We start from the raw sequence: 115,343 nt of genomic DNA on the forward strand, positions 1-115,343 counted from the left end.
ATCCGTGAGGCCCCGTCAGCACCCCGGGAAAAGACGGAGGTCCCGCCCAGGGGCTGACATGGGCGGGACCTCGGGAAACGCGCGAAAACAGATCGGTCAGCGAGCTGCCCGGTTCACGGCGGAGACGACCGCCTTCAGGGAGGCACGCGTCGTGTTCGAGTCGATGCCGATGCCCCACAGGACCTTGCCGTCGATGGCGCACTCGATGTACGAGGCGGCCTGCGCGGAGGCGCCCTCGCTCATCGTGTGCTCCTGGTAGTCCAGCAGACGGGCGTCGACGCCGACGGCGGCCAGCGCGTCGAAGAACGCGGAGATGGGACCGTTGCCCGTGCCCGACAGCACGGTCTCCGTGCCGTCGACGACCGCCTCGACGCTCAGGGTGTCGCGGCCCTCGGAGTCGGTGGAGCTCTGGCTGGAACGCACCTGGATGCGGCCCCACGGGTTGCCGCTGTCGGGCAGGTACTCGTCCCGGAAGACCGACCAGATGTCCTTCGGGGTGACCTCGCCGCCCTCGGAGTCCGTCTTCTGCTGGATGATCTTCGAGAACTCGATCTGCATGCGGCGCGGCAGGTCCAGCTTGTGGTCGTTCTTCAGGACGTAAGCGATACCGCCCTTGCCGGACTGCGAGTTGACCCGGATCACGGCCTCGTACGACCGGCCGACGTCCTTGGGATCGATGGGCAGGTACGGGACGGCCCACTCGATGTCGTCGACGGTCTTGCCGGCGGCGGCCGCGTCGGCCTCCATGGCGTCGAAGCCCTTCTTGATGGCGTCCTGGTGGGAGCCGGAGAAGGCGGTGTAGACGAGGTCGCCCGCGTAGGGGTGACGGGGGTGGATCTCCATCTGGTTGCAGTACTCGGAGGTGCGGCGGATCTCGTCGATCTGCGAGAAGTCGATCTGCGGGTCGACGCCCTGCGAGAACAGGTTCATGCCCAGGGTGACCAGGTCGACGTTGCCGGTGCGCTCGCCCTGTCCGAACAGGCAGCCCTCGATGCGGTCCGCGCCCGCCATGATCGCCAGCTCGGCGGCGGCGACGGCGGTGCCGCGGTCGTTGTGCGGGTGGACGGACAGGCAGACGTGCTCCCGGCGGCTCAGGTTCCGGGACATCCACTCGAACCGGTCCGCGTGCGTGGAGGGCGTGGAGCGCTCCACGGTGGCGGGCAGGTTGAGGATGATCTCGCGGCCCTCCTCGGGACCCCACACGTCGCACACCGCCTCGCAGACCTCCAGGGCGAAGTCCAGCTCGGTGTCGGTGAAGATCTCCGGCGAGTACTGGTACCCGAAGACCGTTTCGGGGCCGAGGATCTTCTCCGCGTACTCCATCACCAGCCGGGTACCGTCCACGGCGATCTGCTTGACCTGTTCCTTCGAGCCACGGAAGACGACGCGGCGGAAGGTCGGGGCGGTCGCGTTGTACAGGTGCACGGTGGCCCGGCGGGCGCCGCGCAGGGACTCCACGGTGCGCTCGATCAGCTCTTCGCGGGCCTGGGTCAGAACGGAGATCGTCACGTCCTCGGGGATCGCACCCTCTTCGATGATGGAACGCACGAAGTTGAAGTCGGTCTCGCCGGACGACGGGAAACCGACCTCGATCTCCCTGTAGCCCATCCGCACCAGCAGATCGAACATCTCGCGCTTGCGGGCCGGGCTCATCGGGTCGATCAGCGCCTGGTTGCCGTCCCGCAGGTCGGTGGACAGCCAGCGGGGGGCCTTGGTGATGCGGCGGTCCGGCCAGGTGCGGTCGGGGATCTCGACAGCCTCGTACCCGCCGTACTTGTGCACGGGCATCCCGGACGGCTTCTGGAAGTGGGACGCGTTGGTGACGGGCGTCGGGTTGCCGACGGACTGCTGAGTCATGGCGTAGGGCTCCTCGGGTCTCCTGCAAGGGGACGGCCGACGTGTCTGCGCAGCACCAGATCCCGCGGGGAGGGGGTCGGCCTACGACTACAGGCCCTCGCCGCGGCAGCTAAGGAGAAGCAGCCCGAAACGCATGATGTGCCGCAGCCTAACCGAGGGACGGCCAGGGCGCCGGTCCCGTATCAGTATGCAAGACCGGGCATTGGTGTCAGGCGAATAGTGATCAATCCCTCGAAGCGTTGAAAAAACGCGTATATCTTCGTCGCAGCTAGTGACAGTGACATGACCCAGTGCCACATTGCTCGCCATGGAAGCCACTCGTCCCGTTTTCTGCACCATCGTGCCGCCCCACGTCCTCGACAGGCTCGCCCGTTCCGAGGACCCCGCACTGGCCGGACCCGCCCGCCGCACACTCGAAGCGGACGCCGCGCAGCGCACCCACCGCCGGCTGACCACGGTCCTGGGCGCTCCGCCGGCCAGGACCGCCCCCGGGGCCGCCGAGGGCGGGGCCCGGCGCACGGTCTTCGACGCCGGCAACCGGCGCGAGCTGCCGGGCCGCGTCGTACGCAGGGAGGGCGACCAGCCCCACCAGGACGCCACCGTCAACCGTGCGCACAACGGACTCGGCGCGACCTTCGACCTGTTGCTGCAGGTCTTCGGACGCGACTCCGTCGACGGCAACGGGCTGCCCCTGCACGCGACCGTCCACTTCGACCGGGACTACGGGAACGCGTTCTGGGACGGCGAGCAGATGGTCTTCGGAGACGGCGACGGCGAGATCTTCCTCGACTTCACCCTCCCCGTCGACGTCATCGGCCACGAGCTGGCACACGGCCTGACCCAGTACACGGCGAACTACACGTACTTCGGCCAGCCGGGCGCCCTGAACGAGTCGGTGTCGGACGTCATCGGCTCCCTCGTCAAGCAGTACGTGAACGACCAGACCGCGGGCGAGGCCGACTGGCTGATCGGCGCGGGGCTGCTCGCCGAACGCGTCACGGGCGTCGCGCTGCGCTCCATGAAGGCCCCGGGGACGGCGTACGACGACGACGTGCTGGGCAAGGACCCGCAGCCCGCGACGATGGACGACTACGTCACCACCGGCCGCGACAACGGCGGCGTGCACATCAACTCGGGCATTCCCAACCACGCGTTCTACCTGCTCGCCACCGCACTGGGCGGCAGGGCGTGGGAGCGGGCCGGACAGATCTGGTACGACACCCTCACGGCCGGAACGCTCACCGTCACCCCCACGTTCGCGGACTTCGCGCGGGCGACGGCAGCGGCGGCGCGCACCCGCTTCGGGGAGGGCGAGGAACTGGAGTCGCTCCTCAAGGCGTGGGAGCGGGTGGGGGTACCCGCGCACTGAGGCACGCGGGGGCTGCCGGCACGCCTCGCGCGCCGGCATCGGGACAGCGGCCGGTACGGCCCCTACCGGCGGAGTCCCGCGCGTACTACAACGGACCGCATGCGTATTCAGGTAGTCCGCAGCGGAGGATTCGCCGGGATCGAGCGCCGGGCCGGGGTCGACACCTCGTGCCTGCCCGACGCCGAGGAGTGGCACGCCCTGGCCGCCGGGGCGCTCTCCTGCGGCCGGGACGTGCGGCCGGAAGAGACGGGGATCGCCGACGGATTCTCGTACGAGATCACCGTGGACGGGCGGACGGTCCACTTCTCCGAACCGCAACTCTCCGAGCAGCAGCGGGAGTTGATTACCCGGGTACTGAAGGAGGGCGCCTAGCGGGCCGGACCTGGCGTGCCGGACCTGACGGGCCGGGCCTCGGCAACGGCGCACGGGCCGGCATGCGGGCGAACGGCCGGGAAGTCCTGCCGCCCGGTCGTTGACACGACCCTCGGGGCGTACTCACCATCTCCCCCATGACATCGCTGCCGCCCGGTCCGGCACTCCCGGCGTACCCTCCGCTGCCCCGCTTTCCGGCCAATTTCCTGTGGGGCGTGTCCACTTCGGCCCACCAGATCGAGGGCGCGGCACGCGAGGACGGGCGCGGACCCTCGTCCTGGGACGCCTTCGCCGCCGAGCCCGGACGCATCAAGGACGCCTCCGACGCGTCCGTGGCCGTGGACCACTACCACCGCTATCCGCAGGACGTGGAGCTGCTCAAGAACCTCGGAGTGGGCGGCTACCGCTTCTCCCTCTCCTGGTCGCGGGTGCTGCCCGAGGGGGCCGGGGCGGTCAACCCGGCGGGCCTCGGCTTCTACGACCGCCTCGTCGACGCCCTGTGCGAGGCGGGGGTGCGCCCCGTGCCGACCCTCTTCCACTGGGACACACCCCTCGCGCTGGAGGAGGCGGGCGGCTGGCTGGAACGGGACACCGCGTACCGCTTCGCCGAGTACGTGGACGTGGTCGCCGCCCGCCTCGGCGACCGCGTGGGCCGCTGGATCACCCTCAACGAGCCCGCCGAACTCACCATGCTGGGGCACGCGCTGGGGGCGCACGCACCCGGCAGGCGGATGCTGTTCGACGCGCTGCCCGTCGCCCACCACCAGCTCCTCGCGCACGGCCTCGCGGTCGACGTGCTGCGCACCCGCGGCTCCGGCAGCATCGGCATCGCCAACTCGCACGGCCCGACCTGGCCCGCCTCGGACTCCGAGGAGGACCGCGCCGCCGCCGACTTCTACGACCTGCTGCTCAACCGCCTCTTCGCGGAGCCCGTGCTGCTCGGTGCCTACCCCGACGGCATCGCCGACCTGCTGCCCGGCCCCGTCGCCGACGACCTGCGCCTGATCTCCGAGCCGCTGGACTGGTACGGGATCAACTACTACCAGCCGACCAGGGCCGGCGCCCCGGACCCGAAGGCGTCCACGGACTTCGCGGGCATCACCGTCCCGCCCGAGATGCCCTTCTCCCTGCGCCCCGTCGAGGGTTGCCCGCGCACGGCGTCCGGCTGGGCCGTCGTCCCCGAGGCCCTCACCGAACTCCTCGTGACGTTCCGCGACCGCTACGGCGACCGGCTGCCGCCGGTCGTCATCACGGAGAACGGGTGCAGTTACCAGGGCCTGGACGACCGGGAAAGGATCAGCTTCCTCGACGGTCACCTGCGGGCACTGCACGCTGCGATGGAAGCGGGAGTCGACGTACGCGGCTACTTCGTGTGGTCCCTGCTGGACAACTGGGAATGGGCGGAGGGCTACGCGCAGCGGTTCGGCCTGGTGCACGTGGACTTCGAGGACGGCACCTTGAACCGCACCCCAAAGGCCTCGTACCACTGGCTCCGCCACGCCCTCCAGTCCCCATCCTGACCCCCTGGGTCAGCCCCCTCGGGCGGCGGAACGGCCTCGCTCCCGGCAGCCCCCTGCTCCGTACCTGCAGCCCCCGGCTCAGAACCCCAGCTTCCGCAACTGCTTCGGATCCCGCTGCCAGTCCTTGGCCACCTTCACATGCAGGTCGAGATACACCGGCGTCCCGAGCAGCGCCTCGATCTGCTTGCGGGACTTCATCCCGACGTCCTTGAGCCGCTGCCCCTTCGGCCCGATGATGATGCCCTTCTGGCTCGGCCGCTCGATGTAGACATTCGCGTGGATGTCGAGCAGCGGCCGGTCGGCGGGCCGGTCCTCCCGGGGGATCATCTCCTCGACGACGACCGCGATCGAGTGCGGCAGCTCGTCCCGCACCCCTTCCAGTGCGGCCTCGCGGATCAGCTCCGCGACCATCACCATCTCCGGCTCGTCCGTGAGGTCGCCCTCGGGGTACAGCGGCGGGCTCTCGGGGAGCATCGGCGCGATCAGATCGGCCAGCAGCGACACCTGCTCGTCGCCGACGGCCGACACGGGCACGATCTCCGCCCAGGCGATGCCCAGCTCGCGGCCGAGCTCGTCGATCGCCAGGAGCTGCTCGCGCAACTGCTTCGGTCCGACGAGGTCCGTCTTCGTCACGATGGCGATCTTCGGGGTCTTCTTGATCCCGGCGAGTTCCTTCGCGATGAACTTGTCGCCGGGTCCGAGCTTCTGGTCGGCGGGAACGCAGAAGCCGATCACGTCGACCTCGGCCCAGGTGGTCCGCACGACGTCGTTCAGCCGCTCGCCGAGCAGGGTGCGCGGCTTGTGGAGGCCGGGGGTGTCGACCAGGATCAGCTGGGCGTCCGGCCGGTGCACGATGCCGCGCACGGTGTGCCGGGTGGTCTGGGGGCGGCTGGAGGTGATGGCCACCTTCGTGCCGACCAGAGCGTTCGTGAGGGTGGACTTGCCCGCGTTGGGGCGGCCCACGAAGCAGGCGAAGCCGGCCCGGTGGGGGGCGGGGTCGGCTGCGGGGTTTTCGGGAGTACGAGCGCTCATGCGGCCCATTCTCCCCGATGTACGCCGAAGGGCCGACCAGTGGCCGGCCCTTCGCGGGTGGTGCGGGGTGGCGGTGGGGACAGGCCCGGTCCGCCGGGAGGTCAGGACAGGCCGGCCTTCGCGCCGCAGGAGCCCCAGGCGCCGGGACCCTGCGCCGCCAGGACCTTCTCGGCGACGGCGATCTGCGCGGCCTGGCTCGCCTGGTGGGCGCTCGGCGCGTGGGCGGTGCCGCCGAAGGCGGACCAGGTCTGCTGGGTGAACTGGAGGCCGCCGTAGTAGCCGTTGCCGGTGTTGATGGCCCAGTTGCCGCCCGACTCGCACGCCGCGACCGCCGGCCAGTTGGCGCCGGAGGCCGCGGAGGCGCTGCCCGTACCGGTGAGGATCATGGCCGCGGCGGCGCCGGCCGTCACGACGGAACCGGTGATGCGGCGGGCGGCGGTGGTGCGGATCAGGGAGGAGAACACGCGGTGGCCTAACTCTGGGGGGACGTGGTCCGCCGGGCCGGGGCTTCGCTTGCTGCCCCGTCCGGCGTGCTTCCACACTCCCAGCGCGGCCGGGCCCGATCCACGGACCTTCGGGAGGAGGGGACGGGACCTTGGCCCCGCCCCCGGGTCCTCCTCCGCCGGGCCGGAGGACCCGGGCCGAAGGTCCTGCCGCAGGCGTCACGCGGCCAGGAACGGGCCCGGCCGTGCGGACCGGCCGGGGGTCGCCCGGCCCCCGCCGCGGCCCTCTGTGCGCTGCCTCACACCCGGGGCCTGCTGCATGCCCCTGCCGCCGCGCCGCGCTTCCGCGCGAGGGACACGCCCTCGTTGCGGAACGCCGGGCATCCGGGGCGCCCCGGGACCCCGGAGTGTGCCCCGATCCCGGTTCACACCTCGACGCGCGTCCTGACCACCGCGTCCGGCCCCGCCAGCAGGACGGGAGTGCCCGGTCCGCCCAGGTCACGTACCGCCGCGAGATCGGCGTCGGCGGGCTCCGGGGACGCGGTGACGACGGCCGCCGCCTCCAGCGAAGCGGCCCCGCTCGCGACGGCCATCGCGACGGCCGTCTGCAGGGCGCTCAGCCGCAGCGAGTCGAGGGCGACGGTCCCCGCGACGTACGTCCGCCCGGTCTCGTCGCGGACGGCGGCACCCTCCGGCACCCCGTTGCGGGCCCGGGTGCTGCGCGCGAGGGTGAGGAGTTTCTGGTCCTCGGGTTCGAGAGGGGCGGCCTGGGGGTCCTCGGAGGACGGGGAAGTGGTCATGCCCCCGAGCATAGGAAGCACCGTGGTCCGGCCGCTCGTCCGGGTCGGGCCTTCTTGCCGTCCTGGCCGCCGGCTCCGGCCTTCTCGGCCTCGGCGACGGCCGTGGTCCTCTGCGGCGGGCGGCGGCCGTACACCGGTCAGGGGCGGTCCAGCGTCAGGCGGACCGCCCTCGGCAGGCCCGCCACCACCAGGTCGTACGAGTCCTCGATCAGTTCGCGCACCAGCCGGTCGGGGACCGTGCCGTCGAGGGTGACGGTGTTCCAGTGCCGCTTGTTCATGTGCCAGCCGGGAGCGATCGCCTCGTACTGGGCCCGCAGCCGCACCGCCTGCTCCGGATCGCACTTGAGGTTCACGCCGAGCGGCACGGAATCGAGCGCGCTCAGCGCGAACATCCGGCCCGCCACTTTGTAAACGGACGTCTGCGGAGTGAAGGGGAACTCCTCGACGGCTCCGTTGAAGTCGAGGCACAGCGCACGAAGCCGTTCAGGAGTCATCCCCGCATTATCGACCCGGCGTTCCTCGGACGCGTCTCCCCGGAGCCCGGCGGCCTCTCAGTCCTCCGTGTGCTCCGGCGCGGTCTCCTCCTCCGCCAGCACGGTCACGATCTTGTTCCGGCGTCCCGCGGGCGACTCCGCGGTCAGCCGCACCCGCCGCCCGTCCGGCAGGTCCACCCGCGCCGAGGCGCCCGCGATGGGCACGCGGCCCAGCGCCTTCGCCAGCAGTCCGCCCACCGTCTCGACGTCCTCGTCGTCGAACTCGTCGAGCCCGTAGAGCTCCCCGAGGTCGTCGATGTCCAGTCGTGCGGTGACCCGGAAGCGGCCCTCTCCCAGCTCCTCCACCTGGGGGACCTCCCGGTCGTACTCGTCGGTGATCTCGCCGACGATCTCCTCCAGGATGTCCTCGATCGTCACGATTCCGGCCGTGCCGCCGTACTCGTCGATCACCACCGCCACGTGATTGCGTTCCTGCTGCATTTCCCGCAGCAGGTCACCGGCGTTCTTGGTGTCCGGAACGAAAACCGCCGGACGCATCGCCGTCGACACCAGATCGGACTCGGAGTCCCTGTTGACGTGCGTCTTGCGCACCAGGTCCTTCAGGTAGACGACCCCGACGACGTCGTCCTCGTTCTCGCCGGTCACCGGGATCCGCGAGAACCCGGACCGGAGCGCCAGCGTCAGTGCCTGACGGACCGTCTTGAACCGTTCGATGGAGACGAGGTCCGTGCGGGGCACCATCACCTCGCGCACCAGGGTGTCGCCCAGCTCGAAGACGGAGTGGACCATGCGCCGCTCGTCGTCCTCGATGAGCGACTCCTGCTCGGCGAGGTCGACCATCGCCCGCAGTTCCGCCTCGCTCGCGAAGGGCCCCTTGCGGAAACCCTTTCCGGGCGTCAGGGCGTTACCGATCAGAATCAGCAGCTGCGGAACGGGACCCATGATCCGCGCCAGCGGCAGCAGCACGTACGCCGAAGCCGTCGCCGTGTTCAACGGGTGCTGACGGCCGATGGTCCGCGGCGACACCCCCACCGCGACGTAGCTGACGAGGACCATCACGGCGATGGCGACGAGCAGCGCCTGCCAGGTCTTGTCGAAGACTTCCAGGAAGCCGTACGTGACGAGGGCGCCCGCCGCCATTTCGCAGGCGACGCGCACCAGCAGTGCCACGTTCAGGTAGCGGGTGGGGTCGGCGGCGACCTGTGCCAGCTTCGCGCTGCCGCGTTTGCCGGCCCGTACCGCCTCCTCCGCGCGGAAGGTGGAGACCCGGGCCAGACCGGCCTCCGCGCACGCGGCCAGCCACGCCACGACGACCAGTGCGACGGCGCCGAGGACGAGTTGGGCGCTCATGAGACGGTCGGCGCCGGGGACGGACCGGTGAGGCCCTTCTCCGCCCGCCAGCCGTCGACGATGGCGGCCTGGAGGCCGAACATCTCGGTCTTCTCCTCGGGCACCTCGTGGTCGTAACCGAGGAGGTGCAGCACCCCGTGCACGGTGAGCAGCTGGAGCTCCTCGTCCATGGAGTGCTCGGTGGGGGCGTCCTTGCCCTGCTGTTCGGCCACCTCCGGGCAGAGCACGATGTCACCGAGGAGCCCCTGCGGGGGCTCCTCGGCGTCCTTCGTCGGCGGCCGCAGCTCGTCCATCGGGAAGGACATGACATCGGTGGGGCCGGGGAGGTCCATCCACTGGATGTGCAGCTGCTCCATGGCGTCGGCGTCCACGACGATCACCGACAGTTCGGAGAGCGGGTGGATGCGCATCCGCGCGAGGGCGTAGCGGGCGATGTCGAGGATCGCCTGCTCGTCGACCTCGGTTCCGGACTCGTTGTTGACGTCGATCGACATGGTGCGCTGTGGCTCTACTTCCCGGTCCGGCCGCCCTGCCCGTGCTGGGCCCCGGTGCGGCTTTCGTACTGCTCGTACGCGTCGACGATACGGCCGACGAGCTTGTGCCGGACGACATCCTCCGACGTGAGCCGGGAGAAGTGGATGTCGGGGAGGTCGCCGAGGATCTCCTGCACCTGACGCAGACCGCTCTTCGTGCCGTTCGGCAGGTCGACCTGGGTGACGTCACCGGTGATGACGATCTTCGAGTCGAAACCGAGGCGGGTGAGGAACATCTTCATCTGCTCGGTGCTGGTGTTCTGCGCCTCGTCCAGGACGACGAACGCACTGTTCAGTGTGCGGCCGCGCATGTACGCCAGGGGGGCCACCTCGATCGTCCCGGCGGCCATCAGCCGCGGGATCGTCTCGGGGTCCATCATGTCGTGCAGCGCGTCGTAGAGCGGGCGCAGATACGGGTCGATCTTGTCGAAGAGGGTGCCCGGCAGGAAGCCGAGACGCTCACCGGCCTCGACGGCGGGGCGGGTCAGGATGATCCGGTCGACCTGCTTGGACTGGAGGGCCTGCACCGCCTTCGCCATGGCGAGGTACGTCTTGCCGGTACCGGCGGGGCCGATGCCGAAAACGACGGTGTTCTTGTCGATGGCGTCGACGTAGCGCTTCTGGTTGAGCGTCTTGGGGCGGATGGTGCGGCCGCGGTTGGAGAGGATGTTCTGCGTGAGCACCTCGGCGGGGGTCTCGGCGACCGCCGCGCCGTGGCTGCCGCCATTGCCGTTGCCGTTCGCCCTGAGCATGGCGATCGAGCGTTCCACTGCGTCCTCCGTCATCGGCTGCCCGGTGCGGAGCACCAGCATCATCTGATCGAACAGCCGCTGGATGAGGGCGACTTCCGCGCTCTCCCCGGTTGCGACGATCTCATTGCCCCGGACGTGGATGTCGGCCGCCGGGAAAGCCTTTTCGATCACGCGCAGCAGGGAGTCGCCGGATCCGAGCACCATCACCATGGGGTGAGTGGCGGGGATCTTGAACTCGGCGCGGGCCTGCGGCTGCTGTGTGGGTGACTGAGTCATGGGCCGGCACTGTGGCCTGCACATACCTCCCGTTGCAGGGTTCTCGCTGCTCGACAACCTCTGGCACCAAGCGTACGACCCGCCGCTGACAACACCGAGGGGTTTTGCCCGCGGGCTTTTCCGTACAGGCCTCTACGTGCGGGCTTTTCGCAGGCGGACGTCGTACGCGCGGCCATTTTTCGGGCGGACCTGCCGCGTACGGAGAGCCGGCCCGCGGGGTTGCCGCGTCGGCGGGCGGCCGTTCACGCCTTGAATCCGATCGTCGGAACCGCCCTGCGCAACGGCCAGGGGCGGGCGTCGGCGGGCAGCAGGGCGTCCAGGAAGGCGTACCGCCGCAGCGCCTCCTGGTCCTGGGCGTCGAACCCCTGGACCTGCTGCCACCACGCGCCGATCTCCGCCCAGCCGGGCGCGGACAGCGACCCGCCGAACTCCTGTACGGAGAGTGCGGCGGTCAGCCCGGCGAAGGCGAGCCGGTCGGCGAGCGGCCAGTCCGCGAGGGTCCCGGTGACGAACCCGGCGACGAACACGTCACCGGCGCCCGTCGGGTCGAGGGCCTCGACGGCGATGGCGGGGACCTCGGCGGTCTCGCCGCTGCCGCCGTCCACCGCGTACGCGCCCTCCGCGCCCAGGGTGACGACGGAGAGGGGAACTCTGTCGGCGAGCTTGCGGGCGGCCCGGCGGGGGCAGTCGGTGCGGGTGTAGCGCATGGCTTCCTCCGCGTTGGGGAGGAAGGCCTCGCAGTGCTCCAGACCGGCGAGCGACGCCAGGTCCCAGCGGCCGGTGTCGTCCCAGCCGACGTCCGCGAAGACGCGGGCACCGTTGCGGGCGGCGGACTCCACCCACTGCTGCCGCTGGCCCGGGGCGAGGGAGGCGATGGCGGCACGCGCGCGTGGCGGGCAGTACGGGAACGGGTCGGGGCCGCCGGGCGGCGGGGCCTCGTGGCCGTGCGACACCATGGTGCGCTCGCCCTCGTAGGCCATGGAGACGGTGACCGGGGAGTGCCAGCCCGGGACGGTGTGGGACATGCCCAGGTCGATGCCCTCGCCGTGGGCCAGGGCGTCCCAGCAGTACTCGCCGTAGTGGTCGTCGCCGAACGCCGCCGCGAGGGAGGTGCGCAGGCCGAGGCGGGCGAGGGCGGTGGCCATGTTGGCGACACCGCCGGGGCTGGAGCCCATGCCGCGGGCCCAGGACTCGGTGCCGCGCACGGGAGCGCTGTCGAGGCCCGTGAAGATGATGTCGAGGAAGACCGTGCCGGTGAGGAACACATCGCAGCAGGGCCCGTCGGGGGTGCGCAGGCCGTCCAGCGGGTCGAGCTGTCCGGCGGAGCCGCTGTCGTCCCTGCGGTGGCTGTGCCGGCCGTGGCCGCGGTGCGGGCCGCCCGCGCCGTGCTGTCCGCCGCTTTCCGGTCCTCCGTGGCGGCCGTCGGCTCCGTCGTGGCCAGCGGTCACTGTGTGCGTGCTCACCGTGCGCTCCCGTGGTGTGGTGCGGATGCAGGCCAGTGTGCACGATCCGCCCCCGGAGGCGGATCCCGTGCGAACGGGGCGTGACGGGCGCGCCGCGAAGCAGGCAGGGTGCTCCGGGCGGCACGGCCCGCGAGAGGGACCGGGGGTCCGCACGAGGGAACGGGGGAACGGGGTGCCGCGGGGGTGCCTGGTGTCGTCGTACGGGGCCGGAGGCGGCCGTGCTCAGGTCCGCCGTGCGGGCAGGGGCACCCGGGCCAGGTCGGACGCCACGGTCAGTTCGCCCTCGTACCCCGCGGCGCGGGCCTGCCGCTCGAACTGGGCGGGGTCGCTGTAGCGCTGCGAGAAGTGCGTCAGCACGAGGTGCCGTACGCCCGCGTCGCGTGCCACCGTCGCCGCCTGTCCCGCCGTCAGATGGCCGTGGTCGGTCGCGAGCCGGACGTCCTCGTCGAGGAACGTCGACTCGATGACGAGCAGGTCGCAGTCCTGTGCGAGGGCGTGCACCCCCTCGCACAGGCGGGTGTCCATGACGAACGCGAAGCGCTGTCCCGGACGGTGCTCGCTGACCTGCGCGAGGGTGACGCCGTGCAGTGCGCCGTCGCGCTGGAGCCGTCCGACGTCGGGCCCCTTGATTCCGTGTGCGGCGAGCCGTCCGGGGAGCATCCGGCGGCTGTCCGGTTCAACGATCCGGTAGCCGTACGACTCGACGGGGTGCGACAGCTTCCGTGTTTCGAGGGTGTACGAGGCGGTCGTCGCCAGGGTGCCGTCCGCGGTCACCGGGGCCTCGGTGAGCCGTACCGTCTCGCGGTAGGCGGTGGCGTACCGCAGCCGCTCGAAGAAGTGCTGCCCGCTCGCCGGATAGTGCGCGGTGACCGGGTGCGGGACCCGGTCGAGGTTGATCCGCTGGATAACCCCCGCAAGTCCCAGTGAGTGGTCGCCGTGGAAGTGGGTGACACACAGGCGGTGGATGTCGTGCGCGGCGATCCCGGCCCGGAGCATCTGGCGCTGGGTCCCCTCGCCCGGGTCGAACAGGAACCCTTCGGAGCCCCAGCGCAGGAAGTAGCCGTTGTGGTTGCGGTGGCGGGTGGGGACCTGGCTGGCGGTGCCGAGGACCACCAGTTCGCGGGGGGACATGGCAGCGTTCCTGTCGTCCTTGGAGGCGGGGCCCGTCGGGGCCGGCGGGGGTCTGTACGGGGCCCGGACGGCCGGGACGGGGGTGCCGGCCGTCTAGCCGGGCGGCCAGTTGAGGCCGCGGCCGCCCAGCACGTGGGCGTGCGCGTGGAAGACGGTCTGGCCCGCGCCCGAACCGGTGTTGAGAACGAGGCGGTAGCCGCTGTCCACGATCTTCTCGTCGATGGCGACCTGTCCCGCCTCACGCAGCACGTCGGCGGCCACCCCGGGCTCCGCGGCGGCCAGCGAGGCTGCGTCCGGGTAGTGCGCCTTGGGGATGACCAGGACGTGGGTGGGGGCGTGCGGGTTGATGTCACGGAACGCGACGGTCGTGTCGGTCTCGCGGACGATCGTGGCCGGGATCTCCCCCGCGACGATCTTGCAGAACAGGCAGTCCGCCTGCTGTTCCCCTGCCATGGAGGGCCTCCTCGTGAGGGTGCCTCGCGCACCCGTGGACGTGCTCCCGACAGCGGTGCTCGCACACCGGACGGAAGTGATCGCGTACGGGCGCATGCTATCCGTCGGCGCCCCGCCCGGCCGCCGCGGCAGAGACTGGGGGCGGTGCGGGGCCAGGTCGTGCCCGGCGTGAGTGCGCACCGGGCCAGGGGAGGGTCCGTACGGTCCGCCGCGGCCTCGGCCGCGGCGAAGAGGCCGCCCCCCGCGCCCGTACCCGCTAGAGCTTTCCCGGTTCCGCGAGCAGGAGCTGCCCGTACTCGCGGTGCGCCAGCGGCAGCCGGTAGCTGCCGTCGTCCTCCGCCAGCACCACCGAGGCGTCGACGAGCGCGGCCAGTTCCTCGTCGCTCGCGAAGACAGTGCGCACCTGCTCGGCGGTGAAGCTGCCGGTGAACGCGGACAGCCGCGCCCACAGCAGGCGTTCCGCCCGCCCGCACAGGTCGTGGCTCCATGCGATCGACCGCAGGAGGGTGCGGTGCCGGGCGGGCCGCTGCGGGCCGTGTATCAGCACCCCGAACCGCGCCCCCGGTTCGCACAGGCTGCCGTACAGCTGCTGCGGTGTCGTCGCCCTGCCGAGGGTGCGGGCGGCGAGGAGCACGCTCAGCGGGTCGCCGTCGAGGCGTTCGGCCAGCAGCCGGGTCCAGAAGACCGGCAGATCGACGCCCTGCATCGCGGCTTTCTCGCGCAGCAGTTCGACGGTGTGCTCCCGCGACAGGGGGTGCAGCGGGACCCGCTGCTCGCCGGGCACACCGATCGGGGTGCGGCTGGTGAGCAGGATCTGCAGGCCGGGGCAGGAGTCGTGCAGTCTGCCGACCAGGTAGGCGCAGCCGGCCCGCACGCGTTCGCAGGTGTCCAGGACGAGCAGTCCGCGCCGGCCCGCGAGCAGACGCAGCACCGCTTCCATGGGGTCGGTGCCGCTGCCGGGGGCGGTCCCGGCGTGCAGGGCGGCGGCGACGGTCTGCGGGACGAGAGCGGCGTCCGCGCAGTCGGAGAGGTCGCAGTGGTGGACGGGGAGGTCCGTGACGGTCTCCGCGAGGCGGGCGGCGAGGTGCGACTTGCCGACTCCGGCGGGTCCCGTGAGGGTCACCAGACGGGTCTCGGCGAGCAGTTCGAGGAGGCTGCCGAGGCCCGGGCCGTGGGGGGTGCGGGGCGTGGGGAAACGGTATGCGGGAGCCATGCGCCCACTCTGACCGCGCCCGGGGCCCTCGCGCGCCTGCGGGGACCGGAGATCCGTACACCTAATTCCGTCGGCGGGGAGCACGTAGGTATGCGCGCCGGGGCGGCGGTCCGGGGAACGGTGCGGGCCGGCGATGCCGTGCTTACCGGGACGGGACCGGCTCACTTCTCCGGCGGACAACTGCATGTGGGTTCCGGGTCGCGGGTGGGTGCGGGGTGGGGCGGCGGGTCCGGGCGCGGGTCGGCGGTCACGGTGACCGTGACGGTGGGGGCGGGGTCGCGGGAGGGCGCCGGGTCCCGGGTCGGCTGCGGGCTCGGAGTGGGCTGCGGCGGGGGTTCACGGGTGGGCTGCGGCGGTCGCTGGGTAGGCCGTGAAGTGGGCCCGACGGTGCGGGCGTCGCAGTCGCCCAGCACGCTGACCCGGAACACGGTGCGGTCCGCCACCTTCGCCGTCAGGTCACCTCTTACGCAGCGCCCGTCACGTTCGTCGGTGACCTTGCCGTTGATGCGTATCTCGCGGCCGTTCCCGGTCTGCCCCTCGCAGACGACGGTGGCGACCTCGCGCGCGCCAGGGCGGGGGGTGACCACCGAGGGGCGGGGGCCGGGATCCGGCCCGGTGGAGACACGGCCCCGCTCACCCACCGTAGACGTACAGGACAGCCAGGCGACGTCGACACCGGCCCGCTCCAGGGCTGCGGTACCGGTCCGGTCGGTGGTGAGCGCGACGGCGAAGGAGCCCAAACCGCCCCCGCCGCCCGGCTCGCACGCCGTCACCCCCGCGACCATCGCACCGGCCACGCCGAGTGCCGCGAGGGTGCGCCTGTGCCGTATGCGTCCGGTTGCCCCCATGAGGGGCAGCCTCCCACCGGCCGCCGGGATCGAACAGGCGGATTTCAGCCGCCCAGCAGAAGCCACTCCTGGAGTTCCACCAGGTTGCCCTCGGGGTCCTTGAGGTGGGCGACACGCATGCGCTCCGTCAGCGGGGCCGGTCCGTGCACCAGTACCGCGCCCCGCCCCGTGATCTCCTCGCAGTACCGGTCCAGGTCATCGACCCGCAGCACGACGAGCGACCTGTGCCCGGCGGGCTCCCGGGACAGCTCCCCCAGCAGTTCGGCCATCGCGGCCCGGTCCTGCAGGGCGATCCCCGCCGACCCGGTGGACGGCGAGAACTTTTCGTACGGTCCGTCGGCGAAGCCCGACTGCGGCTTCAGCCCCAGCACTTCCCCGTAGAAGCGATAACAAGCGGCGAAGTCCGAGACCAGCAGCCGGACCTGTGCGAGTTCCATGACGCTCTCCTTCGACGAGGACGCACTCCGCTTCCCTGCGGACGTGCCCGGTCCCTCAGCCCCGGGCCCGGGGCCCGGCGGTTCAGGACCACCGCCCGGTGCGCCCCAGCAGCAGGGCGGTCGCCGCCGTGCCCGCCGTGGACGTACGCAGCACACTGCGGCCCAGGCGGTACGGTTGCGCACCCGCCTCGGCGAAGACCGCCAGCTCCTGCGGCGACACGCCCCCCTCGGGTCCGACGACCAGCACGATGTCACCCTCGGCCGGCAACGGCGCCAGCGCCAGCGCACCGCTGTCCGCGTCCCGGTCCTCGTGCAGTACGGCCGCGAAGTCGGCGGCGGCCAGCAGCGCGCCCACCTGCCTGGTGCTCATCGCGTCCGCGACCCGCGGAAACCGGAGCCGCCGCGACTGCTTCCCCGCCTCGCGTGCGGTGGCCCGCCACTTGGCGAGCGACTTGGCCCCCCGGTCGCCCTTCCACTGTGTGATGCAGCGCGCCGCCTGCCACGGCACGACGGCGTCGACCCCGGTCTCGGTCATCGTCTCGACGGCCAGCTCGCCCCGGTCGCCCTTGGGAAGCGCCTGCACCACGGTGATCCGCGGCCGCGGCTCCTCCTCGACGACCGTCCCGGTGACCTTCACCACCAGCCGGTCCTTGCCCTCGGCGGCGACGACGACGCCCTCTGCGCCGCTTCCCGCCCCGTCGGTCAGCACGACGACCTCGCCCGCCGTCAGACGCCGTACGGACACCGCGTGGCGTCCCTCCGGGCCGTCCAGGACGTACTCCCCGCCCTGCGGCACGCTCTCCACCACGAACACCGGCGCCGTCACGACGTCGACCTCCTCAACGCCATTTCCGTCCACGCCGAGTCCGCTTCCGCGCCCAGCACCTGTACGAGCCGCCCCGCGGGCAGGTCCCGCGCCAGCCGGTGCCCCTGTCCCGCCCACAGCGCCATGCCCTGCGCGTCACCGACGCGGGCCGCGGCCCGGCGCAGGCCGGCGGTCATGTAGTGAACCTCCGGGTAGGCGGAGGGGGCGTACGGGCCGTGCTCGCGCATGAACCGGTTGACCAGTCCGCGCGCGGGCCGCCCGGAGAACGCGCGGGTGAGTTCCGTCCGTACGAACAGCGGGTTCTTCAGCGCCTGCTTGTGCATCGCGTGCGCGCCGGACTCCGGGCACGCCAGGAACGCCGTCCCCAGCTGTGCGGCGTCCGCCCCCGCGGCCCGTACGGCGGCGATCTGCGCCCCCCGCATCAGCCCCCCGGCGGCGATCACCGGCAGTTGCACGGTCTCGCGGACCTGCGTCACGAGCGCCAGCAGACCGATTCCGCCGCTGCCGTCGGTCTGCGGGTCGTCCTTGTGCGTGCCCTGGTGCCCGCCCGCCTCGATGCCCTGCACACAGACCGCGTCCGCGCCGGCCCACTCGGCAGCCTGCGCCTCCTCCGGTGTGGTGACGGTGACGACGGTGTACGTACGGACGTGCGCGAGGGCGTCGAGTTCGTCCCGCGACGGGCAGCCGAAGGTGAACGACACCACGGGCACCGGGTCGTCGACGAGGAGCGCGAGTTTGGCCTCGTAGCCGTCGTCGGTGCCGTGCGCGTCCTGCCGCTCGTCGATCGGCGTCTCGTACCAGGCGCTCTCACTGGCGAGCTGCTGCCGGTACAGGTCCAGGGCAGCCGGATCGGCGGCGGGCTGCGGCAGGAAGAGGTTGACCCCGAAGGGCTTGGAGGTCAGCGCACGCAGCTGCTTGATCTCCTCGTACATCCCGTCGGCGGTCTTGTACCCGGCGGCGAGGAACCCGAGGCCGCCCGCATCGGACACGGCACCGGCCAGCTCGGGACGGGAGACCCCGCCGGCCATCGGCGCCTGAACGATGCCGCGCCGGCACAGCTCTCCCAGCGCGGGAACCACCCTGGACTCAACAGACATGCCCGCATCGTTTCACGGCCGGGCCGGGGCGCCGAATCGAACCGGGGCGGGGCCGGACCAGCAGGTCCGGCCCCGCCCCGTACGAACAGACTTCGGCGACCGCCGAAGGATGACCTCGGCGTCGGGCAAGTCCCTCACCGCCCGTTGAACGCATCCTTCAACCGGGAGAACAACCCCTGCTGCCCGGGCTGACACCCAACCCCCGGGGGACGACCCCCGAACCCCCAGCCAGGGACCGCCTCACCGCCCGTTGAACGCATCCTTCAACCGGGAGAACAACCCCTGCTGCCCGGGCTGGAACTGCCCCGTGGGCCGTTCCTCGCCGCGCAGTTTCGCGAGCTGGCGCAGCAGGTCCTCCTGCTGCGGGTCCAGCTTGGAAGGCGTCAGCACCTCGACGTGCACGATCAGGTCGCCCCGGCCGCCACCCCGCAGGTGTGTGACGCCGCGGCCGTGCAACGGCACCGACTGGCCCGACTGGGTGCCCGGACGGATGTCGATGTCCACCACCCCGTCGAGCGTCTCCAGCGGCACCTTGGTGCCGAGCGCGCCCGCCGTCATCGGGATGGTCACCGTGCAGTGCAGATCGTCGCCGCGCCGCTGGAACGTCTCGTGCGGCTGCTCGTGGATCTCCACGTACAGGTCGCCCGCGGGGCCGCCGCCCGGGCCGACCTCGCCCTCGCCCGCGAGCTGGATCCGGGTGCCGTTGTCGACACCCGCCGGGATCTTCACCGTGAGCGTGCGACGCGACCGCACGCGGCCGTCACCGGCGCACTCCGGACACGGCGTCGGTACCACCGTGCCGAAGCCCTGGCACTGCGGGCAGGGCCGCGAGGTCATGACCTGCCCCAGGAAGGAACGGGTGACCTGCGAGACCTCACCGCGCCCGCGGCACATGTCGCAGGTCTGCGCGGCCGTACCCGGAGCCGCACCCTCGCCGCTGCACGTCGTGCAGACGACGGCGGTGTCGACCTGGATCTCCTTGGTGGTGCCGAAGGCCGCCTCGTTGAGGTCGATCTCCAGGCGGATCATGGCGTCCTGGCCACGGCGGGTCCGCGAGCGCGGGCCGCGCTGGGAGGCCGTGCCGAAGAAGGCGTCCATGATGTCGGAGAAGTTCCCGAAGCCGCCCTGACCGAAGCCGCCGGCTCCGCCGCCCGCCTGGGACAGCGGATCGCCCCCGAGGTCGTAGACCTGCTTCTTCTGCGGGTCGGACAACACCTCGTAGGCGGCGTTGATCTCTTTGAAGCGCTCCTGAGTCTTCGGGTCCGGGTTCACGTCCGGGTGAAGCTCACGCGCAAGACGCCTGAACGCCTTCTTGATTTCGTCCTGGGACGCGTCGCGGCGCACGCCGAGTACGGCGTAGTAGTCGGTGGCCACTTACGACTCCGCCAGGATCTGTCCGACGTAACGTGCCACTGCGCGTACCGCTCCCATCGTTCCGGGGTAGTCCATGCGGGTCGGTCCGACCACGCCTAGTTTGGCGACTGCCTCGTCGCCCGAACCGTAGCCGACTGCGACCACGGACGTAGAACTGAGTCCTTCGTGAGCATTCTCATGACCGATACGTACGGTCATGCCGGACTCCGTTGCCTCGCCGAGCAGCTTCAGCAGAACGACCTGCTCCTCCAGCGCCTCCAGCACGGGGCGGATGGTGAGCGGGAAGTCGTGACCGACGCGGGTGAGATTGGCGGTACCGCCGATCATCAGCCGTTCCTCGGTCTCCTCGACGAGTGTTTCCAGCAGAGTCGCCAGAACCGTCGAAACGGTTCCCCTGTCCTCCGGCTCGAACGACTCGGGAAGTTCCTGCACCAACTGCGGCACGTCGGCGAAGCGACGGCCCACGATGCGGCTGTTGAGCCGGGCCCGCAGATCGGCCAGCGACGTCTCGCCGAACGGTGCCGGACAGTCGACCATGCGCTGTTCGACCCGGCCGGTGTCGGTGATCAGCACCAGCATCAGCCGGGCGGGCGCCAGGGACAGCAGCTCCACGTGCCGCACCGTGGAACGCGTCAGCGACGGGTACTGGACGACCGCGACCTGACGGGTCAACTGCGCGAGCAGCCGGACCGTACGGGCGACGACGTCGTCCAGGTCGACGGACGCGTCCAGGAAATTCTGGATGGCACGCCGCTCCGGCGTCGACAGGGGCTTGACCCCGGCCAGCCGGTCGACGAAAAGCCGGTAACCCTTGTCGGTGGGGATGCGCCCCGCGCTGGTGTGCGGCTGTGCGATGAAACCCTCGTCCTCCAGGGCTGCCATGTCGTTACGGACGGTGGCCGGGGAGACGCCGAGCTGGTGCCGCTCGGTGAGGGCCTTGGAACCGACCGGCTCCTCCGTGCCGACATAGTCCTGGACGATGGCGCGCAGGACTTCGAGTCTGCGTTCACTGAGCATCGCGCACACCTCCAAGCCGTGATGTTCCCAGGTGAATGTGGGGCTTCTTCCCTGGGGACCTGCTTGGCACTCCTCGCAGGTGAGTGCCAGATTCCCCGGGCCAGTGTACGGCGGCGGGGTGCGCCCCGGGCAAGGGCGGCGGCTCACGCTAGCGTCACGGTATGGACTTGCGCTGGGAAGAGCTCGACGGAAAGGCAGGCTGGGAACGTCTCGCGCCGGGGGTCGGCAGACGCCGCCTGCCGGGCTGGGACGCCACGGCCGGGCTGGTGGCGGGCGCCCACGGGGCGCTCCTGTACGACACCGGGTCGACCCTGCGCGAAGGCGCCGAGATCCGCACACAGGCCCAGACGCTGCTCGGCCGCAGAGTGACGCACATCGCTCTCAGCCACCCCCATTTCGACCACGTCCTGGGCACGGGAGCCTTCGCGGGCGCGGAGGTCTACGCCGCCGCCGACATGGACGCCCTGCTCACCTCGCAGCGCGAGTCGCTCACCCAGGACGCGGTGCGCCAGGGGGTCGAGCCGGGCGCCGCCACCGAAGCGGCGGAGCTGCTGGCCGCCCCGCACCACCCGGTCTCCGGCGAACGCACCGTGGACCTGGGCGGTGGACGCACCGTCCTGCTCGCCAACCTGGGCCCGGCACACAGCGGCCACGACCTGGTGGCCCTCGTGCCGGATCCCGCGGGCGGCCCCGGGATCGTCTTCTGCGGTGACCTGGTGGAGGAGTCCGGGGAGCCGCAGGCGGGCCCCGACGCGGTGGCCGGGCGGTGGCCGCAGGCCCTGGACCGGCTGCTCGCCCTGGGCGGCGAGAGCGCCCTGTACGTGCCGGGGCACGGGGCGGTCGTGGACGCCGCGTTCGTACGGGCCCAACGCGACGCGCTGGCACGCCGGTTCCGGGTCTCCTGATCGGTGTCGCCGCGCGTGTCGTAGCGTCTGACGCATGCGCAGCTACAGTCCGGACTTCACGCCGCCGTGGAAGAAGTCGAAGCCCGTGCCCGAGGTTCCCGCCGAGTACGACATGGTGATCGAGGAGGTGTCGACGGGTTTCTGCGGCGCCGTGATCCGCACCGAGAAGACCGCGGAAGGGCCGACGGTCACCCTGGAGGACCGCTTCGGCAAGCACCGGGTGTTCCCGATGGTCCCCGCGGGCTTCCTCCACGAGGGCAGGCCGGTGACGCTGGTGCGGCCGTCCGCGGGGGCGGCCGCGGTGCGTCCCACCCGTACCGCCTCGGGATCGGTGGCCGTCGCGCAGGCACGCGCGCGCGTGGCGCGGGCGGGCCGCATCTACGTGGAGGGCCGGCACGACGCGGAGCTGGTGGAGCGGGTCTGGGGCGACGACCTTCGCGTCGAGGGCGTCGTCGTGGAGTACCTGGAGGGCATCGACGACCTGCCGTCCGTGGTCGCCGGGTTCGGACCCGGGCCGGACGCACGGCTGGGCGTCCTCGTCGACCACCTGGTGCCGGGCTCCAAGGAGTCACGCATCGCCGCCCAGGTGACGGACGCGAACGTGCTGGTCGTCGGCCACCCGTACATCGACGTGTGGGAGGCGGTGAAACCGTCCTCCGTCGGGATTCCCGCATGGCCGTCCGTTCCGCGCGGCCAGGACTGGAAGACGGGTGTGTGCCGGGCGCTGGGCTGGCCCGAGAACACGGGCGCCGCCTGGCAGCACATCCTGGGAAGGGTCCGCTCGTACAAGGACCTCCAGCCGGAGCTGCTCGGCCGGGTCGAGGAACTGATCGACTTCGTCACGGCACCGGAGGACTGAGGATCGTCCCTGGGCCCGGGGACGCAGGAGGCGCCCCGGTGCGCGGTCGCCCGGCCGCGCACCGCCGGCCCCGCGGGTCCCGCCGCGGTCGTCGACAGGCTCCCGCACCGCCCGGATCCCGCCCGGTCAGTCGACCAGGTCCCGCACCACCGCGTCCGCCAGCAACCGCCCGCGCAGGGTGAGCACCGCGCGCCCCTGTGCGTAAGCACCGGCCTCCAGGAGACCGCCCCTTACCGCCTGCTCGGCGGCGACCAGTCCCGCGGGCTTGAGCAGCGACAGCTCGCAGCCCTCCACCAGGCGCAGCTCCAGCAGGATCCGCTCGACGCGCCGGTCCTCCGAGGACAGCACCTCGCGGCCGGCTCCCGGCGAGCGGCCGTCGCCCAGCGCCTGCGCGTAGGCGCCCGGATGCTTGACGTTCCACCACCGCACTCCGCCGACGTGACTGTGCGCGCCGGGCCCGGCGCCCCACCAGTCGGCGCCCCGCCAGTACAGCTCGTTGTGCAGACAGCGCCCGGCGTCGGACGTGGCCCAGTTGGACACCTCGTACCAGGAGTACCCGGCCCCGGACAACGCCGTCTCCGTCATCAGGTACCGGTCCGCGTGCACGTCGTCGTCGGTCATCGGGACCTCGCCGCGGCGGATCCGCCGGGCGAGCTGAGTGCCCTCCTCGACGATCAGCGCGTACGCACTCACATGATCGGGGCCCGCGCCGATCGCCGCGTCCAGCGATGCCTGCCAGTCGGCGTCGGACTCCCCCGGGGTGCCGTAGATCAGGTCCAGGTTCACGTGGTCGAACCCGGCGGCCCGCGCCTCGGCCACGCACGCCTCTGGCCGTCCCGGGGTGTGGGTGCGGTCCAGGATCTTCAGCACGTGCGGGCGGGCGCTCTGCATGCCGAAGGAGACCCGGTTGAAGCCGCCCTCACGCAGCTCCGACAGATATGCCGGATCCACCGACTCCGGATTGGCCTCCGTGGTGACCTCGCAGTCGTCCGCGAGGCCGAACTCCTCCCGGACGGCCCCCAACATCCGTACAAGATCGGCCGCGGGCAGCAGGGTGGGCGTGCCCCCGCCCACGAACACCGTCCGCACCGGCCGGGGGTCGTCCCCCAGCACCTTGCGTGCCAGGCGCACCTCCTCCTCCAGGGTCGCCGCGTAGTTGTCGCGGGACGCGAGAGCGCCGCCCGAGCCGCGCAGCTCGGTCGCCGTGTACGTGTTGAAGTCGCAGTACCCGCACCGGGTGGCGCAGTACGGCACGTGCAGATAGAACCCGAGCGGCCGCTCCCCCGCCCCACGCAACGCGTCGGGAGGCAGCGCCCCGTCCTCGGGCATGGGCTCACCGTCAGGCAGTACAGAAGGCATGCCCCCATTGTCCGCCCTGCGGACAGCTCTCCCGCCCGCTCTACTCCGCCCGCAGCACCAGCAGCGCCAGGTCGTCGTCCGGCGGCTCCGGCGCGAACCCGTGCACCATCTGCTTGATCCTGTCCGCCACCCCCTGCGCGGACAGCCCCGCGCACTGCGCCAGCGCGGCCGCCAGCCCTTCCCCGTCGTCGAACATCACCCGTCCGCACCGGCGCTCCGTCACCCCGTCCGTGACGCATAGCAGCGCCTCCCCCGGCCGCAGTACGAACGTCTCGCTCCCGTACGACGCGTCGTCCAGCACCCCGAGCAGTACCCCGGGCTGCCCCGCGGCCCGTACCTCACCGTCGGGCCGCAGCACCAGCGGCAGCGGGTGGCCGGCGCTGGAAACCGTGCACCGCACCCCTCCGCCCTCGGCCCCGGACAACGGTTCCAGCTCGCCGAACAGCATCGACAGAAAGCGTGCCTGCGGGCCGTCGGGCAGGTCCTGCCCGCCCGCCGACGCGACCAGCCGGGCCGCGGCGTCGGCGGACTCCGTCGCGTCGTCGAGGAGCAGCCGGTTGAGCCTGTCCAGCACCTCCGACACCTGGTAGCCCTCGCGGGCAAGCAGCCGCAGCCACGGCCGCACCAGACCGGTGACCACCGCCGCCTCCGGGCCGTTGCCCTGCACGTCGCCGAGCGCGAAGCACCAGCGGCCGTCCCTCGTGGGGAAGATGTCGTAGAAGTCCCCGCCGGCCAGCCCTTCGCCCCGCGGCTCGTAGACGAGCGCGCTCGTCAGGCCGGGAATCTCGGCGACCCTGCTGGGCAACAGGGCCCGCTGGAGGACGCGGGAGATGGTGGCCTGCTGGGTGTACCGGCGGGCCGCCCCGACGGCGAGCGCCACCCGCCGCACGAAGTCCTCGATCAGCCCCGTCACCTCGTCGGGGACGCGGTGCAGGCCGGCCCTCCCCAGCATCAGGACTCCGACCCGCCGCCCGCCCACCACCATCCGGCACGCGAGCACGGCACCCGTCCCGCCGAAACCCCTCCGCGGGGCACCCCGTGCCGCTGCCCCCGGCCACGGCAGCGGCACGGGGCCGCCGCCCGCGGACTCCGGCACCTGCGGCGGTTCCTTCTCCAGATGGGCACGCAGTTCCTCCATGCACGCGGCACGCGCGTGCCAGACGCGGGCCAGCCGCGGCTGCGCCGCCGGACCGCCGCCCTCCGCGTCGAGCCATACGGCACACCAGTCGGCGAGCCGCGGAACCAGCAGCTGTGCGGCCAGCGCGACCACCATGTCCTGGTCGAACTGTCCGGCCAGCAGGTCCGACGCCTCCGCGAGAAAGGACAGTGCGCCCCGGTTCACCCATTCGGGATCGTCGTCGTGCAGCGGTCGACGGGGCAGCGGAGAGAGGATCTCGGCGGCGCGCAGGCCACGCCGGAGCGCGCCATGGGAGGCGAGGGGCGCCGGGTCGACGGCCTGTCCGCCGCTCGCGCCGTGCTGCTCGTGGTCCTCCAGAGGCAGGGCGGCCCAGACGGTCTTGAGGCCGGCGCGGTAGGTGACGCCCCAGCTTTCAACGAGCTCGGCCACGAGGTGGAGGCCGTGCCCGTACTCCGGCGCGGCGTTCCTGTCCTGGTGCTGCGGTTCGTTGCGCACCACCCGCGAGGGGCGGTGGTCGGAGACCTCGACGACGAAGGCGCCGGCACCGTGACGACCGGTGGAATCGATGCGGCAGAGGAGTTCGACGGTGGTGCCCGCGTGCAGGACCGCGTTGGTCACGAGTTCGTTGACGACGAGGGCGGCGTCGTCCGCGAGCCGGGCCGCGAAGCCCTCGCCGTCGGGCACGAGACGGGTGCCGGACCAGCCCGCCACGGCAGCCCGGACGAACTTCCGTGCGGCGGAGGGCGCGAGCGGGTTGCCCGGCAGGCTGGTGCGGGCCTCGGACTGGATCTCGCACCTCCCGGCCGACGCGATCCGTTGCAGGTGTCGTCGGCCCGCTACGCAGAAACGGATGCCACGGCGCGGCCGCTGCTCGGTTGTCGCAGAGCCGCTTACGACAACCACAGGGTGACAGATCGAATCCGTCCGCAAGCACCGTGTCACCGAATTGCACCGCAAGGAGCGAAGAGCGGGCCCATTGGGCGCCAGGGATGAGTCCGCTTCCCGTATCCGCACGCCGTGACCGGACACCCGCGGAGCGGCGGCCGCGCACGGCGCACGTCACAAGGCCCCGGACCGCGAAAGGTGCACGCGTCACGGGCCGGCGCGCCAGAAGGGCGCAGGGCACGCCTGGGCGGGCGGCGGCCGCGCATTACCCGGCTGCGGGGTGCCGGGCGTCAGCCGCGCGTCACCGGGGCGCGGGGCGCCGGGGCGGACGGCGCCGGGGCGGCGGCCTCGGCGGTCTGCCGATCTGACCGACGGCAGCCGCCGGCCGCACGCGCCGACGCCTTTGGCGGGGCCTTGAACGACACCCATGCCCCGGCCGTTGCTACGCCTCCCGCGTCCCCGCGTACATCTCGTCGATCAAGTGCTTGTACTCGCGCTCGACGACCGGCCGCTTCAGCTTCAGGCTGGGCGTCAGTTCACCGTTCTCGACGTCCAGGTCGCGCGGCAGCAGCCGGAACTTCTTGATGGACTGCCAACGCTGCAACCCCTCGTTGAGCTCGTTGACGTAACCCTCCACGAGGGCCTGCGTCTCAGGAGCGGCGACCACCTCCGCGTACGTCTTCGCGCCGAGCCCCTGTTCCTGCGCCCACGCGAGGATGGTCGGCTCGTCGAGCGAGATCAGTGCTGTGCAGAAGTTGCGGTCCGCGCCGTGCACCAGGATGTTCGAGACGTACGGGCAGACCGCCTTGAACTGTCCCTCAACCTCTGCGGGAGAGATGTACTTGCCGCCGGAGGTCTTGATGAGGTCCTTCTTGCGGTCGGTGATCCGCAGGTATCCGTCCGCCGACAGCTCGCCGATGTCTCCGGTGTGGAACCAGCCGTCCGATTCCAGGACCTCGGCGGTCTTGTCCGGGAGCCCGTGGTAGCCCTGCATGATGCCGGGGCCGCGCAGCAGGATCTCGCCGTCCTCGGCGATCCGGACCTCGGTGCCGGGGAGCGGCTTGCCGACGGTTCCGGTGCGGTACGCCTCGCCCGGGTTCACGAAGCTCGCGGCGCTGGATTCGGTCAGCCCGTAACCCTCCAGGATGTGGATCCCGGCACCCGCGAAGAAGAACCCGATGTCCGGGGCGAGTGCCGCCGAACCCGATACACAGGCCCGCATCCGCCCGCCGAACGCCTCGCGGATCTTCGAGAAGACCAGTGCGTCCGCCACCTTGTGCTTGGCGTTCAGACCGAACGGGGCCGTCGCCTGCCCGGTGCGCCGGAAATTGTCCTGCGTGACCTTCGCGTACTCGCGGGCGACGCCCGCCGCCCACTGGAAGATCTTGTACTTGGCTCCGCCGCCCGCCCGCGCCTTCGCGGCGACGCCGTTGTAGACCTTCTCGAAGATGCGCGGCACGGCGGCCATGTAGGTCGGCCGCACCACCGGCAGATTCTCGATGATCTTGTCGATGCGTCCGTCAACGGCGGTGACGTGGCCGACCTCGATCTGCCCCGAGGTGAGCACCTTCCCGAAGACGTGCGCCAGCGGCAGCCACAGGTACTGGACGTCGTCCTTGGTGATCAGCCCGGTCGCCACGGTCGCCTTCGCCATGTACGACCAGCAGTCGTGCGGCAGCCGGACACCCTTGGGGCGGCCGGTGGTGCCGGAGGTGTAGATGAGGGTGGCGAGCTGGTCCGAGGTGATCGTCGCGACGCGCTCCTTCACCGCCTCCGGGTTCTTCTCCAGGTACGCGTTGCCGCGCGCCTCCAGGTCCGCGAGCGAGAGCACCCAGCCCTCGGGGTCACCGTCGGCAGCCTTCGCGTCCTCGGCATTCATGACGACGACGTGGGCCAGGTGGGGCAGTTCGGCGCGCTTCTCGCGAGCCTTGGCGAGTTGCTCGGCGTCCTCGGCGATCAGTACCCGGCTCCCGGAATCGGCGAGGATGTACGCGGACTCCTCGGCGTTCGTCGACGGATAGATCGTGGTGGTAGCGGCCCCGCCGCACATCACGCCGAGGTCGGCGAGGATCCAGTCGATCCGGGTGCCGGAGGCCAGGGCGATCCGCTCCTCGCTCCGCACACCGAGTTCGATCAGGCCCGCGGCGATCGCGTACACGCGCTTCGCGGCCTGCTCCCAGCTCAGCGACCGCCACTCGTCCGGGCCCTGCCCGCCGGCCGGCGGAACCGGGTACCGGTAGGCCTCCCCGTTCGGCGTGGCGGCCACGCGCTCGATGAAGAGGGTCGCCACGGACGGCGGCCGGTTCTCGATCATGGTCTGTGTGTCGCTCACGACGTCCTCCGGGCCCACGGCATTGCTGCGCGACTGGCTGGTATTTAACTGGCGAGTAACAAACGATCTGTGATCAGACTAGAGCGCACGAGGCCCGTACGTAAGGGTCCGTGGGGCGCACTTTTCAGTGTGCGCCGTCCGGCGGGACAGTGCCGGGCGCCGCCCGCCCCCACAGGCCCGGGGCGACAGCGGTTTTCGGGAAGAAAACAGAAGACGACAAACGACGAGCGGGCCCGGACGAAAAATGTTCCGGGCCCGCTCTCGATCGCAGATGTTGCGGCCGCTGCCTTCGCGGAAGGCGGCCGCTACTTCCTTCTCATCTGCTTCTTCTTCGTCTGCTTCTCTTCGTCTACTTCTTCTTCGACGCGGAGTCGTCGCTGGAGAGCACGGCGATGAAGGCTTCCTGCGGCACTTCCACGCTGCCGACCATCTTCATACGTTTCTTGCCCTCCTTCTGCTTCTCCAGAAGCTTCCGCTTGCGGGAGATGTCGCCGCCGTAGCACTTGGCGAGGACGTCCTTGCGGATGGCACGGATCGTTTCGCGGGAGATCACCCGGGAGCCGATGGCCGCCTGGATGGGGATCTCGAACGCCTGCCGCGGAATGAGCTCTCGCAGCTTGGCGACGAGCCGCACGCCGTACGCGTACGCCGCATCCTTGTGCGTGACGGCGGAGAAGGCGTCGACCCGGTCGCCGTGCAGGAGGATGTCGACCTTGACCAGGGCGGCGGACTGCTCGCCGGTGGGCTCGTAGTCGAGCGAGGCGTAACCGCGGGTCTTGGACTTCAGCTGGTCGAAGAAGTCGAAGACGATTTCGGCGAGGGGCAGCGTGTAGCGGATCTCGACGCGGTCCTCGGAGAGGTAGTCCATGCCCAGGAGCGTGCCGCGGCGTGTCTGGCACAGCTCCATGATCGCGCCGATGAACTCGCTGGGCGCCAGGATCGTGGCCCGCACGACCGGCTCGAAGACGTCCGAGATCTTGCCCTCGGGGAATTCGCTGGGATTGGTGACGATGTGCTCGGAGCCGTCCTCCATGCGCACCCGGTAGACCACGTTGGGCGCGGTCGCGATGAGATCGAGGCCGAACTCCCGCTCCAGGCGCTCTCGGATCACGTCCAGGTGCAGCAGGCCGAGGAAGCCGACGCGGAAGCCGAAGCCCAGGGCCGCCGAGGTCTCCGGCTCGTACACCAGCGCGGCGTCGTTGAGCTGGAGCTTGTCGAGTGCCTCGCGCAGGTCGGGGTACTCCGAACCGTCCACCGGATACAGACCCGAGAAGACCATCGGCTTCGGGTCCTTGTAGCCGCCCAGCGCCTCCGTCGCCCCCTTGTGCAGGGAGGTGATGGTGTCACCGACCTTGGACTGCCGTACGTCCTTCACACCGGTGATGATGTAGCCGACCTCGCCGACGCCAAGACCGTCGGACGACGTCATCTCGGGCGACGAGACGCCGATCTCCAGCAGCTCGTGGGTGGCGCCGGTCGACATCATCCTGATGCGCTCGCGCTTGTTGAGCTGGCCGTCGACCACCCGGACGTACGTGACGACGCCCCGGTACGAGTCGTAGACCGAGTCGAAGATCATCGCGCGGGCGGGGGCGTCCTTGACGCCCACCGGGGCCGGCACGTCGCGCACCACACGGTCGAGCAGCGCGTCCACGCCGACACCGGTCTTCGCGGAGACCTTCAGTACATCCTCCGGCTGGCAGCCGATGAGGTTGGCGAGCTCCTCGGAGAACTTCTCCGGCTGAGCGGCCGGAAGGTCGATCTTGTTGAGTACCGGAACGATCGCAAGGTCGTTCTCCATCGCCAGGTAGAGGTTGGCGAGGGTCTGCGCCTCGATGCCCTGTGCCGCGTCGACGAGCAGGACCGTGCCCTCACAGGCCGCCAGCGAGCGGGAGACCTCATAGGTGAAGTCCACGTGGCCCGGGGTGTCGATCATGTTCAGGACGTGGGTGGTGCCCATGCCGTCGCCCGCGGTGGGCGCCCAGGGCAGTCGTACCGCCTGGGACTTGATCGTGATGCCGCGCTCGCGCTCGATGTCCATGCGGTCGAGGTACTGGGCACGCATCTGCCGCTGGTCGACCACACCGGTCAGCTGGAGCATCCGGTCGGCAAGGGTCGACTTGCCGTGGTCGATGTGCGCGATGATGCAGAAGTTGCGGAGCAGTGCCGGGTCGGTACGGCTCGGCTCGGGCACGTGGAGAGGAGTCGCGGGCACGCAGGGTCCTGATTCTTGAGAACACGTGCACACGGTGCGCCGGAACAGGGTCCTCGGGCGCGCGCGTGCGTCGTTCTCGTCTCGGTCCGGAAGTTGTGAAGTCTTCCCATGGTCCCACGATCGTGGGACTGCGGCCGGTTTGGGCCGGTCGAGGGACGGCTGGTAGTCTGGGCAGCTGTGTCTTGTGGCCTTCACCGGTCACGGGACGCACATCGAGATCCAACCGAACCTGTAAAGGCTCTTTCGTGGCGAACATCAAGTCCCAGATCAAGCGGAACAAGACCAACGAGAAGGCGCGCCTGCGCAACAAGGCCGTCAAGTCCTCGGTCAAGACCGCCGTGCGCAAGGCCCGCGAGGCCGTCGTCGCCGGTGACGTCGAGAAGGCCACGCTGGCCGTCCGCGACGCCTCCCGTGCGCTCGACAAGGCCGCCAGCAAGGGTGTCATCCACAAGAACGCAGCCGCCAACAAGAAGTCGGCGCTCGCTGCCAAGGTCGCCACCCTGCAGGCCTGAGCATCACTCTGAGGTACCTGTAGGAAATCGTCGGCGCCAGGATTCAGCGGACCCTCTCTACCGCTCCTGACCCGGCACCCCCGCCGCGCACCGAACGCGTTCGCCACGCGGGCGCGGTGGAAACAGCTCGAACCGAAGCCCCGGTCTCCGTCCTTCCCCAGGACGGAGACCGGGGCTTCGGTGTTGCCGCTTGCCGCCGGCCGCGCGCCGCTTGCTGCCTGCTGCCTGCTGCCTGCTGCCTGCTGCCTGCTGCCTGCTGCCTGCTGCCTGCTGTAAGAGCGTCCCGTCAGCGGTTGCCGCGCGACCGGGCGGCCCGTGCGACCGCGACGACCGCCTTCTCCAGGGCGTACTCGGGATCGTCGCCGCCGCCCTTGACACCCGCGTCGGCCTCGGCGATCGCACGCAGCGCGTCCGCGACGCCGTCCGCGGTCCAGCCGCGCATCTGCTGCCGCACCCGGTCGATCTTCCACGGCGGCATGCCGAGGTCCCTGGCCAGGTCGCCGGGGCGGGCGCCGCGCGGGGCCGAGGCCAGCTTGCCGATGGCCCGCACGGCCTGGGCGAGGGCGCTGGTGATCAGGACGGCCGCCACCCCGGTGGACAGGGACCACCGCAGCGCCTCCAGGGCTTCCGCCGCCCGGCCCTCGACGGCGCGGTCGGCGACGGTGAAGCTGGAGGCCTCGGCGCGCCCCGTGTAGTACCGACCGACGACCTCCTCGTCGATGGTGCCCTCGACATCCGCGACGAGCTGCGAGACCGCGCTGGCGAGCTCGCGCAGGTCACTGCCGATCGAGTCGACGAGCGCCTGGCCCGCCTCGGGCGTGGCCGAGCGGCCCAGGGCGCGGAATTCCGACCGTACGAACGAGAGCCGCTCGGCGGGCTTGGTGGTCTTGGGGCAGGCGACCTCGCGGGCCCCCGCCTTGCGGGCCGCGTCGAGCAGGCCCTTGCCCTTGGCTCCGCCGGCATGCAGCAGGACGAGGGTGATCTCCTCGGCAGGGGCGGTGAGGTACGCCTTGACGTCCTTGACGGTGTCGGCGGTCAGGTCCTGTGCGTTGCGCACGACGACGACCTTGCGCTCGGAGAAGAGCGAGGGGCTGGTCAGCTCCGCGAGGGTGCCGGGCTCCAGCTTGTCGGGCGTGAGGTCGCGCACGTCGGTGTCACTGTCGGCGGCGCGGGCCGCCGCCACGACCTGCTGCACGGCGCGGTCGAGCAGCAGGTCCTCCTGCCCCACGGCGAGGGTGACGGGGGCGAGCGGATCGTCGGTCGAATTCTTCCTGGTGGCCATCGCGGTCAAGCATCCCACGGGGCACTGACAGCACCCGCTCCGCCCGCCGGGTGCCTACGGAGCCTCCAGCCACCCCTCGTGCTCCGCTGCCAGCGCGTCCAGTGCGGCGGAGTCGAAACGCCTCTCGGGGTCCTCGACCACCACCAGCCACTGGGCGTCCTCGGCATCGTCCTCACCCGCCAGCGCGTCTCTGACGAGCTGGGGCTCTTCCGCCGTCCCGAAACGGTCCACCAGCTCCTGCGCCACCTCTTCAGCCGCGTCCCGGTCCGGCAGCACCAATACATGTCGTACATCGCTCACCTGCACATTGTCCGGTACGCGAGACGTCCGTCGTCACCGTTTCGGTGCCCGGGGCAACGGTAGGGGCCCTTCAGGCAGCCGGGGCCTCCGACGCCTTGGGGGTGATCTGGATGTCCAGCTCGACGGCGATGGAGGAGCCGACGGCGGCGATGCCGTGGCCGAGCATCGTCTGCCAGGTGAGCGTGAAGTCCTCGCGGTGCAGTTCGGCAGTGGAGTGGACGGCGGCACGGGTTTCGCCCTGGATGCCGCACCCCATGCCGAGGTACTGGCTGTCGAGAGTGACGGTGCGGCTGACGCCGTGCAGGGTGAGTGCGCCGGTGATGGCCCAGCGACTGCCGCCACGGTGCACGAATCGGTCGCTGTAGAACTCCATCGTCGGGAAGTTGGCGATGTCGAAGAAGTCCCTGCCCCGCAGGTGGTCGTCCCGCAACTTGACGTTGGTGTCGATGGACGAGGCGTCGATGACGACGTGCATGGCGGATTGCTCCATGCGCTCGCCGATGCGGATCGCGCCCGCGAAGCTGTTGAACCGTCCGCGGATCTTGGCGAGGCCGATGTGCCGTGCGGAGAAACTGATCTGGGAGTGCATCAGGTCGATCTCCCACTCACCGGGCTCGGGGAGCTGCGGCGGGACGGCGATCTGGAGGGAGATGTCGCCGAGGCCGGAGTGCCCGCTCTCGGTGACGGTTGCGCTGCCGCGGTACGGGGTGAAGCCCTCCGCGGTGACGGCGAGCCGGTAGTCACCCGCGGGAACTGCGGCGACGAGCGTGCCGTACGGGTCGGTCTCGCCGCCGACAATTCTGCGGCCCGTGCTGTCGGTGACGACGAACCCGGCCTGCCTGACGGGCTCGCTGACCGGGTCGAGGACCCGGCAGCTGAGAACGCCGGCAGAGGACGGGACGGAGAACCCGGCGAGTGGATTGGCGTGGCCTGCGGTGGTCGAACGTCGGCCGAGCCAGCGGGAGATCATGATGTGCGCACCCCCGTGCGAATGGTTGCTGCAACAGGGGCGCGCCGGGGCACGTCAAACCGCCGGAGCAGCGACCCTTTGACGAATAGGCATTCGATCACTCTTGGGGTGTTCGAGGCAAACGAGGGGCTCGGTGAGGAGATGCGCCCGCGTGCCCCAAGGGTCTGAATTGAACAGTCCCGTACCCGCTCCCGCACGGATGCTCCGTGTGATGCAGGTACGAGCAGAGGGTGCGGAAGCCTACGAGCGACTGAACAGGAGCCCTTCAGGCGGGCAGTTCGGGAGGTTTCCCGAACTGCCCGCGACCCGGTCCGGCGCGGCCCGACTCAGCCCCCGCCAGGTACCGCCGCCAGGTCCGCTCCCGTCCCGGTGACCGCGATCGCTCCGTCCCGGTCCGTGCGCAGTACCGCCGTTCCGAGAGACGCGAAAGCGGCGAGGGCGGCCGGCGCGGGGTGACCGTACGGGTTGTCCCGGCCTACCGGCACGAGAGCCAGCCGAGGCGCCGCCCGACGGAGCAGCCCGGGGTCCTGGTGCGCGGAGCCGTGGTGGGCGACCTTCAGGACGTCGACTGCCCCCAGCCCGGGGTGCACCCTGAGGAGACCCTGCTGGCCGGACGGTTCGAGGTCGCCGGGCAGGAGCAGGGTCAGGGGCGTGGCGGCTGCTCCGTCACCGGGGTCGGTGTGCCGTACGAGCAGGGCGACGCTCGCGTCGTTCGCCTCCGCGGGAGTCGGATGCGGAGGCGGCGGGGGCCACAGCACCTGCCAGTCGAGCGGGCCGATGCGTCGCCGCTCCCCCGGCCGGACGGCGGTGACCGGCACCCCCGCCCCCGCCGCCACCCGGTGGACGAACGCCGCCTGTCCCCCGGGCTCCGGAAGCGTCGTGGTCTGAATCGACCCGACCGACCGGCCGCGGAGCACCCCGGGCAGCCCGGAGACGTGATCGGCGTGGAAGTGGCTGAGCAGCACCACCGGCACCCGCGTGACGCCCAGCTCACGCAAGCACCGGTCGACCAGCACCGGATCGGGTCCGGCGTCCACCACCACCGCCGTGCCCCTCTCCCCCGCCGCCAGAACCGTCGCGTCCCCCTGCCCGACATCGCACATGACGAACTTCCAGCCGGGCGGCGGCCATCCGGTGAGGGTCCCCGTGAGCGGAGCGGGCCGTACCAGTGCGAGCAGCAGGAGAACGGCGCAGACCGCACTCAGCCACGGATGACGCGGGGCCCTGCGCGCGAGGAGCACGACCGCAACGGTGACGGCGGCCAGCAGCAGCCCGCCCCGCCAGCCACCCGGCCAGTCGATCTCCGCCCCGGGCAGCGCCGCCCCGGCCCGGGCCACCCGGGCGATCCACCCGGTCGGCCAGCCTGCGACCCGGGCGAACAGTTCGGCCACCGGCATGGCCGCAGGCGCCGCCGCGAGGGCCGCGAAGCCGAAGACGGTGGCCGGGGCCACAGCCAGCTCGGCGAACAGGTTGCAGGGAATCGCCACCAGACTGACCCGGGCCGCCATCATCGCCACCACCGGCGCGCACACCGCCTGCGCCGCGCAGGCCGCCGCCAGCACCTCGGCGAGCCGGGGAGGCACCCCCCTACGCTGCATCCCGGCGCTCCACACGGGGCCGAGGGTGAGCAGGGCCCCTGTGGCGAGCACGGAGAGCAGGAACCCATAACTCCGGGCCAGCCACGGGTCGTACAGCACCAGGAGCAGCACGGCGGCGGCCAGCGCCGGAATCAGCGACCGGCGTCGTCCCGTCCCGATGGCGAGCAGGGTGATCAGCCCGCAGGCAGCGGCCCGCAGCACGCTGGGCTCCGGGCGGCACACGATCACGAAGGCGAGGGTGAGCGCACCACCGAGCAGTGCGGTGGTGCGCAGCGAGACCCCCAGCCCGGCGGCCAGGCCCCGCCGTTCCGCACGCAGGGCGAGGCCTGGCGGCCCGATGAGAAGTGCCAGGACGATCGTGAGATTGCTGCCGGACACCGCCGTCAAGTGCACGAGGTCGGTCGCCGCGAAGGCGTCGTACAGGTCCGGTTCCATCCGGGACGTGTCGCCGACGACGAGCCCCGGGAGCAACGCCCGTGCGTCGGTCGGCAGCCCCTCGGTGGCCTCCCGCAGTCCCGCTCGGAGATCCCCGGCCATACGTTGTACGGCGGTCGGCGGCCCGACGACGGGCGGACCGGCGCTGCCAGGAATCCGGAGTACGGCAGCGATCCGGTCGCCGTCGAGCCTCGGCGGCGCCAGCCGGGCCCCGGTCACCCGCAGCCGGGTGGAGGGCAGCAGCCGCAGCCACGCCGCGGTGGGACCACGCGCGGGGGCCAGGACGAGGACAGGGGTGCGTACGGCGGTGGCCGTGCCATCGGTGGCGACGACCCGGGTGAGTTCGGCGTCCAGGACCACCGGCCGCGGCGCGGCCCGGTCGCCCTGCACCCGGGGCCGGATCTGCCGCGGGTCGCCGGTGACCGTCAGTTCGGCTTGCACGACGGCGTACCGACGGGCCAGTTCGGGCACAGGGCCACGGTAGAGGTCCGCGGAGTGCAGGGCCGCCGACGCGGTGGCGGCCGCGGCGCACAGCAACACCGTGAGGACGGCGGCGGCGCGGCGGGGTCCGGCGACGCTGCCGGGTCGGGTCACCCGACCGGGCCCGGGATCAGCGGTACGCCCGATGCCGGGTTCGGCGACATGACCGGCTGGGAGCCCGGTGCTCCGGCCGACGTCGGGTTCGGTGGCACGACCGGGCCCGGGCCCGGTGTCCTTATCGACGTCCGGTTCGGTGACGCGACCGGACTCGGTGCCGTGGCGGGGGTCGGCCCCAGTTCCGCCTCCGGCCCGCCGGCCCCTGTCCCGGCTTCGGAGTTGTCCTGTCGCGGATCCGCGACCCGTGGCGAGCCCCACGGCCAGGACTGCTGCCAGGAGGACGGTCAGGAGGACGACGGCCCGTCCTGCCGTCGCTCCCACCGTGAGCGCTGCCGCCGCCCAGGCGGCCAGCGCAGGTGGAACCAACCGGAGGTCGGGCGGACCCTCCTGCAGCGGGTGGGAGCTGCCCAGCCGGTGGCCGGCCGTCGCATGCACCGACTTTCGAACGGAGCGGGTCGCAGAGGCGCGGCGGGACCCGGAAGCGGAGTCGGCGGCAGCTCCGGGCCGGCTGTTCACGGGCGTACGAGGCTCTGGAGATCCGCGAAGCGGCGATCGCCGATCCCTCGCACCTCGCGAAGCTCCTCGACGGAGCGGAATCCGCCGTGCTGCGTGCGGTAGTCGGCGATGTGCCGGGCCAGGACCGGGCCGACGCCGGGAAGGGTGTCCAGTTGTTCCACGGTGGCGGTGTTGAGGCTCAGCGGGGCGTTCGGCTGCCCACCGGCCGAACTCGGTACGTTTCCGGCACCCGGTCCGCCTCCGACAGCGGACGTCGGCGGGGCAGGGCCGCCCACCACCACTTGTTCGCCGTCGGTCAGGACCCGTGCCCGGTTGAGCCCCGTGGTGTCCGTGCCGCTGGTGATGCCGCCCGCTTCGCGCAGCGCGTCGGCGACCCGCGAGCCAGCCGGCAGGTGGAGCACTCCCGGCCGCTTCACCTCACCGGCTACGTCGACGACGACGATGGCCCCGCCCGCGGCCTGCGGGACCGTGGAGGCTCCCCGGAACACCTCCGGGATCGCGCTCGGTGTGAGTACCGGCGTGGGTTGCCCGGGCGGCACGGCCGGTGGGCTCACTGCGATCGCCGTCGATCCGACCGTCTCGGGGGCCTGCACGGTGTGGGGACGCCCGGCCCAGAAGTGGTGGACGGCGAAACCCGTGGACACGACCAGGACTGCGGCGAGCGCACCCACGGTCTTGGGCTCCATAGCGCACCTGACCTGTACCCATACCGGTACCCGGTCCCGTGCGGCGGCCCACGCCCTGCGCAGGCCGCCGGACGCTTTTCGCACCACGGCCCCAGCAACCAGGCCGCCCGCGGCCGTGCGTGCGAAAGGGCGCGCGGGCGGTACGGCCGCCCGCGGCGCGGTCACCCTAGGAGCTGACGCGCGTGGCGCGGACGCCGGAGGTACGGGTGCCGGCGGTACGGGTGGCAACGGCACGGGTGGCGACGGCGCCACTGAGCGGGCCCTTACCTCGGCCGGCGCGAACAGCGCGTCGGCCCGGCGGCGGTACACGGCTGCCGCAGCCGAGGCGGCCGTGCGGCGGCCGTGCCGCAGCCCCGGCGAGGCGCGGAATGTCCTACCGGGTGCGGAACCGGCCCGGGAGGCGGAGTAGGAGGTACGACGGGGCGCGCGGCCCGGTCCTGTCGTTTCGTTGCGTGATCGAAGAGCCATGCGCCTGACGGTAGGCACTCCGCCTCCGCCTTGCTGATCATGGCTGATTTCTGTGGATAAGCCGCAAGTTGGGGATAACTCGGTCACCCTTTTTGGGGACGAAGACCCTCAGCGCGGCGAGATCACGACCCCGAGCAGCCCGGGCCCCGTGTGCGCTCCGATCACTGCGCCGACCTCGCTGACGTGCAGGTCCGCGAGGCCGGGAACTCGCTGCCGGAGCCGGTGGGCAAGGGTGTCGGCCCGATCGGGAGCCGCCAGGTGGTGCACTGCGATGTCCACCCGCCGTTCGCCGGCCCGTTCCACCGCGATCTCCTCCAGCCTGGCGATCGCCCGGGACGCCGTGCGCACCTTTTCCAGCATCTCGATACGCCCGTCGTTGAGTGCGAGGAGAGGCTTCACCGCGAGCGCCGACCCGAGCAGCGCCTGCGCGGCACCGATCCGGCCGCCGCGCCGCAGGTAGTCCAGCGTGTCGACGTAGAAGTACGCGGCCGTTTCCCCCGCTCGCTTCTCCGCGGCCGCAACGGCCTCGTCGACGTTGCCGCCCGCCTCGGCGACTTCGGCTGCGGACAGGGCGCAAAAGCCCAGCGCCATGGCGATCATCCCGGTGTCCACCACCCGCACCGGTACGGGTGCCTCACGTGCCGCAAGTACCGCTGCGTCGTACGTGCCCGAGAGTTCGGCCGGCAGATGCAGAGAAATGATGCCGGTGGCCCCGGCCTCGGCCACCGCCCGGTAGGTCGCGGCGAACACCTCGGGGCTGGGCCGGGAGGTGGTCACCGAACGGCGCTTCTGGAGCGCTTGGGCGAGCGAACGAGAGGAAATCTCCGTGCCTTCCTCGTACGCCTGATCACCGAGGACGACGGTCAGCGGCACTGCGGTGATGCCGTGCCGCTCCATCATCGGGGGCGGCAGATAGGCCGTTGAATCGGTGACGATCGCGACATGGCGGGACATGAGCCTGGAGGTTACCCGCAGGTGCGGCCCGGCGGCAGTCCGGCCCCTCTCAACGGGCCCCCGCCCACGGGATCCCTGCCGGTTCTGGCCCGGTATCCCCCGTGCTCCTCAGGTGGTGCTCTCGGGGCGGGCAGTCTTCTGCCACGGGTGACCGACCTGCCGGTTCGGATCGCGCCCGGTGATCGCCTGCGGCCCTTCGCCGGTACGGCTTCCCGCCCCGGTCCCGTCCACCGCGTCACCCCACGTGCGCGCAGGCTCCCCGGTGGTCGACCCGGTGGCCTGTGGCTGGTCCGCGTCCGGTTCCACCGCCGCCCAGTGCCGCAGCGCCCCGGACTCCATCCGGATCTGCTCGTTCAACGACGTCAGGTCTTCGTCCGCGAACTTCCGTGCCCTGTCCCGCGCAGCCCAGCGCAGAGAGTCGGCGGACTGCACGACCTGCTCCGTACGCTCCCGCAACTCCGGGACATGTTCCGCGGCCCGCACTTTGTCCGGATCCCTTTCCAGCCGTCGCAGCTCGTCGTCCAGCTGATGGCCGTAGTCACTGAGTCGCTCGAAAAGGGCCAGGGACTCCGACAGCGAGGCGTCGGATGCGACTCCTGCGGTGAGCGCCACCTGCGTGGCGCGCATGGAGGTGCGCAGCGCGAGACGGAGTTGCGCCAGCTCACCGCCGATGCCCGGCTGGCCGTAGCTCTTCGCTCGCAGCGTGGTGTCCTCCACGGTGCGCCTGGCCTGCGTGATCGTGCGGTCCACTCCGCGTCTGGCGGCGCCGACCGCCTTGACGGTGACGTACACGCCCAGCCCCACGAAGGCGAGGAACAGCAGCGCCATGATCAAAACGACGGCTTCCATGACGCCCTCCGCGGTAGGTCTGATGGAATGTTCCACCAACTGGACTGTTGACCGGCCCCTCCACCGTAAACGGAACGGGCAGGCCGGTGGTTCCCGTAGAACCCCCAACCTGCCCGTAGGGGAAAGCCCTCAGCCAGTGCGCAAAGCCGCCCTGATCATGTGTTTCAGGACTATGCCGGAACGATGTTGACCAGCTTCGGCGCCCGCACGATCACCTTGCGGATGCCCGCACCGTTCAGAGCGGCGACGACCGCGGGGTCCTCAAGCGCCAGCTTCTCCAACTCCTCGTCGCTGATCGACGGGGAGATCTCCAGACGCGCCTTCACCTTGCCCTTGACCTGGACAACACAGGTCACGGTCTCGTCGACGACGTACGCCGGGTCCGCTACCGGGAAGTCCTGGTGCACGACCGACTCGGTGTGCCCCAGCTTGCGCCACAGTTCCTCAGCGATGTGCGGAGCCAACGGGGCGATCAGCAGCACCAGCGCCTCGGCGACGGAACGCGCGACGGGGCCGCCCGCCTTCGTCAGGTGGTTGTTCAACTCCGTGATCTTGGCGATGGCGGTATTGAAGCGCATTCCGGCCATGTCCTGGCTCACACCGTCGATCGCCTTGTGCAGGGCGCGCAGCGTGTCCTCGTCCGGCTCGCCGTCGATGACGGTGACTTCGCCCGTCGTCTCGTCGACGACGTTGCGCCACAGCCGCTGCAGCAGCCGGTACTGGCCGACGACGGCGCGGGTGTCCCACGGCCGGGACACATCCAGCGGACCCATCGCCATTTCGTACAGCCGCAGGGTGTCCGCACCGTACTCGGCGGAGATCTCGTCCGGAGTGACCGCGTTCTTCAGGGACTTGCCCATCTTGCCCAGGACCCGGCTGACCTTCTCGCCCTGGTAATACAAGCCGCCGTCGCGCTCCTCCACCTCGGCCGCGGGGACGGCGATGCCGCGCGAGTCCCGGTAGACGAACGCCTGGATCATGCCCTGGTTGTACAGCTTGTGGAAAGGCTCGGACGAGGAGACGTACCCCAGGTCGAACAGCACTTTCGACCAGAAACGCGCGTACAGCAGGTGCAGTACCGCGTGCTCCGCACCTCCGACGTACAGGTCGACGCCACCGTGCGGCATGCCCTCGCGCGGACCCATCCAGTACTGCTCGACCGCCGGGTCGACCAGCTTGTCGTTGTTGTGCGGGTCCAGGTAGCGCAGCTCGTACCAGCAGGAACCGGCCCAGTTGGGCATGGTGTTGGTCTCGCGGCGGTACTTCTTGGGTCCGTCGCCCAGATCCAGGGTGACGTTCACCCAGTCCTGGTTGCGCGACAGCGGCGTCTCGGGCTGCGCGTTCGCGTCCTCGGGGTCGAAGGTGCGCGGCGAGTAGTCCTCGACCTCGGGCAGTTCCAGCGGCAGCATCGACTCGGGCAGCGCGTGGGCGATGCCGTCCTCGTCGTACACGATCGGGAAGGGCTCGCCCCAGTAGCGCTGCCTGCTGAACAGCCAGTCGCGCAGCCGGTAGTTGACCGTACCCTCGCCCACACCGTTCGCGGACAGCCACTCGGTCATGCGGATCTTCGCGTCGTCCACGCTCAGACCGTCCAGCGAGACGTCCTCGCCCGCCGAGTTGACGATCTTTCCGTCGTACGAGGAAAACGCATCGTCCCAGGCGGCCGGGTCCTGCCCGCGGCCATCCGTCGGCTCGACGACGCAACGCATCGGCAGCTCGAAGGCGCGCGCGAAGGCGAAGTCACGGGTGTCGTGTGCGGGCACAGCCATGATTGCGCCGGTTCCGTAACCCATCAGCACGTAGTCGGCGATGAAAACAGGGACCTCGTCCCCACTTACGGGGTTCGTCGCGAATGCCCCGGTGAAGACGCCCGTCTTCTCCTTGGCGTCCGCCTGCCGTTCGACATCGGACTTGGCGGCGGCCTGCTTGCGGTACGCGGCAACGGCTTCGGCAGGCGTGGCGTACCCGCCCGTCCACACGTCATGGGTGCCCTCGGGCCAAGCGGCCGGGACGATGTCCGCGATCAGGTCGTGCTCCGGCGCCAGCACCATGTAGGTTGCGCCGAACAGGGTGTCCTGACGCGTCGTGAAAACAGTGATCTTGTTGCCACTGTTGTTCGTGTCGTCGTTGTTCTTGTCGCCCCGTTCCGCACTCTGCGCGCCGACGGAGAAGTCGATGCGCGCACCCTCGCTGCGGCCGATCCAGTTGCGCTGCTGCAGCTTGATCGCCTCGGGCCAGTCCAGGCCCTCCAGGTCGTCGATCAGTCGGTCCGAGTAGGCGGTGATGCGCATGTTCCACTGGCGCAGCTTCGCCTTGAAGACGGGGAAGTTTCCACGTTCGGAACGACCGTCGGATGTCACTTCCTCATTGGCCAGGACAGTGCCCAGTCCCGGCGCCCAGTTCACGGGCGCATCGGAGGCATACGCCAGCCGGTACTCGCTCAGTACGTCGGCCCGTTCGGCGGCGTCCAGGACGCCCCAGGTGCGGCCGTCCGGCAGCGCCCGCTCACCGCTCTCGAACTGAGCGACGAGGTCCGCGATGGGGCGTGCCTTCTGCGCCTCGGTGTCGTACCAGGAGTTGAAGATCTGGACGAAAATCCACTGCGTCCACTTGTAGTACTCGGCGTCGATCGTTGCGAACGATCGGCGCTTGTCGTGGCCCAGGCCCAGCCGGCGCAGCTGGGACTTCATGTTCTCCATGGCGGCCTCGGTGGACACCCGGGGATGCGTGCCGGTCTGTACCGCGTGCTGCTCCGCGGGCAGGCCGAACGCGTCGAAGCCAAGGGTGTGCAGGACGTTGTGGCCCGTCATGCGCTGATGGCGGGCGTAGACGTCAGTGGCGATGTAGCCCAGCGGATGGCCGACGTGCAAACCCGCACCGGAGGGGTAAGGGAACATATCCATGATGAACTTCTTGGGCCTCGCGACCAGCTCCGCGTGGCCCGACAGGTCGCCGTCGCCCGGGTTCGGCGCCCGGTAGGTGCCCTCGGCGTCCCAGAAGTCCTGCCAGCGTGCCTCGATGTCGGCGGCCATGGCTGCCGTATAGCGGTGCGCGGCTGCCGTCTCGGCAGCGGCAGCGGCATTCGTCTCGCTCATGATTTTCGAAGCTCCATCGATTTCGTCTTCTGCCTACGGATCTCTGCCTGCGGAAATGAAAAATCCCCTCGCACAGGAGGGGACGCCGCGCCGATGCCGACCAGGTTCTTCACCGGTCGGGACTGATCAGCGCGGCTCACTAAGCAGAAGGCGTACGGCACGCATGGCGTCAGGGTACCGCAGGGGCCACAGGCACCGCAGCGACCGTTCCTCCGACGGACGGGAGGACTCAGCTCCCCCTTGCGTCCCCGCCCCGCTCAGAGCCCAGGAGTCGGCCCGCGCAGAGCCCGGAAGGCGGATCCACCCGGGCTGTGCAGAGCAGTCCGTACCGGGCTCAACCGCGGCATGCCACGCAAACCGCGAAACCGCCCGCGGTCCCGCACCGCCCCGTCTAGCCTCCTGTCGCGGGACCACATTCCCGACCCCCCGGAGTGCTCTCCCATGAACCCCGACCCCACGATCCCTTCACCTCGGGCCCCTCAGTCACATCGCCCGCGCGCTTCCCCCCACCGCCGCCCGCACCACAGAGCGCCCGTTTCCGTCGCCCCCCGACAGCGCTCGCCCCGGCGCCCCATACCCCGGGGCCTGTGGACGGCACCGTTACCCCTGTTGCCACTGATCGCTCTTCTGGGCGGCGACAGCCTGCGTACGGTCCTCGACTTCACCACCGGTGTACTCACTCTCGTCACGCTTACCGCAGCCGTCGTCTGGGGCCTCCTCGCCACCGACCGGCTGCTGCTGCGGCCCCGGCACCGGCTGATCGCTCAGGCCGTGCACCGGGTCACCGCGGCTGCCTCGCTCGGATTCCTCGTGCTGCACCTCACCGTCAAGGTGGCACTCGGCCATGTCTCGTTGCTCGCGGCACTGTTGCCGTTCGCAGGCGGTCTCTCGGGTACCGGTGTGCTCGTCGGGTTCGGATCGCTGGCCGGGCTGCTGATGGTGGTGTCGGCCACGACGGGTGCCCTGCGGAGCGCGTTCGCGACCCCGGGACGTGTTCCCGGCCGTTGGCGCGCGCTCCACATGCTGGCCTACCCCGCGTGGTGTTCGGCGCTGCTGCACGGGCTGTTCGCCGGCCGCCCGGCCCCCGCGTGGGTGGTCGCGATGTACGCCCTGTGCCTGGCCGGGGTGACTGCCGCGCTTTCTCTGCGTCTGCTGCCCTCCCGCCTCAAGGGGCGCATCGTCGAGAGCGCGCTGCGCCCGCCGCCCACGCCCGTGCCGCGAGGACGGCCTTCGCTCACGTCCAGGTCGCGCGGTGCCGCACCCGCGCCCCGGCACGCACAAGCGCCCCCGCACGTCCTCCCTACAGGAGACCGCCGTTGAACGTCCCCACCGCCCCCGGCCCCCGCAATTCCCCCCTCCCCGACGTCCCCTCCGTGGTCACCGTCGGCCTGCCCCACCTCACCAAAGGTTTCGACCTCGCCGCGCGACTGGACCTCGGCACCCATCTCCACGTGCACGGCCCCCTCGCTCCGGTGACCGGCGAGCAGCTGGCCTCGCTCGCCGCGGACATTTCCCTCCTCGGCCGCGGAGGTGCGGGCTTCCCTTTCGCCCGGAAGTTACGGGCCGTGGCCGATGCTGCGGCCCGCCGCGGTACCCGTCCCGTGGTCGTCGTCAACGCCGGTGAAGGCGAGCCAGCCTGCCGCAAGGACACCGTGCTGGTGAACCGTGCTCCGCATTTGGTCCTGGACGGCGCACTGCTCGCCGCCGAGGCGCTCGGTGCACGCTCCCTAATCGTCGCCGTGACCCGTGACTCCACGGAAGCGTCAGTACGGGACGCCTTCGCCGAGCGCGGTCTCACCGACCGCCGCATCCGAAACCGGGGTATCCGTGCCCGGATCGTCCGCACCCCCGAGCGCATGGTCTCCGGCGAGGCGTCCGCCGTGATCCGCGCGGCGAACGGTGGGCCGGCCCTGCCACCGGGCCGCCGCGAGCGCGCCGCCGAGTCCGGCGTGGACGGCGCGCCGACGCTGCTCTCCAACGCCGAGACGTATGCCCAACTCGCCGTCGGCGCCCGCCTGGGCCCCCCGCGCTACGCGCGCACGGGCGTCGCAGACGAGCCCGGGACCGTTCTGCTCACCGTCTCAGGCGCAGTGGCCCTCCCTCTGGTCGTCGAAGCTCCCTCCGGCGTCCCGCTCGGCTACGTACTTCGGCTGGCGGGCGCCCCACCGCTCCTGCAAGGCGTCCTGACGGGCGGCTACCACGGCAGTTGGATCGACGCCTACGCCGCCCACGACGCGGCGGTGTCCCGCGCTTCCCTGGCCTTCTTCGGGGGAGCGCTGGGGGCGGGCGCGCTCCTTCCGGTCGGCACGGACACCTGCCCCCTGGGCGAGTCCCTGCGTGTCGCACACTGGCTGGCCGCTGAAACCGCTGGGCAGTGCGGGCCCTGCAAGCTGGGTCTGCCCGCGGCCGCGGGCGGCCTTTCGGACGTGCTGGGCGGGGGCGGCCAGGCGGCGTTGGAGTCCCTGCGCGAAATCGCGCAGGGCGCATACGGCCGGGGCGCCTGCAAGCACCCCGACGGCTCGGTCCGCTTTCTGTTGTCCGCCCTGAACGCCTTCACGGACGATCTGGCTGCCCACGTCCTGGGCGGCGGCTGCGGGCGCCCCACGACCGGCGTGTTGCCTCTTCCCGGCGCCTCTCCTCGTGAGTCCGGCGTACCCAATGAAGAAAAGCTGGCAGTCGACTGGACCCTGTGCCAAGGCCACGGTCTGTGCGCCGACGTCGTTCCCGAGTTGATCCGGCTCGGCCACGACGGCTTCCCCACCCTTGCCGACGTCTCCGTCCCTGCGCATCTCGTGCCGCGCGCCCAGCGCGCCGTCCGCCGTTGCCCGGCCCTCGCTCTGCGCATCGAACAGACCTCGGCCCGGCACACCACCGCGCCCGCCGTCCGCGCTCTCGACCGCCGACGGGGCTGAGAGCGCCCGTACGCCGCCACAGCGAAGCGACAAGGGTGGAACGTACGCACACAAAGAAGCGGACCGCCCGATCGGGTGGTCCGCTTCCTTCATCTTCTGTGGAGCTAAGGAGAATTGAACTCCTGACCTCCTGCATGCCATGCAGGCGCTCTACCAACTGAGCTATAGCCCCGTGCTGTGCACTTTGTGTCGTTTTCCGTGGTGTCCCCCGGCGACATCGCCAACTTTAGACGGTGGATCGCCGCTTCACCAAATCCCTTTTTCACTCCCGTGACCGAGGGAGTGGACAGCCTCATCCCCTCGCCCTTTGTGACGATAGCGTCACCTTTTGTGACCTCTATTGTCGAACGCCTCAGCGCCGATCGTGGCGTCCGGGCGTCCCGCTCCCTGTTCGCGGCCGGTGCGGTCTGCCTGCTGTCCTTCACCGCGTTCTGTTGCGCTCAGCGGCTGGCACACGTCTCGATGGTCGACCTGGCCGTCTACCGCGCCGAGGGTGCTGCGGTCCTCGCCGGCAGCGATCTGTACGACCTGCGGGTCACCGCAGCGAATCTTCCCATGACGTATCCGCCCTTCGCCGCCTTGTTGTTCATTCCGCTGGCCGTGCTGGACGAGGGTCTCCTGCGCGCCCTCGTCACGGCCGGCAATCTCGCTCTCCTGGTCGCCCTGGTGCATCTCTCTCTCAGGCTCGTCGGCCGCGACAGCACTGCCGTCTCCCTATGGGTGGCCTCCGTCGTGGTCTGGTGCGAGCCGGTATGGACGACGCTGAGATACGGGCAGATCAACCTGGTCCTCGTCGTCACCGTGCTGTGGGACCTGACCCGCCACGACCGGCACCGCTGGGCGGGCGTGGGCATCGGCCTGGCGGCGGCGGTAAAACTCACCCCGGGCCTCTTCGTGGCCTTCCTGCTGCTGACGGGGCTGATCCGGGTCCACCGCGCCGGTACGTGGCACGACAACGTTTGGCTGCGGCGGGCAGCGGTCTCCTGCGCGGCGTTCCTCGCCGCCACTGGCGCCTCGGCGATGGCTCTTCCCGCCGACTCCTGGAGGTTCTGGACCCGCATGGTGTTCGAGTCCGGCCGGGTCGGCAACGTCGAGGACACCGCGAACCAGTCCCTCAACGGGGTCCTGGCCCGCCTCCTGCACACCGGCGAACCGGGCGCATGGTGGGCCATCACCGCCGCTTTCGCCGCAGTCGTCGGGCTGTACGCGGCGGCGGACGCCGCGCTGCGCGGCGAACGAGCCCGTGCCGTGCTGACCTGTGCGACCACCGCTCTTCTGATCAGTCCGATCTCCTGGTCGCACCACTGGGTGTGGTGCGTGCCTCTGCTGGTGCTTCTCGCGGCGGAGACTGCGGGGAGCAAGGGGAGCGGGCGGACCGGGACGTGGGTGGCGGGTTCGGTCTTCTTCTCGTACGCGCTGTGGGCGGTGCCGCACGGAAAGCAGGGACGGCCGGAACTGCATCAGAGCTTCGGGGAGTTCGCCCTGTCGGCGCTCTATCCGGCAGTCGGACTGGCCTTCGTCCTGGTGAACGTGTTCCGGACTCAGGCTCTCGCGAAGGAGTAGAACCTCTTGAGGGTGCAGTGCTCGTCGAGCAGCCGGCCGTAGATCGGCTCGCCCTCCAGCTCACGGTAGGTCTCGATCGGGTCGCCTTTTATGATCAGTGCCCGCGCGCACTCCTCGCACCAGTACTGGTACTCGGAGTTGACCGGTTCCATGTCGCGGACGATCGGCGTACCGCTGCCACACCAGTCACATTTGCGCCTGTGCGCGCCCATCGTCCCCTCCCCTGCTGAGGCCGCCCCTTCCGGCGGTCGATTCTGTCACGGTTACGCAAGAAGGACAGCAAAAGATCCCGCCCCCTGCTGGGGACGGGATCTTGATTGTGGAGCTAAGGAGAATTGAACTCCTGACCTCCTGCATGCCATGCAGGCGCTCTACCAACTGAGCTATAGCCCCGCGTGTTCTCGGTGCTGTGCGGGGTGTTTCCCGCTCTGCGCTGCGAACAAGAAGAACTCTAGCCTGCGACTTGCCGGAAAGTGAAATCCGGGGTGGCCACCGTCCGGGAGGCTGCCGTAAGGCGGCTCCGGGACGGCCCGGGAGGGGTTCAGTCGTCGTCGCCGAGCACGGGTTCCGGGAGCGTCCCGGCGTTGTGCTCCATGAGTCGCCAGCCGCGGGCGCCCTCGCCGAGGACGGACCAGCAGCAGTTGGTCAGGCCGCCGAGGCCTTCCCAGTGGTGGGACTCCAAACCGAGCAGGCGGCCGATGGTGGTGCGGATGGTGCCGCCGTGGCTGACGACGACGAGCGTGCCGTTGTCAGCGAGTTTGTCGGCGTGCGCCAGAACCACCGGGGCCGCCCGGTCGGCGACTTCGGTCTCCAGTTCGCCGCCGCCCCGGCGAATCGGTTCGCCACGCTTCCACGCCGCGTACTGCTCGCCGTACCGCTCGATGATTTCCGTGTGGGTGAGGCCCTGCCAGGCACCCGCGTACGTCTCGCGCAGACCGGTGTCGTGCGTGACGTCGAGGCCCGTGAGCGCGGCCAGTTCGGCTGCCGTGTCCGCGGCCCTCTTGAGGTCGGAGGCGATGATCGCGTCGGGTTTGAGCGAGGCGAGCAGCCGGGCGGCCCGGCGGGCCTGGGCCACGCCGGTCTCGGTCAGCCCGATGTCCGTGGTGCCCTGGAAGCGGCGCTCCAGGTTCCAGGAGGTCTGCCCGTGGCGCCACAGGACGATGCGCCGTCCACGGTTTTCGTTCACCGCGTCATCGTTCCCGGTACTGATCGCCGGCGTGCCGTTCAGAACAGGTCTCCTTCTCCGTCCAGCTCACCCGCGGGGTTCAGCTTGGCGTGCTCCTCGGCCTTGCCGCGGGTCCGCACCGCGTCCTCGGGCAGCGCGATCTCGGGGCAGTCCTTCCACAGGCGTTCCAGCGCGTAGTAGACGCGCTCCTCGCTGTGCTGGACGTGGACGACGATGTCGACGTAGTCGAGGAGGATCCAGCGGGCCTCGCGGTCGCCCTCGCGGCGTACCGGCTTGGCGCCGAGTTCCTTGTTGAGCTTCTCCTCGATCTCGTCGACGATCGACTTGACCTGTCGGTCGTTGGGCGCGGAGGCGACCAGGAAGGCGTCCGTGATGGACAGCACATCGCTGACGTCGTACGCGATGATGTCGTGCGCGAGCCGGTCGGCGGCGGCCTGGGCGGCGGCGTTGATGAGCTCGATGGAACGGTCAGTGGCGGTCACAAGCAGGCTTTCGTCGGCGGTCAGGTGATTACCACAAGGGTCTCACGTGACGCCGCCGTGCCCCGCCGGAGTTTCCGGCGGGGCACGTGGGCGGGTGCGCGGGCGACGGTTACTGCGGGGACGGGACCTTGTAGTCGCTGCCGAGGACGACCGAGACCTCGACGTTCTGTGCGCCCTGCCCTTTGGTGACGGCGGACGCCGGCAGGCCCAGGGTCTTGGCGACCTCTTCGGCCTTCGGCTTGTGCGCGTCGTCCGCGTAGCTGACGCCGGAGGCGGCGGCGGTGGACGCGTTCCCGGTGTCGGTGAACGCGTAGCCGCTGTTGACCAGGGCGATCCGCGCGTTCTCGGTCGCGCTCGGCTTGCCGGTGGCGTTGCGCACCCCCACCCGTACGGCAGCGCCCTGCTCGGGGGCGGTGGCGGTGCCGCCCAGGACGGTCTTGACGACGGTGTCGGATTCGCTGACGCGGCCGTCGGGTCGTACCGGCAGCAGGACCGTCTGGTACGCGCCCTTCCTGGCGTGCTCGGCGAGCTTCGCCAGGGAGACGGCGAGAGATTTCTCCGGCAGGGACGGGTCGAGGATCTGGGCGAGGCTCTGCACGGTGACGGTCGCGGCCTGCGGGTCGTCCGAGATCTTCTTCAGTACGGCATGCATGACCGCACCGAAGCGGGCGAGCTGTTTCGTCTCGGGCTCGCCGGGCGCGCGGTAGGTGGCGTACGCGACGGCCATCCGGCCCGTGAGGGTCTGCTGGGTTCCCTTGCTCACGAGGGGTGTCGCCCCCTTTTTGGCATCCGGCACGACGGTGTCGGTATCGACGTCGATGGTGCTGACGAGGTCGACGAGTACTTCCAGGTAGGGCGTGTCGAGGCGCCAGGTACCGCCGATGGGGGTGCCGAGCGCTGTACCGAGAGACTCGCGGGTGCCTGCCGAACCGTCGTCCTCGACGGATTTGGCGAGGGTGGTGGTGACGCCGTTGTCGCCGGCGAGGGAGAGCGAGTTCGGCAACAGGACGGTGGTTCCCTGTCCGGTGCTGACGTTGTCGACGAGCAGCACCGTCGACGTCATGCCGGGCTTCTCGGTGTTGTGCAGGTGCAGCGCGATCACGTCGCGCTTCTGTGCGCCGGCCGCGCTGGGCTTGTCGTTCTTCCCGGAGGAGAGGCCGGGCAGCTTGTCTGCGTACCAGAGGTAGCCCACTCCGCCCACGACGACGAGCGCGAGAGCGACAGCGAGGGCCACGACGCGGAAGCGGCCCCGTCGTTTGGCTTCCTCCCTGCGTTCGGTGCGGCTTTCGGTGAACTTCAGCCAGTCGATGACGTCTTCGGACTTGTCGTCCGGCTCCTCCACGAAGGCGAACTGTTCGGTGGCGTACTGGGGAGCTTCCGTGCGGCGCTGTCCGGGCACTTCGGCGCGGGACGCTGCGTCAGGAATTTCCTCGGAGACCGCGGGTGCCGAGCGGGGCGGGCGGCGGGCCTGCTGCGGCTCCGGAAGGGGAGACTGCTGGGGGGCCCACGGCTGTTGCTGTCCGCCGGTGTCGTAGCCGTACGTCTCGTGAGATGGCGTGGCCTGCTGCGGTGATGCCTGCTGCGCGTACGGGTCGAAGGGTGCAGGCTGCTGCGGCTGCTGGGCGTACGGGTCGTAGCCGTACCCCTCGGGCTGCGGGGACTGCGGGGGGAGGTGGCCGTACGGGTCGTGCTGCTCTGGTGGTGCGGTCTGTTGGTACACCGGTTGTCCGTACGCGTCGTAGCCGATGATCTCCGGCTGCGGCTGCGTGTAGGGATCGAGTGCGTACGGGTCGTACGGGTTGTGGCGATCGTTCACCGGTGCCCCCTTTCCGTCCTGCTCCTGCTGCTCCGTGCCGCGTGCCGTCAGTCCCGGTACAGCTCGCGCTTGTCGATATAGCGGACGACGCCGTCGGGCACCAGGTACCAGACGGGGTCGCCGCCGCGTACTCGCGCGCGGCAGTCCGTTGAGGAGATCGCGAGCGCGGGCACTTCCACGAGGGAGACGCCGCCCTCGGGCAGCCCGTCGGACGACAGGTCGTGTCCGGGCCGGGTGACCCCGATGAAGTGGGCGAGGGCGAAGAGTTCCTCGGCGTCGCGCCAGGTGAGGATCTGCGAAAGCGCGTCGGCACCGGTGATGAAGAACAGGTCCGCGTCGGCGTTGAGCGCGCGCAGGTCCCGCAGGGTGTCGATGGTGTACGTCGGCCCACCGCGATCGATGTCGATGCGGCTGACCGAGAACTGCGGGTTGGACGCGGTCGCGATGACCGTCATCAGGTAGCGGTCCTCGGCGGGTGTGACCAGCTTGTGGCTCTTCTGCCACGGCTCTCCGGTCGGTACGAACACCACCTCGTCGAGGTGGAAGAGTGCGGCCACCTCGCTGGCGGCCACCAGGTGGCCGTGGTGGATCGGGTCGAACGTGCCGCCCATGACGCCGATCCGTCGCTTGCCCGTACCGTCCGCGCTGTGCACGCGGCTCACTCTGTCCCTACCGGCCGGGCCGGTGGGCATTTCCTGCTCTCCCATGCGTGCAGACCCTACTGGCCCGGGTGCCCGGCCCGGACCCCCGGTCCGTTCAGCGGTCCCGGTTGAAGCGGGTGGTGATCCAGAGCAGCAGCATGAGCGCGATGAAGGCGCCACCGCCGGTGACCAGGGGGCTGATGGAGGCGTGCTCGTCGACGTGCGTGGAGCCCTCACCGGAGGCGAGGGTCACGAGCTGTGCTGCGGTGCTGTGGAAACTCATCTTCGCGGACCTATCGGGAGACGGAGGGGAGACTTCGGCAACATCGTATGCGGCGTGGCCGGGCACGCTCACGCCGACTCAGTCGTTGAGGCGATATCGGGCCCCGGGCAACCGGTCCGGGGCGGGTCGGCGTCAGCAAGGGGGAAGCCCTGGGAGGGCCCCTTAGGCTGAGGGCCGTCCGGGGGACGGGACATGTCTCGTACGAGAGCAGAGGTCAGTCATGACAGACGGCAATCACGAGCAGGGACAGGGCAGCGAGCAGGGGGGCGGCGGTTTCACGGGCGGTGACCGGGAGAGGCTTCCCGGTCGGCAGCGCAGGCGGTTTCCCGGTATTTCCTCCCGGGCGTACGAGCACCCGGCGGACCGGTCGGCCTTGGTGGCGCTGCGCAAGCTGAGCGGTTTTGACACGGTCTTCAAGGCTCTGAGCGGTCTGCTGCCGGAGCGGAGTCTGCGACTGCTGTTCCTGTCCGACTCGGTGCGGGTGAGCGACGAGCAGTTCTCGCACCTGAACTCGATGCTGCGGGACGCCTGTTACATCCTGGACCTGGAGAAGGTTCCGGCGATGTACGTCACGCAGGACCCGAAGCCCAACGCGATGTGCATCGGTCTCGACGAGCCGATCATCGTGGTGACGACGGGTTTGGTGGAGCTCCTCGACGAGGAGGAGATGCGGGCGGTCGTCGGGCACGAGGTGGGACACGCTTTGTCCGGACATTCGGTCTACCGGACGGTCCTCCTGTTCCTGACGAGTCTGGCACTGAAGGTCGCGTGGATTCCGCTGGGCAACATCGCGATCATGGCGATCATCACGGGGCTGCGGGAGTGGTTCCGCAAGTCGGAGCTTTCTGCGGACCGGGCCGGGCTGCTGGTGGGTCAGGACCTTCAGGCGTCGATGCGCGGGCTGATGAAGATCGCCGGCGGCAATCACCTGCACGAGATGAACGTGGACGCGTTCCTCAAGCAGGCAGAGGAGTACGAGGCGGGCGGCGATCTGCGCGACTCGGTACTGAAGATCATGAACGTGCTGCCGCGTTCGCACCCGTTCACCACGGTACGGGCGGCGGAGCTGAAGAAATGGGCCGAGAGCCGTGACTACCAGCGGGTCATGGACGGTCACTACCCGCGGCGGGACGAGGACAAGGACACCTCCGTGACGGATTCGTTCAAGGAGTCCGCCTCCCACTACGCGGACACGGTCCGCACCAGCAAGGACCCGCTGATGAAGCTGGTCGGGGACATCGCGGGCGGCGCCGGGGACCTGGGCGGGAAACTCCGCGGGAAGTTCGGCGGAGGCAATGGGTCCGGCTCGACCGGTACCGGTTCCGGCCCGGCGGCGTGACGCCGGAAGGTCGTGAGGCGGGCACGGGCGGGGGCCGGCCCGCCTCCGCCCTGTCCTCCTGTCCGTAACTGCGCTCCTCCGCGCTCGTGCCCGCGAGGGAATGCGGCGGCCCCGGGTGCCACGCGCCGCGCAGGGGCCGTCGCCCCGTCCGCACCTGCTCCTCACTCCCCCGAGGCGGCTCGCCGCCCGAGGGGGCCGCTCGTGGTCATCGCCGGGGCGGGGTGGGCAGCGTGTGCGGGGCCAGGGTGCCGCAGACGGCGTCGGAGGCGGTGTACGGGTCGGTGCCTGGCCGGGCTGTCGAAGGGGAAGGGGCCGTCGAAGGGGCCGGAGTCTTCGCCGCGGGAACGCCCGGCGACGCTGCACCCCGGCCTGCGAGCAACGGTTGCCAGAACTGTGGCGCGCCCGTTCCCGCCGCGCACGCGTGGGGTCCTGCCACGGTGTACGAGGCGACCACTTCCGTCCTGTGCCGGCGCAGGTCCTCCGCGTCGTAACGGAAGCGCAGTTCGCGCCGTACGGTGAACAGCGACGCGCCGTCGGCCCGTTCGCGGCCGGGGCCCGTCGCGGGGCGCAGCGGGTAGACGAAGGTGTGGTCGGCGATCACGTCGAGGACGTCGGGTGCGATCTCGGTGGCGCGCAGGGTGCCGCTGACCCGGGCCGTGCCGGCCAGGGCAACGTCGGCCGGGTCGAAGCGGACCAGCCAGCCGGCTCCTGCGGGTGCCCTTTCGCCGCGTGCCGACCGCGGGTCCGCGAAGCTCGCGTCGAACTCTTCGAGTTGGTCGGGGTCCAGCAGGATGCGCACCGGGCGGAGTGCCTTGCCCGTCAGTACGCCGGGATCGACGGAGGACTGGACGAGGTAGTCCTTGGCTGTGGTGAGGGCCGCCAGCACCTGGCTCTCCGAGAAATGCGCCGTGCCGCGGGCGACGGGGAGCTGGATGCCCTCGGCTCCGGTGCGGAACTGTGCGGCGGGGCTGTGCCGGAGAAGCTGTGCGGGCGTTCCACCGGGCACCTCTCCTGTGGGGGCCAGGGGTATCAGCGTTGCGCGCAGCGGTTCGGGACGCCGGTCGGAGGCGGCCGGCACGGGAGTGCGTACCCCCAGCCAGATCGCGGTGCCGAAGGCCAGCACCACGAGCAGCACCAGCAGGAGCACGTGTGCGCGGCCGTTTCCGGCGACCGCGGGGACGGCTGGGACGACAGGCGCGGGGGGCAGCGGACGGACGGCCGGGGCGTGGTCCGCCACGCGTTCCGACGCGGAGGATTCCTGGAGCCGGGCAGCCCGGACAAACGATTCGTCGAAGACGACGGACGGGTAGTCGTCGTCACCACTGTTGGGGAGGCCCTCGGGCGGGATGCCCTCGGGCGGGTCCGATCGACCTGCCATCGCTTCTCCCTGAGCACTGGGCCCTGCGGTGGGGAGAGAGTCTCCCTTTCAGAGTAGGTCGCGGGAGGCGAAGGTAAACGTTCTGGTACGGCAGAACTTCAGCACAAATCCCGCCAGTTGCAGTGGTGTTGGGGGTTTGAGATGAGGCACTCAGGGGGTGGGCGGCCGGGCGGAGGACGCCGGCGCGGTGTGCTGCGCCGATGCGGAGGGGCCACTGCCGCCGGCATCGCTCTGCACGTCCAGTCCCGCGCCGGAGGCCGGTGTGTCGACCCCGGTGGCCGCGGGTGACGGCACCTGGCCGTCCCTGTTGCCGGAGGCGCCCCGGTAGACGGCGGCGAACGCGAACACCACCATGCCGATGCCCATCAGCAGGGCGAGCAGCCAGGCGACGGGGCGGTGCCAGCGTGCGGAGTTGCGGTAGGGGCGCAGGGCGCCGCCGTGCCGGCCGTACGGGGCGGGGAAGGCGCCGTCGTACCCGTCGTCGAAGCCGTGACCGTGCGGCGGGCGGAAGGGGTGCGTGCCGCGCGGGGCGTGGTCGGGCGGGTGCTTGCCCGGCCAGGGGCGGGCGGCCTCCGCGTCGGCGCGCGCCCGGGCGGCCGCCAGCAGCCGCTCCACCGCGCTGGGTTCGTGGATGGTGGCGGCTTTGACGAAGGCCTCGTCGAAAACCACGGAGGCGAAGTCCTCGTCCGCGCCCCCGCGGTCGTCGTCGGGCTCCCAGCCATCCGGGAACGGCTTGCCCTCCACGTCGTCCGGCACCCGTTCAGCGTAGACGCAGGAGGTCGTTTTGGGCAGAGAACGCACGGAGTGCATCCTCGTCCGGGGGTGCGCCGGGACCGTTCAGCGGGTATGGCCGTCTCCCGTCACGATATATTTCGTCGAGGTCAGCTCGGGCAGTCCCATCGGGCCGCGCGCGTGCAGTTTCTGCGTGGAGATGCCAATTTCGGCGCCGAAGCCGAACTGTCCGCCGTCGGTGAAGCGGGTGGAGGCATTGACCGTGACGGTTGTGGAGTCGACGAGCTGAGTGAAGCGGCGGGCGGCTGCCTGTGAGGTGGTGACGATGGCTTCGGTGTGTCCGGAGGACCAGCGGCGGATGTGGGCGACGGCGTCGTCGAGGGAGTCCACGACGGCTGCGGCGATGTCGTACGACAGGTACTCGGTTTCCCAGTCCGCCTCGACGGCCGGCAGGACAGTGGCCTTCGAGCTGCCCGCGAATGTCAGGACATGTGCGTCCGCGTGGACGGTCACGCCTGCCTCCGCGAGTGCCTCCAGGGCGCGCGGCAGGAAAGCATCCGCGATGTCCTTGTGTACGAGGAGGGTCTCGGCGGCGTTGCAGACGCTGACGCGGTGTGCCTTGGAGTTGATCAGGATGTCGACGGCCATGTCGAGGTCGGCCCGGCTGTCGACGTAGACGTGGCAGTTTCCGGTGCCGGTCTCGATGACGGGGACGGTGGACTCTTCGACGACGGTACGGATCAGGGAGGCGCCGCCACGCGGGATGAGGACGTCGACCAGACCGCGGGCACGCATCAGCTCGCGCACCGCGTCACGGGATTCGCCGGGGACGAGCTGGACGGCGTCGGCGGGCAGCCCCGCCTGTTCGACCGCGTCGCGCACTACTCGCACCAGGGCCGTGTTGGAGGCGTACGCGGAGGAGGAGCCGCGCAGCAGTACGGCGTTGCCGGACTTGAGGCACAGGGCGGCTGCGTCGACGGTGACGTTGGGCCGTGCTTCGTAGATGATGCCGACGACGCCGAGCGGGACGCGGACCTGGCGCAGGTCGATGCCGTTGGGCAGGGTCGAGCCGCGCACCACCTCGCCGACCGGGTCGGGCAGCGCGGCCACGTCGCGCACGTCGGAGGCGATGGCGCGTACCCGTTCGGGGGTGAGGGTGAGCCGGTCGACGACGGACTCGGCGGTGCCCGCCTCGCGGGCGCGTGCGACGTCCTCGGCGTTGGCGTCGACGATCTCTTCCGTGCGGGCGAGGAGCGCGTCGGCGACGGCGAGCAGCGCCGCGTCCTTCGTGGCGCGCGGCAGCGGCGCGAGGGCGGCTGCGGCCTCACGCGCCCGGGAGGCGGCGGCGAGGACCGGGGAGGGGCCGTCGGCGGTGTCGGCCGTGGCGTCGGCGGGAGCGGTGTGCGAGGTCATGTCCGCAGCGTAATCCTGCGCGCGGGAGCGTTCGTCCGCTGTCCCGGACTCCGAGACGACGCCTCGTGCTGCGGCACCGCGCCGCCCGCCCCTTCCGACGGTATCGGCGGCCGGGGCGGTCCGGGGCGCTGCGCTGCGGGTCGGCGTCCGGCGCCGCGGGCCCGGGACGCTCGGTCCCGGCGGTCCGGGGGCCACGCGGTGTCCGGGGCCGCGCGGTGTCCGGGGCCGCTCAGTACGGGTGTACGCCGACAGGGGCCGCCGGGGGCGGGCCGTATCCCTCGGCCACCCGCTGGTGGTAGGTGTCGCGGTCGATGACTTCGAGGCCGACGATCTCCCAGGGGGGAAGTCGGGCCGTCGACCGGTGTTCGCCCCAGAGGCGCAGGGCGACCGCTGCCGCGTCGTGCAGGTCGCGGGCTTCTTCCCAGTAGCGGATTTCCGCGTGGTCGGCCGCGTAGCGGCTGGTCAGCAGGAAGGGGTGGTCGTGGGCGAGCTGTTCGAGACCCCGCCTGACCTCTGTGAGGGGCGTCTCGGTGCCGGAGACGCTCAGTGTGATGTACCAGAGGCGGGACTCCTCGGTGTTCTGCCGTTGCCGTCCGGTGCGGGGTTCGCGGTCGGCGTGCGCTTCGCGGCTTGCCGCGTCGTCGGCGCTCGGGCTGTCCTGGCCGCTGCTGTGGCTGCCGTCGTCGAAGTCCGCTCCGGCCCCGACGCTCGTCAGGGCTCGCTCAGCTGTCCCTCGGGGCGGCGCCCCCGGACGCGCTCGTCTCACCGGCGGCCTCCTGATGCGTTTGTGTGCTGTATCCCCGCAACAAAGTTGACCAGTCCTGGGGCCGATGCGGGGGGTTTTCCCGAAGGTCTCCACCGGGAGGCTGGACTTTCAGCCGTTTCGTGGACGCCTTGGGCGTATTCGGGGACTCTTCGTCCGTTTCGCCGCTGGGTCTCAGGTGCGCAACAGCACCAGGTCGTCGCGGTGCACGACTTCACGCTCGTACGCGGGTCCGAGTTCCTTGGCGAGGTCACGGGTGGACCGGCCGAGAAGTTGAGGGAGTTCCTTCGCGTCGAAGTTGACGAGTCCGCGGGCGACCGCCCGGCCGGTGCTGTCGCGCAGTTCGACGGGGTCGCCCGCACCGAACTCGCCTTCGACGGCGGCGATTCCGGCGGGCAGCAGCGAGGTGCGCCGCTCGACGACGGCCCGTACGGCGCCGTCGTCCAGGGTGAGGGCGCCCTGCGGGGTGGAGGCGTGCGCGAGCCACAGCAGGCGGTCGGCGCTGCGTCGGCCGGTGCGGTGGAAGTACGTGCCGGTGTCGCGGCCGGCGAGTGCGTCGGCGGCGTACGTGGCGGAGGTCAGGACGACGGGAATGCCCGCGGCGGCGGCGATTCGGGCTGCCTCGACCTTGGTGACCATGCCGCCGGTGCCTACTCCGGCTTTTCCGGCGCTGCCGAACTGGACGTGGGCGATGTCCTCCGGGGCGGTGACCTCGGTGATGCGGGAGGTGCCGGGCTTGGCCGGATCTCCGTCGTACAGGCCGTCGACGTCCGAAAGGAGGACCAGCAGGTCGGCGCGCACGAGGTGGGCGACGAGCGCGGCGAGCCGGTCGTTGTCGCCGAAGCGGATCTCGTCGGTGGCGACGGTGTCGTTCTCGTTGACGATCGGCAGGGCGCCCATGGCCAGCAGCTGGTCGAGGGTGCGGTAGGCGTTGCGGTAGTGGGCACGGCGGCTGGTGTCGGTGCCGGTGAGCAGGACCTGGCCGACGCGCACTCCGTAGCGGGCGAAGGAGGCGGTGTAGCGGGCGACGAGGAGGCCTTGTCCGACGCTGGCGGCGGCTTGCTGCCGGGCGAGGTCCTTGGGCCGCTTGAGGAGGCCGAGGGGGGCGAGGCCTGCGGCGATGGCACCGGAGGAGACGAGGACAACTTCGCGGGTGCCGCCGGCCCTGACTTTGGCGAGTACGTCGACGAGGGCGTCGACCCGGTCGGCGTCGAGCCCCCCGGCGGCCGTGGTCAGTGAGGAGGAGCCGACCTTGACGACGACCCTGCGGGCGTCCGTGACGGCCTTCCTCGCGCTGTGTGCCGCCGTCCGGTCGCCGCTTGCCCCTGACACGTCCGTACATCCCCTCGGGTCGCCCTGTTGCTGCCTGCCCGCAATGTACGTGAGGGCAGGGGCGCCCCGCTGCGCAGTTCCGGTGGCCGGACGGGGGGACGGCCGATACCGGTCACGGGGCCGAGAAGGTCGCGGCGCGGAGGTCGCAGCCGGGGAGGACGCGAACGCCGGGGCGGCGGGCCCCAGGAGGTTCCGGGGCCCGCCGTCGACATGTGCGCTTTTGGCAGTCAGCCCTGTGGGTGGCGGTGGCGCCAGCCTGCCCACGCCGACTCGACCATCTCGCGGACGCCATGGCGGGCTTCCCAGTCCAGTTCGGTGCGGATGCGTTCGGCGGAGGCCACGACCCGGGCGGGGTCGCCGGCCCGGCGCGGGGCGATCTCGGCCTTGATGTCCTCGTGGCCGGAGACCTCGCGGATGACGTCGATCATCTCGGCGACGGAGACGCCTTCCCCCTTGCCGATGTTGAGGACGAGGCGGGCGTCGGGATCGGCGGCGAGCTTGCGGGCCGCGGCGACGTGTGCGGAGGCGATGTCGGCGACATGGATGTAGTCGCGGACGCAGGTGCCGTCTGCCGTCGGGTAGTCGTCGCCGAAGATCAGCGGCGACCGGCCGGCCTCCAGCCGTTCGAAGACCATCGGCACGAGATTGAAGATTCCGGGGTCGCCCAGTTCGGGGGAGGCGGCGCCGGCCACGTTGAAGTAGCGCATGCAGGCGGTGGCCATGCCGTGTGCGCGGCCGACCGCTTCGACCATCCATTCGCCGGCCAGCTTGGTCTCGCCGTACGGGCTCAGTGGCTGGCAGGGGGTGTCCTCGGTGACCAGTTCCACGTCGGGCATTCCGTAGACGGCCGCCGAGGAGGAGAAGAGGAATCGCTTGACTCCGGCGGCGGCCGACGCTTCGAGAACGGTCTGCAGGCCGCCCACGTTCTCGTGGTAGTAGAACAGCGGTCGGGCCACGGATTCGCCGACCTGCTTCTTCGCGGCGATGTGCACCACGCCGGTGACGGCGTGCCGCTCCAGGACGGCGTCGAGCACTGCGCGGTCGAGTACGGATCCTCGTTCCAGGGCGACGCCCGCGGGAATCCGCGTTTCGTCTCCGGTGCTCAGGTCGTCGAGCACCACGACGCTTTCACCGCCGTCGGCGAGAGCCTTTACCACGTGTGAGCCGATGTATCCCGCACCGCCCGTTACCAGCCAAGTCATGGAGGCACTATACAGAGCGGCAATGACCGCCGATCGGTGCGTCTGCGGGCGGGGACGGGAGGGCTTCGTCCGTAGGCTAGCCTGACCGGGACTGCCGAAATCCCGAAGATCCTTCAGGGTTGTCCCCCAGTCGGCCATCCCCCACGGACCCGCCGTCGTGGGGGATCAGTAATCGAAACGTATCGAGGACGTGAACACAGAGGTGGCCTTGTCAAGCCCGTCTCCCTCGCCGGACAGCCTCCCGACGACCGTGACGACCGTGCCGGACATCAGCGTTGTGGTCATCGTCTACAACGATGCCGAGCGGTTGCCGACGGCCGTGCAGTCGGTCCTGGACCAGACGCTGCGCAACGTCGAGGTGATCATCGCGGACGACTGTTCCACGGACGGTTCGTACACCGTGGCCAGGAAACTCGCGGCACAACACCCCGATCGGGTCCGTGCGATCCAGCTGGAGGAGAACAGCGGCGGTTGCGGCGAGCCGCGCAACCAGGGCATCGCTGTGGCCCGCGGCCGCTATGTGATGTTCCTGGACAGCGACGACACTCTTGAACTCAACGCGTGCCGGAACATGCTGGAAGCCGCCGAGACCACCGGAGCGGACCTGGTGTCCGGGCTGTGTCTGCGCGTCCACGTCGACAGCCGTCACGGCAAGACGACCGAGTGGTACCGCTGGCTGTACCACTCCACGCGCACGCTCGACTCCGTCGCCGAACTGCCCGACCTGCTGGTCTTTGACACTCTGTCGACCAACAAGTGCTACCGGCGCGAATTCCTGATCGAGAGCAACCTCTCCTTCCCGAAGCGGATTCATTACGAGGACCTCCTTTTCTCCGCGCAGGCCTATCTCGCGGCTTCTCGCATCACCCTGATTCCGAATACTGTTTATTACTGGAACGTGGTCGAGAAGACCGAAAAGAAGTCAATCAGTAACCGCCGGAACGAAATCAACAATTTCGCGGACCGGGTGGAGATCCACCGGCGGATCGACGAAATCCTCAAATCCCGCGGCATGGACGACCTGAAGCTGCACAAGGACATCAAGTTCCTGAAGCACGACCTGGTCCTTTACCTGCGCGAACTGCCGTTTCTGGACGACGACTACCGGCACGCCTTCGCCGGGATGGCCCGGGAGTACGTGCAGTCCTTCGCCCCCGAGGCGTACAGCGAACTGCACCCGGCCCACGCCATCTGCGCGTACCTCCTCCTTCAGGAGGACTGGGACAACCTGATGCCAGCGATCGACATGCTCCTGAACCGGAGCAAGCTCGCGGTGCCACTGGTGGAGAAGGACGGCCGGATCTACTGGTGCGAGGAGCACCTGGAGGACCCGCACGCGCGCGCCCTGCTGGACGTCACGGACCTCGGTTACCACACCAAGCCGGTCGAAAAGCTGGACCTTCGCAACCGTCTGGTCAGCTACTCCGAGCGCCCCTCGGACGTCGTTGTCAGCGGTGCGGTGGTCAACCCGCTGGGCAAGGTCGGGCCGGACGCGAAGCTGTCCGCGGAGATCGTCCTCAAGGCGCGCCGCGCCGGTTTCCAGTCGTTCCGCTTCCCCGTCAGCAGTGTGCGGGTGGAGGGCGACAGGGTGTTCTGGGAAGCCACCCTTCCGCTGGCCAAGGAGCTGCGTCCGCTGGGCATCGTGGACGACGTGTGGAACGTGCGGATGCACTTGAAGGTCGACGGCAGAACGACGGTCAGCGCGATCACCGTCGGCAGCACCGACATAGAGCGCACGGGCCTGTTGACCGTCCGTCCCCGGCTGACGCGGCTGGCCGGCGACCGCATCGAGGCGGAGGTGTCCGGGCGCGGCCACCTGGCGTTCCACGTCGTGCAGCACAGCGCGGCCTCGCAGAAGGCCCGTGCGCTGATCCGGAACAACATGGACAGCCTGCCCGCGCGGATCGCCAAGACGACGTACCGCAAGGCCCGGGACGTGCGCAAGGACCTCAACTCCGGGCCGCGCAAGATCGACGGCTACCACCGCATGATCAAGGCGCTGCCCGTCCGCAAGGGCACCGTCGTCTTCGAGAGCCACCTGGGCAAGCAGTACAGCGACAGCCCTCGCGCCGTGTACGAGGAGCTGAAGCGGCGTGGTGCCCCGATCCACGCCATCTGGTCGTACGCGGGCGCCAAGCCGGTCGGTTTCCCGGCGGACGTCGAGCTGGTGCAGCGCTGGTCGTGGAAGTATCTGCGGGCGCTCGCCCAGGCCGAGTTCTGGGTCGACAACCAGGGCTTCCCGCTGAAGCTGCGCAAGCGTCCCGAGACGACGTACATCCAGACCTGGCACGGTTCCGCGCTCAAGCGCATGGGCTTCGACGAGCCCGGCTACCGCTTGATGTCGGAGGGTGAGCAGGCCGCGTACCAGGCGTCACTGGACCGCTTCGACCACTTCGTGGTCCGTACGGAGCACGACGTGCGGACGCTGGCGCGTGCCTACCGGATCCCGGAGAGCAAGCTGCTGCGCACGGGCTACCCGCGCAACGACGCCTTGGTGAAGGGCCGGGACGCGACCGAGGAGAGCCGGGAGGTCGCGGAGCTGAAGAAGCGCCTGGGCATCCGCCCGGGGCTGCCGGTCGTGCTGTACGCGCCGACGTTCCGGGCCAACGCCGGCGGCAAGGTCCGCAAATTCGAGTTCCCCTTCGACGTGGAGACGCTGGCCGAGAGGTTCGGAGACAAGTTCACGCTGTTGGTGCGCACGCACTACCTCAATCAGGTGGCGCTGCCGCCGGCGATGGCCGGACGCGTCATCAATGTGTCGGAAGAGCCGGACATCACGCCGCTGCTCCTGGCGTCGGACGCGCTGATCACGGACTACTCGTCCGTGATGTTCGACTATGCGCTGCTGCAGCGTCCGATGATTTTCTTCGCGTACGACTGGGAGGAGTACGCGCAGGACATCCGCGGCACGTACTTCGACCTGATCGAGACGGCTCCGGGGCCGGTGGCGCGTGATGAGGAGGCGCTGTACGCGGTGCTGGAGGACCTGGACGGTGTCCGTGATCAGTACGGGCCGCAGGTGAAGGAATTCGTGGACCGGTACGGCGAGTACGACCACGGTGACGCGGCCGCGCAGATCGCGGACCGTTTCTTCGGAGGAAAGGGCGGCGCCCGGTGAAGCGACGCGACATCTTCTTCGTGGCCAACGAGGTCGACGAACTCGGCGGTGTGGCCCGCTGGCAGGCCCAGATGGCCGCGCTGCTGGCGGAGCGCGGCCACCGGGTGACCATTGTCGGTATCGCGCCCTCCGAGGTTCCCATGGACCTCGGGGAGAACCCGCCGTTCAAGACGGTCACGCTGTACGACCGGCGGCCCCCGGGGCGCAAACCCGTCACGGGTGTGCGCGGCAAGGTCGACGTGGCCGCGCGGCTGCACAACTCGCGGCGTGAGGCGGGAGTGCGGGAGGCTTCGGCGAAGCTGTCCCGGATGTTCCGTACGGCCGCCCCGGGCGCGATGATCGTCGTGACCCAGGTGTGGGCGATGGAGTGGGTGGAGCTGGCGGACACCGCCGGTCATCCGGTCATCGGGATGAGCCACGAGAGCTACGAGTACTCGCGCCAGTCCTCGCGCTTCAACCGCGTCCTCAAGCACTACAAGAACGTCGACCGGCTGCTGCTGCTCACGCAGGAGGATGCCGACATGTGGGCGGTGCGTGGACTCAACAACGTCGGTTTCATGCCGAATCCGTTGCCGATGATGCCCGAAACGGTTTCTCCGCGTTCGGAGAAGACGGTCGTGAGTATCGGGCGGCTCAGTCACCAGAAGGGCCTCGACATGATGCTCGACGCCTGGGCGGACGCCGCACCGCAGGTGCCGGGCTGGAAGTTGAAGCTGTACGGCGCGGGCGAGCTTGAGCACTCGCTCAAGAAGCAGGCTTCGGATCTGGGGCTGGACGACTCGGTCGAATGGGCCGGGCAGACCCGTGACGTGGTCGGCGCCCTGCACGGCGCTTCGGTGTTCGCGCAGTCCTCGCGCGGCGAGGGGTTCCCGCTGGCGCTGCTGGAAGCGATGGCGTGCGGGGTGCCGTGCGCGGCGTTCGACTGTGCGCCGGGTGTGCACGAGATCATCCAGGACGGCGTCGACGGGCTGCTGGCCCGTCCCGGCAACACTCCTGAGCTCGCGCGCCAGTTGGTGCGTCTGATGCAGGATCAGGAACTGCGGGACCGGATGGGTGAGGCGGCCCGGGAGAACGTTCGGCGCTACTCCCCCGAGTCGATCACGCAGCGGTGGGAAGAGCTCTTCACGTTCCTGGAGCGGTAGCAGCACCGGCCGCTCGCACCTCAGGAGGTGGGCCCCTTCCGCGACGCGCGGAGGGGGCCCTTCTCTGTCCGGCTGCGTCGCCTCGCGCGTCAGCCCGACTTGCGCGTCAGTCTCTTGAGGCGGCGGCCCACCACGTCCAGTCCGCCCTGTAGTCCGCCGACGACGCGCACCATCAGTGCCTGTCGGGGCGTCACGTGTGCCTGGACGAGCAGGGGCCGTCCCCCGGCGAGGACGACACTGCGGCGTGCGGTGTCCGGGGTGGCGGCCCGCACCTCGGCGGGGATGCGGGAGCCGTCGGCGCACACGACGTCGGCCCGTACCCGCCAGGCCGTGAGCCGTTCGCGGTCGGCCAGGTCGCCGGCGCGGACGGAGAACCGGGCCCGCCAGGCGTCGTCGTCACTGCGCACCAGGGGCTGTTCTCGCTCCAGGGCAGGGCGGGCGTCCCGCTGTTCCGCCAGACGCAGCAGGAGGCGTTGCGGCTCCAGGGGGGCGAGCAGCCCGTGGAGTTCGGGCACCGTCACGGTGAAGGTGAGGGTGGACCCCACGGTGAGGGTGCCATTGACGGTCACCGGCAGTTTCTCGGCGGGCAGGTCGGCCAGCCCGTCGAGGAGCACTTCGGGCTGCTCGGGCGAGAGGACGGGCGTGCCGTTGCTGTTGACGTGCGTCGGAGGCAGCAGTCGGGGCGGCTGGGCGGCCAGTGCCACCACGCGCGCGAGTTCGGCCGGGGTCTGCCAGGCGAGCAGGGCGCGGGCCAGCCAGCGGGACGGGGCCTCGGCTTTTTCGTATGCCTCCTCGTCGAAGGCGGCGAGATGGGCGCGCGTGGCCTGCCACCAGTCGGTGCGGTAGGCGGCGTTGCGCTGCGGCAGTTCCCGTACGTACATGGGCAGGTCGTAGTCGAGGAACTTGGTCTGCGCGGCGACGGCGAGTGCCTCCTGTCCCGCTTTGCGGAGCTCTTCGACGACCCGGCGGTGTGCTTCCACACGGTGTTCCCAGTTGGCGATGGTGGCGCGGCGCAGCGAGATGGACAGGTCTGCGGCGTCGCGCCGTACGTGCCAGACGTAGACGGGGGCGGCGACGACGGCGAGGCGGGGGGCGGCCGCGTACACCTTCGCGGTGAACACGAAGTCCTCGTAGTGGAAGGCGCCGTCGGGAAAGGCCGCGGCGTGCTGGCTGAGGAATTCGCGCCGGTAGAGCTTGTTGACGGACAGGGTGTCGAGCAGGAATTCGGGGTGTGCGCCGATGCCGTCGAGGACGGTGCCGGGCAGGGTGGCGCCCGCGGCGGGGTCGTAGAGGGCGGGAGCCCACATCGTGTCGCGGCCTTCGGGCAGTTCGCGGCGTACGCACTGCCCGGCGACGACGTCGGTGTCCTCGGTGGCGGCGGCCAGCAGGGCGTCGACGGCGCCCGCCGGGTAGACGTCGTCGCTGTCCAGGAACATCACGTAGCGGTGTGCGGCGGCGGCGATGCCGTCGTTGCGGGGAGTGCCGCAGCCGCCGCTGTTGTCCGTGCGGTGCAGGGGCCGCACCCGGGGGTGGCGGGCGGCGAGGGCGTCGACCTGTTGGCGGGTGCCGTCCGTGGAGGCGTCGTTGACGACGATCACTTCGCCGACGGCGGTGCCCTGCGCGAGGGCGGACTCGACGGCGGTGGTGATGTGGTCGGCGTCGTTGTGGACGATGACGACGACGCTGACTGCCGCCCCGTTCCGTGCGGGTTCCACCCTGTTGCTCCTCATGCTGTTGCACCGGTCCTCGCGGGCTGGTTGCGGGCGCGACGTGGTCCTGCGCACAGCTCTGCGACGGCCACGGGCCTCCCAGGGTATGTCCCCGTGCGGGGCCCGGTGGAGGGCGGTGGGCCCTGTGCCGTCCGGTTCGCGGAGGGTCCGCGGCTGTCGGGCGGTGTCCGGGAAGGCCGCAGGGCCCGGCTGCCGGAGACGTCTCCGGCAGCCGGGCCCTGCGGTGGGTTCGTACGTGCGCGAGGACCCGCGTCGCACGCCTGCCGTACTACGTCCCGTGCCTCGCGTACCAGGACGCGCGTGTCCCGCTGTTCGTCGCGTGCGCCCCGTACGCGGTACGACGTCGCGCGCATCCCGTCCTAGAAGGGTTTGAACTCGTCGTACTCCTGCTGCGAGTTGTCCCGCTCCGCGTCGCGGTCCTTGCGGCGCGTGGCCGCCGGGCGGGGCTCGTCCAGGCGGTGGTCCTCGCCGCGGCGGCCGAGCATCTCGGCGCCTGCCATGACGGTGGGCTCCCAGTCGAAGACGACGGAGTTCTCGTCGGAGCCGATGGCGACAGCGTCGCCGGCGCGGGCGCCCGCCTTCATCAGTTGGGTTTCGACGCCGAGGCGGCTGAGGCGGTCGGCGAGGTAGCCCACCGCTTCGTCGTTGCTGAAGTCGGTCTGCTGCACCCAGCGCTCGGGCTTCTCGCCGCGCACCCGGAAGACGTTCTCTTCCTCGTCCTTGATGACGGTGAAGCCGCTGTCGTCGACGGCCTTGGGCCGGATGACGATGCGGGTCGCCTCTTCCTGGGGCTTGCGGGCGCGCATCTTGGAGATGCCCTGCGCGAGGGCGAAGGAGAGTTCCTTCAGCCCCGTGCGGGAGACGGCGGACACTTCGAAGACCTTGTAGCCGCGGGCTTCGAGCTCCGGGCGGATCATGTCCGCGAGTTCCTTGCCGTCCGGGATGTCGACCTTGTTGAGGACGACGAGGCGCGGACGGTCGTCCAGGCCGCCGTACAGCTTGAGTTCCTCCTCGATGACATCCAGGTCGGAGACCGGGTCGCGGTCGGACTCCAGGGTCGCGGTGTCCAGTACGTGGACGAGGACCGAGCAGCGTTCGACGTGGCGCAGGAATTCGAGGCCGAGGCCGCGTCCTTCGCTGGCGCCGGGGATCAGGCCGGGGACGTCCGCGATGGTGTAGACGGTGGAGCCGGCCGTCACCACGCCGAGGTTGGGGACGAGGGTGGTGAACGGGTAGTCCGCGATCTTGGGCTTGGCCGCGGACAGCACGGAGATCAGCGAGGACTTGCCCGCGCTCGGGTAGCCGACCAGGGCCACGTCGGCGACGGTCTTGAGTTCCAGGACGATGTCGCGGGACTTGCCGGGCTCACCGAGCAGCGCGAAGCCGGGGGCCTTGCGGCGGGCCGAGGACAGTGCGAGGTTGCCGAGGCCGCCGCGTCCGCCTTCGCCCGCGATGAAGGTGGTGCCCTGGCCGACCATGTCGGCCAGTACGTTGCCGTCCTTGTCGAGGACGACGGTGCCGTCCGGCACGGGCAGGATCAAGTCCTGGCCGTCCTTGCCGGAGCGGTTGTCGCCTGCGCCGGGCTGGCCGTTGGTGGCCTTGCGGTGGGGGCTGTGGTGGTAGTCGAGCAGGGTGGTCACTGCTTGGTCGACGACGAGGATGATGTCGCCGCCGCGTCCGCCGTTGCCGCCGTCCGGGCCGCCGAGCGGCTTGAACTTCTCACGGTGTACGGAGGCGCAGCCGTGGCCTCCGTTACCCGCGGCGACATGCAGTTCGACGCGGTCCACGAAGGTGGTCATGGGTGTCCTCCAGTACAGGTCATGCGGAATGTCTACATACGTAACACGCCGAGGGCGGACACGCTTCCCCGTAGCCCGGGAAAGAGCGTCCGCCCTCGGAACGTGCTGTGTATCGCTCAGGACCGCTCTCTCAGTGAGAGGGTCCGGAAAGAAGGCAGGCTTGTTCAGCCGGCGATCGGAACGATGTTCACGACCTTGCGGCCACGGTGCGTGCCGAACTCGACCGCACCGGCGGCGAGGGCGAACAGCGTGTCGTCGCCGCCACGGCCGACGCCCGTGCCCGGGTGGAAGTGGGTGCCGCGCTGGCGGACCAGGATCTCACCGGCGTTGACGGCCTGGCCGCCGAAGCGCTTGACGCCGAGCCGCTGAGCGTTGGAGTCGCGACCGTTCCGAGTGGACGATGCGCCCTTCTTGTGTGCCATGTCTCAGTCCCTTTACTTCGCAGCCGTGGGGATACCGGTGACCTTGATCGCCGTGTACTGCTGGCGGTGACCCTGGCGACGGCGGTAACCGGTCTTGTTCTTGTAGCGGAGAATGTCGATCTTCTCGCCCTTGTGGTGGTCCACGACCTCGGCCGTGACCTTGATCCCGGCCAGGACCCACGGGTCGCTGGTGACGGAGTCGCCGTCGACAACGAGCAGAGTCGAAAGCTCGACCGTGTCGCCAACCTTGGCAGTGGAAATCTTGTCAACCTCAACGATGTCGTCGACAGCAACCTTGTGCTGGCGACCACCGCTGCGCACGATGGCGTACACGCGGATCTCACTCTCACTCGAAGACGGGACCCCTGATGCCAGCCGCTTCCGGCGCGAACAGGACGAGCGGCCTCTCCCGTGCGCACCGAAGTGGCCCGGGAGGGGGTTGCTCAGGGGTTTGGCGCACAAAAGACGCCGACGGTCAAAGTTACGGGACCTCGACCGGTGGGTCAAACCGGGCTAGCGCCCGCCGCTGTGGCTGTCCGGGCTCTGTCCGACGGCCTTCACCAGGGTGTGGTAGGCGTCCCTGATGCCGTCCTCGGACAGGTCGAGGTGTTCGAGGACGGTGAAGCGCCCGGGGCGTGTCTGCGGGGCGTACCGCACCGCGGTGACGAACTCCTCGACGGTGAATCCGATGTCGCCGGGGAGCACCGGCAGTGCGTGTCTGCGCAGTACGTCGGCGAACAGTCCGGCCTCCTCGCGTGCTCCGCGCAGGTGCATCGCGAAGACGGCGCCGATGCCGACCTGTTCGCCGTGGAGCGCGGCGCGCTGCGGGAAGAGCAGGTCGAATGCGTGGCTGATCTCGTGGCAGGCGCCGGAGGAGGGGCGGGTGTCGCCGCTGATCGACATGGAGATGCCGGACAGGACGAGCGCTTCGGAGAGCACGGTCAGGAACGCGTCCTGGGTGACGTCGCCGGGGTGGCGCAGTACGGCTTCGCCGGCCTGTCTGGCCATGGCGGCGGCCAGACCGTCGACCTTCTCCCCGTTGACCTGGTGGGAGAGTTCCCAGTCGGCGACCGCGGAGATGTTGGAGAGGGCGTCGCCGATTCCGGAGCGTACGAAGCGGGGCGGGGCGTCGCGGATGACGTCGAGGTCGATGAGCATCGCGATGGGCGTGGGTACGCCGTAGGAGCCGCGTCCGTTGTCGTTGTCCAGGATGGACACCGGGGAGCACAGGCCGTCGTGCGAGAGGTTCGTCGCGACGGCGACCATGGGCAGTCCGATGCGGGCCGCGGCGTACTTGGCGACGTCGATGATCTTTCCGCCGCCGAGTCCGACGACCGCGTCGTAGCGTTTGCGGCCCTTCATGTCGTCGGCGAGCTTGACCGCGGCGTCGATGGTGCCCTCGGTGACGGGGTACCAGTCGGCGCCGGGCAGGACGGGTGCCAGGCGTTCCTTCAGCACCCGTCCCGAGCCGCCGCTGATGGCCACGGCGAGCGAGCCCGAGCCGGAGATCCGCTGGTCCGCAAGTACGCCGGCGAGATCGTCCAGGGCGCCCCTGGAGATGTCGACGACGACCGGCGAGGGGATCAGCCGGGTCAGTACTGGCACGCGATCTCCCGGCCCCTGGTGAGGTCGTCGTGGTTGTCGATCTCGACCCACTTGAGGTCGCCGATCGGTGCGACGTCGATGCGCACGCCGCGGTTGACGAGTTCCTGGTAGCCGTCCTCGTAGTACAGGTCGGGGTCGCGCTCGAAGGTCGTCCGCAGGGCGTCGGCGAGGGCCTCGGCCGCGTCGGGCTCGATGAGCGTGACGCCGATGTACTCGCCGGTGGCGGATGCCGGGTCCATCAGCTTGGTGATCTTCTGCACGGCGCCGGACCCGTCGGTGATGACCTTCATCTCCTCGTCGGCGAGGTTCTTCACCGTGTCGAGGGCGAGGATGATCTGCTGCCCGTTGCCGCGGGCGGCGAGGAGGGTCTGCTCGACGGAGACCGGGTGGACGGTGTCGCCGTTGGCGAGGATCACGCCCTCCTTGAGGACGTCGCGGGCGCACCACAGGGAGTAGGCGTTGTTCCACTCCTCGGCCTTGTCGTTGTCGATGAGCGTGAGCTTCACGCCGTACTTCGACTCCAGTTCGGCCTGGCGTGCGTAGACGGCTTCCTTGCGGTAGCCGACGACGATCGCGACGTCCGTCAGCCCCACCTTCGCGAAGTTCCCCAGGGTGAGGTCCAGGACGGTGGTGTCGCCGTCCACGGGGACGAGCGCCTTGGGCAGCGTGTCGGTGTAGGGACGCAGACGCCGTCCGGCGCCCGCCGCCAGTACCAGGCCGATCATGGGGTTCTCCTTCGTGCGGTCGAGCAGGGGGTGTACGGGGTGGGGCGGGGTGGCGGAGGGACTACATCTCTTCCGCGACGTAGCCGCGCAGCCACGTCTTGAAGTCCGGGCCCAGGTCGGCGCGCTCGGCGGCGAGACGCACGATGGCCTTCAGGTAGTCGCCGCGGTCGCCGGTGTCGTAGCGGCGTCCCTTGAAGACGACGCCGTGCACGGGGCCGCCGACCTTCTCGTCCTCGGCCAGCGTCTGCAGGGCGTCGGTGAGCTGGATCTCCCCGCCGCGGCCGGGCGCGGTCTCGCGCAGGACGTCGAAGACGGCCGGGTCCAGGACGTAGCGCCCGATGATGGCGAGGTTGCTGGGGGCGTCCTCGGTGCTGGGCTTCTCGACGAGGCCGCTGATCTTCACGACGTCGCCGTCGGCGGTGGTCTCGACGGCCGCGCAGCCGTAAAGGTGGATCTGCTGGGGGTCGACCTCCATGAGGGCGACGACGCTGCCGCCGTACGTCTGCTGGACCTCGACCATGCGGGCGAGGAGGGGGTCGCGGGGGTCGATCAGGTCGTCGCCGAGGAGGACGGCGAAGGCTTCGTCGCCGACGTGCGGGGCGGCGCACAGCACCGCGTGGCCCAGGCCCCGGGGGTCGCCCTGGCGGACGTAGTGCATGGTCGCCAGGTCACTGGACTCCTGCACCTTGGCGAGGCGGTCGGCGTCGCCCTTCTTGGTGAGGGCGGACTCCAGCTCGTAGTTGCGGTCGAAGTGGTCCTCAAGAGGGCGCTTGTTGCGGCCGGTCACCATGAGGACGTCGGAGAGTCCGGCCCCGGCGGCTTCCTCAACCACGTACTGGATCGCGGGCTTGTCGACGACGGGCAGCATCTCCTTGGGAGTGGCCTTCGTCGCAGGAAGGAAGCGGGTGCCCAGGCCGGCGGCGGGGATGACGGCCTTGCGTATGGGGCGGGGGGTGGTGCTGTTGCTCATGAGGGTTCGAACTCTCCGTGGTTCAGGGGCATTTCGCGGCCGTGGGCCGTAGGTCCCGGCTGCTCCGGGGTGCTGCTCCCGGATACCGGGGTGGCCAGTGCCCGACTGGGCACTGGCCACCCCGGGCCCGGCCGGGGCCGGTTCCGCCGGGTACTGCGGGTATGTCCGATGGTGCGCGCGGTGCGGGCAGTGCCGGTGTCACCGGTACTGCCCGCAGCGCGTCAGTCCTGCGCGGGGGCGGACACGGACGGCAGCGTCTGCTGGTCCGCCGCGGCCGTCTTCTTCGCAGTCTTCTTGGCCGCCGTCTTCGTGGCCGCCGTCTTGGTGGCGGCCTTCTTCGCGGTGGTCTTCTTCGCCGCCGTCTTCTTGGCCGGTGCGGCCTTCTTGGCGGTGGTGGCCTTCTTGGCGGCGGTCTTGCGTGCCGTCTTCTTGGCCGGTGCGGGAGCGTCATCGCCCTCGGGTGCCTGCGCCGCATGGGACTCGGCGCTGTCGGCCACCGGCTCTTCGGCCTGCTGCACGGTCGCCGACGGGGTGGTCTCCACCACGAGCACGGCGGCCTCGGCCGACCCTGCGGGCGAACCCGCGGGGGCGGTGGCCTTGCGGGTGGCCCGGCGACGGGCCCGCGGCGGCGCGGCGTCGGCGGCGGGTGCCGCTGCAGCCTCCTCGGCCGGAGCCTGGGCAGCGGGCTGCGGCTCGGCGACGGCTTCGGCAGCCGGGGCCGCGTGCGCCTCCTCGGCGTCCGCGGCGGGCGTCTGCGCGCCCTTGGGCGAGCCCGCCGGGGCGGACGCCTTGCGGGTCGCCCGGCGGCGGCCACGGGGAGCCGCAGCGGCCTCCGCCTCCGCGGGAGCCTCGACGGCGGCCTCGGCCGGCGCCTCGACGGCTGCGGTCACCGGCTCGGCCTCGACGACCGGCTCGGGCACCGTTTCGGCGACCGGCTCGGTGGCCCGCTCCGTCTCCGGGGCGGCCACCGCGGCGCCCTTGCCCCTGAGCGGCGACGCGTGCTCGATGTAGTCCGCCGGCGACGTCCTGCCGCGCGGCGCACCCGCCGGGGACGACGCCTTGCGCGACGCCCGACGGCGGCCACGGCCGCGGGTGGCGGCCGCCTCTGCCTCCGCGGCACTGCTGTACAGGTCCTCGTCCGGTACGAAGTCCGGCGACGGCAGCGCGATCGGCGCGGCGACCTCGGCGGCGAGTTCCGCCTCGGTCTCCACCTCCAGGGGCTCGGGCGCGTCCTCGTGACCGTGGGTGGGGTCCTGGCCGTGCTCGTGCGTCTCGTGCGTCTCGTGCTGGTCGTGACCGTGCTCGTGGTCCGTGCCGCCGTTGGCGCCCTTGCCGCGCTTCTTCGCACGCTTGGAGCCACCGCCGCCGCCCACGGCGGTCGGCTGCTCCATGTGCACGATGACGCCGCGCCCGTTGCAGTGGACGCAGGTCTCGGAGAAGGATTCCAGGAGGCCCTGTCCGACGCGCTTGCGGGTCATCTGCACCAGGCCCAGCGAGGTGACCTCGGCCACCTGGTGCTTGGTGCGGTCCCGGCCCAGGCACTCCAGCAGACGCCGCAGCACCAGGTCCCTGTTCGACTCCAGGACCATGTCGATGAAGTCGATGACGACGATGCCGCCCAGGTCGCGCAGCCGCAGCTGGCGCACGATCTCCTCGGCCGCCTCCAGGTTGTTCCTGGTGACGGTCTCTTCGAGGTTGCCGCCCTGGCCGGTGAACTTCCCGGTGTTGACGTCGACGACGATCATCGCCTCGGTCTTGTCGATGACCAGGGAGCCGCCGGACGGCAGGTAGACCTTGCGGTCCAGTGCCTTCATCAGCTGCTCGTCGATCCGGTACGTCGCGAAGACGTCGACCTCCGACGTCCAGCGCGACAGCCGGTCGGTGAGGTCCGGTGCGACGTGGGCGACGTACCCGTGGATCGTCTGCCAGGCCTCGTCACCGCTGACGATGACCTTGGAGAAGTCCTCGTTGAAGATGTCGCGGACCACGCGGACGGTCATGTCGGGCTCGCCGTAGAGCAGGGTCGGCGCGTTGGACGCGCCGTTGCTCTTCGCCTTGCGCTGGATGTCCTCCCACTGCGCCTGGAGGCGCTCGACGTCGCGGCGCAGCTCGTCCTCGCTGGCGCCCTCGGCGGCGGTGCGCACGATGACTCCGGCGTCCTCGGGGACGATCTTCTTGAGGATGGTCTTCAGCCGGGCCCGCTCGGTGTCGGGGAGCTTGCGGCTGATGCCGGTCATGGAGCCCTCGGGCACGTACACGAGGTAGCGGCCCGGCAGGGAGACCTGGCTGGTCAGACGTGCGCCCTTGTGCCCGATCGGGTCCTTGGTGACCTGTACGAGGACGGACTGGCCGGACTTCAGGGCGGTTTCGATGCGGCGCGGCCCGTGGGCCATGCCGAGCGCCTCGAAGTTGACCTCGCCTGCGTACAGGACGGCGTTGCGGCCCTTGCCGATGTCGATGAAGGCGGCCTCCATGGACGGGAGGACGTTCTGCACCTTGCCGAGGTAGACGTTGCCGACGTACGACGTCGACTGCTCCTTGTTGACGTAGTGCTCGACGAGGATGTCGTCCTCGAGGACGCCGATCTGGGTGCGCTCGCCGTTCTGGCGGACGACCATGACGCGTTCGACGGCCTCGCGGCGCGCCAGGAACTCCGCCTCGGTGATGATCGGGACGCGGCGGCGGCCCTGCTCGCGGCCTTCGCGGCGGCGCTGCTTCTTGGCCTCCATGCGGGTGGAGCCCTTGATGGACTGGACCTCGTCGAAGCCGGTGCCCGGCTCGCGTTCGGCGGCGGCCTCCTTCTTGCGGGGCTCGCGGACCTTGACGACGGTGCGCTCGGGGTCGTCCGCGCCGTTCACGGCCTCGTCGTGGCCGGAGTCACCGCTGCGGCGGCGACGGCGGCGGCGACGGCGGCTGCTGGACGAACCGGCGCCGCCCTGGTGCTCGTCGTCGTGGTCGTCGACGTCGTCCTCGTCGGCCGGGGCGTCCTGCTGCGAGGCCTGCCCGTCGGTGTCCTCGTGACGGTCGTGCCTGCCGTGGGCGTCGGTCTCCTCCGCGTCCAGGGCCTCGCCCCGGCGGCGGCGTCGTCCACCGCGGCGGCGGCGGCGCGCCCTGCGGTCGTCGGCGTCCTCGGAGTCGTCGTGGCCCTCGGCATCGTCGCTCTGCGCGTCCTCGTCCTCGGACTCGTCCTGCGGCGCCTCGTGGACCTCGGTACGGGGCGGCTGCGGCTCGGCGGCGGCCTCACCGCGGCGGCGCCGGCGGCGACGGCCACCGGACTGCGCGGGCTCGTCCGCCTCCTGCACGGGCGCCTCGACGACGACCTCGGCCTCGAACTCCTCTTCCTCCTCCGGCTCCTCGGCGGGAACGGCGGCGGCGATCATGGCCGCGGTCTCGGGCGTCTGGAACATCGGCTCGGAGAAGACCGGAGCCTGGAACACGGCGACGGCGGGCCGCTGCGCACGGCGGCGCGAACGCGGCACGGGCTCGTCGGCCTTCCTCTGAGCGCTCTCCGTGGGCTTCTCCGCAGCCGCGACGGGCTCGACGGCGGGCTCCGCGGTGAACTTCGGGCTGGTGGCCGGGCGGCTCGCCCGACGGCGCGACCGTCCGCGCGGCGCCTCTTCCTCAGCGGTCGTCTCCGCCGCTTCGTGCTGTACGGCTTCCTGTACGGCGGCGGGCTCGGCCGGGGCCTGCTCCCGGGCGGGGGCCTCCTCGGCGGGCTCGTCGGCCTTCTGGTCGGCCTGCGCGGGCGAACCGGCGGGCGCGGACGCCTTGCGCACGGCACGACGGCGCGCACGCGGCGCCGGAGCGGCCGCTTCCTCCTCGCGGGTGTCCCGCGTGTCCTGTACGGGGGCGGGGGCGGCCTCCGCGACGGCGGCGGCCGGGGGCTCCTCGACGGGCTCGGCGGCTGCCACGGGTGACCCGGCGGGAGCGGTCGCCTTCCGGGTCGCCCGACGGCGCGAACGAGGTGCCGGAGCGCTCGCCTCCGCCGTCTCTTCGTGCGTGTCCTGCGGTACGGAGACGGGCTCGGCCTGCGGCGCGGGCTCGGCGGCGGCCTCGGCGGCCGGGGCGGTGGTCCTGCGGGTGGCACGGCGGCGCGTGCGCGGGGCCCGGGCCTCCTCGGCAAGCGGGGTCTGCTCGGCGGGCATTGTCTGCTCGGCGGCCGGGGCCTCTTCTGCCGCGGGCTCGACGGCGGGTTCGGTGGCGGTCGCCGCCGGGGCGGTCGCCTTCCGGGTGGCCCGGCGGCGTACCGGTGCGGCGCTCTCGGGCTCCGCGGCGGGCGTCTGCCCGTCCTGTACGGCCTGCGGCACGGTGGCGGCCGTGTCGGGCGCGTCGGCGGGCGCGGTGGCCTTGCGTACGGCGCGGCGGCGTGTACGGGGGGCCGGTGCGTCCTCGGCCGCCGGTGCGGCGGCGGGGGTCTGCGCAACGGCGGCCGGGGCCTCCGTGGCGGGGGGCGTGCTCTCCTCGGCGGCAGGTGCGGGCGCGCCCGCCGGAGCGGTGGCCTTGCGCACGGCGCGACGGCGCGGGCGGGCCGGGGCCGCGCTGTCACCGGGGGTCGTGTTGTCGCTGGTGTTCTCGGTGGTGTCGGTCACGGCACCCTTTCCGGCCGACAGGGCCGGAGCCGCGGCCTCCATGGTCGTTGCGGCATCCGACTGGTCCGGCTGGGTCGCCGTTGCGGCCCCGGGGGGCCCGGCGGGACGTGAGGCGGCGCGGCGCCTGCGGCGCGGCGGCAGTGTGTCGCTGGGCGAGGTGTTGTCGGCCTCAGCGGGGTCGATCGGCTCAAGCATGCGGGGTTCTCCCGTCGCGCTCCCGGGCGCCGCGCCTGAATCCGGTCCGGCCGCGGCCCACGCGCGAAGCGCGGGGCCACCGTCCGGGGCGCGGGCGCCGCACGGGAGCTGATCTCTAGCTCGCCGGTTCCGCAGATCCCCGGGAAGTGCTGCCCCGGGGCCTGCGGCCTGGCGAAAGTCCTGGTCATGTACGCGGCCCGACCCAGGTGGCTCCCGAGTGCCAGGGCTGCGCGACGACGACTGTCCTTACGCGGAACCGGAACCTTCCGGCGCCTTCGCGGCGGCGGGTGCGGGGGCTGTGGTAGAGCCTGCCGTCACCGCCTCGCGGTCGGGCGCGAGCGGGTCGGTCACCGTTCCGGACTCCTCGTCGAGAAGCCCCTGCGCCAGCCTGGTCACCGCTGCGGGGACCGGCGGCGCCAGGTCGGCCGCAACGCGGAGGCCGGAAAGGACGTCGTCGGGTCGTACGGCGGGTGTCATGTGCCGCACTACCAGCCGCAGTATCGCACAGGGCTCCGCCGCGGGCCTATCGCCCGCCTCACCCTGGGGGCGGGCGACGCTCTCCGAAAGGGGTACGGCGGCCATCTCGACGACGGCCTCCCGGGCGTCGAAGCTGCGCATGCCGTTCTTCGTGCGGCGCTGTACCTCGACGGTTTCCGCGGCGAGGAATGCGTCGACGGCCTTGGCCGCCTCGTCGTGGGTGACGCCGTTCAGGCGCAGCTCCCAGACGGAGGCGGTGAGGCGGTCGGCGAGCCCGGAGGTCTTCGCCTCGACCGCGTCGATGATGTCGAGGCCCGCGGGCATCGACTCGTCCAGCAGCCCGCGCAGGGTGGCGGGGTCGCGTTGCGCGGTGAGGGCGATCTCCAGGTACTCGGCCTCGGAGCCGGTGCCGGTGGGGGCCGCGTTGGCGTAGCTCACCTTCGGGTGCGGGGTGAAGCCCGCCGAGTACGCCATGGGCACCTCGGCGCGGCGCAGGGCCCGCTCGAAGGCGCGCTGGAAGTCGCGGTGGCTGGTGAACCGGAGGCGGCCGCGCTTGGTGTAGCGCAGTCGGATGCGCTGCACCGCCGGTGCGGGCGGCGGGCCTTCGGGCTGTCGCTTGCCCAGTGGTTCTTCTCCTCGGTGCGGGGCGGCACGTCATTACGTGCGCCCGGAAGCCTGTGGGTGTCCCCGCGCGGCGGTTCCCGTCCGGCCGGGCCGCTGCGCGGGGCAGGGCGGTCTCGGGTCCGGGTGCTGCGCCGGGGGCAGTCGTTGTACTACCCAGAGTACGCGCCGGGGGCTGGGATGGTTCCCGTGCCCAGGTACTCCTGCGCCGCCGGGGAGGACTGCCGCCACGGGTACGGCTCGGGCGGAGGCGTCAGGACGGTCCGGTACAGCCACGTCGCGGGAACCGCCACGAGGAGGTGCGCGCACCACCGCAGCCCGCGCCCGAACGGCGTCAGCACCTGGCGGTACAGGGCGACGGCGGGCGCCACCATCAGGGTTCGCAGGCACCACGCGACGGCCGCCGACACTCCCCGGCCGCCTGCGAGGAGCGCGGCTCCCGCTTGCCGGGCCAGCCACCGCAGCCCGTGCCCGAGCGTGGTGAGGAGCGCCCCGTACAGCCAGAGCACGGGCGCGACCAGCAGCCCCAGGACGCACCGGACGCGTCCCGCCCGCAGCAGGGAGCCCAGCAACAGCAGCCCGTGCCCCAAGGGGGTCAGCACCCGCCGGTACAGCGCCGCCCGCGGTGTGACGAACACCGCTCGGCCCAGCCACCGCAGGCCGTGTCCCAGCGGCGCGAACAGCGTGTCGTACAGCCACCGCCCGGCCCTCCTCGTCCGGCGGCGGACCAGTGCGCCTCCCGTGCGGAGCAGGTCCCACGCCACACGCGTACGGGCAGCACGAGAACGAGGACCACCACGCGCACCGGAATGCGCACAAAAGCCGTCAGGCAGCCTTCCGGTCGCTGCGAGGGCTGTTGCTGCTGCGGGGGCTGTGCGTACGGGGCCCCCGGCGACGCCCCGGCCGTCGGCCGCGCCGGACGCTTCTCAAGATCCATCCCGGTCCTCCCCGTTTTCCCAGGACGCGCCGGGGGCCGGTTCGGATGCGTGGGGGCGCAGCGAACGCAACGAAGAGGCCCGGCCGGGAGTGTCGCGCCCGGCCGGGCCTCTTCGTGGGTGACGTGCGCTGCTGCTTCACGACCGGATGGACGTGTCCCACTGCGGGCGGACAGCGCAGTCGCGGGTCACTTCACGACCGACAGCGGGAGCAGCTTCTTGCCCGTGGGACCGATTTGAATGGAAGTGTCCATCTGCGGGCAGACGCCGCAGTCGAAGCACGGGGTCCAGCGGCAGTCCTCGACCTCGGTCTCGTCGAGCGAGTCCTGCCAGTCCTCCCAGAGCCAGTCCTTGTCGAGACCGGAGTCGAGGTGGTCCCAGGGCAGGACTTCCTCGTAGGTGCGTTCGCGGGTGGTGTACCAGTCGACGTCGACGCCGTACTCGGGGAGGGTCTTCGCCGCGGCCTGCATCCAGCGGTCGTAGCTGAAGTACTCGCGCCAGCCGTCGAAGCGGCCGCCGCCCTCGTAGACGGCGCGGATGACCGAACCGATACGGCGGTCGCCGCGGGAGAGCAGGCCCTCGACGATGCCGGGCTTGCCGTCGTGGTAGCGGAAGCCGATCGAGCGGCCGTACTTCTTGTCACCGCGGATCTTGTCGCGGAGCTTCGCGAGGCGGGCGTCGGTCTCCTCGGCGCTCAGCTGCGGTGCCCACTGGAAGGGCGTGTGCGGCTTGGGCACGAACCCGCCGATGGAAACGGTGCAGCGGATGTCGTTCTGACCGGAGACCTTGCGGCCCTCGGCGATGACGTTGACCGCCATGTCGCCGATCTGCAGGACGTCCTCGTCGGTCTCGGTGGGCAGACCGCACATGAAGTACAGCTTTACCTGGCGCCAGCCGTTTCCGTACGCCGTGGAGACGGTACGGATGAGGTCCTCCTCCGAGACCATCTTGTTGATGACCTTGCGCATCCGCTCACTGCCGCCCTCGGGGGCGAAGGTCAGGCCGGAGCGGCGGCCGTTTCGGGTCAGCTCGTTGGCGAGGTCCACGTTGAAGGCGTCGACGCGGGTCGAGGGGAGGGACAGGCCGATCTTGTCCTCCTCGTACCGGTCGGCGAGGCCCTTGGCGACCTCCGCGATCTCGGTGTGGTCCGCGGAGGACAGCGAGAGCAGGCCGACCTCTTCGAAGCCGGTCGCCTTCAGACCCTTCTCGACCATTTCGCCGATGCCGGTGATGCTTCGCTCCCGCACGGGGCGCGTGATCATGCCGGCCTGGCAGAAACGGCAGCCGCGGGTGCAGCCGCGGAAGATCTCCACCGACATGCGCTCGTGGACGGTCTCGGCGAGGGGGACGAGCGGCTGCTTGGGGTAGGGCCACTCGTCGAGGTCCATGACGGTGTGCTTGGACACCCGCCACGGCACACCCGACTTGTTGGGTACGACACGGGCGATGCGGCCGTCCGGGAGGTATTCGACGTCGTAGAACGCGGGGACGTACACATTGCCGGTCTTCGCGAGGCGGAAGAGGACTTCCTCGCGGCCACCGGGACGGCCCTCCGCCTTCCAGGTACGGATGATCTCCGTCATGTCGAGGACGGCCTGCTCGCCGTCGCCGATGACCGCGCAGTCGATGAACTCGGCGATGGGCTCCGGGTTGAACGCCGCGTGGCCGCCCGCGAGGACGATCGGGTCGTCCAGGGTGCGGTCGGCGGCGTTCAGCGGGATGCCCGCGAGGTCGAGCGCGGTCAGCATGTTGGTGTAGCCGAGCTCGGTGGAGAAGGAGAGCCCGAAGACGTCGAAGGCCTTCACCGGACGGTGGGCGTCCACCGTGAACTGCGGCACGTCGTGCTCGCGCATGAGCGCTTCGAGGTCCGGCCAGACGCTGTACGTGCGCTCGGCGAGGACGCCTTCCTGCTCGTTGAGCACCTCGTACAGGATCATGACGCCCTGGTTGGGCAGTCCTACCTCGTAGGCGTCCGGGTACATGAGCGCCCACCGGACATCGGCGCTCTCCCAGGGCTTGACAGTGGAGTTCAGTTCACCGCCGACGTACTGGATGGGCTTCTGCACGTGCGGCAGGAGGGCTTCCAGGCGGGGGAAGACCGACTCAACAGGCATCGCGGTGTCTCTCATGAGCGGGCAGGGGGACCCTCAAGAGTAACGCGGCTCGGGGAGGGCTTCACGCGGGGAGCTCGCCGGGGTCCCGGGGCTCGGGGACGCGCGGGCAGGACGGCGCGGGGCACCCCGGGCACGGGCGGGACGCGGAGGCAGGGCGGCTCGGGTCGCCCGCGTGCGCGGCGGGTGGGCGCGGCGACGTCGGCAGGGCCGACGCGGAGGGGTTGGCGCCCGGGAGCGGGACGCCCGGGAGCGTCGCGCATCCGAACGCCCGAACGCCGGGCAGGAGCCCCGGGCCCCCGCAAGCGTCAGCCGCTCCCCCGGCCCGCTGCAGCATCCCGGGACCAGGACCAGGACCAGGACCAGGATCACGAGCAGGCCAGGACAAGGCCAGGACCAGGGCAGCGGGTGCGCCGAGCGGTCCCGGTCCCGGACCTCATGGTTCCGGCGTCACCTCATTCCCGCGTCACATCGCCGGTACGCGCCTCCAGGCCTCCTCCAGTTCCCGTTCCCTCTCCGCTCCCACCGCTTCCTCCTGGCCGTACAGCAGGCCCCACACGAAGGCCGTTTCCCCCGCGCCGTGTGCCTGGATCGCGAGGTTCCGCAGTTCGGCGCGGGCGACCACGCTGTCCTGATGGTCCCCGAGCAGTGTCTGCACCGCCTTGACCCGTTTGCGCAGCCGGTTCGCGGGCCCGCCCAGGACGGGGCGGGCGGACTCCGCCGCGTACCGCAGCCGTTTCGCCGCCTTACGGGCCTCGTGGAGGGCGATGTCGCGTTCCTCGCCCGGTGCCAGGGTCAGGGCGTGTTCGACGCGGTCGGCGAGCCTTGCGTGGTCCTTCGCGAGCGCCTGCGTCATGACCCTCGCCGCGCCGTTGCCGGCCGCCTTGCGCAGCGGCGGGTCCGCGAGGAGGGTCTGGAGGGCGGACAGCAGGTCGAGGTAGCGGCGGGAGTCCAGTACGGCGAGGGTCCTGCGCCTCGATCCACTGCGCCGCGTCACCGACCAAATCCGCATCCGTCCCCGCACCGGCCCGAGCAGCAGGGTGCGCGGCAGGGCGTCCAGGCGGGCCCGGAGGCGGTCGGCGAGCACTTCCTGGTCGCGGTCGACGCCCAGTTCCGCCGCCAGCCACTTCAGTTCGTCGCCCACCGGGTCGGTCACCGTGCGGTCGAGGACCTTCGAGTACGTCTTGAAGGCGCTGCGCAAGCGCCGCGTGGCGACCCTCATCTGGTGCACGGAGTCGGGCAGGTCGCGGCGTACGGCCGGGTCGTGGGCGACCAGTGCCTCGACCTGGGTGCGGAGGTACGCGAGGACGTGTGCGCCCGCGCTGTCCCCGGCGGGTTCGGTCCGCGGGGGTTCCGGTACCGGCGGGCCGGTCTCCTGCAGTGCCCTGGCCAGTTTCGACGGGGAGGACGCCGGATGGATGCCCGCTTTGCGGAGTCGTTTCTCGACGGCGTCCAGGATTGCCGGGTCGCCGTCGTCGGCCAGTTCGACCTCGATCTCGGTCCAGGCGGCTCCGGGCCCGCCGATCCGCTGTGCGTCGACCGCGTCCGTGCTGACCTCGGCCAGCAACGTGCCGTCCGCGTCGAGGAGGTGGCGTACGGAGCGGGAGGAGCGCAGCCGTACGACGGGCATGAGCGGGGCGCCGAGGGTGCGTGCCCTCACCAGGGCGGCGAGGGCACGCGGGACAGCGTCGGGTTCGGTGGCCGGTTCGGCGTCGGGTTCGGTGGCCGGTTCGGCGTCGGGTGCCGCGGTGCCCAGGGGGGCGTGGATCTCGTCCCGTACGCCCGGGGCGACGGGGAGTTTGAGGTGCCAGCCCGCGTCGTCGCCGCCGGTGCGACGGCGCAGGGTGATCGCGTGCGCGGCCAGGTCCAGCCCGGCCGTGTCGTAGTAGACGGCGTCGAGTGCGACGACGCCCTTCTCGGCGACCGACGAGACGCCGGCCGCCTTCGTCAGGTCCGGCAGCCGGGTCTCGTCGGTGGCTTCGTACTTCCGCTCGATCTCGCGCTTTGTTTCCGCCATGCGGTGAACCTAGACGCATGAGGGGTTCCGCAAACGGGTTGCGGGCAGCCGGTGTTACGCGGTCATCGGGCGCTGCAGCCGGATCGACTGGAGCAGGCCGACCGCCACCCACACGGCGAACATCGAGGAACCTCCGTACGAGACGAAGGGCAGCGGCAGGCCGGCGACCGGCATGATGCCGAGCGTCATGCCGATGTTCTCGAAGGACTGGAAGGCGAACCAGGCGATGATGCCGGCGGCGACGATCGTGCCGTACAGCTCGGTCGTCTCGCGGGCGATGCGGCAGGCCCGCCACAGGACGACGCCGAGCAGCAGGAGGATGGCTCCCGCGCCGAGGAAGCCCAGTTCCTCCCCGGCCACCGTGAAGACGAAGTCGGTCTGCTGCTCGGGGACGAACTGGCCGGTGGTCTGCGAGCCCTTGAAGAGTCCGGTGCCCAGGAGGCCGCCGGAGCCGATCGCGATGCGCGCCTGGTTGGTGTTGTAGCCGACGCCCGCCGGGTCCAGTTCGGGGTTGGCGAAAGCGGCGAACCGGTTGATCTGGTATTCGTCGAGCAGTCCGAGCACGGCCACCAGGACCGCGCCGAGGACACCCGCCCCGACCAGGCCGAAGATCCACCGGTTGGAGGCTCCGGACGCCAGCAGCACTCCCAGGATGATCATGGCGATGACCATGACCGAGCCGAGGTCGGGCATCAGCATGATGACCGCGATCGGGGGGACCGCCACGCACAGCGCCTTGAGGACCGTGAGGTGGTCGGGGTGCTGCTGATCGCCCGCGTCCACCCGCGCGGCGAGGAGCATCGCCATGCCGAGGATGATCGTGATCTTGGTGAATTCGGACGGCTGGAGGGAGAAGCCGCCGCCGATGACGATCCACGCGTGCGCGCCGTTGACCGTCGCGCCGAGCGGGGTGAGCACGGCCAGGACCAGGATGACGGACAGCCCGTACAGGACGGGGACCGCGCCCCGCAGGGTGCGGTGGCCCAGCCAGATCGTGCCGACCATGAGCGCGAAGCCTATGCCGGTGTTGAGCAGGTGACGGAAGAAGAAGTAGTACGGGTCGCCGTGGTTGAGGGTGTCGCGGTTGCGGGTCGCCGACCACACCAGCAGCGAGCCGATGCCCGACAGGGCGATCGCGGACAGCAGCAGCGGCCAGTCGAGCCTGCGGACGAGGGAGTCGCGGGCGGCGAGTTTGGCGAAGGCGCCGCGCTCGGGGGCGTAGCGGCGGACGGAGAATCCGTGGGCGGTGCCTGCCATCAGTCGCTCCCCTGCATGGTGTCGCGGGCGGCCGTGCCGGCGCCCCGGCCTGCGGGGCCCGCGGTGCGCTGGGTGCCGTTCGCACCGGGTCCCGCGAGCGCCTCGGCGGGCTGCTCCTTGGGTTCGGGCACGTACGGCTTGATCTCGGGGGCCTCGATGGAACCGTCCGGCTGGATGGTGGGGAGGTTCTTCTGCGGCTCGGGCAGAAGTGCCTTCTTCGGGTCGAACTTCCCTGTCTGGTCGAGTCCGTACAGGGCGTTGTAGATCTTTCGCACGGCGGGCCCGGACGCGCCGGAGCCGGTGCCGCCCTGGGAGATCGTCATGACGATCGAGTAGTCCTCGGTGTACGTGGCGAACCACGAGGTGGTCTGCTTGCCGTAGACCTCCGCGGTGCCCGTCTTGGCGTGCATCGGGATCTTGTCCTGGGGCCAGCCCTGGAACCGCCAGGCGGCGGTTCCGCGGGTGGCGACTCCTTCGAGAGCACCGTCTATCAGCTTGTGCGTGGCCGCGGTGATGGGCAGCTTCCCGCGTACCTCGGGCTTGATCTCGCGGACCTGTTTGCCGTCGGCGCTGATGACGGCCTTGCCGACGGACGGGGTGTGCAGGGTGCCGCCGTTGCCGATGGCCGCGTAGATCGACGCCATCTGTATGGGCGTCACGAGGGTGTCGCCCTGTCCGATGGAGTAGTTGACGGAGTCACCCGCGCGCATCCGGTTGCCGTCGATGCAGTTCTCGAAGGCGATCTTCTGGACGAAGTCGCCGTCCTTCTTGCCCTGCTTGCACCAGGCGTCCTTGTTGGCCTCCCAGAAGCGCTGCTTCCACTGCCGGTCGGGGACGCGGCCGGGGACCTCGTTGGGAAGGTCGATGCCGGTTTCCTTGCCGAGGCCGAACTGGTGGGCGGTCTTGTAGAACCAGTCCTTGGCGTCCTTCTTCGGCTTGGTGCCGCCGTCGCGCTGCCACTGCTGGTGGGCGAGGGCGTAGTAGACCGTGTCGCAGGAGACTTCGAGGGCGCCGCCGAGGCTGATGTTGCCGTGGCCCTTGGATTCGTAGTTGGTGAAGGTCTGGCCGCCGATGGAGTACGAACTGGGGCAGGGGTAGCTGGCGTTGAAGTCGTATCCGGCGTTGACGGCGGCGGCCGTCGGGATGACCTTGAAGATCGAGCCGGGGGCGGCCTGGCCCTGGATGGCCCGGTTGAGGAGGGGGAAGTTGGAGTTCTTGCCGGTGAGGGCGGCGTAGTCCTTGCCGGAGATGCCGCCGACCCAGGCGTTGGGGTCGTAGGTGGGGTTGGAGGCCATCGCGACCACGCGGCCGGTCTTGTTCTCCATCACCACGACGGCGCCCGCGTCGGCCTTGTAGTTGGTGTTGGTGTTCTTGTCGAAGGCCTTGCGGGCCTCCTTCATCGCGTCGAGCAGTTCGTACTCGGCGACGGCCTGCACGCGGGCGTCGATGCTGGTGACGACGTTCGCGCCGGGCTTGGCCTTGTCGGCCTTGGCGAGGCCGATGACGCGGCCCAGGTTGTCGACCTCGTACCGGGTGACGCCGGCCTTGCCGCGCAGGTCCTTGTCGTACGTGCGCTCCAGCCCCGAGCGGCCCACCTGGTCGGAACGCAGGTACGGGGAGTCGGAGTCCTTGGCCTTCTCGATCTCGGCGTCGGTGACGGGCGAGAGGTAGCCGAGGACCTGGGCGGTGTTGGCCTTGCCGGGGGCCGCGTAGCGGCGCACCGCGGTGGGCTCGGCGGTGATGCCGGGGAAGTCCTCGGCGCGCTCGCGGATCTGCAGGGCCTGCTGGGTGGTGGCCTTGCTGGTGACGGGGATCGGCTGGTACGGGGAGCCGTTCCAGCAGGGCTGGGGGGTCTTCGCGTCGCACAGGCGCACCTTGTCGGCGACGTCCTTGGGCGACATGTCGAGGACGTCGGCGAGCCGGGCGAGAACCGCCTTGCCGTCGTCCTTCATCTTCATGAGTTCGGTGCGGGACGCGGAGACGACGAGTTTGGTCTCGTTGTCGGCCAGGGGGACGCCGCGGGCGTCCAGGATGGAGCCGCGAACGGCGGGCTGCACGACCTGCTGGACGTGGTTGTTCTTCGCCTCGTCGGTGTACTCCTGGCCGTTGCGGATCTGGAGGTACCACAGGCGCCCGCCCAGGGTGAGCAGCAACGAGAAGACGAGGACCTGGAGGACGACGAGCCGGATCGTGACGCGGGAGGTCCGGCCGGTCTCGGGGATGTTGGTCACCGCGGGCCCCCTGCGGGGTTGGGGCCGGCGGGCCGGGGGGCGGGCCCCGGTCGGTGCGGCGTCACAGGCGCTTCACTCCCTTGATGCGTCCGGCGCGCTGGGCGCGGTTTCGGGCGGCGCGCAGTCGCAGGCCGCCCTTCTGCTGGCCGATGCGCAGTCCCGTGCCGGAGGAGAGCCAGCCGGCGGAGACGTCGGCGCCGGAGGACGACGACTCGGAGAGGGGGTCGTTCTCGGCGCGCCTGGCGAGCGCCATGATGCCGGGGACGACGAACGGGGCGAGGAGCAGATCGTAGAGCGCCGCCGTGAACAGCAGTCCGCCGAGGCCCACGTGGCGGGCGGCGGTGTCGCCGACGAGGGAGCCGACGCCCGCGTAGAGAAGGGTGGAGCCGATCGCGGCGGCGACCACGACGAGCATCGGCGCGGTGGCGGAGCGGAGGCGTCCGTTCTCGGGCTTGGCGAGTCCGGCGAGGTAGCCGATGAGGCAGAGCACGAGGGCGTAGCGGCCGGCGGCGTGGTCGGCGGGCGGCGCGAGGTCGGCGAGGAGGCCGGCGCCGAAGCCGATCAGGGCGCCCCCGACGTGTCCGTACACGAAGGCCAGGCCCAGTACGACGAGGAGGGTCAGGTCAGGTACCGCGCCGGGGAGTTGCAGTCTGGCGAGGACGGTGACCTGGATGACCAGGGCGACGACCACCAGGGCGGCGGAGAGCAGAATCCGGTTGATGCGCATCAGGTTCAGCTCCTACTGGCCGGCGGCGTTGCCGTCGCCGTTGCCGTTGCCGTTGCCGTTGTTCGCCGCGTTTCCGTTGTTGGCCGCGTTTCCGTTGTTCGCGCCGTTTCCGTTGTTCGCGGCGTTTCCGTTGTTGGCGGCGTTTCCGTTGTTGGCGGCGTTTCCGTCCGGGTCGCCGCCGGCCGGGGGCGACGGGGTGACCGTGACGGTGACGGTCGGGGCCGGCTTCGGCTTGCTGGGCAGGACGGTGTCGCGGGGATCGGTACGCGGGGCCTGGACGACGACGCCGACGAGGTCGAGCCTGGTGAAGCCGACGTACGGACGGACGTAGACCGTACGGGTGAGGTCGCCGCCGGAGGGGTCCACCCGGATCACTTCGCCGACCGGGACACCCGGCACGAACGGCTTCGCGGCGCGCGAGCCGAAAGTCACCAGGCGGTCGCCGGGCTTGACCTTGGCCTTGCCGTTGAGGAACTGGACACTGAGCGGGCGGTCGCCCTGCCCGTTCGCGAAACCCAGTTCGTTGGTCTTCTCCATGCGGGTGCCGACGGTGAACTTGGGGTCGTTGGCCAGCAGCACGGTCGCCGTGTCGGGGCCGACGGTGGTGACGCGGCCGACGAGTCCGTCGGTGTTGAGGACGGTCATGTCGCGCTGGATGCCGTCGTTGCTGCCGACGTCGATGGTGACCGTCCAGGAGAAACCCTGGGCCGCTCCTATCGCGATGACCTCGGCGCCCTTGATCCCGTACTGCCCGGCGCCCGCCTTCTTCAGCATGCCGTCGAGCTCGCGCACCCGGCTCTGATTGCGGTCGTCGCTGCCGAGCCGCAGTCGCAGTTCCTGGTTGTCCCGCTCGAGTGCTTTGACCTGGTCGTGGGTCTCCCCCGACTTCCGTACGGCGCCGATCGCGTTGCCGATCGGGTCGACGGCGGTGGCGACGCCCTTCTCCACCGGCCCGAGGGCCGTGGCGGCGGCCCGGCGGGCACCGTCGACCGGGGAGTCCTCCCCGCCGCGGATGTCGACCGTGATCAGCGCGAACGCTACGGCGATCAGCAGCACCAGGAGCAGCCGGCTCTCTCGTGTGTCCCTCACGTGCGGCGGCCGTGCCTTCCTTTTCGGAGAAGTTTCGTATGCGTCTATATCAACGATCCGCCGCACGGGACGACAGACCCCGTACGGCGGATTCCCGACCCGGTCGGCGTCCGGGGCCGGCAGGTGGCCCCGGACGGATTTCCGGTTCTGCTATCTGCGCGGCTGGGCGTCCAGGACCTGCTGGAGGGCCTCGAACTCCTCCACGCACTTGCCGGAGCCCAGTGCGACGGAGTCCAGCGGGTCCTCGGCGATGTGGATCGGCATGCCGGTCTCCCGGCGCAGCCGCTCGTCCAGGCCGCGGAGCAGGGCGCCGCCGCCGGTGAGGACGATGCCCCGGTCCATGACGTCGCCGGAGAGTTCCGGCGGGCACTTGTCGAGCGTCGTCTTCACGGCGTCGACGATCGCGTTGACCGGCTCCTCGATGGCCTTGCGGACCTCGGCGGCGGAGATGACGACGGTCTTCGGCAGGCCGGAGACGAGGTCGCGGCCCCGGATCTCGGTGTGCTCGTCCTTGTCGAGGTCGTATGCCGAACCGATGGTGATCTTGATCTGTTCGGCGGTGCGCTCACCGAGGAGGAGGGAGTACTCCTTCTTGATGTGCTGGATGATCGCGTTGTCCAGCTCGTCGCCCGCGACGCGGATCGACTGTGCCGTGACGATTCCTCCGAGGGAGATGACGGCGACCTCGGTGGTGCCGCCGCCGATGTCCACGACCATGTTGCCGGTGGCCTCGTGGACGGGCAGGCCCGAACCGATGGCCGCGGCCATGGGCTCTTCGATGATGTGCACCTGGCGGGCGCCGGCCTGCGTGGACGCCTCGATGACGGCGCGACGCTCGACCCCTGTGATACCGGAGGGCACACAGACGACGACGCGCGGGCGCGCCAGGTAGCGACGCTTGTGGATCTTCAGGATGAAGTAGCGGAGCATCCGCTCGGTGATCTCGAAGTCGGCGATCACGCCGTCCTTCAGGGGCCGTACGGCAACGATGTTGCCCGGTGTACGGCCGATCATCTTCTTCGCCTCGGAGCCGACGGCGAGGATGCCGCCGGTGTTGGTGTTGATGGCGACGACGGAGGGCTCGTTGAGGACGATGCCCTTGCCCCTGACGTACACCAGCGTGTTGGCGGTCCCGAGGTCGACAGCCATATCACGGCCGATGAACGACATTGGTTCCCTCTTCTTCCCCATGAGGATACGTCGGGCCTTCCCGAGTGGAGCGTGTGATGGCTTGAATCGGTAGGCGAAGTGGGTGGTGCGCTGAAGCTGCTGGCGCGGTGGGTCCATCGTAGTGCCGCATGTACGGTCACCGCGCGAGGGTCCTTCGCCATTGTGGGCGGAACGAGCACCCGCCTCAGTAATGGTGACGCCGTGTCGGGGGGATGCGTTCCCTTCCGCACGGTGCATATGCCGAAGGGCGACCGAATTACTTCGGTCGCCCCAGGCCGTGGGAGCTGTTCGGCTGACTTCACGTCAGGAAGAGCGTCCGGTGTCCGGGTCAGACAAGCCCCGGAAAGAACAGCTTGAGCTCGCGTTCTGCGGATTCCTCGGAGTCCGAGGCGTGGATCAGGTTCTCCCGGACGATGGTGCCGAAGTCACCCCGAATGGACCCGGGCGCTGCGGCAATCGGGTCGGTGGGACCCGCCAGCTGGCGTACACCCTCGATGACCCGCTCGCCCTCGACGACGAGCGCGACGACCGGGCCGGAGGACATGAACTCCACGAGGGGCTCGTAGAAGGGGCGTCCCACGTGCTCGCCGTAGTGCTGCTCCAGAAGGGCCCTGTCCAGGCTGCGCATCTCCAGCGCGGTGATCGCCCATCCGGCCTTGCGCTCGATGCGGCCGATGACCTCGCCCACGAGTCCGCGGCGGACGGCGTCGGGCTTGAGCAGGACGAGGGTGCGCTGGGTCATGTACGGCTCCTTGCAGGCATGCGTATGCGTTTGGCCAGAGGTTACAGGGAGCGCCCATTGGAGTGGCACCCGGACCTGTGCGCCACGGTGCACGCCGCACGGCCGGGGATCACGGCGCCCGGTAGGCGCCGGAAGGGAAGTGGGGATCCACTCCCCGTTTCGGCGGGCGGTGGCCGGCTGCCGTGACACGAAGGCGCCTGCTCCGGCCGCTGCAGCCGCTTATGCCTCCGTCTGCGCCTGCGCCGCCCACCGTGCCTTCGCTTCGTCGATCTTGCGGCCGTAGTGGACGGACGCCCACCACAGTCCGCCGAAGACCACACCGAGGAAGAACATGACGGGCACCCAGAAGCCGCTGACGATCAGTCCGGCCTGAAGCGCCCAGCCGAGCTGGAGTCCCCCGGGCCGCGTGATCATTCCGCAGAGCAGGACGGAGAACAGCATCGCGACGCCGCACACCGTCCAGACCGTGGTCATCGACAGGGCGTCGGACTTCATCGCGACCAGACCGGCGAAGCCGATGACGAAGAACTCGCCGATAAGTGTGGAAGCACAGAGCGTACGCACGTCGGTCTCAGCCCCTTCCCAGCAGCAGCCGGGCCTCTCCGACAGTGATCACCGATCCGGTGACGAGGACTCCGCCGCCGGAGAACTCCCCGTCCTCCTCGGCGAGGGTGATCGCCTCCTCGATGGCGTCGTCGAGCCGAGGCTCGACCTGGACGCGGTCCTCGCCGAAGACCTCGACGGCGATCTGCGCGAGTTCGTCCACGTCCATGGAGCGCGGGGTGGAGTTCTTCGTGACGACGACCTCGGCGAAGATCGGCTCGAAGGCTTCGAGGAGCCCCCGTACGTCCTTGTCGCCGCTCGCGCCCACGACGCCGATCAGCCTGCTGAAGCTGAACGCCTCGCTGACCGCGTCCGCGGCCGCCCGCGCGCCCGCCGGGTTGTGCGCGGCGTCCAGGACGACGGTGGGGCTGCGCCGTACGACCTCCATGCGGCCGGGGGAGGTGACGGACGCGAACGCCTTGCGGATGGTGTCGATGTCCAGGGTGCGGGCGTGCTCCGCGCCGATGCCGAAGAACGCCTCGACGGCGGCGAGCGCGACGGCCGCGTTGTGCGCCTGATGGGCGCCGTGCAGCGGGAGGAAGATCTCCTCGTACTCGCCGCCGAGACCGCGCAGGGTGACCAGCTGGCCGCCGACGGCGACCTCCCGGGCGACGACACCGAACTCCATGCCCTCGCGGGCCACCGTCGCGTCCACGCCGACGGCCTTCTTCAGCATGACCTGCGCCGCGTCGACCGGCTGCTGCGCCAGGACGACGGTCGCGCCCTGCTTGATGATGCCGGCCTTCTCGCCCGCGATCTCGCCGGGCGTCGAGCCGAGGCGGTCGGTGTGGTCGAGCGAGATGGGGGTGACGACGGCGACGGTTGCGTCGATGACGTTGGTGGCGTCCCAGGTGCCGCCCATGCCGACCTCGACGACGGCCACGTCCACGGGCGCGTCGGCGAAGGCCGCGTACGCCATGCCGGTGAGCACCTCGAAGAAGGAGAGCCGGTAGTCCTCGGCGGCGTCGACCATCTCGACGTACGGCTTGATGTCCTCGTACGTCTCGACGAAGCGCTCGGCGCTGATCGGCAGGCCGTCCAGGCTGATGCGCTCGGTGATCGACTGCACGTGCGGGCTGGTGTAGCGGCCGGTGCGCAGCTCGAAGGCGCCGAACAGGGCCTCGACCATCCGGGCCGTGCTGGTCTTGCCGTTCGTGCCGGTGATGTGGACGGACGGGTACGCCTTCTGGGGCTCGCCCAGGACGTCCATGAGGGCGGCGATCCGGGTCACCGAGGGTTCGAGTTTGGTCTCGCCCCAGCGGCCCGCGAGCTCGGTCTCCACCGCGCGCAGCGCCTTGTCCACCTCGGGGTCCTGCGGGCGGCCGGGCGCGGCGTCGCCGGCCGGGACGGTGCCTTGGGCGCGCAGCGTGCGGCTGCCGGCCTCGATGACGGCGAGGTCGGGATCGCGCTGGGTCTCGGCCGCGACGATCTCCTCGAAGGCGGAGGCGTCGGGGGCGGGCTCGTCGGCGTGGTCGTCGTTCGGGGGGAGGTCGCTCACCCCGTCAGTCTACGGAGCCCCACCGGCAGTCCCCGACAGCCCCCGGCGGCGGGCGACCGTGACCTTCTCCCCTGCGCGGCCAGGACCTTTGGGCACAGCTGTACGAATGGAGTGTGTGACCCTGGTAGATCACGATTCGGGAGGTTTTCGAGTGAGCGACGAGACGACGTCGGCCGCCCCGCGCGGCCGGGGCAGCCGTGTCAGCCGGGACATAGGCATCGACCTGGGTACCGCGAACACCCTGGTGTACATGCGGGGGCACGGCATCGTCCTCAACGAGCCGTCGGTGGTGGCGGTGAAGGCGGGTTCCTCGACGGCGCTCGCCGTGGGCACGGAGGCCAAGGAGACGATCGGCCGCACGCCCGGTTCCATCACGGCGATCCGCCCGCTGCGGGACGGGGTGATCAGCGACTACGAGGCGGCGGAGGAGATGATCCGGCACTTCGTCCGCAAGGCGGTGCCCGGCCGCCGTCCGCGCACCCGCATGGTGGTGTGCGTGCCGAGCGGGGTGACGCCGGTCGAGCGGCGCGCCATCGTGCACGCGGCCGAGCGTGCGGGCGCTCGGGCCGTGCATCTGATCGAGGAGCCGATGGCGGCGGCGATCGGCGCGGGCCTGCCGGTGTCGTCGGCGCGCGGTTCGATGGTCGTCGACATCGGCGGCGGCACGACGGAGGTCGCCGTGATCTCTTTGGGCGGCATCGTGACCGCGCAGTCACTGCGGGTCGGCGGCGACCGGATGGATTCCGCGATCACCGAGTACGTGCGCAAGGAGCACCAGCTCCTCATCGGGGAGCGCACCGCCGAGGACATCAAGGTGGCGATCGGCACGGCGTGGCCCGTGCCCGACGATCCGGCGCTGGAGATACGGGCGTTCACGATCCGCGGCCGGCAGCGGGTGAACGGTCTGCCGATGACCCTCGACCTGACGGTGGCGGAGGTGCGGGCGGCGCTGGAGGAGCCCGTGGAAGCGATCATCGCGGCGGTGCGCGCGACCCTGGAGGAGTGCCCGCCGGAGCTGTCCGGTGACGTCATGGAGCACGGCATCGTGCTGACCGGCGGCGGTGCGCTGCTGCCGGGTCTGGACCTGCGGATCTCGGCGGCGACCGGCATTCCGGTACGGGTGGCGGACGCTCCGCTGGACTGTGTGGCGCTGGGGTCCGGGAAGTGCGTGGAGGACTTCGACGGCCTCCAGAGGCTCCTCGCGGCAAGCTGACGGGCTGACGGGCTGACGGGCTGACGGGCTGACGGGCTGACGGGCTGACGGGCTGACGGGCTGATCCTCCCGCCGCCGCCCGCCAGGCCGGACGCCTGCCCCGTCCGATGCTTCGTCCCACCGCCCGCGCCCGCGCCCGTGGCGTGACCGCGCTACTGGACCCCCGCCGGGAGTACCGCCACCACCCGGTACTCCCCGTCCCGGTGTCCCGACTCCAGCGTGCCGCCCATGGCCCGCATCCGTTCGTCCATCGAGAAGGTGCCGGTGCCCGCCGACACGGGCTGCTTGGCGGGCAGCGCGCGGGGCAGCCCGTTGACGACCTCCACGCGCAGGTGGACGCCGTCGAGCGCGATCCGTACCCGGACGGCCTCGCCGGGGGCGTGCTTGACGGCGTTCGTCAGGCATTCCTGGACGACCCGGTACACGGCCGCCTGCCGCAGCGGTGACAGCGCGGCGGCTTCCGCGTCGATGTCGAGCACGACGCGGCTGCCGGCCCGTTCGCCCTCGGCGGCCAGGACGGACAGGGCTTCGATGCCGGGGGTGGGGTCGCGTTCCCGGGCGCGCTGCACGATCAGCTCGTTGAGGATGCGGTGTGCTTTGCGGGCGGTGTCGGAGAGTTCGTCGAAGTCCTTCTGGTGGGCCTGGCCCCGGGCCCGTACGGCCAGCACCTCGGCGCGTACGGCGAGCAGCGTCAGCTCCCGTCCGACGAAGTCGTGCACGTCGCGCGCGACGGACGCCCGTTCCTGCTGGACGGCTCGCAGGGCGGCGGTGTGCGCCTTCTGGACCTCCAGTTCGCGGACGAGGTCCTGCCGGTTGGCGGCGACGCCGACGCCGGCGGCGAGGACTCCGATGGGCACGACGAGGCTCAGGAACTCCGGGAGCGTGTCCGCCTGCTTCTCGGGCCAGCGCTGGAAGAGGAACAGCAGGTACGCGCAGATGACGTACCCCGCCGTTGCCACGATCGCGGCGGCCCGCCCCCGGTACCGGCCGATCTTGTAGAGGGCGAACTGGATGAGGGTCAGTTCGTGCAGCCAGCCGAGCAGGCCGAGGGCGACGACGTACGGGATCCAGGGGAAGCGGCGGCGCAGCAGCAGCGAGGACGCGCCGAGGGCGAGGACGAGCGTGGCGGAGTAGCCGTTGAGGGGGTTGTCGCCCTCGGCCAGGCCGGGCACGTCCAGCAGCATCAGGCCGAAGCAGATCAGCGGGACGAACAGGTCGACGGTGTGCCGGTGGACCGTGCGGCTGTCCAGCCAGCGTCGGCCCACCGCCCAGGCCCGGTGTACCGGCGAGGCGGTGGGCTTGTCGTGCATACGCTCCATGATGCCGGGCCGTCCGTCCCGATACGGCGGGCTTCTGTCCCTTTGCACGTGATACGCGGCACTCGTCGCAGACGGTACGCAGGGGCCCCGCACCGGTGGATCTCGTGGTGCGGGGCGCCTGGGTACGGCGGGCGGGGTGCCGTGCCTACTGCTGCGGCAGTGCCTCGATCTGCGCGGTGATGCGCGCGATGTCGGCCTCCGCCTTGGCGAGCCGGCCGCGGATCTTGTCCACGACGTTGTCGGGTGCCTTGGCGAGGAACGCGTCGTTGCCGAGCTTGGCGTTGGCCTGGACGACCTCCTTCTTGGCGGCCTCCAGGTCCTTGGTGAGGCGCTTGCGCTCGGCGGCCACGTCGATGGTGCCGGACAGGTCGAGGGCGACGGTGGCTCCGGCGACCGGCAGCGACGCGGTGGCGTGGAAGCCCTCGCCGGCGGGCTGCAGGCGCAGCAGCTGGCGGATGGCCGCCTCGTGCGGGGCGAGCGCCGTGCCGTCCAGGTTCAGCTCGGCGGGGACCTTCTGGCCGGGCTGCAGGCCCTGGTCGGAGCGGAAGCGGCGGACCTCGGTGACGACCTGCTGGACCAGTTCGATCTCCTGCTCGGCGGCAGCGTCGCGGAAGCCGGAGTCGGCGGGCCAGTCGGCGATCACCAGGGACTCGCCGCCGGTGAGGTTGGTCCAGAGCGTCTCCGTGACGAACGGGACGACCGGGTGCAGCAGGCGCAGCATGACGTCCAGGACCTCGCCGAGGACCCTCGCGGACACCTTGGCCTGCTCGCCGCCCGCGAAGAACGTCGTCTTCGACAGCTCGACGTACCAGTCGAAGACCTCGTCCCACGCGAAGTGGTAGAGGGAGTCGCTGAGTTTGGCGAACTGGTAGTCGTCGTAGAACGCGTCGACGTCGGCGACGGTCTTGTTGAGGCGGGAGAGGATCCACCGGTCTACGGCCGAGAGCTGCTCGACGGGCGGCAGTTCGCCCTCGACGGTCGCGCCGTTCATCAGGGCGAACCGGGTGGCGTTCCAGATCTTGTTGGCGAAGTTGCGGGACGCCTGGACCCAGTCCTCGCCGACGGGCACGTCGACGCCGGGGTTGGCGCCGCGCGCCAGGGTGAAGCGGACGGCGTCGGCGCCGTACTTGTCCATCCAGTCGAGCGGGTTGACGACGTTGCCGAAGGACTTCGACATCTTCTTGCCGTTTTCGTCGCGGACCATGCCGTGGAAGGCGATGGTGCGGAACGGGACGTCGTCCATGGCGTACAGGCCGAACATCATCATCCGGGCGACCCAGAAGAACATCAGGTCGTAGCCGGTGACCAGGACGGAGTTCGGATAGAACTTCTCCAGCGACTCCGTCTTCTCCGGCCAGCCCAGCGTGGAGAAGGGCCACAGGCCCGACGAGAACCAGGTGTCGAGGACGTCGGTGTCCTGGTGCCAGCCCTCGCCGGTCGGTGCTTCCTCGCCGGGGCCGACGCAGACCATTTCGCCGCTGGGGCCGTGCCAGACGGGGATGCGGTGGCCCCACCACAGCTGGCGGGAGATGCACCAGTCGTTGAGGTTGTCGACCCAGTCGAAGTAGCGCTGCGTCATGTCGGCGGGGTGGATGTCGACGCGCCCGTCGCGGACCGCGTCTCCGGCGGCCTTGGCGAGCGTTTCGACCTTGACCCACCACTGCATCGACAGGCGCGGTTCCAGCGTCGTCTTGCAGCGGGAGCAGTGGCCGACGGAGTGGACGTACGGGCGCTTCTCGGCGACGATCCGGCCCTCGGCGCGCAGGGCGGCGACGATCGCGGAACGGGCTTCGAAGCGGTCCAGGCCCTGGAAGGGTCCTGCGGTGATGATGACGCCGCGCTCGTCGAGGACCTGGATGGTGTCCAGGTCGTGGCGCTGGCCGATGGCGAAGTCGTTCGGGTCGTGGGCGGGCGTCACCTTGACGGCGCCGGTGCCGAACTCGGGGTCGACGTGGGTGTCGGCGACGACCGGGATGGTGCGGTCGGTCAGCGGCAGCTTGATCCGCGTGCCGATGAGGTGGGCGTACCGCTCGTCGTCGGGGTGGACGGCGACGGCGGTGTCACCGAGCATCGTCTCGGCGCGGGTGGTGGCGACGACGATGGTGTTCTCGCCCTCGCCGTACTTCATGGAGACGAGTTCGCCGTCGTCGTCCTGGTAGTCGACCTCGATGTCGGAGATGGCCGTCAGGCAGCGCGGGCACCAGTTGATGATGCGCTCGGCGCGGTAGATCAGGCCGTCGTCGTACATCTTCTTGAAGACGGTCTGGACGGCCTTGGACAGGCCCTCGTCCATGGTGAAGCGGTCCCGGCTCCATGCCAGGCCCTCACCGAGGCGGCGCATCTGTCCGGCGATCTGCCCGCCGGACTCCGCCTTCCACTGCCAGACTCGTTCGACGAACGCCTCGCGGCCCAGGTCGTGGCGGGACTTGCCCTCCTTGGCGAGTTCGCGCTCCACGACGTTCTGGGTGGCGATGCCCGCGTGGTCCATGCCGGGCTGCCACAGCGTCTCGTAGCCCTGCATGCGCTTGCGGCGGGTGAGGGCGTCGATCAGCGAGTGCTCGAAGGCGTGGCCCAGGTGCAGGGAGCCGGTGACGTTCGGCGGCGGGATGACGATGGTGTACGCGGGCTTGTCGCTCTTCGCGTCGGCCTCGAAGTAACCGCGTTCCACCCAGCGCTCGTACAGCGGCCCCTCTACGTCGGCCGGCGCGTAGGTGGTCGGCAAGTCGGAAGTGGGTGCGGGCTGCGGAGTCTGAGAGTTCTCGGTCACGCGGCCAGTTTAAGGGCCCGGGGGTACCGCTTCGAAACGCGATTGTTCGGTAACAGTCGGGCCCCCGCGGGCCCTCCGGTCGCACCCTTCCGTCAGGATGTTCGGGACGCATAAGCATCTGGAGGGGAACCCAGTACATGAGCTACAACCAGCCGGGCCCGTACGGCGGCCAGCCACCGCAGCAGCCGAATCCGTACGGCGGCCAGCAGCCCGGCCCCTACGGCCAGCCGCCGCAGGGCCAGCCCGGCTACGGCTACCCCCAGCAGGCCCCGCCGCCGCAGGGCTACGGCTACCCGCAGCAGCCGCCGCCCCCGCAGCAGGGCTACGGCTACCCGCAGCAGCAGGCCCAGCAGCCGCCCTACGGCCAGCAGCCCCCGCAGGGCCCGTACGGCCAGCAGCCGTACCCGGGCGGCCAGCAGCCGAAGAAGAAGAAAACCGGTCTGATCGTAGGCCTTGCGGTGGTCGTCCTCGCCGCGGCGGGCGCGGGCGCGTACTTCGCCTTCTTCAACGGCATCTCCGACGACGGCCCGCACAGGCTGACCGCGTCCGAGACGGTGTTCGGCGGGACGTACAAGAAGCTCCAGAAGGGCGACGGGGCGTCGAAGGACGACAAGACCGTGCAGGAGTTCACCGCGGCGGGGGTCGCCGACGCGCAGCTGGTGGGCATGAGCTACTCGGACCTCGACCAGTCCAAGCTGAACCCGACGGACCCCTCCTCCCTCGAAAAGCTGAAAGCCGCCAAGATGGTGAGCTTCAACGGCGCCTACGGCAGGATCGCCGATCCCGAGAAGGCGCTGGACAACTTCTTCGCCAACCTCAAGGCGGACTCCGACGAGGGGGCCGCGAAGAACAAGGACGCGGCCAAGCTGCTGGGCAGCCCCGAGGACGTCAGCCCCAGCTCCCTCGGCAACGCCCTCATGAAGTGCCAGTTGCTGCAGGGCAAGAACAAGCAGACCAACGCGATGGTCACGTCCACCCTCTGCGTCTGGGCCGACTACAGCACGCTCGCCGCGGGCTACGCGTCCCACGGACAGCAGCCGCTGGGCATGGACGAGACCGCCGAGCAGGTCGCCAAGCTCCGCAACGACGTCCGCGTCAAGAACTGACGCCTACGTCACGGGAAGACCGGCACGAGACGAGGAGGGCCCGCCCGGTGGATTCCACCGGGCGGGCCCTCTCGTGCACCGTGCGTGACGCGCGGACCGCTACGCGGACTTCTCGTGCCGCCCGCCGTCACCCTTGCCGATGATCCGCGGCTCGCGCGGCACCAGGGTCGGGTTGACGTTGGAGTGGACGACTTCCTCCGTGATGACGACGCGGGCCACGTCCTTGCGGGACGGCACCTCGTACATCACCGACTGGAGGACCTCCTCCATGATGGCGCGCAGGCCGCGCGCCCCGGTGCCGCGCAGGATCGCCTGGTCGGCGATGGCCTCCAGCGCCGGGAGGTCGAAGTCCAGCTCGACACCGTCGAGTTCGAAGAGCTTCTGGTACTGCTTCACCAGGGCGTTGCGCGGCTCGATGAGGATCTTCAGGAGCGCCTCGCGGTCCAGGTTGTGGACCGAGGTGATGACGGGGAGACGGCCGATGAACTCCGGGATCATCCCGAACTTCACCAGGTCCTCGGGCATGATCTCCGAGAACTGGTCGCTGGCCTGGATCTCCCGCTTGGAGCGGATCGTCGCGCCGAAGCCGATGCCCTTGGCGCCGGCCCGCGACTCGATGATCTTCTCCAGTCCGGAGAACGCGCCGCCCACGATGAACAGCACGTTCGTCGTGTCGATCTGGATGAACTCCTGGTGCGGGTGCTTGCGCCCGCCCTGCGGAGGTACGGAGGCGGTGGTGCCCTCCAGGATCTTCAGCAGGGCCTGCTGCACGCCCTCGCCGCTCACGTCGCGCGTGATCGACGGGTTCTCGCTCTTGCGGGCGACCTTGTCGATCTCGTCGATGTAGATGATCCCGGTCTCGGCCTTCTTGACGTCGTAGTCCGCCGCCTGGATCAGCTTCAGCAGGATGTTCTCGACGTCCTCGCCGACGTACCCGGCCTCGGTGAGCGCCGTGGCGTCCGCGATGGCGAACGGGACGTTCAGCATCCGGGCCAGGGTCTGCGCGAGGAGCGTCTTGCCGGAGCCGGTCGGGCCGAGCAGGAGGATGTTGGACTTGGCGAGTTCGATCGCGTCGTCGCGGTTCGCTCCGCTGTTCTCGCCGGCCTGGACCCGCTTGTAGTGGTTGTAGACCGCCACCGAGAGGGCCTTCTTCGCGGGCTCCTGCCCGACGACGTACCCCTCCAGGAACTCGTAGATCTCACGAGGCTTGGGGAGTTCCTCCCAGCGGACCTCGCTGGTCTCGGCGAGCTCCTCCTCGATGATCTCGTTGCAGAGGTCGATGCACTCGTCGCAGATGTACACACCGGGACCTGCGATGAGCTTCTTCACCTGCTTCTGGCTCTTTCCGCAGAACGAGCACTTGAGCAGGTCTCCGCCGTCACCGATGCGTGCCACGAGGTGAATCCCCTTCGCCTGGGAGCCGCCGGGTGCAGCGACTCCTGGTGCCTCAAACTTCGACGGTACCTTGCCTTGCCCCCCGTTCGGGCCCCCCTTGGCACGGTTCACGCGTACGCGGACCGCATCGTGCGCCGGTGCCAAGGGGTGGGCAGGACCCGTTATGTCATGTCGCCGAGGCTGTTCAGGCCGCGGCCGCAGCCGTGGTCTTGCGCGTCGAGACGATCTGGTCGACCAGGCCGTACGCCAGGGCGTCGTCGGCCGTGAGGATCTTGTCGCGCTCGATGTCGTCGCGGATCTTCTCGATCGGCGTGGTGGAGTGCTTCGCGAGCAGGTCCTCCAGCTGGGTGCGCATGCGCAGGATCTCGTTGGCCGCGATCTCCAGGTCGGAGAGCTGCTCACGGCCGGTCTGCGAGGACGGCTGGTGGATCAGCACGCGGGCGTTGGGGAGCGCCATGCGCTTGCCGGGCGTGCCCGCGGCGAGCAGGACGGCGGCGGCGGAGGCCGCCTGGCCCATGCAGACCGTCTGGATGTCCGGCTTCACGAACTGCATCGTGTCGTAGATCGCGGTGAGCGCCGTGAAGGAGCCGCCGGGCGAGTTGATGTAGATCGAGATGTCGCGGTCGGGGTCCATCGACTCCAGGCACAGCAGCTGCGCCATGACGTCGTTGGCGGACGCGTCGTCGATCTGCACGCCGAGGAAGATCACGCGCTCCTCGAAGAGCTTCGCGTAGGGGTCGTACTCGCGCACGCCCTGCGAGGTGCGCTCGACGAAGCGCGGCACGATGTAGCGGTTGTCCACCTGCGGGCCGGTGTAGAGGCCGGAGGCGCTCTGGGCGGAGAGGTTGTTCATGTGGGTGTTCACCATCCTGGTGGCTTTCGGGCGTCTCGTCGTAGGACTGCTCGGTTGCGGGGGCGGGGCTGCCGGGGCCTGTCTCAGGCGCCGGTGCCGCCGCCGCCGGGAACGCCCGACGCAGCGGTGATGATCTCGTCGATGAGGCCGTAGTCCTTGGCCTCTTCGGCGGTGTACCAGCGGTCGCGGTCGCCGTCGCGGATGATCGTCTCGACGGTCTGGCCGGAGTGCCGGGCGGTGATCTCCGCCATGCGCGTCTTGGTACGCAGGAGGTACTGGGCCTGGATCTTGATGTCCGAGGCGGTACCGCCGATACCGGCCGAGCCCTGGTGCATCAGGATGTCGGTGTTCGGGAGCGCGAAGCGCTTGCCCGCGGCGCCGCCGGTCAGCAGGAACTGGCCCATGGAGGCCGCCATTCCCATGCCGATGGTGACGACGTCGTTGGGGATGTACTGCATGGTGTCGTACACCGCCATGCCGGCCGTCACCGAGCCGCCGGGGCTGTTGATGTAGAGGTAGATGTCCTTCTCCGGCTCGGCGGCCAGGAGGAGCAGCTGCGCCGTGATCTTGTTCGCGATGTCGTCGTCGACCTGCTGGCCGAGGAAGATGATGCGCTCGCCAAGAAGTCGGCTGTAGACCTGGTCGCCGAGGCCTCCACCGAGGGACGGCTCGCCGGCGGCGTAGGGCATCAGATTCGTCACGTATTCCACCTGCTCGTCTCTGACGGCTCCGGCCGTCTCAGCGTCTTTGTACGGGGAGTCGGGTATCCCACCCAACCCGCCTACTCATGGACCCTAACGCGCAGGTAGGACAACGCCATCCCGCTTCAGCAACTGTTCGCTGGGAGCGCAAGGTGGTGGGCTCAGGTGTACGTACGGGGCGGGCGGTGCGGGAGCGGTCGCCGTTCCGTGCGGCGGGGTGTCCCGCGGCCGCGGGGCGGTGGTGTGCGGCGGTACGACGGCGGGCCCGGACGCAACGTGTGCGTCCGGGCCCGCTGTCGTGCTCCGGAGCCGGTACAACTCCTGAGCCAAGGCCTACTTGGCCTCTACGGCGTCCTTGGGAGCCTCGTCCTCGGCGGACTCGCCCTCGGCGGCGGCGTCGGCCTCGACCGTCTCGGCGGTCTCGTCCTCGTCGTCGTCGAGCTCGACGAGCTCACCGTTGGTGTCCTTGACCGTGGCTGCCTCGACGACGACCGCGAGGGCCTTGCCGCGGGCGACCTCGCCGACGAGCATCGGGACCTGGCCGCCTTCGACGACGGCCTGGGCGAACTGGTCGGGGGACATGCCGGAGGACTGCGCGCGACGCATGAGGTGCTCGGTGAGCTCCTCCTGGTTCACGTTCAGCTTCTCCTTGTTGACCAGCTCGTCGAGGATGAACTGGGTCTTGATGCCCTTGACCGCCTGCTCGGAGGTCTCCTGGTCGAACTCTTCCTCGGTCTTGCCCTGGATCTCCAGGTACTTCGCGAGGTCGATGCCCATCTGACCGAGCTGGTGGTGCTCCAGGTTGTGCTTGCGGGTCTTGACCTCGTCCGCGAGCAGGTTCTCCGGGATCGGCACCTCGACGAGCTCGATGAGCTTGTCGAGCACGCGCTCCTGGGCCTGGGTGGCCTGGTCGTACTGCTTCATGTTCTCGAGGCGCTTGCGGCTGTCCGCCCGCAGCTCCTCCAGCGTGTCGAACTCCGACGCCATCTGGGCGAAGTCGTCGTCCAGCTCGGGGAGTTCACGGGCGGCGACGGCGGTGACCTTGACGGTGACCTCCGCGTCCTTGCCCTCGGCGGAGCCGCCCTTGAGCTGGGAGGTGAAGGTGGCCTCGCCACCGGCCTCCAGGCCCTTCACGGCGTCGTCGATGCCTTCGAGGAGCTCGCCGGAGCCGATGGTGTACGAGACACCCTCGGCAACGCCGTCCTCCAGGACCTCGCCGTCGACCTTGGCCTCCAGGTCGATCGTGACGACGTCACCGTCCTCGGCGGCGCGCTCCACCGGGTTGGTGGAGGCGAAGCGACCACGCAGGTCCTCGACAGCCTTCTCGACGTCCTCGTCGGAGACGGTGACGGCGTCGACCTCGACCTCGATGCCGGAGTAGTCCGGGATCTCGATCGACGGGCGGATGTCGACCTCGGCGGTGAAGGCCAGCAGTTCGCCGTCCTTCAGCTCCGTGATGTCGACCTCGGGCTGACCCAGCGGGTTCAGCTCACCCTCGTTGACGGCCTCGGTGTAGAACTTCGGGAGGGCGTCGTTGACGGCCTCCTCCAGCACCGCGCCACGGCCGAACCGCTGGTCGATGACTCGGTTCGGGATCTTGCCCTTGCGGAAGCCCTTCACCGTGACCTGCTGGTTGATCTTCTTGTACGCCGCGTCGAGGCTGTCCTTGAGCTCCTCGAAGGGCACCTCGATGCTGAGCCGAACCCGGGTCGGGTTCAGGGTCTCCACGGCGCTCTTCACGGTTCGGTCTCCTTGGTGGCTGACTTCTGGGGTTCTGCCGAACCGCTTCAGTTAGGGCGGTCCTGCTCATCGGCCCGGTATCAGACACACGGGCACGCAACCTGCATAGTAACGGCAAGCCGACGTGCTCCCACAATGCGATCTTGCGGGTGGACCCGGGAGAGCCCCGGAGGTGTACTGCGGGGCCCCGGTACAAAGATCCTGCTGGTCGGGGTGGCCGGATTCGAACCGACGACCTTCCGCTCCCAAAGCGGACGCGCTACCAAGCTGCGCCACACCCCGTCGGTGCGAGACGTAGGGTACATGGCCGCGGGCGCCGCGTCGGCCGCTTTACGACCCGCCGGTCGCCCCGACGGGAACGGGGGTGTGCGTCCACGTGCCATCACCCGCTACGATGTTCTCCGTACCCCGGTCGCCGCGGCGGCCTCGGGGGTGCGTGTGCGGGCGTAGCTCAATGGTAGAGCCCTAGTCTTCCAAACTAGCTACGCGGGTTCGATTCCCGTCGCCCGCTCTTGTGACCTCCGGCCCGGCGAGTTCTCTTCGCCGGGCCGGAGGTCTTTTCGCGTGGGGCGGCGGGTGGCCGAGAGTGCTCCCGGTCGTCCCGGCGGTGCGCCGGGCCTCAGAACTGGATGTTGTTGAGTGTGCTCGCCAGGGAGTTGAGGAACCGCTGTATGTCGTCGGCCATGCCGGTGGACGCGAGGAAGAAGCCGAAGAGCACGGCGACCACCGCCGGTCCCGCCTTGAGCGACTTGCCGCGTATCAACACCACGAGGACGACTGCCAACAGCAGCACCACTGACAGTGAAATGGCCACAACTGATCACACCCTTGGTCGGTCCGCCTTGCCGGCCCGGGGATACACGACCCAGTGCTTCCCCCGCCAGGCCATCGTGCCACCAACACCCCCGGCCTGGCTGCCGGGTGGCGGACAGTAGATGGCCGGATCGCATCCGTCGGCCGGTGGACACGTGCGGCGGAGGGGGCGGGTGCACCGGGCGTGTTAGCGTGACGCGGGGCCGGCCCCTCACTAGCGTGCCTCAGATGCTTCAGTCTCCCCTTGAGCACCAGAGAGCCGCTCTCCCTGCGCTTGACGAGGCGGCCCCGGCTCGTTGGCCGTCCCGGCCGAAGGCCCCGGATCCCTTGGCGGACAAGGGCGGTGCCGGGCGGGACGCGTTCTTCGACAACGCGAAGTACCTGGCCATCGTGCTCGTCGCGGTGGGGCACTCGTGGCCTCTGGTGCTGGCGGGGAGCAGGGCGACCGAGGCGCTCTACATACTGGTCTACGTCTTCCACATGCCGGCCTTCATCCTCATCTCCGGTTACTTTTCGCGGTCCTTCGACATGCGGCCGGAGAAGATGATGCGGCTGGTTTCAAGCGTTGCCGTTCCGTACGTGGTCTTCCAGACGGCGTACGCGGTGTTCTTCGCGACGACGGGCGACAGGGACGTCGCAGTGCGGCTGTTGTCACCGTATTTCCTGATGTGGTTCCTGATGGCGCTGTTCCTGTGGCGGCTGCTGACGCCGCTGTTCCGCGCGATCACGTGGCCGGTGCAGGTGTCGTTGCTGATCGCGGGAGCGGCCGCGGCGACGCCGGACATCTCGGGGCAGTTGTCGGCGCAGCGGGTGCTGCAGTTCCTGCCGTTCTTCGTGCTGGGTCTGCGGCTGCGTCCGGAGCACTTCCGGCTGGTGCAGCGGTGGCCGGTGCGGTGGGCCGCGCTTCCGGTCTTCGCGCTGTCCGCGGTGTTCCTGTACTGGGCGGCGCCGCGCACCCAGTTGGGCTGGGTCTACCGCAACCGGAGTGCGCAGTACATGGACCAGCCGTGGTGGCTGGGGGTGTTGACGACGTACGCGATGTTCGTGGCGGCGCTGGTGCTGACCGCGGGATTCCTGGCGTGGGTGCCGAGGCGGCGGATGTGGTTCACGGTGCTGGGCGCCGGCACGATCGGCGGCTATCTGCTGCACGGCTTCGCGGTCAAGTACGCGAGTTCCGCGCAGTGGGCCGAGACGTACCACCTGGGCACGCCGCTCGGACGGATCGCGGTGACGCTGGCCGCGGTGGCCCTGGTGACGGTGCTGTGCACACCGCCCGTACGGCGGGCGTTGCGGGTGGTGGCGGAACCGGACCTGTCGTGGGCGTTCCGCGGCGGCGCGGACGGGAGCGTGAGCGGGACCGGTTCGGGGAAGGCGGAGCAGCCGGAGGCGGCCGAGGAGCGCGACAGGGTGCCTGCGGGGGCCGGAGCGCGCCTCTGAGCGCACTTCGGGGCCCCTCTTCGCTCCCGGCGGTCGCGGCCCGGCCGAGGAGTGGCCGCACGTCGGGGCGGTGGGGGCCAGGACGGCGGCAAGGAGGGCTGCGGACAGGCCCACGAGGGCGCAGTGGGGACGCGTGGCGCGGGCGCCGTCAGTTGCGGCACAGGAGCAGCAGGGCGCGGTCGTCGTTGACGTCCTTGGCGACGGCTTCGATGAGGTGCCAGGCGGCGCCCTCGAAGCCCGCCGCGACGTAGCGGTCGGCCTCGCCGGTGAGCCGGTCGACGCCCTCGCTGATGTCCCGGCCGGGGGCTTCCACCAGGCCGTCGGTGAAGAGCATCAGGACGTCGCCGGGGGCCAGGACGCCCTTCGTGGGGTCGAACTCCGCTCCGTCGTACACACCGAGGAGGGGGCCCTCGCCCGACTTCTCCTCCCAGCGTCCGCTGCCCGCGTGCAGCTGGAGGGCGGGGAGGTGGCCGGCGGAGAGGAGTTCGTACTCTCCGGTCTCCAGGTCGAGGACGAGGTGGATGGAGGTGGCGAAGCCCTCGTCCCAGTCCTGGCGCAGCAGGTAGCCGTTGGCGGCGGGCAGGAAGTCGTGGGGCGGCAGGGAGCCGAGGAGGCCGCCGAACGCGCCGGAGAGCAGCAGGGCGCGGGAGCCCGCGTCCATGCCCTTGCCGGAGACGTCGGTGAGGACCACTTCGAGGGTGCGGCCGCCGTGGCCGGTACGGGCGGCGACGACGAAGTCGCCGGAGAAGGACTGGCCGCCGGCCGGGCGCAGCGCCATCTCGCTGTGCCAGCCCTTCGGCAGGGCGGGCAGCGCGCTCTGCACCCGGATGCGTTCGCGCAGGTCGAAGAGCATGGTGCCGCCGCGTCGCCACGGCACGCCGACCCTCGCCCGGAACTGGGCGAGGACCAGGCCGAAGAACCCGCAGGCGGCGACGGTGAGGACGACGCCGGGGGTGACCCGTGCGGGTCCCTGCGTGTAGGGGCCGAGCACCACGGATTCGACGATCAGCGCGGTCGCCGCCGCCGCGTACAGCCCCAGCAGGCTGGCCGGGCGGAGCAGCAGGCCGCCCGCGACGATCGGCAGGACCAGCGCGGCCGGGGCGCACCACACCGGCATCGCGATCGTTCCGAGGGCGATGGCGGGGACGGTCAGGAGCAGGAACGCGAGCGCGATCCAGTCGGAGCCGTCGCCACGGAAGTAGTCGACTCCGGATCTGCGCAGCCCGCCGCGGACCCGGTGCGCGGACTTGCGCAGCCGGGCCGTGTACGAATCGACTCTCGCGTGGCCCATTGCCGTGGACCTTATCCACCCGCGCGGGCGCCTCGCAGGGGGACCCCTGTGACATCGCGTTCGAAATGAGTGGCTTGTCATGGTGGGCCGTTGGTAGGCATGGCATATGACTACGGAACTGCGGACACTGTCTCCGGCCGAGTGGGACGGGTGGTACGGGACGCTGGAGCGGGCGTTCGGCGGCCTCGCGGAGAGCGCCGAGGAGCGGGCGCTGTGGCGCGACCTGGCGGAGTTCGACCGGTCGTTGGGCGTGTGGGACGGCGAAGCGTGCGTGGGCACCGCGGGTGCGTGCAGCTTCCGGATGTCCGTTCCCGGGGGCGCGCTGGTTCCGGCGGCCGGGGTGACCATGGTCAGCGTGGCGGCGACGCACCGGCGGCGCGGGGTGCTGACGCGGATGATGCGCCGGCAGTTGGACGACGTGCGGGAGCGGGGCGAGGCCCTCGCGGTCCTCACCGCGTCGGAGCCGGCGATCTACGGGCGGTTCGGTTACGGCGTGGGGGCGTTCGAGACGCGCGCGGAGATCGACACGGCGCGGGTGCACCTCGCGGTGCCGGACGGCACGGACGGGGTGCGGCTGCGGTACGCGCCGCTCGACGACGAGACCGTACGGCAGACGTGCGAGGAGATTTACGCGCGTGCCGTCCCGGGCCGTCCGGGGATGCTGGCGCGGCAGCCGGGCTGGGAGCGGGTCCCGCTGCTGGACCCGGAGATGGACAGGGGCGGTGCGTCGGCGCTCCAGTGCGTGCTGGCCGAGGACGCGGACGGCACGGTGCTGGGGTTCGTGCGGTTCCGGGTGCAGCCGCAGTGGGGGCCGGCCGGGGCGGAGGGGGTGGTAGTGCTGGAGGACCTGGAGGTGGCGGATCCGCGGGTGCCGCGCAGCCCCGGGGCCTCCAAGGACGCGCAGGCGTACGCGGCGCTGCTGCGGTTCCTCTTCGGCATCGACCTGACGTCGGCGCTGCGGGTCCGCTCGCGGCCGGTGGACGACGCGTGGCAGCATCTGGTGTCCGACGTACGGCGGTGCGCGCCGCGGCAGCGGGACTGGTTGCACGTGCGGCTGGTGGACGTCGGCGCGGCCCTGGAGGCCCGGACGTACCGGACGCCGGTGGACGTGGTGTTCGAGGTCCAGGACGCGTTCTGCCCGTGGAACGAGGGGCGTTGGCGGCTGGTCGGCGACGCGAAGGGCGCGGTGTGCTCGCGCACGGCGGACCCGGCGGAGGTGGCTCTGTCGGTTCGGGAGCTGGGTGCGGCCTACTTGGGCGGGGTGCCGCTCGTTTCGCTGGCGGCGGCCGGGCGGGTGCGGGAGCTGCGCGAGGGGGCGCTGGCGGAGGCGACGGTGGCGTTCGGGTCGGACGTGGCGCCGTGGCTGCCGCACGGGTTCTGAGAGCGGCTCGGCCGGCGGATGGTTTCCGTGAGCGAGGGCCCGGTGGACGGCGGCTGGCAGACGGGGCACCAGAAGAGGTTGCGGGCGGCGAGGTTGGCGGTACGGACCGGGGTGCCGCACAGGTGGCAGGGCAGGGCGGCACGGCGGTAGACGTACACCTCGCCCCCGTGGTCGTCCTTGCGCGGCGGGCGCCCCATCGCCTCGGGGAGGTGTTCGGGGCGGACGGTGTCGATGCGGTTGTCGCGCACGCCGTCGCGCATGAGGGCCCGCAGGTCCTGCCAGATCGCGTCCCACTGGCCGCGCGGGAGGCCGCGGCCGGGGGTGTACGGGTCGATGCCGTGCCGGAAGAGGACTTCGGCACGGTAGACGTTGCCGACGCCGGCGACGACGGCCTGGTCCACGAGGAGCCCGGCGATCGTCGTGCGGGACGCGCTGACGCGTTGCCACGCCCGGTCGGGGTCGGCGTCCGCGCGCAGCGGGTCCGGGCCGAGTCGGTCGTGGATCGCCTGCTTCTCGGGTGCGGTGAGGAGGGCGCAGGCGGTGGGGCCCCGGAGGTCCGCGGAGTGGGTGGGGGTCGCGAGGCGGAGGCGGATCGTGTCGGCCTTCGCGGGCCGGGCGGCCGCCGAGCGCTCGTCGTCGAAGGTGACCTTCCCGAAGAGTCCCAGGTGGATGTGGATCCAGCCGTACGGACCGAAACCGAGGAACAGGTGCTTTCCGTGGGCCTCGGTGGCGGTGAGGGGGTGACCGTCGAGCAGGGCGGCGGACTCGGCGAACTTGCCCTGGGGGCTGGTCACCTGGAGCGGGGTGCCGGGGGCGAAGCGGACGGAGTACTCGTGCGCGAGGCGGTGGATGGTGTGGCCTTCGGGCACGGGAACTCCTGCGGGGGCGGGGCGGGTCGTAGGGGTTGTCACGCCCAGGGGGGTGTGGGCGGCCGGGTGCGGCACGAGGGTGCGGGCCCGGCGGGGGCGCGGTGCGGCGCGGGGGCAGGGTGCGACGCGGGGCACGCCTGCGGCGGACGGCGGTGGTGGCTGCGGGCAGGGGCGGTGACGGCGGTGGGTGGCCGTCGGCCCGCTCCCGCCGGTTTCCGCGGTGTTCCGCGGTGTTCCGCGGTGTTCCGCGGCTTCCCAGGCGTTCGCGCAGGTGCCCGCGCGGTTCGCGGCAGGCGGGTCCGGTGTGCGGGCGCAGGGCGCGACAAGCCCTGTGCCCGCAGCAGCGGGACGGGCCGGGGACGCATCCCCGCGCCCGTCCGCGCCGGGTCAGTCCTGCTGCGGGTGGTGGGCCGGGACCGGCGGGAGGGCGCCGGTGGTCTCGTACTCCGACAGCATCTCGATGCGGCGCGTGTGGCGTGCCTCGTTCGAGTACGGGGTGGAGAGGAAGATCTCGACGAACTTCACCGCCTCCGCCTCGGTGTGCATGCGCCCACCGATGGAGATGACGTTCGCGTTGTTGTGCTCGCGGCCGAGGGCGGCCGTCTGCTCGCTCCAGGCGAGGGCGGCCCGTACGCCCTTGACCTTGTTGGCGGCGATCTGCTCCCCGTTGCCGGAGCCGCCGATCACGATGCCGAGCGAGTCGGGGTCGGCGGCCGTCCGCTCGGCGGCACGCAGGCAGAACGGCGGGTAGTCGTCCTGGGCGTCGTAGAGGTGGGGACCACAGTCGACGGGCTCGTGGCCGTGGGCCTTGAGCCATTCCACGAGGTGGTTCTTGAGTTCGTATCCGGCATGGTCGGAACCGAGGTACACGCGCATGGTCGAAGTGTGGCACGGGGCGGTCCGGGTAAGCGGGACCGGGGTGAGGACCGAAGTCCCCCGACATTCGACGCGCACCGGGACGTACGCCCCGGACTTTCGTCCGCACAACGAAACGGAACCCCATTTTCCGATTCGTTCGGAGCTCCGTTTGAATGCGGGGGCTCGCCCACCGGACGGATGAGCCGGGCATCAGGACCCCGTGGCCCGATGACGTGCCCGAATGATGAGCGAATGAGGTTTGTGCATGAGCGCGCACCCGACCCAGTTGGTGAAACCGGACCCGGAACGGGACACCCCGTCCGGCGGCGGCAGCGAGGGGAGCGGCGGAAACGGCGACAGCGGTGGCCTGCAGGCCGGACTGAAGAACCGTCACCTCTCCATGATCGCCATCGGCGGCGTGATCGGCGCCGGACTGTTCGTCGGCTCCGGGGCGGGCATCGCCGCCGCCGGGCCCGCGATCCTGCTGTCGTACGCCCTCGTCGGCGTGATGGTCGTCTTCGTGATGCGGATGCTCGGCGAGATGGCCGCGGCCCGGCCGTCCTCCGGCTCCTTCTCCGCCTACGCCGACCAGGCGCTGGGCCGCTGGGCCGGGTTCTCGATCGGCTGGCTGTACTGGTTCTTCTGGGTCGTGGTGCTGGCCGTCGAGGCGACCGCGGGCGCGAAGATCCTGGAGAGCTGGATACCGGCGGTGCCGCAGTGGGGCTGGGCACTGATCGTCATGCTCGTGCTCACGGCGACGAACCTGGCCTCGGTCTCCTCGTACGGCGAGTTCGAGTTCTGGTTCGCGGGGATCAAGGTCGTGGCGATCGGCGCGTTCATCGTGATCGGTCTGCTGGCGGTCTTCGGCCTGCTGCCGGGCTCGGACAACCCGGGTGCGGGATTCGCGCACCTCACCGATGCCGGGGGCTTCTTCCCCCAGGGGTACGGGGCGATCCTGACCGGCGTCCTGATGGTCGTCTTCTCGTTCATGGGGTCCGAGATCGTCACCCTCGCCGCCGGTGAGTCGCAGGACCCGCAGCGCGCGGTCACCAAGGCCACCAACAGCGTCATCTGGCGCATCGGCATCTTCTACCTCGGCTCGATCCTCGTCGTGCTGACGCTGCTGCCGTGGAACGACAAGTCGCTGGTCGCCGAGGGCGGTTCGTACGTGGCGGCACTGAACTCCATCGGTATCCCGCACGCGGGCCAGATCATGAACGTGATCGTGCTGACGGCCGTGCTGTCCTGCCTCAACTCGGGCCTGTACACCGCCTCCCGGATGGCCTTCTCGCTGGGCCGGCGGGGCGACGCGCCGCGCTCGTTCACCAGGGTCAGCAAGTCCGGTGTGCCGCAGGTCGCGATCCTGTCGTCCGTCGTCTTCGGATTCCTCGCCGTCTTCTTCAACTACATGTGGCCGGACACGGTCTTCCAGTTCCTGCTCAACGCCTCGGGTGCGGTCGCGCTGTTCGTGTGGCTGGTCATCTGTTTCACGCAGCTGCGGATGCGCGGGATGATCCTGCGCGAGGACCCGTCCAAGCTGGTCGTGCGGATGTGGCTCTTCCCGTACCTGACCTGGGCGACCATCGCGATGATCTCGTTCGTGCTGGTGTACATGCTGACCGACGACACGGGCCGCACCCAGGTGCTGCTGTCCCTGATGGTGGCGGCGCTGGTCGTGGGCTTCTCGCTGGTACGGGAAGCCGTGCAGAAGCGGAACGGGACGCTGCCGGCGCGGGTGGCGGGGGCACGGGTGCGCACGCCGGCCCCGTCGGCCGGTTCCGCTCGGAGCGGCAGGGACGACTCCGTCACCCGCCCGTAGGAACGGAGGGCCTGCGCCCGTGACCGCGAGAGGGGCCCCTGGTGAACCAGGGGCCCCTCGGTGCGGTGACAGGGGTCGTGCGTACTCAGCCCTTGCGGCCGGCGAGCTTCCACGCCGTGGGCAGGGCGCCCATGGCCAGGGCGGCCTTCAGAGCGTCGCCGATGAGGAAGGGAACGACGCCCGCCGCGAGCGCCGCACCGAGGCCCATGCCGGTGGCGGCCATCAGGTACGGGACGCCGACGGCGTAGATGATCACCGATCCGACGGCCATGGTGCCCGCGGTCCGCAGCACCGAACGGTCGCCGCCGCGGCGGGCCAGGGCGCCCACGGCGGTGGCGGCGAGCAGCATGCCGATGACGTAGCCGAAGGACGCGCCGCCCGCACCCGAGGTACCGGACTGGAACCACGGCACGCCCGCCATGCCCACCAGCGCGTACAGGGCGAGGGACAGGAAGCCGCGGCGCGCGCCGAAGGCCGTGCCGACGAGCAGCGCGGCGAAGGTCTGGCCGGTCACCGGCACCGGGGAGCCCGGTACGGGCACGGCCAGCTGGGCCGCGATGCCGGTGAGCGCCGCGCCGCCGACGACGAGCGCGATGTCTCGTACACGGGTCGCCGGCAGCAGGTCGGCAAGGACCGCGCCGGGGCGGGTGGTTACGGCAGCAGTGCTCATCGGTACTCCGCAGGAGAGAGGGACGGTGGGGGAACAGGGCGACGTTAGCCCAGCGGTTAACGCTCGATCACCCTAGAGGGCCGACAAAGCGGGGAACAGAGGGTTGGTGGGGTTCACACAAAGAGGCCTGGACGACGGCCGCGCGGCGTGATGCGCGTCACTGGCAGCTCAGAGAGTTAGGTCCCTTTTGCGCGCCGGGGGCGCGGAGGGCGACACTGTGGGGTCCCGCCAAATTCCCGCGACCGTGCGGTCCGCCTGCACGGTCCTTCGAGAGTACGAGCGCCATGCACGACCAGCAGCTCCGCACGTCCGGTCCGACGGAGCCCCTGTCCGGGGGGCTCAAGCAGCGGCATCTCACCATGCTGGGCCTGGGCGGGGTGATCGGCGCCGGTCTGTTCGTGGGTTCGGGGGCCGGCATCGCCGTCGCGGGGCCCGGCATCGTCCTGTCGTACCTGATCGCGGGGACCATCGCGATGCTGGTGATGCGGATGCTCGGGGAGATGTCGTCGGCGATGCCCGCGTCGGGGTCGTTCTCGGTGCACGCGGAGCGGGCGCTGGGGCGGTGGGCCGGGTTCAGCGTGGGCTGGCTGTACTGGTTCCTGCTGGTGGTCGTGCTGGCCGTCGAGGCGACGGGGGCGGCGAAGATCGCCAACGGGTGGGTGCCGGGGGTCCCGCAGTGGGCGTGGGTGCTGGTCTTCATGGTGGTCTTCACGGTCGCCAACCTGGCCGCGGTGAAGAACTTCGGCGAGTTCGAGTTCTGGTTCGCGGCGCTGAAGGTGGGCGCGATCGTCCTGTTCCTCGCGCTGGGGCTGCTCGCGGTCTTCGGGGTGCTCCCCGACACCGACCCGGTGGGCATGGCGAACCTGACCGGAGAGGGCGGCTTCCTGCCCAACGGCTGGGCGGGGGTGGTCTCCGGTGTCCTCGCCGTCGTCTTCGCGTTCGGCGGCCTGGAGGTCGTCACCATCGCCGCGGCCGAGACGGACGACCCGGCCCGCGCGGTGGGGCGTGCCGTGCGCAGCGCGTTCTTCCGCATCCTCTTCTTCTACGTCGGTTCGATGCTGGTCATCGTGACCCTGCTGCCGTGGAACTCGATGACGCCGGGTCTGAGTCCGTACGTGGCGGTCCTCGACCGCATCGGCGTGCCCTCGGCCGGCACCGTCATGAACATCGTCGTCTTCGTCGCCCTGCTGTCCGCGCTGAACGCCAACCTCTACGGCTCGTCCCGGATGGTCTTCTCGCTGGCCGGGCGCGGCGAGGCTCCGCGGGGGCTGCTGGCGACCAGCCCCGGCGGGGTGCCGCGCCGCGCGGTCCTCGCCTCGGTCGCGTTCGGCTTCGTCTCGGTCGTCCTCAATCTCCTGTGGCCCGACACGGTCTTCCTCTACATGCTCAACGCGGTGGGCGCGGTCCTGCTCTTCGTGTGGGGCCTGATCGCCGTCTCGCAGCTGCGGCTGCGCCGCCGGATCGAGCGCGAGACGCCCGAGCGGCTGACGCTGCGGATGTGGGCGTTCCCGTACCTGACGTGGGCGGCGCTGGCGGCGATGGGCGCCGTGCTCGTCCTGATGCTGCTCGACGACACGGCCCGGCCGCAGCTGCTGTGGTCGGCGGGGGCGACAGCGCTGGTACTGCTGGTGTCCCTGGTGCGGGAGATGCGCGCGAGGCGTGCGTAGTTCCGGAGCGTGGCGTGCCGGAAAATTCACGGTGTGTGAGCGTGGTGTCCGTATAGCGGTCCGCGGTTCCCTCCGAGCGGTGCGGACATGAGACTGGGCCATTCTTTGGCTTCCCGTCTCAGCTAGTGAACAAAGGCACGCCCATGTCTCGGACCACCGCGCCCCCGCCGCCGCCCAAGGAGACGACGGAGAAATCCGCTCCGGACGCCTCCCTCGGGCACGGTCTCAAGCAGCGCCACCTCTCCATGATCGCTCTGGGCGGGGTGATCGGCGCCGGTCTCTTCGTGGGGTCGGGCGCGGGCATCGCCGCCGCGGGCCCCTCCATCGTGCTCGCGTACACGGCGTCCGGCCTGCTCGTCATGCTGGTGATGCGGATGCTGGGTGAGATGTCGGCGGCGAACCCCAGCTCGGGTTCTTTCTCGGCGCACGCCGAGCGGGCGATCGGACCGTGGGCGGGCTTCACCTCGGGCTGGGCGTTCTGGTTCCTGCTGTGCGTGGCGGTCGGCCTCGAAGGCATCGGCGCCGCGAAGATCATGCAGGGCTGGCTGCCGGGGACGCCGCAATGGGCCTGGGTGGCACTGTTCATGGTGATCTTCCTGGGCACCAACCTGGCCGCGGTGAAGAACTTCGGCGAGTTCGAGTTCTGGTTCGCGGCGCTGAAGGTCGGCGCGATCTCGCTCTTCCTGGTCATCGGCGTGCTCGCCATCCTCGGCGTGCTGCCCGGCAGCGACACCCCGGCCCCCGGCCTCACCAACCTGACCGGCGACGGCGGCTTCCTTCCCAACGGCAGCGAGGGCCTGATCATCGGCCTGCTGGCCTCGGTCTTCGCGTACGGCGGCCTGGAGACCGTCACCATCGCCGCCGCCGAGTCCGAGCACCCGGTGCAGGGCGTCGCCAAGGCGGTCCGTACCGCGATGTGGCGCATCGCGGTCTTCTACATCGGCTCGATGGCCGTCATCGTCACCCTGGTGCCGTGGAACGACCCGAAGGTCGAGAAGATCGGCCCGTACGTCGCCACCCTGGACCACCTGGGCGTCCCGGCCGCCGGGCAGATCATGAACGTGATCGTGCTCGCCGCCCTGCTGTCCGCGATGAACGCCAACATCTACGGCTCGTCCCGCATGGCGTTCTCCCTGGTCCAGCGCGGCCAGGGCCCCGCACTGCTGGGCAGGCTGTCCGGCGGGGTGCCGCGGATCGCGGTGCTGTGCTCGTCGGCGTTCGGCTTCGTGTGCGTGGCGCTGAGCTGGATCAGCCCGGACAAGGTCTTCCCCTGGCTGCTCAACATGATCGGCGCGCTGATCCTGGTCGTGTGGATCTTCATCGCTGTCTCCCAGCTGCTCCTGCGCCGCCGCACCGAGCGCGAGACGCCGGAGAAGCTGGTGGTACGGATGTGGCTGTTCCCCGTCCTGACATGGGTGGCGCTGGCCGGCATGGCGGCCATCTTCGTCCTGATGCTGCGCCAGCCGGACACGCGGATGCAGCTTGCCGGAACGAGCGCCCTGACGCTCTTCCTGATCGTGGTCGGCGTCGCCCGCCAGAAGCTGGCGAAGCCCCGCGTCTAGCCTCCCCTCCCCCGTCCCCTGCCCTGGGTCCGCATGCTCCGGCGTGCGGACCCAGGGCTTTTTGCCGAGGACTTTCTACTGAGGGCGACCTAAGCTGCCTGCGCGTTTATCTGCTGGTAGCGTGCAGATGCATACGACTTGCAATAAGCAATCGGAGGGGTCGGACGAACATGGCCATCTACACGCTGCCGGAACTCCCGTACGACTACGCGGCACTTGAGCCGGTGATCAACCCGCAGATCGTCGAGCTGCACCACGACAAGCACCACGCGGCTTACGTCAAGGGCGCCAACGACACCCTTGAGCAGCTCGAAGAGGCCCGTGAGAAGGACGCGTGGGGCTCGATCAACGGCCTGGAGAAGAACCTCGCGTTCCACCTCTCCGGTCACATCCTGCACAGCATCTACTGGCACAACATGGCCAGCCCGAAGGACGGCAGCGGCGGCGGCGAGCCG

Annotated in this window: 91 protein-coding genes, 4 tRNA genes and 2 pseudogenes (1 of these 97 cut by a window edge); 21 read left to right on the plus strand and 76 right to left on the minus strand. The window is 70.6% G+C overall.

The window, feature by feature from the left end:
- Window positions 1-96: 96 nt before the first annotated feature.
- Window positions 97-1,857 carry a 2-isopropylmalate synthase gene (leuA, locus tag HNQ79_RS02530; RefSeq protein WP_185026297.1) on the minus strand — a complete coding sequence of 587 codons (1,761 nt, stop codon included), beginning with the start codon at window positions 1,855-1,857 and terminating at the stop codon, window positions 97-99.
- A 307-nt stretch (window positions 1,858-2,164) separates the two neighbouring features.
- On the opposite strand from leuA, the gene HNQ79_RS02535 reads away from it, so the two are divergent.
- The 3 genes from HNQ79_RS02535 to HNQ79_RS02545 all read left to right on the plus strand — a co-directional run bounded on the left by HNQ79_RS02535 (window position 2,165) and on the right by HNQ79_RS02545 (window position 5,118).
- On the plus strand, window positions 2,165-3,226 hold the full coding sequence (locus HNQ79_RS02535) for a M4 family metallopeptidase (protein ID WP_185026299.1): 1,062 nt from the start codon (window positions 2,165-2,167) through the stop codon (window positions 3,224-3,226).
- Window positions 3,227-3,325: 99 nt separating this feature from the next.
- Window positions 3,326-3,598 carry a protealysin inhibitor emfourin gene (locus tag HNQ79_RS02540; protein ID WP_185026301.1) on the plus strand — a complete coding sequence of 91 codons (273 nt, stop codon included), beginning with the start codon at window positions 3,326-3,328 and terminating at the stop codon, window positions 3,596-3,598.
- Between the two features lie 137 nt (window positions 3,599-3,735).
- A complete protein-coding gene (locus tag HNQ79_RS02545) occupies window positions 3,736-5,118 on the plus strand; it encodes a GH1 family beta-glucosidase (protein ID WP_185026303.1) in 1,383 nt (460 codons plus the stop codon).
- 78 nt (window positions 5,119-5,196) lie between these two features.
- Here HNQ79_RS02545 and era read toward each other — a convergent pair whose 3' ends face one another.
- From era to hrcA, 17 genes and pseudogenes are all read right to left on the minus strand, one after another.
- A complete protein-coding gene (gene era, locus HNQ79_RS02550) occupies window positions 5,197-6,150 on the minus strand; it encodes a GTPase Era (RefSeq protein ID WP_185026305.1) in 954 nt (317 codons plus the stop codon).
- Window positions 6,151-6,254: 104 nt separating this feature from the next.
- Window positions 6,255-6,614: pseudogene (locus HNQ79_RS02555) on the minus strand (transglycosylase family protein); the annotation flags it as partial.
- A gap of 404 nt (window positions 6,615-7,018) precedes the next feature.
- The gene (locus HNQ79_RS02560) at window positions 7,019-7,405 is read right to left on the minus strand and encodes a cytidine deaminase-like protein (RefSeq protein ID WP_373312412.1); all 387 of its coding nucleotides are present in this window, start codon (window positions 7,403-7,405) and stop codon (window positions 7,019-7,021) included.
- A gap of 125 nt (window positions 7,406-7,530) precedes the next feature.
- Window positions 7,531-7,887, minus strand: a complete 357-nt coding sequence (locus tag HNQ79_RS02565) for an MmcQ/YjbR family DNA-binding protein (protein WP_185026309.1) — start codon at window positions 7,885-7,887, stop codon at window positions 7,531-7,533.
- Window positions 7,888-7,944: 57 nt separating this feature from the next.
- A complete protein-coding gene (locus HNQ79_RS02570; protein ID WP_185026311.1) occupies window positions 7,945-9,237 on the minus strand; it encodes a hemolysin family protein in 1,293 nt (430 codons plus the stop codon).
- Window positions 9,234-9,731, minus strand: a complete 498-nt coding sequence (ybeY, locus tag HNQ79_RS02575) for an rRNA maturation RNase YbeY (RefSeq protein ID WP_185026313.1) — start codon at window positions 9,729-9,731, stop codon at window positions 9,234-9,236. The genes HNQ79_RS02570 and ybeY overlap by 4 nt, the downstream gene beginning before the upstream one ends.
- 14 nt (window positions 9,732-9,745) lie before the next feature.
- Window positions 9,746-10,798 carry a PhoH family protein gene (locus HNQ79_RS02580; protein ID WP_185026315.1) on the minus strand — a complete coding sequence of 351 codons (1,053 nt, stop codon included), beginning with the start codon at window positions 10,796-10,798 and terminating at the stop codon, window positions 9,746-9,748.
- 242 nt (window positions 10,799-11,040) lie between these two features.
- Entirely contained in the window at window positions 11,041-12,102 is a 1,062-nt protein-coding gene (locus HNQ79_RS02585) for a carbohydrate kinase family protein (protein ID WP_185026600.1), read from the minus strand.
- 381 nt (window positions 12,103-12,483) lie between these two features.
- Window positions 12,484-13,392 carry a ribonuclease Z gene (locus HNQ79_RS02590; protein ID WP_185026317.1) on the minus strand — a complete coding sequence of 303 codons (909 nt, stop codon included), beginning with the start codon at window positions 13,390-13,392 and terminating at the stop codon, window positions 12,484-12,486.
- A gap of 93 nt (window positions 13,393-13,485) precedes the next feature.
- Window positions 13,486-13,845: a histidine triad nucleotide-binding protein gene (locus HNQ79_RS02595; protein ID WP_185026319.1), complete on the minus strand. Its 360-nt coding sequence runs from the start codon at window positions 13,843-13,845 to the stop codon at window positions 13,486-13,488.
- 256 nt (window positions 13,846-14,101) lie between these two features.
- Entirely contained in the window at window positions 14,102-15,058 is a 957-nt protein-coding gene (locus HNQ79_RS02600; RefSeq protein ID WP_185026321.1) for an ATP-binding protein, read from the minus strand.
- A gap of 161 nt (window positions 15,059-15,219) precedes the next feature.
- Window positions 15,220-15,906 (minus strand): hypothetical protein, encoded by a 687-nt coding sequence (locus tag HNQ79_RS02605; protein WP_185026323.1) that lies wholly within the window; start codon window positions 15,904-15,906, stop codon window positions 15,220-15,222.
- 44 nt (window positions 15,907-15,950) lie between these two features.
- On the minus strand, window positions 15,951-16,343 hold the full coding sequence (locus tag HNQ79_RS02610) for a VOC family protein (protein WP_185026325.1): 393 nt from the start codon (window positions 16,341-16,343) through the stop codon (window positions 15,951-15,953).
- 82 nt (window positions 16,344-16,425) lie between these two features.
- On the minus strand, window positions 16,426-17,169 hold the full coding sequence (locus tag HNQ79_RS02615) for a 16S rRNA (uracil(1498)-N(3))-methyltransferase (protein WP_185026328.1): 744 nt from the start codon (window positions 17,167-17,169) through the stop codon (window positions 16,426-16,428).
- A complete protein-coding gene (locus HNQ79_RS02620; RefSeq protein WP_221507180.1) occupies window positions 17,166-18,266 on the minus strand; it encodes a nitronate monooxygenase in 1,101 nt (366 codons plus the stop codon). The genes HNQ79_RS02615 and HNQ79_RS02620 overlap by 4 nt, the downstream gene beginning before the upstream one ends.
- A 240-nt stretch (window positions 18,267-18,506) precedes the next feature.
- Window positions 18,507-19,640, minus strand: a complete 1,134-nt coding sequence (gene dnaJ, locus HNQ79_RS02625; protein ID WP_185026330.1) for a molecular chaperone DnaJ — start codon at window positions 19,638-19,640, stop codon at window positions 18,507-18,509.
- Window positions 19,641-20,657: a heat-inducible transcriptional repressor HrcA gene (gene hrcA / locus HNQ79_RS02630; protein ID WP_185026332.1), complete on the minus strand. Its 1,017-nt coding sequence runs from the start codon at window positions 20,655-20,657 to the stop codon at window positions 19,641-19,643.
- Window positions 20,658-20,818: 161 nt separating this feature from the next.
- Between hrcA and HNQ79_RS02635 the strand changes: the two genes are divergently transcribed.
- Window positions 20,819-21,562 carry an MBL fold metallo-hydrolase gene (locus HNQ79_RS02635; protein ID WP_185026334.1) on the plus strand — a complete coding sequence of 248 codons (744 nt, stop codon included), beginning with the start codon at window positions 20,819-20,821 and terminating at the stop codon, window positions 21,560-21,562.
- Window positions 21,563-21,596: 34 nt separating this feature from the next.
- Window positions 21,597-22,421 carry a DUF3097 domain-containing protein gene (locus HNQ79_RS02640; protein WP_185026336.1) on the plus strand — a complete coding sequence of 275 codons (825 nt, stop codon included), beginning with the start codon at window positions 21,597-21,599 and terminating at the stop codon, window positions 22,419-22,421.
- 126 nt (window positions 22,422-22,547) lie between these two features.
- Here HNQ79_RS02640 and hemW read toward each other — a convergent pair whose 3' ends face one another.
- The 4 genes from hemW to lepA all read right to left on the minus strand — a co-directional run bounded on the left by hemW (window position 22,548) and on the right by lepA (window position 30,350).
- The gene (gene hemW / locus HNQ79_RS02645) at window positions 22,548-23,780 is read right to left on the minus strand and encodes a radical SAM family heme chaperone HemW (protein WP_185026338.1); all 1,233 of its coding nucleotides are present in this window, start codon (window positions 23,778-23,780) and stop codon (window positions 22,548-22,550) included.
- Window positions 23,781-23,820: 40 nt separating this feature from the next.
- Window positions 23,821-25,740 carry an ATP-binding SpoIIE family protein phosphatase gene (locus tag HNQ79_RS02650; RefSeq protein ID WP_229923178.1) on the minus strand — a complete coding sequence of 640 codons (1,920 nt, stop codon included), beginning with the start codon at window positions 25,738-25,740 and terminating at the stop codon, window positions 23,821-23,823.
- Between the two features lie 505 nt (window positions 25,741-26,245).
- A complete protein-coding gene (locus tag HNQ79_RS02655) occupies window positions 26,246-28,135 on the minus strand; it encodes an AMP-dependent synthetase/ligase (RefSeq protein ID WP_185026342.1) in 1,890 nt (629 codons plus the stop codon).
- 349 nt (window positions 28,136-28,484) lie between these two features.
- Window positions 28,485-30,350 carry a translation elongation factor 4 gene (lepA, locus tag HNQ79_RS02660; protein WP_185026344.1) on the minus strand — a complete coding sequence of 622 codons (1,866 nt, stop codon included), beginning with the start codon at window positions 30,348-30,350 and terminating at the stop codon, window positions 28,485-28,487.
- Between the two features lie 245 nt (window positions 30,351-30,595).
- Between lepA and rpsT the strand changes: the two genes are divergently transcribed.
- Entirely contained in the window at window positions 30,596-30,862 is a 267-nt protein-coding gene (gene rpsT / locus HNQ79_RS02665) for a 30S ribosomal protein S20 (RefSeq protein WP_185026347.1), read from the plus strand.
- A 286-nt stretch (window positions 30,863-31,148) separates the two neighbouring features.
- Here rpsT and holA read toward each other — a convergent pair whose 3' ends face one another.
- The 8 genes from holA to leuS all read right to left on the minus strand — a co-directional run bounded on the left by holA (window position 31,149) and on the right by leuS (window position 42,612).
- On the minus strand, window positions 31,149-32,144 hold the full coding sequence (holA, locus tag HNQ79_RS02670; protein WP_185026349.1) for a DNA polymerase III subunit delta: 996 nt from the start codon (window positions 32,142-32,144) through the stop codon (window positions 31,149-31,151).
- A gap of 54 nt (window positions 32,145-32,198) precedes the next feature.
- Window positions 32,199-32,444, minus strand: a complete 246-nt coding sequence (locus HNQ79_RS02675) for a hypothetical protein (protein WP_185026351.1) — start codon at window positions 32,442-32,444, stop codon at window positions 32,199-32,201.
- 70 nt (window positions 32,445-32,514) lie between these two features.
- Window positions 32,515-33,414, minus strand: a complete 900-nt coding sequence (locus HNQ79_RS02680; RefSeq protein WP_185026353.1) for a YceI family protein — start codon at window positions 33,412-33,414, stop codon at window positions 32,515-32,517.
- A gap of 326 nt (window positions 33,415-33,740) precedes the next feature.
- Window positions 33,741-36,455, minus strand: coding sequence for a ComEC/Rec2 family competence protein (locus HNQ79_RS02685; protein WP_229923177.1), 2,715 nt, complete (start codon window positions 36,453-36,455; stop codon window positions 33,741-33,743).
- A gap of 101 nt (window positions 36,456-36,556) precedes the next feature.
- Window positions 36,557-37,714, minus strand: a complete 1,158-nt coding sequence (locus tag HNQ79_RS34925) for a ComEA family DNA-binding protein (RefSeq protein WP_185026355.1) — start codon at window positions 37,712-37,714, stop codon at window positions 36,557-36,559.
- Between the two features lie 108 nt (window positions 37,715-37,822).
- The gene (locus HNQ79_RS02695; RefSeq protein ID WP_185026357.1) at window positions 37,823-38,668 is read right to left on the minus strand and encodes a DegV family protein; all 846 of its coding nucleotides are present in this window, start codon (window positions 38,666-38,668) and stop codon (window positions 37,823-37,825) included.
- Between the two features lie 108 nt (window positions 38,669-38,776).
- Window positions 38,777-39,517 (minus strand): hypothetical protein, encoded by a 741-nt coding sequence (locus tag HNQ79_RS02700; protein WP_185026359.1) that lies wholly within the window; start codon window positions 39,515-39,517, stop codon window positions 38,777-38,779.
- A 170-nt stretch (window positions 39,518-39,687) separates the two neighbouring features.
- Window positions 39,688-42,612, minus strand: coding sequence for a leucine--tRNA ligase (gene leuS, locus HNQ79_RS02705; RefSeq protein WP_185026361.1), 2,925 nt, complete (start codon window positions 42,610-42,612; stop codon window positions 39,688-39,690).
- A 609-nt stretch (window positions 42,613-43,221) separates the two neighbouring features.
- On the opposite strand from leuS, the gene HNQ79_RS02710 reads away from it, so the two are divergent.
- Both HNQ79_RS02710 and HNQ79_RS02715 read left to right on the plus strand, forming a co-directional pair.
- A complete protein-coding gene (locus HNQ79_RS02710) occupies window positions 43,222-43,932 on the plus strand; it encodes a ferric reductase-like transmembrane domain-containing protein (RefSeq protein WP_185026363.1) in 711 nt (236 codons plus the stop codon).
- Entirely contained in the window at window positions 43,929-45,524 is a 1,596-nt protein-coding gene (locus HNQ79_RS02715; protein ID WP_185026365.1) for an NADH-quinone oxidoreductase subunit NuoF family protein, read from the plus strand. Before HNQ79_RS02710 ends, HNQ79_RS02715 begins: the two co-directional genes overlap by 4 nt.
- 99 nt (window positions 45,525-45,623) lie before the next feature.
- On the opposite strand, the gene HNQ79_RS02720 is transcribed toward HNQ79_RS02715, so the two are convergent.
- Window positions 45,624-45,696: transfer RNA gene (locus HNQ79_RS02720), tRNA-Ala, on the minus strand.
- Window positions 45,697-45,854: 158 nt separating this feature from the next.
- On the opposite strand from HNQ79_RS02720, the gene HNQ79_RS02725 reads away from it, so the two are divergent.
- Window positions 45,855-47,087, plus strand: a complete 1,233-nt coding sequence (locus HNQ79_RS02725; RefSeq protein ID WP_373312411.1) for a glycosyltransferase 87 family protein — start codon at window positions 45,855-45,857, stop codon at window positions 47,085-47,087.
- Here HNQ79_RS02725 and HNQ79_RS02730 read toward each other — a convergent pair.
- The 7 genes from HNQ79_RS02730 to HNQ79_RS02760 form a co-directional block, all read right to left on the minus strand.
- Complete coding sequence (locus tag HNQ79_RS02730; protein WP_185026367.1) at window positions 47,066-47,299, minus strand: hypothetical protein; 234 nt, start codon at window positions 47,297-47,299, stop codon at window positions 47,066-47,068. The two genes, HNQ79_RS02725 and HNQ79_RS02730, sit on opposite strands and share 22 nt — an antisense overlap.
- A 108-nt stretch (window positions 47,300-47,407) precedes the next feature.
- Window positions 47,408-47,480 (minus strand) — tRNA-Ala (locus tag HNQ79_RS02735).
- A gap of 148 nt (window positions 47,481-47,628) precedes the next feature.
- On the minus strand, window positions 47,629-48,273 hold the full coding sequence (locus tag HNQ79_RS02740) for a histidine phosphatase family protein (RefSeq protein WP_229923137.1): 645 nt from the start codon (window positions 48,271-48,273) through the stop codon (window positions 47,629-47,631).
- Window positions 48,274-48,311: 38 nt separating this feature from the next.
- A complete protein-coding gene (rsfS, locus tag HNQ79_RS02745; RefSeq protein WP_185026369.1) occupies window positions 48,312-48,755 on the minus strand; it encodes a ribosome silencing factor in 444 nt (147 codons plus the stop codon).
- 109 nt (window positions 48,756-48,864) lie between these two features.
- On the minus strand, window positions 48,865-50,571 hold the full coding sequence (locus HNQ79_RS02750; protein ID WP_185026371.1) for an LCP family protein: 1,707 nt from the start codon (window positions 50,569-50,571) through the stop codon (window positions 48,865-48,867).
- 47 nt (window positions 50,572-50,618) lie between these two features.
- Window positions 50,619-51,278, minus strand: a complete 660-nt coding sequence (gene nadD, locus HNQ79_RS02755) for a nicotinate-nucleotide adenylyltransferase (protein WP_185026373.1) — start codon at window positions 51,276-51,278, stop codon at window positions 50,619-50,621.
- A 49-nt stretch (window positions 51,279-51,327) separates the two neighbouring features.
- Window positions 51,328-51,495 (minus strand): hypothetical protein, encoded by a 168-nt coding sequence (locus HNQ79_RS02760; protein WP_185026375.1) that lies wholly within the window; start codon window positions 51,493-51,495, stop codon window positions 51,328-51,330.
- Window positions 51,496-51,715: 220 nt separating this feature from the next.
- On the opposite strand from HNQ79_RS02760, the gene HNQ79_RS02765 reads away from it, so the two are divergent.
- Window positions 51,716-52,834, plus strand: coding sequence for a M48 family metallopeptidase (locus tag HNQ79_RS02765; protein WP_229923136.1), 1,119 nt, complete (start codon window positions 51,716-51,718; stop codon window positions 52,832-52,834).
- Window positions 52,835-53,039: 205 nt separating this feature from the next.
- Here HNQ79_RS02765 and HNQ79_RS02770 read toward each other — a convergent pair whose 3' ends face one another.
- From HNQ79_RS02770 to galE, 6 genes are all read right to left on the minus strand, one after another.
- The gene (locus HNQ79_RS02770; RefSeq protein WP_185026377.1) at window positions 53,040-54,212 is read right to left on the minus strand and encodes an SCO2583 family membrane protein; all 1,173 of its coding nucleotides are present in this window, start codon (window positions 54,210-54,212) and stop codon (window positions 53,040-53,042) included.
- Between the two features lie 150 nt (window positions 54,213-54,362).
- Window positions 54,363-54,968: an SCO2584 family spore wall biosynthesis protein gene (locus tag HNQ79_RS02775; protein WP_185026379.1), complete on the minus strand. Its 606-nt coding sequence runs from the start codon at window positions 54,966-54,968 to the stop codon at window positions 54,363-54,365.
- An 81-nt stretch (window positions 54,969-55,049) separates the two neighbouring features.
- Window positions 55,050-56,357 (minus strand): glutamate-5-semialdehyde dehydrogenase, encoded by a 1,308-nt coding sequence (locus tag HNQ79_RS02780; protein ID WP_185026381.1) that lies wholly within the window; start codon window positions 56,355-56,357, stop codon window positions 55,050-55,052.
- Window positions 56,358-56,586: 229 nt separating this feature from the next.
- Window positions 56,587-57,123 (minus strand): DUF8830 family protein, encoded by a 537-nt coding sequence (locus HNQ79_RS02785; protein ID WP_185026384.1) that lies wholly within the window; start codon window positions 57,121-57,123, stop codon window positions 56,587-56,589.
- A 171-nt stretch (window positions 57,124-57,294) separates the two neighbouring features.
- On the minus strand, window positions 57,295-58,452 hold the full coding sequence (gene proB, locus HNQ79_RS02790) for a glutamate 5-kinase (RefSeq protein ID WP_185026386.1): 1,158 nt from the start codon (window positions 58,450-58,452) through the stop codon (window positions 57,295-57,297).
- A gap of 227 nt (window positions 58,453-58,679) precedes the next feature.
- The gene (galE, locus tag HNQ79_RS02795; protein ID WP_185026388.1) at window positions 58,680-59,654 is read right to left on the minus strand and encodes a UDP-glucose 4-epimerase GalE; all 975 of its coding nucleotides are present in this window, start codon (window positions 59,652-59,654) and stop codon (window positions 58,680-58,682) included.
- A 259-nt stretch (window positions 59,655-59,913) separates the two neighbouring features.
- On the opposite strand from galE, the gene HNQ79_RS02800 reads away from it, so the two are divergent.
- Both HNQ79_RS02800 and HNQ79_RS02805 read left to right on the plus strand, forming a co-directional pair.
- The gene (locus HNQ79_RS02800) at window positions 59,914-62,772 is read left to right on the plus strand and encodes a bifunctional glycosyltransferase/CDP-glycerol:glycerophosphate glycerophosphotransferase (protein ID WP_185026390.1); all 2,859 of its coding nucleotides are present in this window, start codon (window positions 59,914-59,916) and stop codon (window positions 62,770-62,772) included.
- Entirely contained in the window at window positions 62,769-63,914 is a 1,146-nt protein-coding gene (locus HNQ79_RS02805; RefSeq protein ID WP_185026392.1) for a glycosyltransferase family 4 protein, read from the plus strand. Before HNQ79_RS02800 ends, HNQ79_RS02805 begins: the two co-directional genes overlap by 4 nt.
- 89 nt (window positions 63,915-64,003) lie before the next feature.
- Here the strand turns inward: HNQ79_RS02805 and HNQ79_RS34410 are convergent, their stop codons facing one another.
- From HNQ79_RS34410 to folC, 20 genes are all read right to left on the minus strand, one after another.
- Complete coding sequence (locus HNQ79_RS34410) at window positions 64,004-65,629, minus strand: glycosyltransferase family 2 protein (protein WP_229923135.1); 1,626 nt, start codon at window positions 65,627-65,629, stop codon at window positions 64,004-64,006.
- A 374-nt stretch (window positions 65,630-66,003) separates the two neighbouring features.
- Entirely contained in the window at window positions 66,004-67,443 is a 1,440-nt protein-coding gene (gene obgE / locus HNQ79_RS02815) for a GTPase ObgE (protein WP_185026397.1), read from the minus strand.
- Window positions 67,444-67,607: 164 nt separating this feature from the next.
- On the minus strand, window positions 67,608-67,865 hold the full coding sequence (gene rpmA, locus HNQ79_RS02820; protein WP_018103204.1) for a 50S ribosomal protein L27: 258 nt from the start codon (window positions 67,863-67,865) through the stop codon (window positions 67,608-67,610).
- A gap of 12 nt (window positions 67,866-67,877) precedes the next feature.
- Window positions 67,878-68,198, minus strand: a complete 321-nt coding sequence (gene rplU, locus HNQ79_RS02825) for a 50S ribosomal protein L21 (RefSeq protein WP_185026398.1) — start codon at window positions 68,196-68,198, stop codon at window positions 67,878-67,880.
- Between the two features lie 180 nt (window positions 68,199-68,378).
- Window positions 68,379-69,470 carry an iron-containing alcohol dehydrogenase family protein gene (locus HNQ79_RS02830; protein ID WP_185026400.1) on the minus strand — a complete coding sequence of 364 codons (1,092 nt, stop codon included), beginning with the start codon at window positions 69,468-69,470 and terminating at the stop codon, window positions 68,379-68,381.
- Window positions 69,458-70,195, minus strand: coding sequence for a phosphocholine cytidylyltransferase family protein (locus HNQ79_RS02835; RefSeq protein WP_185026402.1), 738 nt, complete (start codon window positions 70,193-70,195; stop codon window positions 69,458-69,460). Before HNQ79_RS02835 ends, HNQ79_RS02830 begins: the two co-directional genes overlap by 13 nt.
- A gap of 61 nt (window positions 70,196-70,256) precedes the next feature.
- Window positions 70,257-71,165 carry a UTP--glucose-1-phosphate uridylyltransferase GalU gene (gene galU, locus HNQ79_RS02840; RefSeq protein ID WP_185026404.1) on the minus strand — a complete coding sequence of 303 codons (909 nt, stop codon included), beginning with the start codon at window positions 71,163-71,165 and terminating at the stop codon, window positions 70,257-70,259.
- Window positions 71,166-71,386: 221 nt separating this feature from the next.
- Window positions 71,387-75,949 carry an Rne/Rng family ribonuclease gene (locus tag HNQ79_RS02845; protein WP_185026406.1) on the minus strand — a complete coding sequence of 1,521 codons (4,563 nt, stop codon included), beginning with the start codon at window positions 75,947-75,949 and terminating at the stop codon, window positions 71,387-71,389.
- A gap of 246 nt (window positions 75,950-76,195) precedes the next feature.
- A complete protein-coding gene (locus tag HNQ79_RS02850) occupies window positions 76,196-77,008 on the minus strand; it encodes a TIGR03936 family radical SAM-associated protein (protein WP_185026408.1) in 813 nt (270 codons plus the stop codon).
- A gap of 191 nt (window positions 77,009-77,199) precedes the next feature.
- Window positions 77,200-77,811: a hypothetical protein gene (locus HNQ79_RS02855; protein WP_185026410.1), complete on the minus strand. Its 612-nt coding sequence runs from the start codon at window positions 77,809-77,811 to the stop codon at window positions 77,200-77,202.
- A 359-nt stretch (window positions 77,812-78,170) separates the two neighbouring features.
- Window positions 78,171-80,096 (minus strand): TIGR03960 family B12-binding radical SAM protein, encoded by a 1,926-nt coding sequence (locus tag HNQ79_RS02860; RefSeq protein ID WP_185026412.1) that lies wholly within the window; start codon window positions 80,094-80,096, stop codon window positions 78,171-78,173.
- A gap of 463 nt (window positions 80,097-80,559) precedes the next feature.
- Entirely contained in the window at window positions 80,560-82,110 is a 1,551-nt protein-coding gene (locus tag HNQ79_RS02865; RefSeq protein ID WP_185026414.1) for a CYTH and CHAD domain-containing protein, read from the minus strand.
- A gap of 54 nt (window positions 82,111-82,164) precedes the next feature.
- A complete protein-coding gene (rodA, locus tag HNQ79_RS02870; RefSeq protein WP_185026416.1) occupies window positions 82,165-83,367 on the minus strand; it encodes a rod shape-determining protein RodA in 1,203 nt (400 codons plus the stop codon).
- Window positions 83,367-85,598 (minus strand): penicillin-binding protein 2, encoded by a 2,232-nt coding sequence (gene mrdA, locus HNQ79_RS02875; protein WP_185026418.1) that lies wholly within the window; start codon window positions 85,596-85,598, stop codon window positions 83,367-83,369. Before mrdA ends, rodA begins: the two co-directional genes overlap by 1 nt.
- Before the next feature lie 61 nt (window positions 85,599-85,659).
- Window positions 85,660-86,325 (minus strand): rod shape-determining protein MreD, encoded by a 666-nt coding sequence (gene mreD, locus HNQ79_RS02880; protein WP_185026420.1) that lies wholly within the window; start codon window positions 86,323-86,325, stop codon window positions 85,660-85,662.
- Window positions 86,326-86,337: 12 nt separating this feature from the next.
- Entirely contained in the window at window positions 86,338-87,414 is a 1,077-nt protein-coding gene (gene mreC, locus HNQ79_RS02885; protein ID WP_185026422.1) for a rod shape-determining protein MreC, read from the minus strand.
- Between the two features lie 150 nt (window positions 87,415-87,564).
- Complete coding sequence (locus HNQ79_RS02890) at window positions 87,565-88,584, minus strand: rod shape-determining protein (RefSeq protein ID WP_185026424.1); 1,020 nt, start codon at window positions 88,582-88,584, stop codon at window positions 87,565-87,567.
- A 328-nt stretch (window positions 88,585-88,912) separates the two neighbouring features.
- Window positions 88,913-89,326, minus strand: a complete 414-nt coding sequence (gene ndk, locus HNQ79_RS02895) for a nucleoside-diphosphate kinase (protein WP_185026426.1) — start codon at window positions 89,324-89,326, stop codon at window positions 88,913-88,915.
- A 219-nt stretch (window positions 89,327-89,545) separates the two neighbouring features.
- Complete coding sequence (locus HNQ79_RS02900) at window positions 89,546-89,890, minus strand: DUF4233 domain-containing protein (protein ID WP_185026428.1); 345 nt, start codon at window positions 89,888-89,890, stop codon at window positions 89,546-89,548.
- Between the two features lie 7 nt (window positions 89,891-89,897).
- Complete coding sequence (gene folC, locus HNQ79_RS02905; protein WP_185026430.1) at window positions 89,898-91,427, minus strand: bifunctional tetrahydrofolate synthase/dihydrofolate synthase; 1,530 nt, start codon at window positions 91,425-91,427, stop codon at window positions 89,898-89,900.
- A 151-nt stretch (window positions 91,428-91,578) separates the two neighbouring features.
- Between folC and HNQ79_RS02910 the strand changes: the two genes are divergently transcribed.
- Window positions 91,579-92,640, plus strand: coding sequence for a rod shape-determining protein (locus HNQ79_RS02910; protein ID WP_268253533.1), 1,062 nt, complete (start codon window positions 91,579-91,581; stop codon window positions 92,638-92,640).
- A gap of 152 nt (window positions 92,641-92,792) precedes the next feature.
- Here HNQ79_RS02910 and HNQ79_RS02915 read toward each other — a convergent pair whose 3' ends face one another.
- A complete protein-coding gene (locus HNQ79_RS02915) occupies window positions 92,793-93,950 on the minus strand; it encodes a sensor histidine kinase (RefSeq protein WP_185026434.1) in 1,158 nt (385 codons plus the stop codon).
- Between the two features lie 154 nt (window positions 93,951-94,104).
- Complete coding sequence (locus HNQ79_RS02920) at window positions 94,105-96,726, minus strand: valine--tRNA ligase (protein ID WP_185026436.1); 2,622 nt, start codon at window positions 96,724-96,726, stop codon at window positions 94,105-94,107.
- Window positions 96,727-96,863: 137 nt separating this feature from the next.
- Here HNQ79_RS02920 and HNQ79_RS02925 point away from each other — a divergent pair, with 137 nt between their 5' ends.
- Window positions 96,864-97,832: a hypothetical protein gene (locus HNQ79_RS02925; RefSeq protein ID WP_185026438.1), complete on the plus strand. Its 969-nt coding sequence runs from the start codon at window positions 96,864-96,866 to the stop codon at window positions 97,830-97,832.
- 99 nt (window positions 97,833-97,931) lie between these two features.
- On the opposite strand, the gene clpX is transcribed toward HNQ79_RS02925, so the two are convergent.
- The 5 genes from clpX to HNQ79_RS02950 all read right to left on the minus strand — a co-directional run bounded on the left by clpX (window position 97,932) and on the right by HNQ79_RS02950 (window position 102,803).
- Window positions 97,932-99,227 (minus strand): ATP-dependent Clp protease ATP-binding subunit ClpX, encoded by a 1,296-nt coding sequence (gene clpX / locus HNQ79_RS02930; RefSeq protein ID WP_185026440.1) that lies wholly within the window; start codon window positions 99,225-99,227, stop codon window positions 97,932-97,934.
- A 184-nt stretch (window positions 99,228-99,411) separates the two neighbouring features.
- Complete coding sequence (locus tag HNQ79_RS02935) at window positions 99,412-100,095, minus strand: ATP-dependent Clp protease proteolytic subunit (protein ID WP_308437312.1); 684 nt, start codon at window positions 100,093-100,095, stop codon at window positions 99,412-99,414.
- A gap of 68 nt (window positions 100,096-100,163) precedes the next feature.
- Window positions 100,164-100,781, minus strand: coding sequence for an ATP-dependent Clp protease proteolytic subunit (locus HNQ79_RS02940; protein ID WP_373312408.1), 618 nt, complete (start codon window positions 100,779-100,781; stop codon window positions 100,164-100,166).
- Between the two features lie 333 nt (window positions 100,782-101,114).
- On the minus strand, window positions 101,115-102,521 hold the full coding sequence (gene tig, locus HNQ79_RS02945) for a trigger factor (protein ID WP_185026442.1): 1,407 nt from the start codon (window positions 102,519-102,521) through the stop codon (window positions 101,115-101,117).
- A 205-nt stretch (window positions 102,522-102,726) separates the two neighbouring features.
- Window positions 102,727-102,803, minus strand: a tRNA-Pro gene (locus HNQ79_RS02950).
- A 158-nt stretch (window positions 102,804-102,961) separates the two neighbouring features.
- Here HNQ79_RS02950 and HNQ79_RS02955 point away from each other — a divergent pair.
- Window positions 102,962-103,032 (plus strand) — tRNA-Gly (locus HNQ79_RS02955).
- 108 nt (window positions 103,033-103,140) lie between these two features.
- On the opposite strand, the gene HNQ79_RS02960 is transcribed toward HNQ79_RS02955, so the two are convergent.
- Window positions 103,141-103,335: a hypothetical protein gene (locus tag HNQ79_RS02960; RefSeq protein WP_185026444.1), complete on the minus strand. Its 195-nt coding sequence runs from the start codon at window positions 103,333-103,335 to the stop codon at window positions 103,141-103,143.
- A 227-nt stretch (window positions 103,336-103,562) separates the two neighbouring features.
- Between HNQ79_RS02960 and HNQ79_RS02965 the strand changes: the two genes are divergently transcribed.
- A complete protein-coding gene (locus HNQ79_RS02965; RefSeq protein ID WP_185026446.1) occupies window positions 103,563-104,771 on the plus strand; it encodes an acyltransferase family protein in 1,209 nt (402 codons plus the stop codon).
- Window positions 104,772-104,919: 148 nt separating this feature from the next.
- Here the strand turns inward: HNQ79_RS02965 and HNQ79_RS02970 are convergent, their stop codons facing one another.
- Window positions 104,920-106,062 carry a PP2C family protein-serine/threonine phosphatase gene (locus HNQ79_RS02970; RefSeq protein WP_185026448.1) on the minus strand — a complete coding sequence of 381 codons (1,143 nt, stop codon included), beginning with the start codon at window positions 106,060-106,062 and terminating at the stop codon, window positions 104,920-104,922.
- Between the two features lie 106 nt (window positions 106,063-106,168).
- On the opposite strand from HNQ79_RS02970, the gene HNQ79_RS02975 reads away from it, so the two are divergent.
- Window positions 106,169-107,443 carry a GNAT family N-acetyltransferase gene (locus tag HNQ79_RS02975; protein ID WP_185026449.1) on the plus strand — a complete coding sequence of 425 codons (1,275 nt, stop codon included), beginning with the start codon at window positions 106,169-106,171 and terminating at the stop codon, window positions 107,441-107,443.
- Window positions 107,444-107,481: 38 nt separating this feature from the next.
- On the opposite strand, the pseudogene HNQ79_RS02980 reads toward HNQ79_RS02975, so the two are convergent.
- Together HNQ79_RS02980 and HNQ79_RS02985 are read right to left on the minus strand one after the other, a co-directional pair.
- Window positions 107,482-108,312 (minus strand): annotated as a pseudogene (locus tag HNQ79_RS02980) (Fpg/Nei family DNA glycosylase); the annotation flags it as partial.
- 387 nt (window positions 108,313-108,699) lie between these two features.
- A complete protein-coding gene (locus tag HNQ79_RS02985) occupies window positions 108,700-109,188 on the minus strand; it encodes a ribose-5-phosphate isomerase (protein ID WP_185026451.1) in 489 nt (162 codons plus the stop codon).
- 247 nt (window positions 109,189-109,435) lie between these two features.
- Here HNQ79_RS02985 and HNQ79_RS02990 point away from each other — a divergent pair, with 247 nt between their 5' ends.
- Window positions 109,436-110,989: an amino acid permease gene (locus tag HNQ79_RS02990; protein ID WP_185026453.1), complete on the plus strand. Its 1,554-nt coding sequence runs from the start codon at window positions 109,436-109,438 to the stop codon at window positions 110,987-110,989.
- An 85-nt stretch (window positions 110,990-111,074) separates the two neighbouring features.
- Here HNQ79_RS02990 and HNQ79_RS02995 read toward each other — a convergent pair whose 3' ends face one another.
- Entirely contained in the window at window positions 111,075-111,659 is a 585-nt protein-coding gene (locus HNQ79_RS02995; protein WP_185026455.1) for a biotin transporter BioY, read from the minus strand.
- A gap of 284 nt (window positions 111,660-111,943) precedes the next feature.
- Between HNQ79_RS02995 and HNQ79_RS03000 the strand changes: the two genes are divergently transcribed.
- From HNQ79_RS03000 to HNQ79_RS03010, 3 genes are all read left to right on the plus strand, one after another.
- Window positions 111,944-113,326, plus strand: coding sequence for an amino acid permease (locus HNQ79_RS03000; RefSeq protein ID WP_185026457.1), 1,383 nt, complete (start codon window positions 111,944-111,946; stop codon window positions 113,324-113,326).
- A gap of 143 nt (window positions 113,327-113,469) precedes the next feature.
- Window positions 113,470-114,888 carry an amino acid permease gene (locus tag HNQ79_RS03005; RefSeq protein ID WP_185026459.1) on the plus strand — a complete coding sequence of 473 codons (1,419 nt, stop codon included), beginning with the start codon at window positions 113,470-113,472 and terminating at the stop codon, window positions 114,886-114,888.
- Window positions 114,889-115,058: 170 nt separating this feature from the next.
- Window positions 115,059-115,343, plus strand: the beginning of a protein-coding gene (locus HNQ79_RS03010) for a superoxide dismutase (RefSeq protein ID WP_185026461.1). The gene runs 363 nt beyond the window's last position; the window shows 285 of its 648 coding nt (coding positions 1-285); its start codon is at window positions 115,059-115,061; its stop codon lies off the right edge, out of view.

Source organism: Streptomyces candidus (assembly GCF_014207445.1).
Taxonomy (GTDB): Bacteria; Actinomycetota; Actinomycetes; order Streptomycetales; family Streptomycetaceae; genus Streptomyces; species Streptomyces candidus.

What these genes read in the sequence shown, in the direction of transcription:
- HNQ79_RS02590 (WP_185026317.1), bottom strand. Translation starts at nt 13,392, where the DNA reads ATGTCCCCCCGCGAACTGGTGGTCCTCGGCACCGCCAGCCAGGTCCCC.
- hrcA (WP_185026332.1), bottom strand. Translation starts at nt 20,657, where the DNA reads ATGCTCAGTGAACGCAGACTCGAAGTCCTGCGCGCCATCGTCCAGGAC.
- HNQ79_RS02845 (WP_185026406.1), bottom strand. Translation starts at nt 75,949, where the DNA reads ATGCTTGAGCCGATCGACCCCGCTGAGGCCGACAACACCTCGCCCAGC.
- ybeY (WP_185026313.1), bottom strand. Translation starts at nt 9,731, where the DNA reads ATGTCGATCGACGTCAACAACGAGTCCGGAACCGAGGTCGACGAGCAG.
- HNQ79_RS02985 (WP_185026451.1), bottom strand. Translation starts at nt 109,188, where the DNA reads ATGCGCGTGTACCTCGGTTCCGACCATGCCGGATACGAACTCAAGAAC.
- HNQ79_RS02595 (WP_185026319.1), bottom strand. Translation starts at nt 13,845, where the DNA reads ATGGCAGGGGAACAGCAGGCGGACTGCCTGTTCTGCAAGATCGTCGCG.
- HNQ79_RS03005 (WP_185026459.1), top strand. Translation starts at nt 113,470, where the DNA reads ATGTCTCGGACCACCGCGCCCCCGCCGCCGCCCAAGGAGACGACGGAG.
- HNQ79_RS02680 (WP_185026353.1), bottom strand. Translation starts at nt 33,414, where the DNA reads ATGATCTCCCGCTGGCTCGGCCGACGTTCGACCACCGCAGGCCACGCC.
- HNQ79_RS02835 (WP_185026402.1), bottom strand. Translation starts at nt 70,195, where the DNA reads ATGATCGGCCTGGTACTGGCGGCGGGCGCCGGACGGCGTCTGCGTCCC.
- HNQ79_RS34925 (WP_185026355.1), bottom strand. Translation starts at nt 37,714, where the DNA reads ATGGCTCTTCGATCACGCAACGAAACGACAGGACCGGGCCGCGCGCCC.
- HNQ79_RS02545 (WP_185026303.1), top strand. Translation starts at nt 3,736, where the DNA reads ATGACATCGCTGCCGCCCGGTCCGGCACTCCCGGCGTACCCTCCGCTG.
- era (WP_185026305.1), bottom strand. Translation starts at nt 6,150, where the DNA reads ATGAGCGCTCGTACTCCCGAAAACCCCGCAGCCGACCCCGCCCCCCAC.
- rpmA (WP_018103204.1), bottom strand. Translation starts at nt 67,865, where the DNA reads ATGGCACACAAGAAGGGCGCATCGTCCACTCGGAACGGTCGCGACTCC.
- galE (WP_185026388.1), bottom strand. Translation starts at nt 59,654, where the DNA reads ATGACTTGGCTGGTAACGGGCGGTGCGGGATACATCGGCTCACACGTG.
- HNQ79_RS02560 (WP_373312412.1), bottom strand. Translation starts at nt 7,405, where the DNA reads ATGCTCGGGGGCATGACCACTTCCCCGTCCTCCGAGGACCCCCAGGCC.
- HNQ79_RS02535 (WP_185026299.1), top strand. Translation starts at nt 2,165, where the DNA reads ATGGAAGCCACTCGTCCCGTTTTCTGCACCATCGTGCCGCCCCACGTC.
- mreD (WP_185026420.1), bottom strand. Translation starts at nt 86,325, where the DNA reads ATGCGCATCAACCGGATTCTGCTCTCCGCCGCCCTGGTGGTCGTCGCC.
- HNQ79_RS02995 (WP_185026455.1), bottom strand. Translation starts at nt 111,659, where the DNA reads ATGAGCACTGCTGCCGTAACCACCCGCCCCGGCGCGGTCCTTGCCGAC.
- HNQ79_RS02570 (WP_185026311.1), bottom strand. Translation starts at nt 9,237, where the DNA reads ATGAGCGCCCAACTCGTCCTCGGCGCCGTCGCACTGGTCGTCGTGGCG.
- HNQ79_RS02700 (WP_185026359.1), bottom strand. Translation starts at nt 39,517, where the DNA reads ATGGAAGCCGTCGTTTTGATCATGGCGCTGCTGTTCCTCGCCTTCGTG.
- HNQ79_RS02620 (WP_221507180.1), bottom strand. Translation starts at nt 18,266, where the DNA reads ATGTCTGTTGAGTCCAGGGTGGTTCCCGCGCTGGGAGAGCTGTGCCGG.
- leuA (WP_185026297.1), bottom strand. Translation starts at nt 1,857, where the DNA reads ATGACTCAGCAGTCCGTCGGCAACCCGACGCCCGTCACCAACGCGTCC.
- HNQ79_RS02540 (WP_185026301.1), top strand. Translation starts at nt 3,326, where the DNA reads ATGCGTATTCAGGTAGTCCGCAGCGGAGGATTCGCCGGGATCGAGCGC.
- HNQ79_RS02860 (WP_185026412.1), bottom strand. Translation starts at nt 80,096, where the DNA reads ATGCCTGTTGAGTCGGTCTTCCCCCGCCTGGAAGCCCTCCTGCCGCAC.
- HNQ79_RS02610 (WP_185026325.1), bottom strand. Translation starts at nt 16,343, where the DNA reads ATGGAACTCGCACAGGTCCGGCTGCTGGTCTCGGACTTCGCCGCTTGT.
- HNQ79_RS02580 (WP_185026315.1), bottom strand. Translation starts at nt 10,798, where the DNA reads ATGACTCAGTCACCCACACAGCAGCCGCAGGCCCGCGCCGAGTTCAAG.
- holA (WP_185026349.1), bottom strand. Translation starts at nt 32,144, where the DNA reads ATGGCCACCAGGAAGAATTCGACCGACGATCCGCTCGCCCCCGTCACC.
- HNQ79_RS02935 (WP_308437312.1), bottom strand. Translation starts at nt 100,095, where the DNA reads ATGGTGAACACCCACATGAACAACCTCTCCGCCCAGAGCGCCTCCGGC.
- HNQ79_RS02600 (WP_185026321.1), bottom strand. Translation starts at nt 15,058, where the DNA reads ATGGCTCCCGCATACCGTTTCCCCACGCCCCGCACCCCCCACGGCCCG.
- nadD (WP_185026373.1), bottom strand. Translation starts at nt 51,278, where the DNA reads ATGGGAGAGCAGGAAATGCCCACCGGCCCGGCCGGTAGGGACAGAGTG.
- HNQ79_RS02915 (WP_185026434.1), bottom strand. Translation starts at nt 93,950, where the DNA reads ATGCACGACAAGCCCACCGCCTCGCCGGTACACCGGGCCTGGGCGGTG.
- hemW (WP_185026338.1), bottom strand. Translation starts at nt 23,780, where the DNA reads ATGCCTTCTGTACTGCCTGACGGTGAGCCCATGCCCGAGGACGGGGCG.
- HNQ79_RS02890 (WP_185026424.1), bottom strand. Translation starts at nt 88,584, where the DNA reads ATGTCGTTCATCGGCCGTGATATGGCTGTCGACCTCGGGACCGCCAAC.
- rodA (WP_185026416.1), bottom strand. Translation starts at nt 83,367, where the DNA reads ATGGCAGGCACCGCCCACGGATTCTCCGTCCGCCGCTACGCCCCCGAG.
- HNQ79_RS02970 (WP_185026448.1), bottom strand. Translation starts at nt 106,062, where the DNA reads ATGGGCCACGCGAGAGTCGATTCGTACACGGCCCGGCTGCGCAAGTCC.
- HNQ79_RS02765 (WP_229923136.1), top strand. Translation starts at nt 51,716, where the DNA reads ATGACAGACGGCAATCACGAGCAGGGACAGGGCAGCGAGCAGGGGGGC.
- HNQ79_RS02730 (WP_185026367.1), bottom strand. Translation starts at nt 47,299, where the DNA reads ATGGGCGCGCACAGGCGCAAATGTGACTGGTGTGGCAGCGGTACGCCG.
- HNQ79_RS02565 (WP_185026309.1), bottom strand. Translation starts at nt 7,887, where the DNA reads ATGACTCCTGAACGGCTTCGTGCGCTGTGCCTCGACTTCAACGGAGCC.
- HNQ79_RS02975 (WP_185026449.1), top strand. Translation starts at nt 106,169, where the DNA reads ATGACTACGGAACTGCGGACACTGTCTCCGGCCGAGTGGGACGGGTGG.
- HNQ79_RS02770 (WP_185026377.1), bottom strand. Translation starts at nt 54,212, where the DNA reads ATGGCAGGTCGATCGGACCCGCCCGAGGGCATCCCGCCCGAGGGCCTC.
- ndk (WP_185026426.1), bottom strand. Translation starts at nt 89,326, where the DNA reads ATGACCCAGCGCACCCTCGTCCTGCTCAAGCCCGACGCCGTCCGCCGC.
- HNQ79_RS03000 (WP_185026457.1), top strand. Translation starts at nt 111,944, where the DNA reads ATGCACGACCAGCAGCTCCGCACGTCCGGTCCGACGGAGCCCCTGTCC.
- HNQ79_RS02965 (WP_185026446.1), top strand. Translation starts at nt 103,563, where the DNA reads ATGCTTCAGTCTCCCCTTGAGCACCAGAGAGCCGCTCTCCCTGCGCTT.
- HNQ79_RS02990 (WP_185026453.1), top strand. Translation starts at nt 109,436, where the DNA reads ATGAGCGCGCACCCGACCCAGTTGGTGAAACCGGACCCGGAACGGGAC.
- HNQ79_RS02605 (WP_185026323.1), bottom strand. Translation starts at nt 15,906, where the DNA reads ATGGGGGCAACCGGACGCATACGGCACAGGCGCACCCTCGCGGCACTC.
- HNQ79_RS02635 (WP_185026334.1), top strand. Translation starts at nt 20,819, where the DNA reads ATGGACTTGCGCTGGGAAGAGCTCGACGGAAAGGCAGGCTGGGAACGT.
- obgE (WP_185026397.1), bottom strand. Translation starts at nt 67,443, where the DNA reads ATGACCACCTTCGTGGACCGCGTCGAACTGCATGTCGCCGCGGGTAAC.
- galU (WP_185026404.1), bottom strand. Translation starts at nt 71,165, where the DNA reads ATGAGCAACAGCACCACCCCCCGCCCCATACGCAAGGCCGTCATCCCC.
- leuS (WP_185026361.1), bottom strand. Translation starts at nt 42,612, where the DNA reads ATGAGCGAGACGAATGCCGCTGCCGCTGCCGAGACGGCAGCCGCGCAC.
- HNQ79_RS02695 (WP_185026357.1), bottom strand. Translation starts at nt 38,668, where the DNA reads ATGTCCCGCCATGTCGCGATCGTCACCGATTCAACGGCCTATCTGCCG.
- HNQ79_RS02865 (WP_185026414.1), bottom strand. Translation starts at nt 82,110, where the DNA reads ATGGCGGAAACAAAGCGCGAGATCGAGCGGAAGTACGAAGCCACCGAC.
- HNQ79_RS02780 (WP_185026381.1), bottom strand. Translation starts at nt 56,357, where the DNA reads ATGACCTCGCACACCGCTCCCGCCGACGCCACGGCCGACACCGCCGAC.
- HNQ79_RS02760 (WP_185026375.1), bottom strand. Translation starts at nt 51,495, where the DNA reads ATGAGTTTCCACAGCACCGCAGCACAGCTCGTGACCCTCGCCTCCGGT.
- HNQ79_RS02640 (WP_185026336.1), top strand. Translation starts at nt 21,597, where the DNA reads ATGCGCAGCTACAGTCCGGACTTCACGCCGCCGTGGAAGAAGTCGAAG.
- HNQ79_RS02925 (WP_185026438.1), top strand. Translation starts at nt 96,864, where the DNA reads ATGAGCTACAACCAGCCGGGCCCGTACGGCGGCCAGCCACCGCAGCAG.